General features: G+C 64.9%; 118 protein-coding genes and 2 tRNA genes (2 of these 120 running past the window's edge). 51 read left to right on the plus strand and 69 right to left on the minus strand.

Annotation, left to right across the window (positions count from 1 at the left end):
- The 4 genes from leuC to BFL28_RS05565 form a co-directional block, all read right to left on the minus strand.
- On the minus strand, positions 1-572 hold the beginning of the coding sequence (gene leuC / locus BFL28_RS05550) for a 3-isopropylmalate dehydratase large subunit (protein ID WP_069319817.1). 868 nt of this gene lie to the left of the window's left edge; the window shows 572 of its 1,440 coding nt (coding positions 1-572); it begins with the start codon at positions 570-572; the stop codon falls past the left edge of the window.
- Positions 573-671: 99 nt separating this feature from the next.
- Positions 672-1,322: a CoA transferase subunit B gene (locus BFL28_RS05555; RefSeq protein WP_069319614.1), complete on the minus strand. Its 651-nt coding sequence runs from the start codon at positions 1,320-1,322 to the stop codon at positions 672-674.
- A complete protein-coding gene (locus BFL28_RS05560) occupies positions 1,323-2,213 on the minus strand; it encodes an HAD family hydrolase (protein ID WP_069319615.1) in 891 nt (296 codons plus the stop codon).
- A complete protein-coding gene (locus BFL28_RS05565; RefSeq protein WP_069319616.1) occupies positions 2,210-2,917 on the minus strand; it encodes a CoA transferase subunit A in 708 nt (235 codons plus the stop codon). Before BFL28_RS05565 ends, BFL28_RS05560 begins: the two co-directional genes overlap by 4 nt.
- A gap of 236 nt (positions 2,918-3,153) precedes the next feature.
- On the opposite strand from BFL28_RS05565, the gene BFL28_RS05570 reads away from it, so the two are divergent.
- Positions 3,154-3,339, plus strand: coding sequence for a hypothetical protein (locus BFL28_RS05570; RefSeq protein WP_241527228.1), 186 nt, complete (start codon positions 3,154-3,156; stop codon positions 3,337-3,339).
- A 53-nt stretch (positions 3,340-3,392) separates the two neighbouring features.
- On the opposite strand, the gene BFL28_RS05575 is transcribed toward BFL28_RS05570, so the two are convergent.
- Complete coding sequence (locus tag BFL28_RS05575) at positions 3,393-3,665, minus strand: GlsB/YeaQ/YmgE family stress response membrane protein (protein ID WP_420911754.1); 273 nt, start codon at positions 3,663-3,665, stop codon at positions 3,393-3,395.
- Between the two features lie 116 nt (positions 3,666-3,781).
- Between BFL28_RS05575 and BFL28_RS05580 the strand changes: the two genes are divergently transcribed.
- Together BFL28_RS05580 and BFL28_RS05585 are read left to right on the plus strand one after the other, a co-directional pair.
- Complete coding sequence (locus BFL28_RS05580; RefSeq protein WP_069319618.1) at positions 3,782-4,306, plus strand: gamma carbonic anhydrase family protein; 525 nt, start codon at positions 3,782-3,784, stop codon at positions 4,304-4,306.
- A 62-nt stretch (positions 4,307-4,368) separates the two neighbouring features.
- Positions 4,369-5,349, plus strand: a complete 981-nt coding sequence (locus BFL28_RS05585; protein WP_069319619.1) for an NAD(P)H-dependent flavin oxidoreductase — start codon at positions 4,369-4,371, stop codon at positions 5,347-5,349.
- Between the two features lie 35 nt (positions 5,350-5,384).
- On the opposite strand, the gene BFL28_RS05590 is transcribed toward BFL28_RS05585, so the two are convergent.
- On the minus strand, positions 5,385-5,849 hold the full coding sequence (locus BFL28_RS05590; RefSeq protein ID WP_069319620.1) for a DUF1465 family protein: 465 nt from the start codon (positions 5,847-5,849) through the stop codon (positions 5,385-5,387).
- 89 nt (positions 5,850-5,938) lie between these two features.
- Positions 5,939-6,136 carry a YdcH family protein gene (locus BFL28_RS05595; RefSeq protein ID WP_069319621.1) on the minus strand — a complete coding sequence of 66 codons (198 nt, stop codon included), beginning with the start codon at positions 6,134-6,136 and terminating at the stop codon, positions 5,939-5,941.
- 140 nt (positions 6,137-6,276) lie between these two features.
- Here BFL28_RS05595 and BFL28_RS20050 point away from each other — a divergent pair, with 140 nt between their 5' ends.
- Entirely contained in the window at positions 6,277-6,432 is a 156-nt protein-coding gene (locus tag BFL28_RS20050) for a YdcH family protein (protein ID WP_079246956.1), read from the plus strand.
- Positions 6,433-6,522: 90 nt separating this feature from the next.
- Here the strand turns inward: BFL28_RS20050 and BFL28_RS05600 are convergent, their stop codons facing one another.
- The 5 genes from BFL28_RS05600 to BFL28_RS05615 all read right to left on the minus strand — a co-directional run bounded on the left by BFL28_RS05600 (position 6,523) and on the right by BFL28_RS05615 (position 9,308).
- The gene (locus BFL28_RS05600) at positions 6,523-6,894 is read right to left on the minus strand and encodes a PilZ domain-containing protein (RefSeq protein ID WP_069319622.1); all 372 of its coding nucleotides are present in this window, start codon (positions 6,892-6,894) and stop codon (positions 6,523-6,525) included.
- Positions 6,895-6,987: 93 nt separating this feature from the next.
- Positions 6,988-7,452: an RNA polymerase-binding protein DksA gene (gene dksA, locus BFL28_RS05605; protein WP_069319623.1), complete on the minus strand. Its 465-nt coding sequence runs from the start codon at positions 7,450-7,452 to the stop codon at positions 6,988-6,990.
- Between the two features lie 119 nt (positions 7,453-7,571).
- Positions 7,572-7,865, minus strand: coding sequence for a hypothetical protein (locus BFL28_RS21065; protein ID WP_173655682.1), 294 nt, complete (start codon positions 7,863-7,865; stop codon positions 7,572-7,574).
- 279 nt (positions 7,866-8,144) lie between these two features.
- Entirely contained in the window at positions 8,145-8,756 is a 612-nt protein-coding gene (locus BFL28_RS05610; protein WP_193790884.1) for a hypothetical protein, read from the minus strand.
- Positions 8,757-8,795: 39 nt separating this feature from the next.
- Positions 8,796-9,308, minus strand: coding sequence for a host attachment family protein (locus tag BFL28_RS05615; RefSeq protein ID WP_069319625.1), 513 nt, complete (start codon positions 9,306-9,308; stop codon positions 8,796-8,798).
- Positions 9,309-9,397: 89 nt separating this feature from the next.
- Between BFL28_RS05615 and serS the strand changes: the two genes are divergently transcribed.
- The 11 genes from serS (at position 9,398) to BFL28_RS05665 (ending at position 21,627) form a co-directional block, all read left to right on the plus strand.
- Positions 9,398-10,672, plus strand: coding sequence for a serine--tRNA ligase (gene serS, locus BFL28_RS05620; protein WP_069319626.1), 1,275 nt, complete (start codon positions 9,398-9,400; stop codon positions 10,670-10,672).
- Positions 10,672-11,436, plus strand: a complete 765-nt coding sequence (gene surE, locus BFL28_RS05625; RefSeq protein ID WP_069319627.1) for a 5'/3'-nucleotidase SurE — start codon at positions 10,672-10,674, stop codon at positions 11,434-11,436. The genes serS and surE overlap by 1 nt, the downstream gene beginning before the upstream one ends.
- 73 nt (positions 11,437-11,509) lie before the next feature.
- Positions 11,510-12,532, plus strand: coding sequence for a potassium channel family protein (locus BFL28_RS05630; RefSeq protein WP_069319628.1), 1,023 nt, complete (start codon positions 11,510-11,512; stop codon positions 12,530-12,532).
- A gap of 77 nt (positions 12,533-12,609) precedes the next feature.
- Complete coding sequence (gene rimO / locus BFL28_RS05635; RefSeq protein WP_069319629.1) at positions 12,610-13,953, plus strand: 30S ribosomal protein S12 methylthiotransferase RimO; 1,344 nt, start codon at positions 12,610-12,612, stop codon at positions 13,951-13,953.
- Positions 13,954-13,971: 18 nt separating this feature from the next.
- Positions 13,972-14,045, plus strand: a tRNA-Gly gene (locus BFL28_RS05640).
- Between the two features lie 212 nt (positions 14,046-14,257).
- Positions 14,258-15,490 (plus strand): tyrosine-type recombinase/integrase, encoded by a 1,233-nt coding sequence (locus BFL28_RS05645; RefSeq protein WP_069319630.1) that lies wholly within the window; start codon positions 14,258-14,260, stop codon positions 15,488-15,490.
- A gap of 51 nt (positions 15,491-15,541) precedes the next feature.
- Positions 15,542-16,474 carry a hypothetical protein gene (locus tag BFL28_RS20705; RefSeq protein ID WP_131818609.1) on the plus strand — a complete coding sequence of 311 codons (933 nt, stop codon included), beginning with the start codon at positions 15,542-15,544 and terminating at the stop codon, positions 16,472-16,474.
- A 126-nt stretch (positions 16,475-16,600) separates the two neighbouring features.
- Positions 16,601-16,768, plus strand: coding sequence for a helix-turn-helix domain-containing protein (locus tag BFL28_RS05650; protein WP_069319631.1), 168 nt, complete (start codon positions 16,601-16,603; stop codon positions 16,766-16,768).
- A gap of 5 nt (positions 16,769-16,773) precedes the next feature.
- Entirely contained in the window at positions 16,774-17,250 is a 477-nt protein-coding gene (locus tag BFL28_RS05655; protein WP_069319632.1) for a helix-turn-helix domain-containing protein, read from the plus strand.
- A 6-nt stretch (positions 17,251-17,256) separates the two neighbouring features.
- Positions 17,257-18,381, plus strand: coding sequence for a tyrosine-type recombinase/integrase (locus tag BFL28_RS05660; protein WP_069319633.1), 1,125 nt, complete (start codon positions 17,257-17,259; stop codon positions 18,379-18,381).
- Between the two features lie 57 nt (positions 18,382-18,438).
- Positions 18,439-21,627 carry an Eco57I restriction-modification methylase domain-containing protein gene (locus BFL28_RS05665; protein ID WP_079246957.1) on the plus strand — a complete coding sequence of 1,063 codons (3,189 nt, stop codon included), beginning with the start codon at positions 18,439-18,441 and terminating at the stop codon, positions 21,625-21,627.
- A gap of 452 nt (positions 21,628-22,079) precedes the next feature.
- Here the strand turns inward: BFL28_RS05665 and glmS are convergent, their stop codons facing one another.
- The 3 genes from glmS to glmU are packed head-to-tail and all read right to left on the minus strand — an operon-like array spanning position 22,080 to position 25,612.
- Positions 22,080-23,903: a glutamine--fructose-6-phosphate transaminase (isomerizing) gene (gene glmS / locus BFL28_RS05670; RefSeq protein ID WP_069319634.1), complete on the minus strand. Its 1,824-nt coding sequence runs from the start codon at positions 23,901-23,903 to the stop codon at positions 22,080-22,082.
- Between the two features lie 45 nt (positions 23,904-23,948).
- Complete coding sequence (locus tag BFL28_RS05675; RefSeq protein WP_069319635.1) at positions 23,949-24,260, minus strand: hypothetical protein; 312 nt, start codon at positions 24,258-24,260, stop codon at positions 23,949-23,951.
- Entirely contained in the window at positions 24,257-25,612 is a 1,356-nt protein-coding gene (gene glmU / locus BFL28_RS05680) for a bifunctional UDP-N-acetylglucosamine diphosphorylase/glucosamine-1-phosphate N-acetyltransferase GlmU (protein WP_069319636.1), read from the minus strand. The genes BFL28_RS05675 and glmU overlap by 4 nt, the downstream gene beginning before the upstream one ends.
- Before the next feature lie 76 nt (positions 25,613-25,688).
- On the opposite strand from glmU, the gene BFL28_RS05685 reads away from it, so the two are divergent.
- Entirely contained in the window at positions 25,689-26,381 is a 693-nt protein-coding gene (locus tag BFL28_RS05685; protein ID WP_069319637.1) for an HAD-IA family hydrolase, read from the plus strand.
- On the opposite strand, the gene BFL28_RS05690 is transcribed toward BFL28_RS05685, so the two are convergent.
- From BFL28_RS05690 to BFL28_RS05705, 4 genes are read right to left on the minus strand one after another with little or no spacing between them, the layout of a single operon-like run.
- Positions 26,374-27,378: a nucleotidyltransferase domain-containing protein gene (locus BFL28_RS05690; RefSeq protein ID WP_069319638.1), complete on the minus strand. Its 1,005-nt coding sequence runs from the start codon at positions 27,376-27,378 to the stop codon at positions 26,374-26,376. The two genes, BFL28_RS05685 and BFL28_RS05690, sit on opposite strands and share 8 nt — an antisense overlap.
- The gene (locus BFL28_RS05695; RefSeq protein ID WP_069319639.1) at positions 27,375-28,232 is read right to left on the minus strand and encodes an HprK-related kinase A; all 858 of its coding nucleotides are present in this window, start codon (positions 28,230-28,232) and stop codon (positions 27,375-27,377) included. The genes BFL28_RS05690 and BFL28_RS05695 overlap by 4 nt, the downstream gene beginning before the upstream one ends.
- Positions 28,232-28,501 carry an HPr-rel-A system PqqD family peptide chaperone gene (locus BFL28_RS05700; protein ID WP_069319640.1) on the minus strand — a complete coding sequence of 90 codons (270 nt, stop codon included), beginning with the start codon at positions 28,499-28,501 and terminating at the stop codon, positions 28,232-28,234. The genes BFL28_RS05695 and BFL28_RS05700 overlap by 1 nt, the downstream gene beginning before the upstream one ends.
- 6 nt (positions 28,502-28,507) lie before the next feature.
- Positions 28,508-28,915, minus strand: a complete 408-nt coding sequence (locus BFL28_RS05705) for a hypothetical protein (RefSeq protein ID WP_069319641.1) — start codon at positions 28,913-28,915, stop codon at positions 28,508-28,510.
- A gap of 137 nt (positions 28,916-29,052) precedes the next feature.
- Between BFL28_RS05705 and BFL28_RS05710 the strand changes: the two genes are divergently transcribed.
- The 9 genes from BFL28_RS05710 (at position 29,053) to BFL28_RS05750 (ending at position 37,619) form a co-directional block, all read left to right on the plus strand.
- The gene (locus BFL28_RS05710; RefSeq protein WP_241527229.1) at positions 29,053-30,210 is read left to right on the plus strand and encodes an ATP-binding protein; all 1,158 of its coding nucleotides are present in this window, start codon (positions 29,053-29,055) and stop codon (positions 30,208-30,210) included.
- A 114-nt stretch (positions 30,211-30,324) separates the two neighbouring features.
- The gene (locus BFL28_RS05715) at positions 30,325-31,353 is read left to right on the plus strand and encodes a substrate-binding domain-containing protein (protein WP_069319643.1); all 1,029 of its coding nucleotides are present in this window, start codon (positions 30,325-30,327) and stop codon (positions 31,351-31,353) included.
- An 8-nt stretch (positions 31,354-31,361) separates the two neighbouring features.
- Complete coding sequence (gene pstC, locus BFL28_RS05720) at positions 31,362-32,735, plus strand: phosphate ABC transporter permease subunit PstC (RefSeq protein WP_069319644.1); 1,374 nt, start codon at positions 31,362-31,364, stop codon at positions 32,733-32,735.
- 31 nt (positions 32,736-32,766) lie between these two features.
- Complete coding sequence (gene pstA / locus BFL28_RS05725; RefSeq protein WP_241527230.1) at positions 32,767-33,981, plus strand: phosphate ABC transporter permease PstA; 1,215 nt, start codon at positions 32,767-32,769, stop codon at positions 33,979-33,981.
- A complete protein-coding gene (gene pstB / locus BFL28_RS05730; protein ID WP_069319646.1) occupies positions 33,981-34,769 on the plus strand; it encodes a phosphate ABC transporter ATP-binding protein PstB in 789 nt (262 codons plus the stop codon). Before pstA ends, pstB begins: the two co-directional genes overlap by 1 nt.
- Positions 34,769-35,467 carry a phosphate signaling complex protein PhoU gene (phoU, locus tag BFL28_RS05735; RefSeq protein WP_069319647.1) on the plus strand — a complete coding sequence of 233 codons (699 nt, stop codon included), beginning with the start codon at positions 34,769-34,771 and terminating at the stop codon, positions 35,465-35,467. The genes pstB and phoU overlap by 1 nt, the downstream gene beginning before the upstream one ends.
- Position 35,468: 1 nt before the next feature.
- Positions 35,469-36,161, plus strand: a complete 693-nt coding sequence (gene phoB / locus BFL28_RS05740) for a phosphate regulon transcriptional regulator PhoB (protein ID WP_069319648.1) — start codon at positions 35,469-35,471, stop codon at positions 36,159-36,161.
- 84 nt (positions 36,162-36,245) lie between these two features.
- Entirely contained in the window at positions 36,246-36,605 is a 360-nt protein-coding gene (locus BFL28_RS21230) for a hypothetical protein (protein WP_069319649.1), read from the plus strand.
- Positions 36,606-36,722: 117 nt separating this feature from the next.
- The gene (locus BFL28_RS05750; protein WP_069319650.1) at positions 36,723-37,619 is read left to right on the plus strand and encodes an SDR family NAD(P)-dependent oxidoreductase; all 897 of its coding nucleotides are present in this window, start codon (positions 36,723-36,725) and stop codon (positions 37,617-37,619) included.
- A gap of 57 nt (positions 37,620-37,676) precedes the next feature.
- Here the strand turns inward: BFL28_RS05750 and BFL28_RS05755 are convergent.
- Positions 37,677-37,766 (minus strand) — tRNA-Ser (locus BFL28_RS05755).
- A gap of 132 nt (positions 37,767-37,898) precedes the next feature.
- Here BFL28_RS05755 and hspQ point away from each other — a divergent pair.
- The 4 genes from hspQ (at position 37,899) to BFL28_RS05775 (ending at position 39,862) form a co-directional block, all read left to right on the plus strand.
- Positions 37,899-38,279, plus strand: coding sequence for a heat shock protein HspQ (hspQ, locus tag BFL28_RS05760; protein ID WP_069319651.1), 381 nt, complete (start codon positions 37,899-37,901; stop codon positions 38,277-38,279).
- Positions 38,280-38,496: 217 nt separating this feature from the next.
- On the plus strand, positions 38,497-38,859 hold the full coding sequence (rplU, locus tag BFL28_RS05765; RefSeq protein ID WP_069319652.1) for a 50S ribosomal protein L21: 363 nt from the start codon (positions 38,497-38,499) through the stop codon (positions 38,857-38,859).
- A 13-nt stretch (positions 38,860-38,872) separates the two neighbouring features.
- The gene (gene rpmA, locus BFL28_RS05770; protein WP_069319653.1) at positions 38,873-39,142 is read left to right on the plus strand and encodes a 50S ribosomal protein L27; all 270 of its coding nucleotides are present in this window, start codon (positions 38,873-38,875) and stop codon (positions 39,140-39,142) included.
- 171 nt (positions 39,143-39,313) lie between these two features.
- A complete protein-coding gene (locus BFL28_RS05775; protein ID WP_069319654.1) occupies positions 39,314-39,862 on the plus strand; it encodes a GNAT family N-acetyltransferase in 549 nt (182 codons plus the stop codon).
- 53 nt (positions 39,863-39,915) lie between these two features.
- Here the strand turns inward: BFL28_RS05775 and BFL28_RS05780 are convergent, their stop codons facing one another.
- The 4 genes from BFL28_RS05780 to BFL28_RS05795 form a co-directional block, all read right to left on the minus strand.
- Positions 39,916-41,382 carry an efflux transporter outer membrane subunit gene (locus BFL28_RS05780; protein ID WP_069319655.1) on the minus strand — a complete coding sequence of 489 codons (1,467 nt, stop codon included), beginning with the start codon at positions 41,380-41,382 and terminating at the stop codon, positions 39,916-39,918.
- Positions 41,379-44,570, minus strand: a complete 3,192-nt coding sequence (locus tag BFL28_RS05785; RefSeq protein WP_069319656.1) for an efflux RND transporter permease subunit — start codon at positions 44,568-44,570, stop codon at positions 41,379-41,381. Before BFL28_RS05785 ends, BFL28_RS05780 begins: the two co-directional genes overlap by 4 nt.
- Positions 44,571-44,582: 12 nt before the next feature.
- Positions 44,583-45,767 (minus strand): efflux RND transporter periplasmic adaptor subunit, encoded by a 1,185-nt coding sequence (locus tag BFL28_RS05790; protein WP_079246958.1) that lies wholly within the window; start codon positions 45,765-45,767, stop codon positions 44,583-44,585.
- Between the two features lie 123 nt (positions 45,768-45,890).
- The gene (locus tag BFL28_RS05795) at positions 45,891-46,742 is read right to left on the minus strand and encodes a metal-dependent hydrolase (protein ID WP_069319657.1); all 852 of its coding nucleotides are present in this window, start codon (positions 46,740-46,742) and stop codon (positions 45,891-45,893) included.
- Between the two features lie 45 nt (positions 46,743-46,787).
- On the opposite strand from BFL28_RS05795, the gene BFL28_RS05800 reads away from it, so the two are divergent.
- From BFL28_RS05800 to lptG, 9 genes are all read left to right on the plus strand, one after another.
- Positions 46,788-47,411 (plus strand): TetR/AcrR family transcriptional regulator, encoded by a 624-nt coding sequence (locus tag BFL28_RS05800; RefSeq protein ID WP_069319658.1) that lies wholly within the window; start codon positions 46,788-46,790, stop codon positions 47,409-47,411.
- 52 nt (positions 47,412-47,463) lie between these two features.
- The gene (gene obgE, locus BFL28_RS05805; protein WP_069319659.1) at positions 47,464-48,513 is read left to right on the plus strand and encodes a GTPase ObgE; all 1,050 of its coding nucleotides are present in this window, start codon (positions 47,464-47,466) and stop codon (positions 48,511-48,513) included.
- Positions 48,514-48,565: 52 nt separating this feature from the next.
- Positions 48,566-49,351 carry a MipA/OmpV family protein gene (locus BFL28_RS05810; protein WP_069319660.1) on the plus strand — a complete coding sequence of 262 codons (786 nt, stop codon included), beginning with the start codon at positions 48,566-48,568 and terminating at the stop codon, positions 49,349-49,351.
- 46 nt (positions 49,352-49,397) lie between these two features.
- A complete protein-coding gene (gene proB, locus BFL28_RS05815; protein WP_069319661.1) occupies positions 49,398-50,501 on the plus strand; it encodes a glutamate 5-kinase in 1,104 nt (367 codons plus the stop codon).
- The gene (locus tag BFL28_RS05820; protein ID WP_069319662.1) at positions 50,498-51,400 is read left to right on the plus strand and encodes an NAD-dependent epimerase/dehydratase family protein; all 903 of its coding nucleotides are present in this window, start codon (positions 50,498-50,500) and stop codon (positions 51,398-51,400) included. Before proB ends, BFL28_RS05820 begins: the two co-directional genes overlap by 4 nt.
- 70 nt (positions 51,401-51,470) lie before the next feature.
- On the plus strand, positions 51,471-51,716 hold the full coding sequence (locus BFL28_RS05825) for an acyl carrier protein (RefSeq protein ID WP_069319663.1): 246 nt from the start codon (positions 51,471-51,473) through the stop codon (positions 51,714-51,716).
- A gap of 1 nt (position 51,717) precedes the next feature.
- Positions 51,718-52,971, plus strand: coding sequence for a serine palmitoyltransferase (spt, locus tag BFL28_RS05830; RefSeq protein WP_069319664.1), 1,254 nt, complete (start codon positions 51,718-51,720; stop codon positions 52,969-52,971).
- 96 nt (positions 52,972-53,067) lie between these two features.
- Positions 53,068-54,267: an LPS export ABC transporter permease LptF gene (gene lptF / locus BFL28_RS05835; RefSeq protein WP_173655685.1), complete on the plus strand. Its 1,200-nt coding sequence runs from the start codon at positions 53,068-53,070 to the stop codon at positions 54,265-54,267.
- Positions 54,264-55,379 (plus strand): LPS export ABC transporter permease LptG, encoded by a 1,116-nt coding sequence (gene lptG, locus BFL28_RS05840; protein WP_069319665.1) that lies wholly within the window; start codon positions 54,264-54,266, stop codon positions 55,377-55,379. The genes lptF and lptG overlap by 4 nt, the downstream gene beginning before the upstream one ends.
- A 7-nt stretch (positions 55,380-55,386) precedes the next feature.
- Here the strand turns inward: lptG and BFL28_RS05845 are convergent, their stop codons facing one another.
- Complete coding sequence (locus BFL28_RS05845; RefSeq protein WP_069319822.1) at positions 55,387-56,484, minus strand: fatty acid desaturase family protein; 1,098 nt, start codon at positions 56,482-56,484, stop codon at positions 55,387-55,389.
- Positions 56,485-56,602: 118 nt separating this feature from the next.
- Here BFL28_RS05845 and BFL28_RS05850 point away from each other — a divergent pair, with 118 nt between their 5' ends.
- The gene (locus BFL28_RS05850) at positions 56,603-57,760 is read left to right on the plus strand and encodes a GNAT family N-acetyltransferase (RefSeq protein ID WP_069319823.1); all 1,158 of its coding nucleotides are present in this window, start codon (positions 56,603-56,605) and stop codon (positions 57,758-57,760) included.
- Positions 57,761-57,811: 51 nt separating this feature from the next.
- On the opposite strand, the gene BFL28_RS05855 is transcribed toward BFL28_RS05850, so the two are convergent.
- The 7 genes from BFL28_RS05855 to BFL28_RS05885 all read right to left on the minus strand — a co-directional run bounded on the left by BFL28_RS05855 (position 57,812) and on the right by BFL28_RS05885 (position 64,644).
- Positions 57,812-58,057 carry a hypothetical protein gene (locus BFL28_RS05855; protein WP_069319666.1) on the minus strand — a complete coding sequence of 82 codons (246 nt, stop codon included), beginning with the start codon at positions 58,055-58,057 and terminating at the stop codon, positions 57,812-57,814.
- Positions 58,058-58,256: 199 nt separating this feature from the next.
- A complete protein-coding gene (xth, locus tag BFL28_RS05860) occupies positions 58,257-59,030 on the minus strand; it encodes an exodeoxyribonuclease III (RefSeq protein WP_069319667.1) in 774 nt (257 codons plus the stop codon).
- Positions 59,031-59,036: 6 nt separating this feature from the next.
- Positions 59,037-59,378 (minus strand): iron-sulfur cluster insertion protein ErpA, encoded by a 342-nt coding sequence (gene erpA, locus BFL28_RS05865; protein ID WP_069319668.1) that lies wholly within the window; start codon positions 59,376-59,378, stop codon positions 59,037-59,039.
- A gap of 351 nt (positions 59,379-59,729) precedes the next feature.
- Entirely contained in the window at positions 59,730-60,419 is a 690-nt protein-coding gene (locus BFL28_RS05870) for a M23 family metallopeptidase (protein WP_241527231.1), read from the minus strand.
- 160 nt (positions 60,420-60,579) lie between these two features.
- Entirely contained in the window at positions 60,580-61,371 is a 792-nt protein-coding gene (locus BFL28_RS05875) for a ferritin-like domain-containing protein (RefSeq protein WP_069319669.1), read from the minus strand.
- A 124-nt stretch (positions 61,372-61,495) separates the two neighbouring features.
- Positions 61,496-61,963 carry a peroxiredoxin gene (locus tag BFL28_RS05880; protein ID WP_069319824.1) on the minus strand — a complete coding sequence of 156 codons (468 nt, stop codon included), beginning with the start codon at positions 61,961-61,963 and terminating at the stop codon, positions 61,496-61,498.
- Positions 61,964-61,965: 2 nt separating this feature from the next.
- On the minus strand, positions 61,966-64,644 hold the full coding sequence (locus tag BFL28_RS05885) for a bifunctional [glutamine synthetase] adenylyltransferase/[glutamine synthetase]-adenylyl-L-tyrosine phosphorylase (protein WP_069319670.1): 2,679 nt from the start codon (positions 64,642-64,644) through the stop codon (positions 61,966-61,968).
- A 70-nt stretch (positions 64,645-64,714) separates the two neighbouring features.
- Here BFL28_RS05885 and BFL28_RS05890 point away from each other — a divergent pair, with 70 nt between their 5' ends.
- Positions 64,715-64,906 carry a hypothetical protein gene (locus BFL28_RS05890; protein WP_069319671.1) on the plus strand — a complete coding sequence of 64 codons (192 nt, stop codon included), beginning with the start codon at positions 64,715-64,717 and terminating at the stop codon, positions 64,904-64,906.
- A gap of 51 nt (positions 64,907-64,957) precedes the next feature.
- On the opposite strand, the gene BFL28_RS05895 is transcribed toward BFL28_RS05890, so the two are convergent.
- From BFL28_RS05895 to BFL28_RS05900, 3 genes are all read right to left on the minus strand, one after another.
- Entirely contained in the window at positions 64,958-65,590 is a 633-nt protein-coding gene (locus BFL28_RS05895; RefSeq protein WP_069319672.1) for a sigma-70 family RNA polymerase sigma factor, read from the minus strand.
- Between the two features lie 79 nt (positions 65,591-65,669).
- Entirely contained in the window at positions 65,670-65,804 is a 135-nt protein-coding gene (locus BFL28_RS21670) for a hypothetical protein (RefSeq protein ID WP_277620993.1), read from the minus strand.
- Between the two features lie 68 nt (positions 65,805-65,872).
- The gene (locus BFL28_RS05900; protein WP_069319673.1) at positions 65,873-66,673 is read right to left on the minus strand and encodes a response regulator; all 801 of its coding nucleotides are present in this window, start codon (positions 66,671-66,673) and stop codon (positions 65,873-65,875) included.
- A 235-nt stretch (positions 66,674-66,908) separates the two neighbouring features.
- On the opposite strand from BFL28_RS05900, the gene BFL28_RS20860 reads away from it, so the two are divergent.
- Positions 66,909-67,076 (plus strand): NepR family anti-sigma factor, encoded by a 168-nt coding sequence (locus BFL28_RS20860; protein ID WP_241527232.1) that lies wholly within the window; start codon positions 66,909-66,911, stop codon positions 67,074-67,076.
- 11 nt (positions 67,077-67,087) lie between these two features.
- On the plus strand, positions 67,088-68,671 hold the full coding sequence (locus tag BFL28_RS05905) for a sensor histidine kinase (protein WP_079246961.1): 1,584 nt from the start codon (positions 67,088-67,090) through the stop codon (positions 68,669-68,671).
- 356 nt (positions 68,672-69,027) lie between these two features.
- Here BFL28_RS05905 and BFL28_RS05910 read toward each other — a convergent pair whose 3' ends face one another.
- Together BFL28_RS05910 and ykgO are read right to left on the minus strand one after the other, a co-directional pair.
- Complete coding sequence (locus BFL28_RS05910) at positions 69,028-69,645, minus strand: HAD family hydrolase (protein WP_069319674.1); 618 nt, start codon at positions 69,643-69,645, stop codon at positions 69,028-69,030.
- Positions 69,646-69,659: 14 nt separating this feature from the next.
- Entirely contained in the window at positions 69,660-69,785 is a 126-nt protein-coding gene (gene ykgO, locus BFL28_RS05915) for a type B 50S ribosomal protein L36 (protein WP_066575973.1), read from the minus strand.
- Positions 69,786-69,967: 182 nt separating this feature from the next.
- Here ykgO and BFL28_RS05920 point away from each other — a divergent pair, with 182 nt between their 5' ends.
- Genes BFL28_RS05920 through BFL28_RS05940 form a run of 5 tightly spaced genes read left to right on the plus strand, consistent with a single transcriptional unit; the run spans position 69,968 to position 73,038 of the window.
- Positions 69,968-70,576, plus strand: coding sequence for a DUF4136 domain-containing protein (locus tag BFL28_RS05920; protein WP_241527233.1), 609 nt, complete (start codon positions 69,968-69,970; stop codon positions 70,574-70,576).
- Positions 70,573-71,691 (plus strand): M14 family metallopeptidase, encoded by a 1,119-nt coding sequence (locus tag BFL28_RS05925; protein WP_069319675.1) that lies wholly within the window; start codon positions 70,573-70,575, stop codon positions 71,689-71,691. The genes BFL28_RS05920 and BFL28_RS05925 overlap by 4 nt, the downstream gene beginning before the upstream one ends.
- Positions 71,688-72,146, plus strand: a complete 459-nt coding sequence (locus tag BFL28_RS05930; protein WP_206599086.1) for a GNAT family N-acetyltransferase — start codon at positions 71,688-71,690, stop codon at positions 72,144-72,146. The genes BFL28_RS05925 and BFL28_RS05930 overlap by 4 nt, the downstream gene beginning before the upstream one ends.
- Positions 72,147-72,199: 53 nt before the next feature.
- The gene (locus BFL28_RS05935) at positions 72,200-72,430 is read left to right on the plus strand and encodes a hypothetical protein (protein ID WP_069319676.1); all 231 of its coding nucleotides are present in this window, start codon (positions 72,200-72,202) and stop codon (positions 72,428-72,430) included.
- A gap of 47 nt (positions 72,431-72,477) precedes the next feature.
- Positions 72,478-73,038: a TIGR00645 family protein gene (locus BFL28_RS05940; protein WP_069319677.1), complete on the plus strand. Its 561-nt coding sequence runs from the start codon at positions 72,478-72,480 to the stop codon at positions 73,036-73,038.
- Between the two features lie 8 nt (positions 73,039-73,046).
- On the opposite strand, the gene BFL28_RS05945 is transcribed toward BFL28_RS05940, so the two are convergent.
- The 26 genes from BFL28_RS05945 to BFL28_RS06065 all read right to left on the minus strand — a co-directional run bounded on the left by BFL28_RS05945 (position 73,047) and on the right by BFL28_RS06065 (position 99,049).
- Complete coding sequence (locus BFL28_RS05945) at positions 73,047-73,307, minus strand: DUF1467 family protein (protein WP_069319678.1); 261 nt, start codon at positions 73,305-73,307, stop codon at positions 73,047-73,049.
- A gap of 10 nt (positions 73,308-73,317) precedes the next feature.
- Complete coding sequence (locus BFL28_RS05950; RefSeq protein WP_069319679.1) at positions 73,318-74,958, minus strand: ribonuclease J; 1,641 nt, start codon at positions 74,956-74,958, stop codon at positions 73,318-73,320.
- 210 nt (positions 74,959-75,168) lie between these two features.
- Positions 75,169-75,939 (minus strand): type III pantothenate kinase, encoded by a 771-nt coding sequence (locus BFL28_RS05955; RefSeq protein WP_069319680.1) that lies wholly within the window; start codon positions 75,937-75,939, stop codon positions 75,169-75,171.
- A gap of 10 nt (positions 75,940-75,949) precedes the next feature.
- Positions 75,950-76,648 carry a biotin--[acetyl-CoA-carboxylase] ligase gene (locus BFL28_RS05960; protein ID WP_079246977.1) on the minus strand — a complete coding sequence of 233 codons (699 nt, stop codon included), beginning with the start codon at positions 76,646-76,648 and terminating at the stop codon, positions 75,950-75,952.
- Positions 76,645-78,099 carry an NADH-quinone oxidoreductase subunit NuoN gene (gene nuoN / locus BFL28_RS05965; RefSeq protein ID WP_069319681.1) on the minus strand — a complete coding sequence of 485 codons (1,455 nt, stop codon included), beginning with the start codon at positions 78,097-78,099 and terminating at the stop codon, positions 76,645-76,647. Before nuoN ends, BFL28_RS05960 begins: the two co-directional genes overlap by 4 nt.
- Positions 78,099-79,634: an NADH-quinone oxidoreductase subunit M gene (locus tag BFL28_RS05970; RefSeq protein ID WP_069319682.1), complete on the minus strand. Its 1,536-nt coding sequence runs from the start codon at positions 79,632-79,634 to the stop codon at positions 78,099-78,101. The genes nuoN and BFL28_RS05970 overlap by 1 nt, the downstream gene beginning before the upstream one ends.
- On the minus strand, positions 79,631-81,724 hold the full coding sequence (nuoL, locus tag BFL28_RS05975) for an NADH-quinone oxidoreductase subunit L (protein WP_069319683.1): 2,094 nt from the start codon (positions 81,722-81,724) through the stop codon (positions 79,631-79,633). Before nuoL ends, BFL28_RS05970 begins: the two co-directional genes overlap by 4 nt.
- Entirely contained in the window at positions 81,724-82,029 is a 306-nt protein-coding gene (gene nuoK / locus BFL28_RS05980) for an NADH-quinone oxidoreductase subunit NuoK (protein ID WP_069319684.1), read from the minus strand. Before nuoK ends, nuoL begins: the two co-directional genes overlap by 1 nt.
- Positions 82,026-82,652, minus strand: coding sequence for an NADH-quinone oxidoreductase subunit J (locus BFL28_RS05985; RefSeq protein WP_069319685.1), 627 nt, complete (start codon positions 82,650-82,652; stop codon positions 82,026-82,028). Before BFL28_RS05985 ends, nuoK begins: the two co-directional genes overlap by 4 nt.
- Positions 82,653-82,682: 30 nt before the next feature.
- Positions 82,683-83,168: an NADH-quinone oxidoreductase subunit NuoI gene (gene nuoI / locus BFL28_RS05990; RefSeq protein ID WP_069319686.1), complete on the minus strand. Its 486-nt coding sequence runs from the start codon at positions 83,166-83,168 to the stop codon at positions 82,683-82,685.
- A complete protein-coding gene (gene nuoH / locus BFL28_RS05995) occupies positions 83,165-84,223 on the minus strand; it encodes an NADH-quinone oxidoreductase subunit NuoH (protein ID WP_069319687.1) in 1,059 nt (352 codons plus the stop codon). The genes nuoI and nuoH overlap by 4 nt, the downstream gene beginning before the upstream one ends.
- Positions 84,220-86,241: an NADH-quinone oxidoreductase subunit NuoG gene (gene nuoG, locus BFL28_RS06000; RefSeq protein ID WP_069319688.1), complete on the minus strand. Its 2,022-nt coding sequence runs from the start codon at positions 86,239-86,241 to the stop codon at positions 84,220-84,222. Before nuoG ends, nuoH begins: the two co-directional genes overlap by 4 nt.
- A 3-nt stretch (positions 86,242-86,244) precedes the next feature.
- On the minus strand, positions 86,245-86,901 hold the full coding sequence (locus BFL28_RS06005; RefSeq protein ID WP_069319689.1) for a hypothetical protein: 657 nt from the start codon (positions 86,899-86,901) through the stop codon (positions 86,245-86,247).
- Complete coding sequence (gene nuoF, locus BFL28_RS06010; RefSeq protein ID WP_069319690.1) at positions 86,898-88,202, minus strand: NADH-quinone oxidoreductase subunit NuoF; 1,305 nt, start codon at positions 88,200-88,202, stop codon at positions 86,898-86,900. The genes BFL28_RS06005 and nuoF overlap by 4 nt, the downstream gene beginning before the upstream one ends.
- 91 nt (positions 88,203-88,293) lie before the next feature.
- The gene (locus BFL28_RS20865; protein ID WP_158011625.1) at positions 88,294-88,464 is read right to left on the minus strand and encodes a hypothetical protein; all 171 of its coding nucleotides are present in this window, start codon (positions 88,462-88,464) and stop codon (positions 88,294-88,296) included.
- Positions 88,461-89,129 (minus strand): complex I 24 kDa subunit family protein, encoded by a 669-nt coding sequence (locus tag BFL28_RS06015; RefSeq protein ID WP_069319691.1) that lies wholly within the window; start codon positions 89,127-89,129, stop codon positions 88,461-88,463. The genes BFL28_RS20865 and BFL28_RS06015 overlap by 4 nt, the downstream gene beginning before the upstream one ends.
- Entirely contained in the window at positions 89,129-89,434 is a 306-nt protein-coding gene (locus BFL28_RS06020; protein ID WP_069319831.1) for a nuclear transport factor 2 family protein, read from the minus strand. The genes BFL28_RS06015 and BFL28_RS06020 overlap by 1 nt, the downstream gene beginning before the upstream one ends.
- 26 nt (positions 89,435-89,460) lie before the next feature.
- The gene (locus BFL28_RS06025; protein ID WP_420911755.1) at positions 89,461-90,672 is read right to left on the minus strand and encodes an NADH-quinone oxidoreductase subunit D; all 1,212 of its coding nucleotides are present in this window, start codon (positions 90,670-90,672) and stop codon (positions 89,461-89,463) included.
- 20 nt (positions 90,673-90,692) lie between these two features.
- Positions 90,693-91,604, minus strand: coding sequence for an NADH-quinone oxidoreductase subunit C (locus tag BFL28_RS06030; protein ID WP_069319693.1), 912 nt, complete (start codon positions 91,602-91,604; stop codon positions 90,693-90,695).
- On the minus strand, positions 91,601-92,122 hold the full coding sequence (locus BFL28_RS06035; RefSeq protein WP_069319830.1) for a NuoB/complex I 20 kDa subunit family protein: 522 nt from the start codon (positions 92,120-92,122) through the stop codon (positions 91,601-91,603). Before BFL28_RS06035 ends, BFL28_RS06030 begins: the two co-directional genes overlap by 4 nt.
- Before the next feature lie 47 nt (positions 92,123-92,169).
- Positions 92,170-92,544 carry an NADH-quinone oxidoreductase subunit A gene (gene ndhC, locus BFL28_RS06040; protein ID WP_069319829.1) on the minus strand — a complete coding sequence of 125 codons (375 nt, stop codon included), beginning with the start codon at positions 92,542-92,544 and terminating at the stop codon, positions 92,170-92,172.
- Between the two features lie 200 nt (positions 92,545-92,744).
- Entirely contained in the window at positions 92,745-93,566 is an 822-nt protein-coding gene (locus tag BFL28_RS06045) for an inositol monophosphatase family protein (RefSeq protein ID WP_069319694.1), read from the minus strand.
- 125 nt (positions 93,567-93,691) lie between these two features.
- Positions 93,692-94,255 (minus strand): elongation factor P, encoded by a 564-nt coding sequence (efp, locus tag BFL28_RS06050; protein WP_069319695.1) that lies wholly within the window; start codon positions 94,253-94,255, stop codon positions 93,692-93,694.
- Positions 94,256-94,328: 73 nt separating this feature from the next.
- Positions 94,329-94,919 carry a M23 family metallopeptidase gene (locus BFL28_RS06055; protein WP_069319696.1) on the minus strand — a complete coding sequence of 197 codons (591 nt, stop codon included), beginning with the start codon at positions 94,917-94,919 and terminating at the stop codon, positions 94,329-94,331.
- Complete coding sequence (locus BFL28_RS06060; RefSeq protein WP_338152240.1) at positions 94,916-95,962, minus strand: L,D-transpeptidase family protein; 1,047 nt, start codon at positions 95,960-95,962, stop codon at positions 94,916-94,918. Before BFL28_RS06060 ends, BFL28_RS06055 begins: the two co-directional genes overlap by 4 nt.
- A gap of 99 nt (positions 95,963-96,061) precedes the next feature.
- Positions 96,062-99,049 carry a TonB-dependent receptor plug domain-containing protein gene (locus BFL28_RS06065; protein WP_069319697.1) on the minus strand — a complete coding sequence of 996 codons (2,988 nt, stop codon included), beginning with the start codon at positions 99,047-99,049 and terminating at the stop codon, positions 96,062-96,064.
- A 299-nt stretch (positions 99,050-99,348) separates the two neighbouring features.
- On the opposite strand from BFL28_RS06065, the gene ctrA reads away from it, so the two are divergent.
- Entirely contained in the window at positions 99,349-100,056 is a 708-nt protein-coding gene (gene ctrA, locus BFL28_RS06070) for a response regulator transcription factor CtrA (protein WP_069319698.1), read from the plus strand.
- A gap of 64 nt (positions 100,057-100,120) precedes the next feature.
- Here ctrA and BFL28_RS06075 read toward each other — a convergent pair whose 3' ends face one another.
- Positions 100,121-101,794 (minus strand): amidohydrolase, encoded by a 1,674-nt coding sequence (locus BFL28_RS06075; protein WP_069319699.1) that lies wholly within the window; start codon positions 101,792-101,794, stop codon positions 100,121-100,123.
- Between the two features lie 97 nt (positions 101,795-101,891).
- Here BFL28_RS06075 and BFL28_RS06080 point away from each other — a divergent pair, with 97 nt between their 5' ends.
- On the plus strand, positions 101,892-103,136 hold the full coding sequence (locus tag BFL28_RS06080; protein WP_069319700.1) for a threonine ammonia-lyase: 1,245 nt from the start codon (positions 101,892-101,894) through the stop codon (positions 103,134-103,136).
- 297 nt (positions 103,137-103,433) lie between these two features.
- Complete coding sequence (locus BFL28_RS06085; RefSeq protein WP_069319701.1) at positions 103,434-104,207, plus strand: arginyltransferase; 774 nt, start codon at positions 103,434-103,436, stop codon at positions 104,205-104,207.
- Here BFL28_RS06085 and BFL28_RS06090 read toward each other — a convergent pair.
- From BFL28_RS06090 to BFL28_RS06110, 5 genes are all read right to left on the minus strand, one after another.
- Positions 104,204-105,013, minus strand: a complete 810-nt coding sequence (locus BFL28_RS06090) for a transglutaminase family protein (RefSeq protein ID WP_069319702.1) — start codon at positions 105,011-105,013, stop codon at positions 104,204-104,206. The genes BFL28_RS06085 and BFL28_RS06090 overlap by 4 nt on opposite strands.
- Before the next feature lie 10 nt (positions 105,014-105,023).
- Entirely contained in the window at positions 105,024-105,959 is a 936-nt protein-coding gene (locus tag BFL28_RS06095) for an alpha-E domain-containing protein (RefSeq protein ID WP_069319703.1), read from the minus strand.
- A gap of 2 nt (positions 105,960-105,961) precedes the next feature.
- Entirely contained in the window at positions 105,962-107,425 is a 1,464-nt protein-coding gene (locus tag BFL28_RS06100) for a circularly permuted type 2 ATP-grasp protein (protein ID WP_069319704.1), read from the minus strand.
- Between the two features lie 155 nt (positions 107,426-107,580).
- A complete protein-coding gene (locus tag BFL28_RS06105; protein ID WP_069319705.1) occupies positions 107,581-108,189 on the minus strand; it encodes a redoxin domain-containing protein in 609 nt (202 codons plus the stop codon).
- A gap of 17 nt (positions 108,190-108,206) precedes the next feature.
- The gene (locus BFL28_RS06110) at positions 108,207-110,255 is read right to left on the minus strand and encodes a protein-disulfide reductase DsbD family protein (protein WP_069319706.1); all 2,049 of its coding nucleotides are present in this window, start codon (positions 110,253-110,255) and stop codon (positions 108,207-108,209) included.
- A gap of 70 nt (positions 110,256-110,325) precedes the next feature.
- Here BFL28_RS06110 and BFL28_RS06115 point away from each other — a divergent pair, with 70 nt between their 5' ends.
- Positions 110,326-111,675, plus strand: partial view of an alkaline phosphatase family protein gene (locus tag BFL28_RS06115; RefSeq protein ID WP_069319833.1) — the 5' portion only. Its footprint extends 294 nt past the window's final position; 1,350 of the gene's 1,644 nt are visible here — the first part of the coding sequence; its start codon is at positions 110,326-110,328; its stop codon lies beyond the right edge, outside the window.

Below are 111,675 nucleotides of genomic sequence, written 5' to 3' on the forward strand. Positions count from 1 at the left end.
TCCTTGGCGCTGACGCCATAGCCCAGCGTACCGTCGACGCGGATCTCCATCGTCTTCGATTGCTTGAGCATCAGCGTCTGCGTCGCGAGCACATGCTCGACCTCGCTCGTGCCGATGCCGAATGCCAGCGCGCCAAGCGCACCGTGCGCCGAGGTATGGCTGTCGCCGCAGACCAGCGTGGATCCGGGAAGCGTGAAGCCCTGCTCGGGGCCGACGACATGGACGATGCCCTGTTCCGGCGATGTCGCGCCGAAATAGTCGATCCCGAACTCGGCGACGTTACGTTCGAGTGTGGCAAGCTGCTGCGCACTTTCCGGATCGGCGATCGGCAGGCGATTGCCCGCGCCATCGGTCCTCGCCGTGGTCGGCAGGTTGTGATCCGGCACCGCCAGCGTCAGGTCCGGCCGACGGACGCGGCGGCCGTTCGCCCGCAGACTTTCGAACGCCTGCGGGCTGGTCACCTCATGCACCAGGTGCCGATCGATATAGATGAGGCAGGTGCCGTCCTCACCGCGCTCCACGACGTGCGCATTCCAGATTTTCTCGTAGAGCGTGAGCGGCTGGCTGGTCATCATGGTGTGCCAATACGCCTTTGTTGCGCCGGAACAAGCGCAGGCAGCATTTCATTGCGCCAAGCTGAGGTTGTGGGCGGCAGCTGCCGCCCACACACTTCACGCGGCGATCAGCGCGACTTCATAGCTGGCGGTCGTCTTCGCCGCGACTTCCGCTTCCGATACGCCGGGTGCCAGTTCGATCAGACGGAACGGCGCGTCATGGTCGTCACGCTGGAACACGGCGAGGTCGGTGATGATCATGTCCACCACATTCTTGCCGGTCAGCGGCAGCGTGCAATCGGGGATGAACTTGGGGGTGCCATCCTTGGCATTATGCTCCATCACCACGATCACCTTCTTGACCCCGGCGACCAAGTCCATGGCGCCGCCCATGCCCTTGATCATCTTGCCCGGGATCATCCAGTTGGCGATGTCGCCATTCTGCGCCACTTCCATCGCGCCCAGCACGGTCAGGTCGATATGCCCGCCGCGGATCATCGCAAAGCTATCGGCGCTGCTGAAATAGACCGATTGCGGCAATTCGCTGATGGTCTGCTTGCCCGCGTTGATGAGGTCCGAATCCTCCTCCCCTTCATAGGGGAAGGGGCCGATGCCGAGCATCCCGTTTTCAGACTGAAGCGTCACCGTCACGCCCTCGGGGATATGATTGGCGACCAGCGTCGGGATGCCGATGCCCAGGTTGACGTAGAAGCCGTCCTGCAGTTCCTTGGCGGCACGGGCGGCCATTTCATCGCGAGTCCAGGGCATTCATTTTCCTCCCGTGGGATTGATCGAAGGGACAGCCGTGCTGCGCACGGGGCTTGGGAGCAGGAACCACCCTGCCCCCCATAATGGCGCGACCATCGTATCGGTCACCGCCATGGATTGCATCTGCGCCTGCCCGCTCGCGGGCAGTAGGCTGCGGAAGTCTTCAAACGCGTCGCCGACAATGGCGATGACACAATAATCGCCGGCAATGCCCCTGCGGACGGCGTCCGCCGAAGCCTGGCCTTGCAGATACAGCGTTTTCCCCAGTTCAAGCCGCCCAAAACCGAGCTGGTCCAGTGCGGCAATGACGCCGGTGGCGCTCTCGGGTGAACGAGCCGAGGTGAAGATGACGGCGATGCCTTCCCGGCGGGCTGCTTCGACGCCCTCTAACGCGCCTGGGGCGGCGACGATCGCATCACGCGCATCGCCGTTCCAGCGCCGCCATCGCGCATCGGGATCAGCGCTTTTCGCCGCGTCCTCGTCAATGTCGACAAGCATCGCCAGCGGCTTTTTGTCGCACGCGACATAGCGCGGCGCGGCCAACGCGGCGCCAGTGTCGAGGACAGCCGACCGCAGCGGCTCGCCGCGGGCTCGCTTTGCGGCCTGGGCGGCAAGATATGTCCACAGCCCCTGATATCCCTGCAACGCCTCGGCCGCGTGCTCGCCAGCTGCGCCGCCGGGCGGAGGAAGTGCGGTCAGCGTGGTCGTCACGACCAACGGCGCGGACGCCGGATCGTCTGCCTGAACCGCTACCGATCGAGCCTCCCTCGCCTTGGAGCGCTCCCCCCGTGCGATCGCCCCGCCGGCCGCCAGCGGGATCGCCGCAGCCACGCAGCCGTGAATCAGCAGCGATGCCGACGCCATGACCAGCGCGGCGCGCAGGCGGATCACGCCGTCTCGCGGACCCGGGTGGTGCGGAACTCGATCTTCTTGTCGTATGGCGCACCGACGATCATGCGCTTCACGTAGATCCCGGGCAAATGAATGGCATCGGGGTCGAGGCTGCCGACCGGCACCACTTCCTCGACCTCGGCGACGCAGATGTTCCCGGCGGTCGCCATCGGCTGGTTGAAATTGCGCGCGGTCTTGCGGAAGATCAAATTGCCGCTCTCGTCGGCCTTCCAGCCCTTGATGATCGACAGATCGGCACGAATACCGCGCTCCAGGATATATTCCTGGCCGTCGAACACCTTCACCTCCTTGCCTTCGGCCACCTTGGTGCCAACGCCCGTCTTGGTGTAAAACCCCGGGATACCGGCCCCGCCGGCACGGCAGCGTTCCGCCAGCGTTCCCTGCGGGCAGAATTCGACTTCGAGTTCGCCGGCGAGATATTGCCGCTCGAACTCCTTGTTCTCACCGACATAGCTGGAGATCATCTTGCGCACTTGCCGCGTGCGCAGCAGCTTGCCGAGGCCTTCGTTATCGATGCCGGCGTTGTTGCTGGCGATCGTCAACTCCTTGACCCCCGACTCCTTGATGGCATCGATCAACCGCTCGGGAATGCCGCACAATCCAAACCCACCCGCGCAGATCGTCATGCCGTCGTGCAGCAATCCGGCCAAAGCTGCACTGGCGTCGGGGTAGAGCTTGTTCATTGCGCGAGTCTCCCTCTCTCGTCTCGATCGGCCGATAGGGGAGCGTTGGCGGAAGGGTCAAGCGGCGCGAGTGGCGGCGACCAGCAAGACGAAATTACGCTGCGCTGCGGCGAAATGCGGCGGACGCTTATTGCGAAGCCTTAACCCTTCGCACATAGGATCGTGCGGGGCATATCTACCGGGCGGGTTGCGGACGAATGATCGAGTTTTCAGTTTTCATCTACGGCTTGTTGTCGATGTTCGTCCTATTGTCGGTCGAGCAGAACCGCCGGCTTGCGCGTCCCAACCCGCAGATGGTGACGGTAGTCGGCTGGGGCCTGTTTTCGATGTCCTCGACCCTTGCCGTCTTGTTCGGCGCAGTGGCGCTGGCGGCACTCCTGGGCGTCCACGTTCCCTTCCTGCCACAGGGCGCGCTGGGCTGAACAAAATAGGGGCGGCCGAAGCCGCCCCAGTTGCTTGGGAACGTTGTCCGGGCTTAGCGAACCGAGCCGCGGCGAACCAGGTTGACGATCGCCAGCAACACGACCGCACCCAGGAACGAAATAAGCAGCGAGGTTGCGCTGAACGAACCATCGGTAATCGAAGCACCGCCGATCATCGGCGTGATGAGCAGGCCCGCCAGCAGCGCGCCGACGATGCCCACGACGACATTCAGGAAGATGCCTTGCTGCGCGTCGGTCCGCATGACGATGCTGGCCAACCAGCCCAGCACACCGCCTACCACAAGCAATACGATAAGGTTGATCATCTGCCGTCTCCCGTAATCCGGCTCGGCAGTGCCGAGTCTGGCTTATATACGGTCGAACACGCCGGACGTTCCGCAAGCGATGCAAAATGCGGCAAGACGCAGGAAGGGATATCAACGTGGCAATCTATGCGTTCGAAGACCTGAGGCCGACGATCGACGACACGGCCTGGGTCGCCGAGAGCGCCGACGTGATCGGCGATGCACGGCTGTCCAGCGATGTCGGCATATGGTTCGGTGCCGTCATTCGCGCCGATAACACGCCGATCATCGTCGGCGAGCGCAGCAATGTGCAGGAGGGCGCGATGCTTCACTCCGACCCCGGCGCGCCACTGACGATCGGAGCGGATTGCACGATCGGGCACCATGCCATCCTGCACGGGTGCACGATCGGGAACCGCGTGCTGGTGGGAATGGGCGCGATCATCCTGAACCATGCGGTGATCGGCGATGACTGCCTGATCGGCGCGGGCGCCTTGGTGACCGAGGGTAAGGTGTTCGAGCCAGGCAGCCTGATCGTCGGCAGCCCGGCACGCGCGATCCGCGATCTGGACGATGCTACGCGGGCCGGCCTGCTCATCTCGGCACGCGCTTATGTCGATCGACAACGGCGATTTCGCGCCGGCCTGAGACGGCTCGACTGACTTTTCAAACATCGGGTACGGCGCGCTAGACAGGGCATTCAGTTCGATTATGAAATGGCGATATGGCTCTTCCACCGCTTTTTGATCGCCTGCGCCTGCCGGTCATCGGCTCGCCGCTTTTCATCGTGTCCGGTCCCGACCTGGTCATCGCCCAGTGCAAAGCCGGGATCGTGGGGTCCTTCCCCGCGCTCAATGCCCGGCCGCAAAGCCAGCTGGACGAATGGCTGCACCGCATCACCGAGGAACTTGCAGCACACAATCGCGACAACCCTACGCGGCCCGCTGCGCCGTTCGCGGTCAATCAGATCGTGCACAAGTCCAACGATCGACTGGAAGCGGATCTCGCGACCTGTGCCAAATGGCAGGTTCCGATCGTAATCACCTCGCTCGGCGCGCAAGAGGCGGTGAACCAGGCCGTGCACGGTTGGGGCGGCATCACACTGCACGACGTGATCAACGACCGGTTTGCGCACAAGGCGGTCGACAAGGGGGCCGACGGGCTGATCCTGGTCTGCACCGGCGCTGGCGGCCATGCCGGGGTGCTGAACCCTATGGCGTTCGTACAGGAGACTCGGGCCTGGTTCGATGGCCCGATCATCCTGTCCGGCGCGATTGCCAATGGCGGCGCAATCCTGGCGGCGCAGGCGATGGGCGCCGACCTCGCCTATATCGGCTCGCCGTTCATCGCGACGGCGGAGGCGAATGCAGAGGATCCGTACAAGGCGGGCATCGTTGCGAGCAGCGCGTCCGACATTGTCTACACCAACCTCTTCACCGGGGTTCACGGCAATTACCTGCGCGCCTCGATCGAAGGGGCCGGGCTCGATCCCGACAATCTACCGGTCAGTGACCCCAGCAAGATGAACTTCGGCTCCGGCGGTAATAGCAAGGCCAAGGCGTGGCGCGACATCTGGGGGTCAGGTCAGGGCATCGGCGCGGTCAAGTCGGTGCAGCCGGTCGCGGCGTTTGTCGATCGGCTGGATGGCGAATATCGCGCGGCCAAAGCACGGATCGCCGCGATAGGCGATGGCGGCTGGCGTTGAGGGCGCGTGCCTGCACCGAGATTTGACGCCTCTTGCTAGAAGGCGTGGGCAAGCCGATCGAGCATGGTTCGCGCCGGGCTGACCACAATCTGCGCGTCATGGCCCTGCGTCGTATCGAGGCGTTCGACCCGGCGGTACAGGTCGATACTGGCGTGGATCAGGCTTCGCGCAGCAGTCGGCATGGCATCGAACGCCGCCAGATCGCTTTCGGGCGCAGAGCCCAAGCGACGTGAGGGGTCGAGCGCATCGCGCGCAGCCAGTTCGCCGGCATCGACCGCACGCTGAGTCAGCAGCCAGGCGATCACGTGCATCAACCTGGTGGTGACCTTGAGCGATTCGCACGAGAATACGACGCGCGTCATCGCGTCGAGCGTATCGCGGTCGCTGCGCCCCATCTGGTCGAAATAGCCGCGTGCCTCGTCGGCCAGCAGCATCGCCTCCGTATAGAGCGCGTCGATCAGCCGTCGGTGGATGCGCGTGGTTGGTGCTGCCCCAGTCATACCGTTACGCTGTCAGAAACCTGCCCTGGACGGAATAGTTAAATGTGCCCGCGTCTGTGCCATGGCAGCGCGAACCGTCCCGATGTGAATCACGCGATGATATCCGGGATCAGCTGATCCTCGAGCAGCGCGATCTCGTCGCGCAGGCGCAGCTTTCGTTTCTTGAGCCTGGCAATCTGCAGTTGGTCGGGCGCGCCGGCCAGCCGCAGCGCGTCGATCGCGGCATCCAGATCGCGATGCTCGATGCGCAGAAGCTCGAGCCGGCGCTGAATTTCGCTATCGTCCATCGTGCCCCCTGCCCCGCCCAAGTCGCTCCGTCGCAGATCAGCGTTGCCCTGTCGATGGCACAATCCGCAAGGGGAGACTTGCTGCGCGAATCGTGATTTACTGCCCTTTCCCCCAACCAGTGAGCAGGAGGATTGCTTCCATGCAGAACGCGCATCTCTCGGCACTTGAGGCCAAGCACGCGACGCTCGATCGACGGATCGCAGATGAATCGCACCGGCCATTACCCGATCAGATGATCATCGCCGATCTGAAGCGCCAGAAACTCAAGGTAAAGGAACAGATCGAGCTGATTTAACGCGCGCGGTGTCACCCTGGACCAGCTGTGGCCAGGGTGGCGCCGATAACGGCCCCGGGCCGCCAATGGACTGCGGGATCGCCGCCTAGTTCAAAGTGCCCGACGAAGTGGCGTTGCGGTTGCGCTCGCCCGACCCGAAACCGGCTTTCGCGCTGCCAGAGGATCGATCTCCCGCTCGAACGCGATGCCGATCCTGCCCTCCGCCGTCCATGCGATGTGTCCCTTGACCCACCCGACGCCGCGAACATCGACTTTCACCGGCGCGCCTCGTGCAATCGGTGCGGCATATTCCGCCATCAGCCCGCCCGAAGACAGGTTTCGCACGCGCACGGTCAGATCGACGCCGTCATCGGCCTGCAACTGAGCCGACAGCAACAGGCTGTCACGCGCGCCGTTCCGCTGGCTCGCGGCATCGTCGGCCGCCGCTACGCCGGTCAGGGGATCGGTTGAAAGCTGGTCCATCTTCCACTCGCGTTGATCTGCTTCGGCGCGAGACTAGAGCAGCAATCACTATCCAAAGCGTTAACTTGTCCCGAAGAGCCGGCGCCGCAGCGCTTATTCCTCGCGCGACACCTTTTCGTTACGCTCGTGGCGCTCCTGCGCTTCAACCGTCATCGTCGCGATCGGTCGAGCTTCCAGGCGCCCAAGGCTGATCGGCTCGCCGGTGACTTCGCAATAGCCATATTCACCGTCCTCGATCCGACGCAGCGCGGCGTCGATCTTCGCGATCAACTTGCGCTGGCGATCGCGGGTACGCAGTTCGATCGACCAGTCGGTTTCGCTCGACGCGCGATCGGTCAGATCGGCTTCGCGGAGCGAATCGACTTGAAGCTGGCTCAGCGTGCCGGCCGCCTCGCGATGGATCGCATCCTTCCAGGCCAGCAGCTTTTCGCGAAAATAATCGAGCTGGCGCGAATTCATGAAGGGTTCGTCAGGGCTCGGCCGGTAACCATTAGCCGGGTCGTTGGCAGCCGGCGGCAGTTTTTCGGAGTCGTCGCGATGATCGTAAACGGTCGCCATTTGCACTCTCCACCCCGGATATCCGACAGCGAAGCGATCGGAAGTCCGCTTTTTGCCCGCCGGCGCTATACGGATGCGCGCTCTACTCCACAAGCGCTCGAATCCAGCAACGTCTTGCGTCAAGCAGCTCCCGCAATGCAGGAAATTGCAGGAAGTGGCCGCGCCGCCAATCTCCGCGAACGACGACCAAGATCACGCATCACTTCGAGAACTAGCCGAGAAATGTCTCTTTCCGACACATTAACCATATATCGCTCTTTCATGTTCTGAAAATAGGACACGCCAGCGCCCAAGCTTTGGTTAACGCTATTGAACTTAATACTTTCTTCTGCACTTTCTCGCAAATGAACCATCGCAGTCGCTGCTTGATTAGCGCTCCGGGGCGTGTTCAGGGACAGGAAAGTATTCGTCATGTCAGTTAAAATGGCCTTGGCTAAGCTTTGCGCATGTGCCTGCGGGGGCGCGGTGGTCGGCGGCGGGGCGGTGCATGTCGCCGATACGGCGCGCGCGGAACGAAGCTTCTCGAAGCAGCGCGAAAGCGTGAAGCAGCGCGTCGTCAAACGGCGCGTGGCTTCTCGAGCCGGCGTGCGTAAGCGAGTCGTTCGGCGGACGGTCACCACCACGGCGCAATGCACACCACAGGTTGTAACCGTCACCACCCAAGGCACGGCAATCCCGCTGCCCCCGCCCAGCTATGCCGAAATGCCGGCAGTCGGCGGCGGTGGCGGCGGCGGGGCAGCTGCGGTCGGCGGCGGCGGCGGCTTTGGCGGCGGGTTCGGTGGTGGCTTCTTCGCCGGGGGCTTCTTCGGCGGATCGGGCGGGTCTTCCGGCAGCAGCGGGATCGTCATCTCGACCTCAACCAGCACCAGCTCGGGCACGACGAGCAGCGGCACGTCGAGCGGCATCAACATCGACATCGACGTTTCGACCGGTGGCACCTCCACCTCGACCGGCGGTTCCTCGACTTCGACCTCTACCGGCGGCTCGTCCACATCCACTTCGGCGGGCGGATCGTCGGGTGACGTGTCCACCTCGACTTCGGCATCCTCGTCGGGCGACGTGTCAACATCCTCGTCGACCTCGTCGGCCTCGTCGACGTCGGCAAGCTCGTCAGGCGATGTTTCGACCTCAACTTCTAGCGGATGGAGCACGTCCAGCGGCTGGAGCACCTCGAGCTCGACCAGCACATCGACATCCCCGTCCAGCGGCACGTCGAGCGGCACGCCGCATGGCCCCGAACCGGTGCCTGCCCCGCCGATGGTTCTGCTGTTCGGCGCCGCCGCAGCGGCCCTGGTCGCGCGCAAACGCTTCCAGAACCGCAAGACGGCGGACGCGTCGGCAGCTTAATCGGCCGCGATCAACGCCTGCTCGATTTCCGGCAACGTGTGGCCGGTGAGGTCCTTCGCAATCTCACCCGCCAGCCGTTTCTCGACCTCCTTGTGATAATTCTTGCGCAATTCGCCCAGCGTCTTGGGCGGCGCGACGATGATCAGCGATTCAAAATCGTTGTTGAGCGCACGCTTGCGCAACAGTTCGGCAGTCTCGGCCGCGAACTTGTCCTCTTCCATCTGATGATAGTCGGTCTCACCCATCGTCCCGCGTGATGGCGCGAACTGCGCCCCGGCGCCGCTGGCGTGATTCGACCCGTTCTGCGCAACGGCTGGCGCGCCGGGCCCCGACTGGGTGGACGACGCCCGCCCCGCCTTGTCGGTCTTCTGGTCGAGGTCGCTAGGGTTGTCCTGAACGCGCTTCCGCTCGAGCTGAAGGTTGGGATAGGCCTCATCGCCCTCGTTGCGCAGGAACAGCATCTTGCGGCCATCGGCCACCACGACAAAGGCATTATGGGGAACCTGCATCGTTCTTCTCCTGTGATTGGTCATCACCGGAACGCATGCAATGCAGGCCGGGTTGCGCGCTTTATCGCGCGCCTCCATAGCCTGCACCCATGCACGACATCCGCCTGATCCGCGACAATCCGCAAGCTTTCGACACTGCGCTGGCCCGCAAGGGGCTTGAGCCGCATGCCGCGACGATCACCGCACTGGACGAGGCGCGCCGTGCGCTGACCACGCGCCAGCAGGAGGTACAGGCACGCCGCAACGACCTGTCGAAGCAGGTCGGCCAAGCCAAGGCCGCGAAGGACGAGGATCGCGCGCAGGCGTTGATGACCGAAGTCGCCAGCCTGAAGGCAGAACTCGAGACCCTCACGCTCTCACAGGGCGCAGCGGACGAAGCGCTGCGCGATGCGCTAGCCGCCCTCCCCAACCTGCCCGCCGACGACGTGCCGGAGGGGAAGGATGAGGACGACAACCAACTGGTTCACATGCGGGGCACCCTGCCCGACTTCACATTCGAACCGCAGGAGCACGACGCCTTCGCGCCGGCGCTCGGCCTCGACTTCGAAACGGGTGCATTGCTCGCCGGCGCGCGCTTCACGCTGGTGCGCGGCCATGCCGCCAGGCTCGCGCGCGCGCTGGGCCAGTTCATGCTCGATACGCTGACTAGCGAGCATGGCTATGAAGAAGTGAACCCGCCGCTGCTAGTGCGCGACGATGCGATGTTCGGCACTGGACAGCTGCCCAAATTCGCGGAGGACCTGTTCCGGACGACCGACGGTCGCTGGCTGATTCCGACTGCGGAGGTCAGCCTGACCAACATCGTGCGCGAGCAAATCCTGCCGGCAGAGGTACTGCCGCTACGCTTCACCGCGCTTACCCCCTGCTTCCGTTCCGAAGCCGGCGCGGCGGGACGCGACACCCGCGGCTATATCCGCCAGCACCAGTTCGACAAGGTCGAGATGGTTTCGATCACCGCGCCGGAGGCTTCCGAAGCCGAACACGAACGGATGACCGCGGCGGCCGAGGGCATCCTCCACGCGCTTGGCCTTCCCTTCCGCCGCATGAAGCTGTGCGCGGGCGACATGGGGTTCAGTGCCGCGCGCACCTATGATCTGGAGGTGTGGCTGCCCGGCCAGGGGCGCTACCGCGAGATTTCGTCCTGCTCGACCTGCACGGACTTCCAGGCGCGGCGCATGAACGCGCGCTATCGCAATGCCGACGGCAAGCCGGCGTTCGTCCACACGTTGAACGGATCGGGTCTGGCGGTCGGGCGGACCCTGGTCGCGGTTCTGGAAAATTACCAGCAGGAGGACGGATCGGTTGCCGTGCCGACGGCCTTGCAGCCCTATCTGCGCGGCTTGAACAAGCTTGAGCCTGCCTAATGAGGATCCTGCTCACCAATGACGATGGCGTCCATGCGCGCGGGCTTCAGGTGCTCGAACGCATTGCCCGCACGCTATCCGACGACATCACCATCGTCGCGCCGCTCGAGGAACAATCCGGCAAAGGACGTTCCTTAAGCCTGACCGAACCCGTGCGGCTGCGCACCTTCGGTGAACGGCGGTTCGCGGTTACCGGTACGCCGACCGATGCGGTAATGATGGCGCTCGCCGAGATCATGAAGGACGCCAAGCCCGACTTGATCCTGTCAGGCGTTAATCGCGGCGCCAATCTGGGTGAGGATGTCAGCTATTCGGGCACCGTATCGGCCGCGATGGAAGGCGCGCTGGCCGGCATCCGCTCGATCGCGCTCAGCCAGCGCTATGCGCTAAGCGCGCCGGGCGAGCAGGTCAGTTTCGAAGCGGCCGAGGCTTGGGGCGAGCGTGTGCTGCGACCATTGCTGGATGCCGATTGGGCACCGCGCACGCTGATGAATGTCAACTTCCCGCCAGTTCCGGCCGCCGAGGTCAAGGGTATCAAGCCGGTCGGCCAGGGCCTGCGCGACTATGGCCGGCTAAAGCTAGACAAGCGGACCGATCCGCGCGGTTTCGACTATTACTGGTTCGGCCTAGGCCGCGTGCCTCATACGCCGGTCGCCGATACGGACCTAGAGGCGATTGAGCAGGGCCTGATTACCGTTACGCCGCTGCATCTCGACATGACGCACGCGCCGTCGCTGGATATGCTTGCCCGCGCATTTGCATGAGGCGCCTGCCAACATGACCGCAGGTACGAACGGCAGCGGAACGATTGGACGGCAAGGGCATTCGGCACGCTGAATGGCGCTCCCATCGCACGCAACGCTCAAGCGCAAGTCCACCCTGCCGGTCTGGGTGTCGATCACCTGGCGCGTGCTGGCGGTGGTGTTCATGTTCGTGCTGGCGATCGGTGTTCACTGGTTCGATCGTTCCGGGCTGCGTGACAATTACGACGGGCATGTCAGCTTCGCCGACGTCGTCTACTTCACCATGATCTCGATCACCACGGTCGGCTATGGCGACATCGTGCCGGTGAGCCAGCAGGCACGGCTGTTCGACGCGCTGGTGGTAACGCCGATCCGCATCTTCGCGGTGCTGCTGTTCATCGGCACCGCCTATAACTTCGTTCTCAAACGCACATGGGACAAATTGCGCATGGCGGTCATCCAGAAGAACTTGCGCGGCCACATCATCGTCGCGGGCTATGGCACGACGGGGTCCGAGGCGGTCGATGAACTGATCGCTCGCGGCACCGATCCGGGCCATATCGTCGTGATCGATTGCGCCGCCGACGCGCTGGAGAGCGCCCGTTCGTGCGGCTGCATCATCCTGCAGGGCGACGCGACTCGTGACGCGACGCTGGAAGATGTGAAGATCCGCGATGCATCGGCGATGATCGTCAGCGCCGGCCGCGACGATACATCCGTGCTCATCACGCTGACCGCCCGCCATCTCGCGCCCGATCTGAAGATCAGCACGGTGGTAAACGCCGAGGATAACGAACTCCCTGCCCGCGCCGCCGGCGCCACGACGGTCATCAACCCTGTCAGCTTTGCCGGGCTGTTGCTCGCCAATTCCTGCAAGAGCCAGCACATCGCCGACTATATGATGGACCTGGCGAGCATCGACGGCCCAGTCGCGCTGACCGAGCGCCCGGTCATGCCCGACGAAGTGGGCCAGCCGCTATCAGCGCTGGCCACCGGCGTCGGCCTGCGCCTCTACCGCAACGGTCAGGCGTTCGGCTTTTTCGCACCCGAAGCACGAGCGCTTCAGGCTGGCGACCTGATCGTTGAGGTGATCCGGACCCGCGATCGTTCGGCTTGAAGGCCCGGGCGGGTAACGGGCTCCACCCGCCCGCCCCCTATCTTTTTCTGTAGAAACCCCTATGTCGCCCGCCGATCATGGCAACGCGACTCCCCGAAGCCCCCAAGGTGGGCATGGTGTCGCTCGGCTGTCCCAAAAATCTGGTCGACAGCGAGCGTATCCTGACCAAGCTCCGTTCCGACGGCTATGCCATGTCGGCCGATTATGCCGGCGCGGACGTGGTGCTCGTCAACACCTGCGGTTTTCTCGACAGCGCCAAGGAAGAATCGCTCGAAGCGATCGGCGAGGCGATTGCGGAGAATGGCCGCGTCATCGTCACCGGCTGCATGGGCAAGGAGGCGGAAGTCATCCGCGCCCGCTTCCCCAATGTCCTCGCCGTCACCGGCGCGCACCAATATGAGGAGGTCGTCGGCGCGGTCCATGAGGCGGCGCCGATGCCGCCGAACGCGTTCCTGAATCTGGTCCCCGATGCAGGGCTGAAGCTCACGCCGCGCCATTACAGCTATCTCAAGATCAGCGAGGGCTGCAATCACCGCTGCGCCTTCTGCATCATCCCGGCACTGCGCGGCGACTTGGTCAGCCGCCGCCCCGATGCGATCCTGCGCGAGGCGGAAAAGCTGGTTGCGGCCGGCACGAATGAGCTGCTGGTCATCAGCCAGGACACCTCGGCCTATGGCATAGACATCCGCAAGGAACCGCGGATGTGGAAGGGCGAGCCGATCGTCCCGCACATGACCGACCTCGCACGCGAACTCGGCAGGATCGCGCCGTGGGTCCGGCTTCACTATGTCTACCCCTACCCCCATGTCGACCAGGTCATCCCGTTGATGGCCGAGGGCTTGATCCTCCCCTATCTCGACATCCCCTTTCAGCATGCCGCGCCCAGCGTCCTGCGGACCATGCGTCGGCCGGCGAACGAGGCCAAGGTGCTGGAACGGCTGAGGCACTGGCGCAGCATCGCGCCTGACATCACCATCCGCTCGACCTTCGTGGTCGGCTTCCCGGGTGAGACCGAGGCGGACTTCCAGTATCTGCTCGACTGGCTCGACGAAGCGCAGCTCGATCGGGTTGGCGCCTTCCGGTTCGAACCGGTCGAAGGCGCGGCAGCGAACGATCTGCCCGGCGCCGTACCCGAGGCGGTGAAGGAAGAACGTTACGCCCGGATCATGGACAAGACCGCAGCGATCAGCGCCGCAAAGCTCGCAGGCAAGGTCGGTCGCACGCTCGACGTGATCGTCGATGAGGTCGACGGCGATGGCGCCAATGCGCGCTCTCAGGCCGACGCGCCCGAGATCGACGGCACCGTTTTCCTGCGCGACGCCGGGCACCTGAAGCAAGGCGACATCGTTCAAGTGAAGATCGAGGACGCCGACGAGCACGACCTGTACGGCGTGCCGCTTGACATGGCCGCACAAAACTAGGAGTTCAGCGCGACCCGAGCGGGTGTAGCTCAATGGTAGAGCAGAAGCTTCCCAAGCTTACGACGAGGGTTCGATTCCCTTCACCCGCTCCATTTCTCTGTTCGCAGACGTCCGTATCCGTCTAGACAGACCCCCAAAACCCTAGGTATTCTGCGGTTATCAGGCCGCAAGCGTTCACCCGTGTTCGCATTCAGCCGCCAGCCGCTGGGGGTATGATTGGGGGGTATATGCGATTCGGCCAAGTCCGTACCCCCACGCTTGGGGGTATATTGGGGGTGCGATCCCCGGAAAGGCCGAAAAGCCCATGGCGCTGACAGACGTGGCGATCCGCAATGCCAAACCCGCCGCGAAGGCAATCAAGCTGGCAGACGGGGGAGGTATGTTCCTTCTGGTGACGCCAGCCGGGGGCAAGCTCTGGCGGTTGAAGTACCGCGTGGATGGGCGGGAAAAGCTGCTGGCTATCGGGGCCTATCCCGAAATCGGCCTGGGTGAGGCGCGCCGTCGCCGGGAGGAAGCGCGGGAACTGATCGCCCTTGGCAAAGACCCGTCGCGGGAAAAGCAGCGCGAGAAGGTCCGCGCCCGGATACAGGCGGCGGACACGTTCAAGGCGATCTGCGACGAGTACTGCGAGAAACGGCGGCGCGACGGTACGAAAGGCTGGGCACCCGCCACCGCTACGCGCAGCGAGTACCTGCTTTCATTGGTTTGCGGGTCCATCGGCAAACTGGCCATTGGCGAGATTGAACCGGCGGACGTGCTGACAGCCATTCGCCGAATCGAAGGCAAGGGGAAGCTGGAGAGCGCCCGGCGCAGCCTGCAACTGGCGGGTGCTGTGTTCCGCTATGCCGTGGCGACGGCGCGGCTGGCATCGGACCCTACCCGTGATCTGCGCGGCGCGCTGACCGCGCCCACTGTCACGCACTACGGGGCGATTACCGATGCGAAGAAGGCGGGGGAACTGCTGCGCGCCATCGATGACTACGAGGGCAGCGGCATAACAAAGCTGGCCTTGCAGATTGCGCCCCATGTGTTCGTCCGCCCCGGCGAACTGCGCCATGCCGAATGGAGCGAAATCGATCTGGACGGCGCGATCTGGATCATCCCGGCGGGGAAGATGAAAATGCGCAAGGCACACCACGTCCCCTTGTCGCGGCAGGTGGTAGCGCTCTTCCGGGAAGTACGGGCGGTCACGGGACCGAACGGCTATGTCTTCCCGTCAACGCGGACCCGCACCCGCCCCATGAGCGAGAACACGATCAACGCCGGTTTGCGGCGGCTGGGCTATTCGACCGATGAAATGACGGCGCACGGCTTCCGGGCGATGGCTTCAACCCTGCTGAACGAAAGCGGAAAGTGGAACCCGGACGCAATCGAACGGGCACTTGCCCACGGCGATACCGACAAGGTGCGCGCGGCTTATCACCGGGGCGCGCACTGGAAAGAGCGTGTGACGATGGCGCAGTGGTGGTCGGACTATCTGGATCGGTTGCGGAAGGGGGCGGACGTCGTGCAGCTTGCGAACCGGGGTGGTTCATAGGATCGTCGCCAGTTCTTTTCTCAATTCGGTCGCTGGCGCATACTGGCGGGCATGGTTGAACAATGGATTGACGCGTCGAAGGCGCTCAAGATCGCTGGCGACAATTTCGCGCTCTGTTCGCGCCTTCATTCCGGCCTCGTGACTGGACGCGCGGCTAAACTGCAACTTGGCGAAGAAGTCCGCGTTAACGCAGTCATCCCGAAAGGCTTTTGGTGGGCGACTGGCCACGAGGCACTTGAGCAGAATTGGGAGAGTGGAGACTTCTCCACTTGGATCGAACGGACGTACCATTGGCAAGCTTTCGGAGTCCACTTCGGATTGTCGGGTCTGCTGGCAATGGTGCCGTTCGAACAAAGGGCTATAATAGCCCGCGAGTTTTCGGCGGCTGGGTCGCCTGATTGGGCGACTGCCAAGGAAGCACGTCGCATCGCTTACAATCACTACCGCCACAACCCGATGGCCGCTGGCGGAACGATCATTGAGCAGGCCAAGCTGGGATTTATCGGCGCTCGCGCAGTCCTTGCTCAAGCTTCGATGGGTGGACCGGATGACAGCAAATGGACTTGGGAAGAACGCGAATGGGATGTGCCGACTTGGTTCTGGACCGACTTCACCGCGACAAATCAAAGCTCGCAGGACTGGGAGTTGGGCCGCTTCGCGGGGAGAGGGTTAGCACCAGACAAGACGCGGTGGATCACTCTTTCAGGAGTCCACTTCTATCGACCTAGCCTGGCATCGCTAGGCCCTGTGGCGGCACCAACGGAAACGACTGAAACCACCCGGGGGCGCAAGCCGAAGTATGACTGGCCAGCCGCAATCAGCGCTTGCTGGGGACGAATCTACAGGGGTGAACCTCCTGTGGCCAATCAGGCCGACGTCGAAAAACTGCTGATCGAAATCTTGCGGGCCGGCGATGATGAACCCGGCGAAAGCACCGTGCGTCCCTATGCCAGTCAGATTTGGGCAGAATACAGCAAGCCCTGAGGCCGATAATTCCTGCCATGCGAATTTCTGGCCTAATCCCGGCCCTATCGTCCGACGGGATAGGCCATATCGTCGATGCTTGTCCATGCACGCTGGCACCCGCTGGCGACACGTGGAGCAAGTGCAATGGACAAGCTGGCCTATTCAATTACTGACACCGCTAAGGCGCTGAGCCTAGGCCGCACGTCGGTTTATGCGCTGATCGCCGAAGGGCGGTTGGAGACATTCAAGTTTGGCAGCCGCCGCCTGGTAAAGGCGGAATCGATCCGCCGTCTGGTTGACGGGCAGGCCTAAGCGCCATGACTGCGCACCGGGCCAATCCGCGACGGGTCAAGCTGCACCGCATCTACAGCGCGGCGGAGCTGGCGGCCTGTTGCGGCGTCCACAAGAACACCGTGCGGCACTGGCAGGCCAACGGGCTGGAGCCTGTCAGCGAAGGCCGTCCCACGCTGTTTGACGGGGCAACGGTTCGCGCCTTTCTCGCCAAGCGCAACGCCAGCCGCAAGCGCCCCTGTCCACCCGGCACCCTCTATTGCTTCAAGTGCCGCCAGCCGCGCGCGCCTGCCATGGGCATGGTCGAAGCCATTCGCCAGAATGCCACCACGGGCAACCTGAGCGCAATTTGCGAGGCCTGCGGCACCATGATGCACCGTCGCACCCGCCTGGCAGCAATCCCGGCAATCATGCCCAATCTGGACGTGCAAATCAGGGAGGCAGGCCCACGCCTATGTGAGCGCCCCGAACCTTCCCTGAATTGTGCCAATCGAAAGGACTGACAAGCCATGGCGAAACCCAATGCCGCGAACGCCCGGATCAAGCGCGAATACTTCACTTATCTGAAGGAAGCGCAGCGCCGGGACGAAGGATCGATCGATGCCGTCGCCAAGGCGCTGGCGCGCTTTGAAGAGGCGAACGGGCATAAGGACTTCAAGACCTTTCACCGGGCACAGGCCGTGGCCTTCAAGCACAAGCTGGATCAGCAAACGGCTGTCCGCACCGGCAAGCCTCTGAGCCGGGCGACGGTCAATTCCACCCTGTCCGCCCTGCGCGCGTTCTTTATCTGGCTGGCGGGGCAGCCCGGATACAAGTCCCGCCTGTCCTATGCCGATGCCGACTATTTCAACCTGGCCGAAAAGGACGTGCGCATTGCCAAGGCCGCGCGGCACAAGGCTTTCCCCACGCTGGAACAGGTCCACCACGTGATTGCCGCCATGCCGACCGGCAATGCGATTGAACTGCGCAACCGGGCGCTGTTGGCGTTCGCCTTGCTGACAGGCGCGCGCGACGGGGCGCTGGCGTCGTTCCGGCTGAAGCACGTCGATCTGGTGCAAGGCCGTGTCGATCAGGACGCGCGGGACGTGCGGACGAAGGCCAGCAAGACCTTCAGCACATGGTTTTTCCCGGTTGGCGGCGATACTCTGCCAATTGTGCAGGACTGGTGCGAGTATCTGCGCACCACCCTGCTTTGGGGCGATGACGACCCACTGTTCCCGCCCACGCAAATCGGGCTTGGCGAGAATGGCGGCTTCATGCCGATTGGACTGCGCCGGGGCGAATGCTGGCAGGGGGCCGGGCCAATCCGTGACATATTCCGCAACGCCTTCACGGCGGCTGGCCTGCCCTATTTCAATCCCCATTCTCTGCGCGATACGTTAGTGCAGCTTGGCGAGCAGGTCTGCACCACGCCGGAGCAATTCAAGGCATGGTCGCAGAATCTGGGACACGAGCGGGTGATGACGACGCTTACCAGTTACGGCACCGTTGCCCCGCACCGGCAGGCGGAATTGATCCGGGGTCTGAGCGGGGCGAAGGGCGCGGCGGGTAAGCTGGCCGCAACTGTCGATCCTGCCTTCCTTGCGCAGGTGGTGGCAGCCATGCAAAGTTTGCCGGGTGGCGGGCAAGGCTAGCCTCTTGGCGTCGAGCCGCACCCGCTGCTAAGCCTTGCCGGGTGGCGGGGGTGAAGCGTGCAACTGTTCAATTCCAAGACGATCCAGCGCCACATCGCTCGCGCTGCCGCCCCCGATCCGGCGAAGCTCGAAATTTTGCGCCAGTGGGGCGAAACTATCCGAGACCGATCGATTGAGACGCAAAAGGAAACAGCCCTTCACGGCAATTTCAAGCAGCGGATCATTTGCGACGTGCTGGGCTATCAGGACTTCAACGATAGCGGCCAGTGGACGGTTGACGTTGAAGCGCAGATTGGAGCGGGATCGGTTGACCTTGCCTTGGGGCAATTCACCAAGGGCGAACGGCGGATCATCGCCCCTTTCGAGCTGAAGGGCGCAAAGACCAAGAACCTTGATGCGATCATGCCGGGCCGCGCCAAGACCCCGGTTCAACAGGCATGGGAATACGCCAGCGACAACGTGGGCACCAAATGGGTGCTGGTTTCCAACTACCTTGAAATCCGCCTCTACAGCTACGCGGACGGGCGGCAATTCCATGACAGCTTCGATCTGGCGAAGCTCCATGATCCAGCCGAATACCAGCGGTTCATGCTGCTATTGTCGGCGGACAACCTGCTGTCCGGGCAGACGTTGGCGATACTGGAGGAAAGCCGGAAGGAAGACCGCGACATTACCGCGCGGCTCTATGCCGACTATCGCACTCTGCGCAGTGATCTGATTGGCGCGGTTCGCACCGCCCTGCCCGATGGCGACCCGCTGGAGGCCATCCGGCTGGGCCAGACCATTCTGGACCGGGTGCTGTTCATCGCCTTTGCCGAAGACAACGGCCTGCTGCCCGATGACAGCCTGCTGAGCGCCTTCCAGCACAGCGACCCCTACAACCCCAAGCCGGTTTGGCAGACGTTCCTGGGCCTGTTCAACGCGATTGACCGGGGCAACGACCAGCTCAAAATCCCGCGCTACAATGGTGGCCTGTTCCAGCCGAACGCCACCATCGATGCATTGGCCGTGCCGGATCATATCTGCGAGGGCTTCAAACGGCTGGCGGAATATGACTTTGCCAGCGAAATTTCCGTCACCGTGCTGGGCCACATATTCGAGCAGTCGATTGCCGACGTGGAACAGCTTCAGGCCGAAGCTCTGGGCCAAGCGCCGGTGGAGAAGAAGACCAGTGGCACCAGCGGGCGGCGCAAGCGTGACGGCGTGGTCTATACCCCCGATTACGTGGCGCGCTTCATTGTCGATCAAACGCTTGGCACGCATTGCCGGGAGATATTTGCCGAAATCCTTGGCCAATATGCCGCGAAGGGAGCGAAGGCCGATGACGAGGCAATTGCATGGAAATCGGCCAAGGCGGAACGGCAGGCCTGGGCCGAATACCGTGACCGGTTGACCGCCTTGCGCATTGTCGATCCGGCCTGCGGATCGGGCGTGTTCCTGATCATGGCCTTCGATTACCTGAAAGCGGAACTTGGGCAGGTAAACACCAAGCTGGCCGAACTGTCCGGCACTGGCATGGCGGGCGACCTTCTGGACCCTGACAGCGAAATCCTGACACACAACCTGTTCGGCGTGGACGTGAACAGCGAGAGCGTGGAAATCGCCAAGCTGAGCCTGTGGATCAAGACCGCGCGGCGCGGCAAGGTGCTGGACAGTCTGGACGCCAATCTGCGCGTTGGTGATAGCCTGATCGAAGACGCCAGTTTTGCCTATCGCAGCCACGGCTTCGAATGGAAAATCGCATTTCCTGAGATTTTCGCCAGCGGCGGTTTCGACGTGGTGCTGGGCAATCCGCCCTATGTGCGCATGGAACTGATCAAGCCCATGAAGCCGTGGCTTGAAAAGCGGTATGAAGTGGTTTCCGATCGGGCGGACCTTTACGCCTACTTCTTCGAACGCGGGATCAAGTTGCTCAAACCCGGCGGGCGGCTGGGCTTCATCAGCAGCGGCACTTTCTTCAAGACCGGATCGGGCGCGCCGCTGCGCGATTTCCTGCGCGCCAAGGCCACGCTGGAAGCCGTGGTGGATTTTGGCGACCACCAGATTTTCGAAGGCGTCACCACCTATCCCGCCATCCTGACAATGCGGGCAGGCAGTCCGCCGCCGGGCCATAATCTGCAATTCTGGAAGATTGGCGAAATGCCAGCCGGTAGCTTTGCCGATGCCTTTGCCGACGCGGCCAAGTCTTTCCCGCAAGAGGCACTGGGGCGCGGTTCATGGGAACTGGAGGGCGATGCCCTGCGCGCCTTGCGGGCGAAGATCACGGCGGGCAAGCCGACGCTGAAGGACGTCTATGGCTCACCGCTATACGGGATCAAAACCGGTCTGAATGAGGCCTTTGTCATCGACACGCCGACGAAGGAAAAGCTTTGTCGTGACGATCCGCGTTCGGCGGAACTGCTAAAGCCCTTTCTGGAAGGGAAGGATTTGAAGCGCTGGCGTGCGGAGTCGCGCGGCCTTTGGATCATCTATATTCCCATAGAATCTATACAGATTGATCAGTATCCGGCAGTCCGCGACTGGCTTGAAGTATTTAAGGGTAAACTAGAATTAAGGGCCACCAAACAACAATGGTTTGAGTTACAACAGGCGCAGCAAAATTATGTAAGGAGGATGGTTGAGCCAAAAATAATATACCCCCACTTCTCACAAGGCGCGAAATTTTCTAGTGACAATTTCGGATATCTATCGAACAATAAGACCTTTTGCTTAAATTCGAATGATCAATTTCTGCTGGCCCTGCTCAATTCCAACGTGGTCTGGCTACATCTAAAATCGATCTGTCCCGCCATGCGCGGTGGCGTTTGGCGTCTGGAGCTAAGCGCGCAATTCGTTGAGACAATACCGATCCCCGCCGCAACGGATGCCCAAAGGATCGAACTAGGCGCGTGCGCGAAGGCTGCGCAGACTGCGGCAGAAAAGCGCCAGGAACTGCAACAGGCGCTCACCCGCCGCATTCCCGACCTTGTTGCCAACCCGACCAATGCCAAGCTTTCGGCCAAGCTGAAGGAATGGTGGAACCTACCCGACTTCGCCGCCTTCCAAAAGGAAGTGGAAAAGGCGCTGAAGGCCAGAATCCCGCTTCAGGAACGCAATGATTGGGAAAGCTGGATCACCACCAGCCGCGCCGAAATCCACGCCCTGACAGCCGAAATCGCTTGGCTGGAAACCGAAATCAACGCCAAGGTCTATGCGCTGTTCGATCTGACCACCGATGAAATCGCTTTACTGGAGGCCAATGTCTGAATTGGCGCAGTGCCACCGCGACCATTGGCATGACTTGAAAGCAAGTCGGGCTACAGATTGAGGACAACCGGCGGAATTGGCGGAAATCCGGGCTGTTCCGGGCAACTTCCGTGAATCCGACTGGCGCACAGACCGCCAATTCACATTTGACGGTAAAGCTGCCACCGCTGGAATGGCGCAGATTTGCAGCCTTTCCGCCTGCGAATTGTCGCGTAGGGTGTGTAGGTCCAAACTTATTTATCGGAGCCGGTTACCTTGCCCGATTCAGACTGCCGAACCTGCAAGGCACTGGCCTACGGAGCTTAATGATCGGCTGCGATCTGCAAGCCACAATTCACCCCTAGCGAACGCGCGTGGGGGTATGATTGGGGGTATTTCGAAAAGAGATTGCCGTGAGAATGGCTTATTTGCGTCGTTTTCTGGCCAAGTCGCGGTTCCCTTCACCGCTCCAATCACTCCACCGTGACCGATTTCGCCAGATTGCGCGGCTGGTCCACATCCGTGCCCTTTGCGACCGCCACGTGGTAGGCGAGCAGTTGGACTGGCACGGCATAGACGATCGGTGCGATCAGCGGGTGGGCCGTGGGCATTTCGATCGTCGCCAGGCAGTTTTCGCCCGCAGCGGCGATGCCCTTGCGATCCGAGATCAGCACGACCTTGCCGCCACGCGCTTGCACTTCCTGCATGTTGCTGACGGTCTTCTCGAACAGGGGTCCCGACGGTGCGATGACGATCACCGGCACATTCTCGTCGATCAGCGCGATCGGGCCGTGCTTCATCTCGCCGGCCGCATAGCCCTCGGCGTGGATATAGCTGATTTCCTTTAGCTTCAGCGCCCCTTCCAGCGCCAGCGGGTAATCCGTGCCCCGGCCCAGGTACAATACGTCCCGCGCGCCGGCGACCGCACCGGCCATCGCTTCGATCGCCTCGTCGCGGCTCAGCGCGTCGTTTAGCGCGGCGGGCGCCTCGGCGAGATGAACCACGATCTCGCGTTCTTCCTCGCTCGTCAGCCGCCCCTTCGCCTTGGCGAGGTTCGCGGCCAGCGCGGCCAGCACGGCAAGCTGGCAGGTAAACGCCTTGGTCGAAGCAACGCCGATTTCGGGACCGGCATGGGTCGGCAGCAGCAGATCGGCCTCACGCGCCATCGTGCTGGTCGGCACGTTGACGACGGCGGCGATCGTCTGCCCCTCCGCCTTGGCGTGGCGCAGCGCGGCGAGCGTGTCGGCCGTCTCACCCGACTGGCTGATGACGATCATCAGTCCGCCCTCCTCCATCACCGGCGCGCGGTAGCGAAACTCGCTTGCCACATCGATATCCACCGCAACGCGCGCGAATTGCTCGAACCAGTATTTGGCGACCATCCCGGCATAGAAGCTGGTGCCGCACGCAACGATGGTGACTCGCTTGATCGTCGAAAGATCGAACTCCGGGATCGGCAGCGCGACCTTTTCTTCCAGCCGCTGGAGATAGCCGCGCAGCGTCTGCGCGACGACGATCGGCTGTTCGTAGATTTCCTTCGCCATGAAGTGGCGGTGATTGCCCTTGTCGATCAGCTGGCCCGACGCGCCGGAGTTCACGATCGGGCGCTCGACCGGATCGTTCGCCTGGTCATAGACCTGCGTTCCCTCGCGAGTCAGCACGACCCAGTCGCCTTCTTCGAGATACGAGATGCGCTGCGTGAGCGGCGCCAGCGCCAGCGCGTCGGAGCCGAGATAGGTTTCGCCCTCGCCATAACCGACCACCAGCGGCGAACCCAGCCGTGCGCCGATCAGCATGTCGGGATGATCGCGGAACAGGATGGCCAGCGCGAACGCGCCGTGCAGGCGCGGCAGCACGGCTTTCACAGCCTCCACCGGCTGCAGCCCCGCCTCGATCTGCTCGCTCACCAGATGGCAGACGATTTCCGTGTCGGTTTCGCTCTCGAGATTGCGGCCGCGCGCGAGCAATTCCTCGCGCAGCGGCTTGAAGTTCTCGATGATCCCGTTGTGAACCAGCGCGACGTGGTCGGTCGCATGCGGGTGCGCATTGTTGGTCGTCGGACCGCCATGCGTCGCCCAGCGTGTGTGGGCGATCCCGGTCCATCCCGCCAGCGGGTTGGCCGCGAGCTCCTTGCCGAGATTGACGAGCTTGCCCGACGCTCGCCGGCGATCGATCGCACCGTCAACGATGGTGGCGATGCCGGCCGAATCATAGCCGCGATATTCCAGCCGCTTGAGCCCATCGAGCAGCCGATCGGCAACATCGTCCTGACCCAGGATTCCGACGATTCCACACATGAACGATTGCTTCCAGGTTAGAGAGTGTAGGGCACGCGCACCAACTTAATGCGGGAAGTTGGTGTCGACGAAATGGCGGGTGAACTCGACCGGGTCCGGGTCGCGACCCTGCGCGGCTCGGAACTTCGCGCCGCCTTTCTCCCAAACCTCGCGGATTGCGCCGGCCATGCCGGCGGGAAACTGCATGCGCTGCTCGACGATGGTTCGCCAGGCGCCCGTCGCACCGAACATCTTGTGGAACTCGGGCTCACGCGCCCTTAGGGCCGCATCGCTCTCTGCATCCAGCGCCCCGATCGCATCGAGCACATAGCTGTCGAGCAACTTGAGGAACGGCTTACCGGCATAAATGTCGCTCATTTGCCCTCCTTGCGCGCCGTCATCATGGCGCGGAACCGCTTTGCCCAGCCGGGCTTGGCCTGATGGGATGCGCGGACGATCGCCAGCGCATCCGCCTCGACATCCCGAGTCACCACCGAACCGGCGGCGACGATCGCGCCCGCTCCGATGGCGACCGGCGCGACCAGCGCGCTATTGGATCCGATGAACGCCCCGGCGCCGATCGTCGTCCCGTATTTGAAGAAGCCATCGTAATTGCAGGTGATCGTGCCCGCGCCGATGTTCGCGCCGGGTCCTATTTCGACGTCGCCGAGGTAAGTCAGGTGGTTCGCCTTCGCCCCCTTGCCCAGCACCGCCTTCTTCATCTCGACGAAATTGCCGACATGCGCGCCCTCACCCACCACCGCGCCGGGGCGCAGACGAGCATAGGGACCGACCGTCGCCCCGGTGGCGATGCTGGCGCCCTCGACATGGCTGAACGCTCGGATCGTCGCGCCATCCGCAACGCTCACGCCCGGGCCGAACACCACATTGGGTTCAATCGTCACGTCGCGCCCGATCTGCGTGTCATGCGCGAACCAGACCGTCTCAGGCGCGGTCAGCGTCGCGCCGTCCGCCATGGCCTGAGCCCGACGGGCCAGTTGCCACTGCAGCTCCAGCGCGGCGAGTTCGGCGCGGCTGTTGACGCCGGTGACTTCGACGGCATCGGTCTCGATCACCGCCGATTTGCGGCCGTCCTGCGCGGCAAGCATGACGATGTCGGGCAGATAATATTCCCCCGCCGCATTGTCGTTGCCAACGCGCGACAGCAGCGCGAACAGGTCACCCGATCGCACGGCCATCAACCCGGAATTGCACAGCGTCTCGGCCCGCTCCGCCTCGGTCGCATCCTTATATTCGACCATCTTGGCGATCTGCCCGTCGCTTGTCGCGATGATGCGGCCATAGGCACCGGGGTCCGCAGGCCGGAAGCCTAGCACGACGGCGGCCGGTGCGTCCGCACGATGCAGCCGCTCGATCATTCGCTCCATCGTCGCACTGCTGACCAGTGGAACGTCGCCATACAGGATCAGCACGTCGCCCGTGAAGCCGTCCAGCGCCGCCTCTGCCTGCGCGACGGCGTGACCGGTGCCAAGCTGCTCGGCCTGATCCGCCGTCGCGACGCCATGTGGCGCGACCGCCGCCTCGACCTGCTCGCGCCGCGCTCCCACCACCACCACGGTCCGCTCCGGCGAAAGTTGCGCGACCGAGGCGGTCAGGTGCAACAGCATCGGCCGACCCGCGATCGGATGCAGCACCTTGTGCGTGTCGGACTTCATGCGCGTGCCGCTGCCGGCGGCCAGGATGATCGCGGCGACTGGACGGGTGGACATCGAAAACTCCCCTCGGGGGCACGCCCCTGCCACGAAGCGGTTGCCAATTCCATAGCGCTGCGGGCATCTGCATGCGATGGACCGCTTTCCTTTCGATATCGTCGGCTTCGACCTCGACGGCACCTTGCTGGACACGAGCGGCGATCTGCTTGCGGCGACGAACCACGCGCTGGGGCTGGCGGGACGGCCCTTGCTTGGGCCGGAGCGGATCAAGACGATGATCGGCGGCGGCGCCAAGAACATGCTGAAGCAGGGGCTGACCGAATCGGGCGGCTATGACGAGGCAGTGATGGCGCGCGTCTATCCCGAGTTGCTCGCCTTCTATGGCGAGAACCTGGCCAATCACAGCCGGCCGTTCGAAGGCGCGCTCGAAACGTTGGACGAGCTCGATCGACGCGGCACTAGGGTCGCGGTCGTCACCAACAAGTTCGAGCGCTTCGCCGTGCGGCTGCTGCGCGAACTGGGCCTCGACCACCGTTTCGCAGCAATCATCGGTGGCGATACGATGGGCAGGGGCAATTCAAAGCCTTCTCCTGCCCCGATCCACGAGATGATCGCGCGTTGTCGCGCCTTGGGCAGCGGCGGGCGTGCGGCGTTTGTCGGCGACTCGATCTACGACATCCTGTCCGCCCGGAATGCCGGCATCCCCAGCGTCGCAGTGAGCTTCGGCTTCCTGATGCAGCCGGTCGAGGAATTGGGCGCCGACGCGGTAATCGACAGCTATGCCCAATTGATCCCGACACTCAGCCGACTGGGCGGCGCTATCTAGCTTCCTTGTCTTTCCGCCACTTCGTCCACAGGTGCCGCGCCAGCATGAGCGGCGGCATCCTCAGCCAGTGACCGCGCAGGTAGAAGGCAAGTTCGATCAGCTTGCGCGTCGGCTGGCCCCAGCCATCCCGCGCCAGCAAGCGGCGGACATACAGCCGGTCGGCAACGGTCAGCCTCCCACCGTCGCCGAACAGATGCGCCGATAGCCGCAGCGCGCGTTGAACCTCGCGCGTCAGCCCATGCTGCGCGGCGCAGGCGGCGAGGCGATCCAGGAATGTGGCGTCCTCGCCAAATTCGTCCAGCAGGCAGCGGATGTCCCACAGGTTGCGCAAGCCGCCCTGCAGATCGCCGTCTGCCAACAGATGCGCGGCGGCATGGACGATCATCCCCTCCGGCGGCAGCACGAACAGCCCGTTGCTCAGCGCAACGCGGCTGTCGATCAGCGCCGCCGCGTCGGGGGTGATCCGCGCGGTCAGCGGTAGGATCGTGTGGTGCACGTCGATCATTCGGTCGCGCTCGTGATGGATGAGCGGCGGCAGCTCGTGCATCCAGCGGCGGTAATAGATGTCATCATAGGGATCGGGCTTCACCCACTCCCACCCCGCCGTCAGCAGCGCCGACTCAGCCTCGTCAATGCGATCGCGCGGCACGAGGATGTCGAGGTCGCCGATTTGACGCCCCTGCCCTGCCGACAGGCCGGTCGCGACGAATGCCGTCCCCTTGAGCAACACGACCGGGATGCCAGCGGGTCCCAGCGCGCGGCGCGCCATCTCTGCCTCCCATAGCGCGGCGGTACGCCCGTGCTCGGCGGCAGCCCGGGCATCGGCCAGAATCCCGCATGCCGCCGCAGGCTTCGCCAGCCCATCCAGCCGCCAGGCGAGTGAGCCGATCAGCTGCTCGGCCCGCGCCACGCCAAGCAACGCGGTCCACCCGGCAGCATCGAGCCGCTCGGCCCTCGCCGGGTCGCGCAGCACGGCGGCAAGCAGCGCACCGCTCATGCAAGCGCATCCCACAGCCGTTCCACGCTCGCCAGCGCGCTCGTCGTATCGGGATAGTCGATCGCGCGTGCCGGGATGCTCCGCACCAGCGTCGCCAGCGCATCGAACCCCGGCTCGGCCAAGGCGACATAATTGGTCGAGGCCTGCGTCAATCGCACGAAGCACTCGCTCGCCGGCACTGTTCGCTCAGCAGCATCGAACCCGAAATTCGGGAACAGCAGCAGCGCAGGCCTGGCCGGCCGATCCATCGCCGCGATGGCACGTGCGTCGGGCACCAGATGTCGGATCGTGCCCTTTGGCGTGTCCGTCAGCATCGGTCCCCAGCGTCCCTCCGGCGCAGCGCGCGCCATCACCGCGATCGCTTCATTCTTCAGGCTGATCAGGCGGGGAAAGCCATGCGCCATGCCCGTCGCGGGATCGATCAGCACGAACTCGTCGCCCAGCAGGCGCCACCCCCGCGTCATCAGCAATGCCGCCAGCGTCGATTTGCCCGCCCCCGACTCGCCGGTCATGAGCAACGCCTTGCCATCCCTCTCCACGCCCGATGCGTGGAGCAACAAGTACCGGCGCTGTCCCAGCGCCATTTGCAGGTTCATGCCCATTTCGGCGGCGAGTAGTCCCTGCGCCAGCGGCAGCGGGGCGGATTCCGGCAGGACGAAGTCGCCCGCGATATGCACCGAGGGCCGCACCCAGCGCCGCCATGGCCGCGCAGCGAACAAGCGAACGTTGAAGTCGGGAATGTCGGGCTGCGGATAATCGCGATAGAGTTCGTTCAACGTCGCCACGGGCGCGCGCCAGTCGCTACCCACTCGAAAACCGACCGGCCCGATCCGCAGCATCGTCGAATGGCGCATCAGACCTGCTCGACCAGCCCGGCTTGGGTCAACTCGCCCAGACGAGCTGCCAGCGCTGCCCTATCGGGATCGATCAGATCGTGCGCCGCAGCCAGCGCGGCAAGCGCCTCGTCCAGCGTGAGCGTTTGATTGTCCAGCGCCGCGATCAGCTCGGGAACCGGTGAATCCACGACGTGGGTGATGCCGGACGTGCGGTGATAGATCAGGGTCAGGCTATCGAGCGGCTCGATCCGAAGCGTCGCGGCCGGCGCGGCGCGATAGCGATGCACGCGTAATTACCCGCGCGGCATTTGAAGCGATGCGAAGCAGGTGAACCCGCTCGTGCCGCGCTGCAACCGGCGGATATAGTTGGTATAGGCGCGGCTCTGCTCATAGGTGGTGCCTGGCAGGCTCGAGCCGTTGAGCGCCCGCTTCACCTCTTCACCGGTGAACGCGCGTCCGGCGGCGGGAAACGCACCCTGCGTACCCGGGGGCACCAACGTACCGTCCGCGGCGATGTAATTGCCTGCCCGGCCAGCATCCGGAACCGGAATCTCGCAATTGAGTACCGAACCCGCCGTTTGCGCCAGCGCGGGCTTGATCGACACGATCGCCGACGCGCTCGCCGCGCCGAGCATCAGCGCGCGACGACTGGGTCCCTTGCCCTTCGGGGCATCATCCGGTGGAGGCGTGGTATCGGTCATCGTTCCATCCCTGCCAGACTTGCCTTTCATAAAGGTGAATCTTGCGCAACCCGCTATCGCGCCGGCAAGATCATCGGTTAGACGGGGCTGCGATGCCACGCTTCGCTGCACCCAGAACGGTTTTCGGTATCTTACTGATGCTGATCACGGCCGGCTCTGTCGGATTGGCGGGCGGGATCGAAGCTGCCGGCATCGCCGCCATCGGCCTTGTCGTCATGTTGCTGATCGCCGCGCCCCCGACGGAGCCGGAACGTATCGCTGCTGCTATACCCGATAGCGACGACGTCGCCGTTGCCGATGTGATTGATGCGATTTTCGAGCCGGTGCTGCTGATCGCCGACAATCGCGTTGCCGCCGCCAACCGCGCCGGACGCGCCTTGCTGGGCGAACATATACTGGGGGAGGATGTTCGCGTCGCGATCCGACACCCTGCCGCGGCCGAACGATTGCTGGAAGGCGAAAACGTGGAATCCCCGGCACCGCTTCATCTCGCCGGGCTGGGCAGCCGCGACCAGCATTGGGAGATGCGCATCCACGCCCTTCCGCGCGGCCAGCGGATCGTTCACTTGTCCGACCGCACGGGCAGCCATGCCGCCGACCGTATTCGAGTGGATTTCGTCGCCAATGCCAGCCACGAGCTGCGCACCCCGCTCGCTTCGATCCTTGGGTTCATCGAAACGTTGGAGGACGCGGCCGACGATCCTGAGACCAGCGCGCGATTCCTGAAGGTCATGGATGCCGAGGCGCGGCGCATGCAGCGCCTGATCGACGACCTGATGTCGCTCTCGCGGATCGAGGCGGAGAAATATCGTGCGCCTGATGATTCGGTCGATCTCGGCACGCTCGCGCAGGAAGTCCGGACCGAGCTTGCCGCCACATCGCCCCGGCGTGCGGCGGATATCGCGATCGAACTGGGCGATGCGCCGCCGGTGCGGGGCGATCGGGTGCAGCTGTCGCAGCTTCTTCACAATATTATCGGCAATGCCATGAAGTACGGCCGCGACGGCTCCCCTGTCCGGGTCACGCTGCGCCGCTCGAGTGAGACGATGTTGTGCCTCTGCGTCAGCGACGAGAGCGAGGGGATCGGCCCTGAACACCTGCCGCGCCTGACCGAACGCTTCTACCGCGTCGATTCGAGCCGCAGTCGCGCGGCTGGGGGCACCGGCCTTGGCCTGGCGATCGTCAAGCATATCGTGGAACGGCATCGCGGCCGGTTGGACATAGCCAGCACCGTCGGCCAGGGAACGACCGTCACGATCCTGCTACCGCTCGCGACACCTTCTGAACCGGTGTAACATTAACGACCCGCCGCTGTCATAATTGGGTAACGCAATTGCAACAGAGGCCCGGCGACGGGGCCGGCTCCCCGCTCTTTGCGACCCGCAAGGACAAGGCCGTGGGAGTTTCGGATGCGTCGCTTTCCGCTGATCGCGCTTTGTGCGCTGACGCTTGCAGGCTGCGGCCAGCAGACCAGCCGCGACCAGATCACGGTGGTCGGCTCGTCGACGGTCTATCCGTTCACCACCGCGGTCGCCGAAGCGTTCGTGAACAACAGCACGCAAGCCAAGGCGCCGGTGATCGAACAGGGTGGCACAGGTGCCGGCATGAAGCTGTTCTGCGGCGGCATCGGCGTATCTCATCCCGACATCGTCAACGCATCGCGCCGCATCAAGAAGTCAGAGGCCGAACTTTGCGCGAAGAACGGCGTGACGGACATCATGGAGATACAGATCGGCAGTGACGGGATCGCGCTCGCTGAAGCGGTTAAAGGCCCCAACCTTTCGCTCACGCGCAAGGACCTCTACCTCGCGCTAGCCGCCAACCCGGGCGGCAAGCCGAACACGGCCAGGACGTGGCGGGACGTCAACCCGTCGCTTCCGGCGATCCCAATCAAGGTGCTGGGCCCGCCATCGACCAGCGGCACGCGCGATGCGTTCGCCGAACTGATCCTGGAAAAGGGCTGTGAGGAAGTCTCGCCCGAGGCCAAGGCGCTCAAGGACAGCGACAAGAACAAGTTCGACAATCTCTGCCTGCTGATCCGCAGCGACGCCGCGTACATCGATTCGGGTGAGAACGACAATCTGATCGTCCAGAAGCTATCGACCGATCCCAATGCGATCGGCATCTTCGGCTATTCCTATCTTGAGGAAAACGCCCAGCGGCTGAAGGGCATTCCGATTGATGGCGTAGCGCCGAGCTATACGTCGATTGCCGAGGGTACCTACCCGGGCGCACGCGCGCTCTACATCTACGTAAAGAAGCAGCACCTGAAAGCCGTGCCGGGACTTAAGGCATTCCTCGCGCAATATGCCATGATGTGGTCGGCCGACGGGCCGCTGGCCAAACGCGGACTGATCGCCAGCCCTGCCGACCGGCAGGCCGTGGCCGCGACAGCGATCGAGGCGGAAACGCCGCTCGATCCGGCCTCGCTGAAATAAGCGCCGGCATGAACCTCTACGCGCTCCTCTTCCTGGTCGCCGGCCTTGGCATCATCGCCTGGCTGACCGGGCGCGCGCGGGCGGCGCGCTTTGGTTCGACGAGCGAACACCGGCTGCATTCGCTGCCGGGTCAGCATGGCCTGTATGTCGCGCTGTGGACGACAGTCCCTGCGCTGCTCTTCGTCATCGTCTGGTGGGCTGTCACGCCGATGCTGGCGACGGACGCAGTGATCAAATCGCCACAGGCGCTTCAGTTGCCGGCGTTCGGCTACGAGCGCGACGCGATCCTCAACGAAGTGCGCGCTCGGGCAGACGGCAGCGAATATGGCTTCTATCCGCTCGCCGAACAGCTTGCGCCGCTCTACGCCCACGCCAGCAGCTTCTATGCCTGGCTGGGCAGCGGCCTGGCGCTGCTGCTCGCCTTCGCCTGCGGCGCTTTCGCCTATACCCGCGTAAAGGCCGATTTCCGGGCTCGCACCCGCGTCGAACGGACGGTCATGCTGGTATTGCTCGTCGCTTCGCTGATCGCGATCCTCACGACGCTCGGCATCTTCCTCTCGCTGCTGTTCGAGTCGATCCGCTTTTTCAGCATGGTTCCGGTGACCGACTTCCTGTTCGGCACGACCTGGAGCCCGCAGGTCATCGATCCGGCCGATCCGGGCAAGACGCTGGGCGCGGTTCCGCTGTTCTGGGGCACCTTCTTCATCGGCGCGGTGATCGCGATGCTGGTCGCGATCCCGTTCGGGCTGATGAGCGCGATCTACCTCACCCAATACGCCCGGCCCGTCGTCCGCAAGTGGATGAAGCCGATGCTCGAGATTCTCGCCGGCGTGCCGACGGTCGTATACGGCTATTTCGCTGCCTTGACCGTAGGCCCCGCGATCCGCGATCTCGCCGTATCGCTCGGCTTTACCTATGCCAGCTCTGAAAGCGCGCTCGCCGCCGGCCTGGTCATGGGCGTGATGATCATCCCATTCGTCTCGTCGATGGCCGACGACAGCATTGCCGCGGTGCCGAGCGCGATGCGCGATGGCAGCCTGGCGATGGGCGCGACGTCGAGCGAGACGATCTGCAAGGTGCTGCTCCCCGCTGCCCTGCCCGGCGTGGTCGCCGGCGTGCTGCTCGCCGTCAGCCGCGCGATCGGCGAGACGATGATCGTGGTCATGGCTGCGAGTGGCGCTGCCAATATCACGGCGAATCCGTTCGAGAGCGCGACCACGGTGACCAAGCAGATCGTCGACCTGCTGACGGGCGAGGCCGAGTTCGACAGTCCCAAGACGCTGGCCGCCTTCGCGCTTGGCCTGACATTGTTCCTGATCACCTTCCTCCTCAACATCGTCGCCTTGCGCGTCGTGAAGAAGTACCGTGAGGCTTATGAATAGGCGCGCGCCCACCGACTGGAAGGCGGACGCAATGCAGCGCCGCATCCGCAGCCGCTATCGCGCCGAGCGCCGCTTTCGCGCGATCGGGCTTGGCGCAGTCGTGCTGTCCGCGGCCTTCCTGGTCTTCCTGCTGACGGTGATGGTCGGCAACGGCGCGGCCGGGTTCATGCGGACCGAAGTAGCGCTGCCCATCGACTTCAAGGCGGCGCCGCTTGAGGTCGATCGCGCGCAACTGTCGACCCGCGGTGCCGACCTCGCGCTCGCGGGGGCGGGCTTGCAGGACCGCGTCGCCACCGCCGTCACGGCCGCGTTCGGCGACAAGGGCGAGAAACTGATTGCCGAGAACGCCTGGACCGCCGTGCGCGACGCGATCAAGGCCGATCCCAATCTGCTGAACCAGCGCACGCATATCTGGGTGCCCGCCTCCAGCGAACTGGACGCCGCCATCGACGGCAGCGGAAAAACCGAGATGCAAGCCGAAGCGCGCAAGCTGCACGAACGGGGCGCGTTGCAGAGTGGTTTCAACGCGAGCTTCCTGGCCCGCGCCGACTCGACGGACCCGACGGCGGTCGGCATCTGGGGCGCGCTCAAGGGTTCGCTGCTCACCATGTTCGTGACGTTGCTGATTGCCTTTCCCATCGGCGTGCTTTCGGCCGTCTACCTTGAGGAATATGCGCCGAAGAACCGCTGGACCGACCTGATCGAGGTATCGATCAACAATCTCGCGGCTGTTCCTTCGATCATCTTCGGCCTGCTCGGCCTTGCGGTGTTCCTCGGCACGCTCGGCCTGCCGCGCTCGGCCCCGCTGGTTGGCGGACTGACGCTGGCGCTGATGATCATGCCGGTGATCGTCATCGCTGGGCGCAACGCGATCAAGGCGGTGCCGCCGTCGATCCGCGACGCCGCGCTCGGCATCGGCGCCAGTCGCGTTCAGGTCGTTTTCCACCACGTGTTGCCACTCGCACTGCCCGGCATCCTCACAGGAACGATCATCGGCATGGCGCGCGCGCTGGGCGAAACCGCACCGCTGCTGCTGATCGGCATGCGCGCCTTCATCGTCACCCCCCCCGGCGGCGTGTTCGATCCGGCCACCGTGCTGCCAGTCCAGATTTTTCTGTGGTCCGACGAAGTGAGCCGCGGCTTCATCGAAAAGACCTCGGCAGCGATCATCGTGCTGCTCGCTTTCCTGCTCGCGATGAACGCAGCTGCCATCTATCTTCGTAACAAGTTCGAGACCCGTTGGTGATGACTGAACTCAACTCGCCTCAGACCACCGCTCCGCCAAAGATGGCGGCGCAAGGCGTCAACGTCTTTTACGGCGAGAAACAGGCGATCCGCGACGTATCGCTCGACGTCGACATGGACAATGTCACGGCCTTCATCGGCCCGTCGGGCTGCGGAAAATCGACATTCCTGCGGACATTGAACCGCATGAACGACACCGTCGCCTCCGCCAGGGTCGAAGGACTGATCACGCTCGACGGCGAAAACATCTACGACAGGTCGATGGACGTAGTGCAACTGCGCGCGCGCGTCGGCATGGTGTTCCAGAAGCCGAACCCCTTTCCAAAGTCGATTTACGAGAACGTTGCCTACGGTCCGCGCATCCACGGCCTCGCCAGCGGCAAGGCGGACATGGACCAGATCGTCGAACGCAGCTTGAAGCGCGCCGGGCTGTGGGAGGAGGTCAAGGACCGGCTGCAGGACAGCGGCACGGCGTTGTCGGGTGGTCAGCAGCAGCGGCTGTGCATCGCGCGTGCCATCGCGGTCGACCCCGAAGTCATCCTGATGGACGAGCCGTGCAGCGCGCTCGACCCGATCGCGACCGCGAAGATCGAGGAATTGATCCACGAGTTGCGGGGCCGCTACGCGATCGTGATCGTCACCCACAACATGCAACAGGCCGCGCGCGTTTCGCAGCGCACCGCCTTCTTCCACCTGGGGACGCTCGTCGAATATGGCGAGACCGATCAGATTTTCACCGCCCCGCGCCAGGAGCGGACCAAGGACTATATCACCGGAAGGTATGGCTGATGGCGAAGGGTCACGAGCATACGATCAAGGCGTTCGACGCAGAGATCAAGCAGTTGCGCGCGCTGATCTCTCAGATGGGCGGGCTTGCCGAACAGGCGATCGCCGACGCGATGACGGCGCTGCAGCGCAACGACACCGAGCTCGCCAAACAGGTCCGCGCCAAGGATAAGGCAATCGACGCGATCGAAGCGGAGGTCGAGAAGCTCGCCGTCCGCGTCATCGCCCTTCGCGCGCCGATGGCCGACGACCTGCGCGACGTCGTCGCAGCGCTCAAGATCGCCGGCGTCGTGGAACGCATCGGCGATTACGCCAAGAACATCGCCAAGCGCGTTCCGCTGATCCATGCTTCGGGCAAGGACCGCATCGACGCCGTTTCGGTCATCCCTGCCATGGCGCAGATGGCGAGCGAAATGGTGCACGACGTGCTCGATGCCTTTGCCTCTCGCGATGCCGAGGCGGCGATCCGCGTCTGCGAGCGCGACAGCCGACTCGACGATTTCTATGACAGCATCTTCCGTACGCTCGTCACTTACATGGTCGAGAATCCGCGCACGGTAAGCGAAGTCGCGCACCTGCTTTTCGTCGCCAAGAATATTGAGCGGATCGGCGACCATGCGACCAACGTCGCCGAGATGGTCTATTTTGCCGCGACCGGCAGCTATCTCGCCGACCGCGACACCGACAGTACAGGGGTCTGACATGAGCCGCGCCCGCATGCTGCTGGTCGAGGACGACGCCGCGCTCGCCGAACTCCTCACATATCACTTCAAGCGCGAGGATTTCGACGTTCGCCACACGCCCGATGGCGAAGAGGCGCTGTTGATGGCGAAGGAGATCGCCCCCGACATCGTGCTGCTCGACTGGATGGTCGAAAGCCTGTCGGGGATTGAGGTGTGCCGCCGCCTGCGCCGCATGAGCGAGACGGCCAACGTGCCGATCATCATGCTGACCGCGCGGGGCGAGGAGGAGGACCGGGTGCGCGGCCTCGAAACCGGCGCGGACGATTACGTGACCAAGCCCTTCTCGCCACGTGAACTCGTCGCGCGCGTCGGCGCCGTACTGCGCCGCGTACGGCCTGCGCTGGCCGGCGAAGCGCTGTCCTATGCTGACATCGAGATGGACACGGTCGGCCACAAGGTGCGGCGCGGTGGCGATATTGTTCCGCTGGGTCCGACCGAGTTCCGCCTGCTCAAGCATTTCCTGGAGCATCCGGGCTGGGTCTTCTCGCGCGAGCGGCTGCTTGACGCCGTGTGGGGGCACGACAGCGATATCGAGAGCCGCACGGTCGATGTGCACATCCGGCGTCTTCGCAAGGCGATCAATATCGGTGACAGGCCCGACATCATCCGGACCGTACGCTCGGCCGGCTATTCGCTGGACGTTGGCCACTGATATCGTTTCGGGATAGATTCAGCGCCTGATGCGTTAGCGGGGCGAGCGAATGCTCTCACCGTATCAACGTCAGGAGATAACCCGATGAAGCTGATCGCGCTTGCCGCGGCGCTCGCCATGACGGGCACCGCCGCCATCGCCCAGGATGCGACAACGCCTGCACCGGCGCCTGCACCCGCACCTGAGACGGCACCGACGCCAGAGCCCGCGCCCCCTGCCCCCGCCCCGGCAACCGCGCCTGCGACGGCTACCACGGGCGAGGATCCAGCTGGCGGCTATCAGCCTTCCGCCCCAGCGCTGTCCGCGCAGCCGGCACCAGGCCAACAGGTGATCTTCCAGCCCTCCAAGTCGCCGAGCGAAGCCTATCCGCCGCCCGCGCCGATGCAGACTTACCCGATCTGCAAGAAGGGTCAGTTCGACAACTGCCGCCAGCGCGGCGGCTGAGCTTGCGGGGCGCGGCCAGCATGTGGCCGCGCCCCGATTTGCGACTGCCCCTGCAAGTTGCTTTCCGCCTCCGGCCCGCTAGCTCATGACGACAGTCCAGACTGAGCGGGAGGATGCATGAACATTCGATTCGACGGGAAGGTGGCCATCGTGACCGGCGCCGGCGGCGGGCTGGGCCGCGCCTATGCGCTCGAGCTTACCCGGCGCGGTGCGCGTGTGGTGGTAAATGACTTGGGCGGATCGCGCGATGGTACGGGCCAGTCCGATGCAGCGCTGAAGGTTGTCGAGGAGATCGCGGCAGCGGGTGGCGAGGCCATCGCCAACGGCGCCAGCGTCACCGAATACGAACAGATGGAGGCAATGGTCGCCGCGGCAAAGGAACGCTGGGGCGGCGTCCATATCCTCATCAACAATGCCGGCGTGTTGCGTGACAGGAGCTTCGCCAACATGACGCCCGACGACTTCCGCTTCGTTGTGGACGTTCATCTCCTCGGATCGGCCAATGCGACCAAGGCGGTGTGGGCCACGATGCGCGAGCAGGCGTACGGCCGCATCCTGATGACCGCTTCTTCCAGCGGGCTGTACGGCAATTTCGGGCAGGCAAATTACGGGGCCGCGAAGCTGGGGCTGGCCGGCCTTGCCAAGACGCTCCATTTGGAAGGCGCCAAATACAATATCCGCGTCAACACACTCGCCCCGACCGCTGGCACGCGGATGACCGAAGACATCTTCCCTGAAGCGGCGTTCCAGGCCTTCACGCCGGAAAGCGTCGCGCCGGCAGCACTGTTCCTGGTCAGTGAGGACGCACCCAACAATGCGATCGTCGGCGCGGGTGCGGGCGTGTTCCAGGCGGCGCATGTCACGCTCACTCAGGGCGTGCGCCTGACAGGCGACGCGCTCTCGCCCGAAGGCGTCGCCGCCCAATGGCAGGCGATCACCGACCGCACGGGCGAAGTCGTGCCGCAATCGGGCGGCGAACAGGCCATGATGATCATGCGCAAGCTGCAGCAATGATGTTGCGGCTTAGTCAGCGCTGCCGGCGCAGCACTATTCGCAACGGGCGTGGGTGAATGGCGGAGAGGGTGGGATTCGAACCCACGTTACGGTTCCCCGTAAACCGCATTTCGAGTGCGGCGCGATCGACCACTCTGCCACCTCTCCGCGAGGGGTCCGCTGGATGCCCATGGGCGTCAACGACCGGTCGAGCGGGCGCCTCTAGACGAAGCTGGCAAGCCACGCAAGCACTCACGCGGCACTTCTTGTGCGGCGCGCAATGCGCACTAGATTGAGCATATGAATCGCGCCCATCAGACTCTCGATCTCGCTGCCGCCGGGGTCCCCTTCCCCGCCATCTCGCATGCCCGCTTCAATGTGGGCGATGTGGTACGCCACCGCGTGTTCGACTTTCGTGGCGTGATCTTCGACGTCGATCCGGTGTTCGCCAATAGCGAGGAATGGTATCAATCCATTCCGGAGGACGTGCGCCCGCCCCGGGACCAGCCCTTTTACCACCTGCTGGCCGAAAACGCCGAGTCGAGCTATGTCGCCTATGTCAGCCAGCAGAACCTGCTGCCCGATGACAGCGACGAGCCGGTGGATCATCCGGCAATCAGCGGCCTGTTCGATGAGCTCGTGGATGGCCGCTATCAGCTGAAGCGCGAGCACCGGCACTGAGGCTCAAGCTGGTTGGCCGATCCGTTGGCGCGACGTGGCAGCGCCGCTCATCGATATCGCTGCCCTGTGGCCCCCTGCACGACCGGTTTCATCCTCCGTGGATAGCTGAAAGAGCCGGCATAGAGGTTGACTTGCACCCCCGAATCCCATAACCGCGCCCTTCCTCCCGCCGGGTACTTCCCGCGCGGGCACATGCATTTGAATTGAGAAGAGGCCCATGTTCGCTATCGTGCGCACGGGCGGCAAGCAGTATCGCGTTGCCGCAGGAGACAAGATCGTCGTCGAGAAGCTCGACGGTGAAGCCGGTTCGTCGATCACGCTCGGCGACGTGCTGCTCGCTGGCGAGGGCTCGGACCTGAAGCCCACCGACGGCCTGACCGTTTCGGCCGAGATCGTCGCGCAGGCGAAGGGCGAGAAGGTCATCGTCTTCAAGAAGCGTCGCCGGCACAACTACCGCCGCAAGAACGGCCATCGTCAGAATCACACGATCCTAAAGATCACCGCGATCGGCGCGCAGGAAGCCAAGAAGAAGTCCGCGAAGAAGGCTGAGGGCGACGCCCCGGCTGCCGCGGAAGCGTAAGGAGTAACGCGAAATGGCACATAAGAAGGCAGGCGGCTCTTCGCGTAACGGCCGCGATTCGCAATCGAAGCGCCTCGGCGTGAAGAAGTTCGGCGGTCAGGCGGCCGTTGCAGGCAACATCCTCGTGCGTCAGCGCGGGACGAAATTCTATCCGGGCGTCAATGTCGGCATTGGCAAGGATCACACGCTGTTCGCGCTGACCGACGGCCGCGTGCGATTCCATGACGGCAAGCTCGGCCGTAAATTCTGCTCGATCGACATGATTGCGGAAGCAGCCGAATAACATTGGGCAACCAGCCGGGTTGCCCGCCAGGGTGACCCGGGTCCTCTTCTTCGAGGACGCAACACAAGGGAGACGGGTCGCCCCGGTCTCCCTTTTTCTTTGCTCCCTCCGTCGCAAACCGTCGCGGTCCCGTCATCGAACGGGGTCATGGCGCAAACGAGGAGAGTGCAGATGTTCGCGAGAACACAAAGACTGACGCTACGTCCCGGCTGGATCGAGGATGCGCCGGAACTCGCGCGCGCGATGAACTACCACGAAGTGGTACGCAATCTCAGCCGAGCGCCCTGGCCCTATACAATCGGCGATGCGGAAGCCTTTCTGTCGAGCGGCGGCCAGCATGGCGCCAGCTTCCTGATCTGCGGTCACGAGGATGGCTTCAGCCGCATTCTGGGCGGCATCCGTTTCGGCTTGCTCGACGGCGAGTCGCATGAACTCGGCTATTGGCTCACACCGAACGCGTGGGGCCGGGGCTATGCGACCGAGGCCGGGCGCGCTGCGATCGACATCGCCCGCATGTTGCGCGTGCCCAGGCTCACGGCCGACCATTTCGTCGACAATCCCGCTTCCGGCCGCGTGCTGCGCAAGCTGGGCTTTCGTCCGACCGGACGCATCGTCCCGCGCTTCTCGCGCGGACGCGGTGGCGAGGCACTATGCGCCGAGTTCGAACAGTCGCTGTCCGGGTCGGACTGCACCGACCCATGCGATCGAATGGCGGCGTAAGAGACTGATGGGCGAAGCCGATACGCAACGCGGCTTCGCCCATCCTCCGGGTATCAGCTACCCGAAACCGGTCCTTCGCGCCGCAATGGGGGCGGCGCGGTTTCCCAGCCGCCGCCCAGTGCCTTGAACAGCGACACCTGCGCCTCTGCCAGCGCCGCATTGGACTGGGCCAGCGCAGCACGTGCCCCTGCCCGCTCTCGCTCCGCATCGATGCGCTGAAGCAAGCTGTCACGCCCCGCCTCGAACCGCAGGATCGCGATCCGCGCCGCATTCGTGGCGGATGCATCGGCGCGACGCAGCGCGACGTTGCGCTCGATCTCGCCGGAATAGCGTGCCAGCGCCTGTTCGACTTCGCGAAGGGCGGTCAGCACCGTGCCGTCGAACGCGGCCAGCGATCCTTCCGCTCCGGCCTCGGCCGCGCGCACCTGCGCCCGCGCAGCGGTCAGGTTCGGAATATTCCAGCTGATCAGCGGCCCCAACGAGAAACCGAAGCCTGAAGACTTGCCCAGATCCTCGATCCGCTGTCCGCTCAGCGACAGACCGCCTAGCAAGCGGATCGAGGGGTAGAGCGCTGCCGTCGCGACGCCCACCCGCGCGGTGTCGGCCGCGAGCCGGCGCTCGGCCTGGCGCACATCGGGACGCCGAGCGAGCAGGGCTTGCCCGTCGCGGACCGGGATCAATGCCGATACCCCTGGGGGAGCCTTGCACTGGTTCGCCGCCGCATCCACTTCAGCTGGTGGCCTGCCCGTCAAAGTGGCGAGCGCATAGAGCGCGGCACGCCGCTCGGCCTCGAACTGCGGGACCTGCGATCGGGCATTCTCTGTCAGCACACGCGCCTGATCGACGTCGCGGATCGTACCGCGACCAGCATCGACCAGCCGCTGGGTCAGCTCCAGCGTTCGCGTTTGCAACCGCACCGTCTCGCGCGCGACTTCGGCCTGCGCGGCAAAGCCGCACGCCTGAGCATAGGTGCGCGCGACTTCGGCCGCGATCGCCACGCGAGATGCGTCGAGCGCCGCCTGTGCAGCATCGACATCCCCCCGCGATGCCTCGATCGCGCGGGTTACCCTGCCGAAGATGTCGACTTCGTACGAAGCATCGAAGCCGACCCGAAAGCTGTCGAATTCAAACGCGTCGGGGAGGCTGATGCCGCCTGGCAGCGTGGCGGCCTGCCCAGCCGTGCCGACCCGCTGCCGACTATATTGCCCGGTCGCCTCCGTCGTCGGCAAGCGCTGCCCGCGTGCTTCGGACAGCTGTGCGCGCGCACGCTTCAGGTTCGCCGAGGCCTGTCGAATGTCGGTGTTGTAGGTCAGCGCCTCCACCACCAGGCGATCCAGTGCGGGATCGCGGAACAGCCGCCACCACTCGCCATCCACCGCGCCGGCCGTGACCTTGGTGGTGCCGGGATCGACGAACGGTCCAGCCGCGGCGGCCGGGGTTTCCGGCCGCTTGTAGTCCGGGCCGACGGCGCAGCCAGCCAGCAGGCTACCCGCCATCAGCGAGAAGGTCAGGCGCTTCATTCTGCGGGCTCCAGAGCAGGATCTTGTGGCTTGGGCTTACGCCGCAGCCTGGCCATCTGCGCGCTGGTCCAGTCACCGAACTTGCGGCTGATGACATAAAAGGCGGGCGTGAAGATGAGGCCGAAGATGGTCACGCCGATCATCCCGAAGAACACTGCGACGCCCAGCGCCTGACGCAGCTCTGCCGCCGCGCCGCTCGCGATCACCAGCGGCAACACGCCCAGGATGAAGGCGATCGAGGTCATGATGATGGGACGCATGCGCTGATGCGCGGCGTGTTCTGCCGCTTCACGCGGAGCCATCCCCTGATCCTCGTTCTGGCGCGCGAACTCGACGATCAGGATCGCGTTCTTTGCCGCCAGGCCGATCAGCACGACGAGGCCGATCTGGGTCAGGATATTATTGTCCTGACCCATGATGTTCACCCCGACGATCGCCGCGAGCAGGCACATCGGCACGATCAGGATCACCGCAAGCGGCAGGACCAGACTCTCGTACATCGCGGCAAGGAGCAGGAAGACGAACACCACGGCCAAGGCAAAGGCAATGGCGCCGGTATTGCCGGCCTGCTTCTGCTCATAGGCAAGCTCGGTCCATTCGAAGCCCATGCCCTCTGGCAGAGTCTGAGCGGCCAATGCTTCCATGTTCGCCAGCGTCTGCCCCGTCGAATAGCCGGGCTTGGTGTCGCCTTGCAGTTCGGCCGCGGGATAGAGGTTGAAGCGGACGACGCGATATGGCCCGGAATCGTTCTTGAGCGTCATGACCGAACTCATCGGCACCATCTCGCCAGAGGCTGAGCGGGTCTTCAACGACTGGATGTCCGACGGATCATCGCGGTAAGGCGCATCGGCTTGGGCGGTCACGCGGAAGGTGCGCCCCAGATAGTTGAAGTCGTTGACATAAGACGAGCCGAGATATGCGCCCAACGTGGAGAAGACATTGGCGACCGGGACTCCCATCCGCTCGGCACGCTCCCGATCGACATCGGCCGTCAGGCGCGGCGTGCCGGTATTGAACGTGGTGAACGCGCCGGCGACGCTTTCCTGCTGGTTGGCGCCCATCATCATGGCAAAGGTTGCCTGTGCAAGCGCCTGGTAGCCCTGCCCACTACGGTCCTGAACCATCATCTTGAAGCCGCCACCGGTGCCGATGCCCTGCACGGGCGGCGGCGCGATGATCATGATGTCGCCGCCCTTGATCCCTGCAAAAGCCGGATAGAGCGCGCCGAGCACCTCCTCGGCGCTTTGTTCGCGATCCTTGTGCGGCTTCAGGCTGAAGAACATGACGCCGGCGTTGGGCGCGGTCGAGAAGCTGGCGCCATCAAGGCCCGCAAAGCCCATCACGTCCTGCATCGCCGGCAGCTTGCGCGCCTCTGCCACGGCCTGACGGACGACGGCATCGGTGCGGTTGAGCGACGATCCCGGCGGCAGTTGGACGACGCCAATTAGATAGCCCTGATCCTGCTGCGGGATAAAGCCGCTGGGCGTCGCCGCGAAGCGCCAGCCGGCGACCAAGATCAGCCCGGCATACACCACGCCGACCAGCACCAACGCGCGGACCGCCTTGGCCGTGAAGCGACCATAGTTCGCCGAAAGTCGCCCAAAGCCGTCGTTGAACTTGTTGGCAGCGCGCGTTGCCCATCCACGCCAACCTGGGGCGGGCGTCTTGTCGTGATGCGGCGGCTTGAGGATCAGCGCGCATAGCGCTGGGGAGAGCGTCAGCGACACGAAGGCAGAGATGATCGTCGCCGACGCGATGGTGATCGCGAACTGCTGATAGAAGGCGCCGGAGATGCCCGGGATGAACATGGTCGGTACGAACACGCCAACCAGCACAAGGCTGATCGCGATGATCGCGCCCGACACTTCGTCCATCGTCTTGTGCGCGGCGGCGCGGGGGTCGAGCCCCTCCTCTTCCATCAGGCGCTCGACATTCTCGACCACGACGATCGCGTCGTCGACCACAATGCCGATCGCCAACACCAGGCCGAACAACGAGAGCGTGTTGATCGAGTACCCAAAGGCGAACAGTACCGCCATCGCGCCGACCAGCGCCACGGGAATTGCGATCACGGGAATGACGGCGGTGCGCCAGCTTTGCAGGAAGACGAGCACCACCAGCACCACCAGCCCCAGCGCCTCGATCAGCGTCGAGTAAACCGCATCGACCGATTCCTGGATATAGGTCGTCGGGTCATATGCGACCTCGTAGGTCACGCCTGCCGGGGCACTCTTGGCAAGTTCCGCCAGTTCGGCCTTCACCGCCGCAGACGCCTCGAGCGCATTGGTGCCAGGCGCGGCGAAGACGCCGATACCAACCGCCGCATCCTGGTTGAGGTAGCCGTTCAGGCCATAGTCCTGCGCGCCAAGCTCAACCCGTGCCACATCGCGCAGGAAGGTCAGACGGCCGTTGGCATCGCGCTTGACGACGATCTTCTCGAACTCGTCGGGACTGGTCAGGCGCCCCTTGGCCTGCACGCCCAACTCGAACGCGGGGCTGGCATTGCCATAAGGCGGCTGGCCGACCGAGCCGGCGGCGACCTGCACGTTCTGCGTGCGGATCGCGTTCACCACCTCGTCCACCGTCATGTCGCGCGCGGCAGCGAGACCGGGGTCGATCCAGACGCGCATGTTGTAGTCGCGCCCACCGAAAGCCTGAGCCTGTCCAACGCCGGGCACGCGCGCGATCCGATCCAGGATCTGCAAATTGACGTAATTGCCGAGGTACTGGAGATCCAGGCTCTTGTCCGGCGAGGTGAAGAACACGACCATCAGGAAGTCGGGCGAATTCTTGTTCACCGTCACGCCGATACGCCGCACATCCTCCGGCAGACGCGGCTCGGCCGTCGAGACGCGGTTCTGCACCAGCACCTGCGCCTGATCGACGTTCGTGCCCTGCTTGAAGCTGATCGTGATCTGCGCGACTCCGTTGCCCGTCGAGGACGACGTCATGTAGATCATGTTCTCGACGCCGTTGATCGCCTGTTCGATCGGCGCGGCGACCGTCTCGGCCAACGTTTCTGCGCTTGCGCCCGGATAAGTCGCCGTGACGACCACCGTCGGCGGGGCGATGTTCGGATATTGCTGAACCGGCAGAATCGGATAGGCCAGCGCGCCGGCGATCACGATCAGGATCGAGAGCACCGCCGCAAAGATCGGCCGTTCGATGAAGAAGTGCGGAAATTTCATATGCCGCGCTCCTTAGCGGACGGTGGCCTGGCCCGAAGCCGGTTCCTCGATCGGCCGGGTCGGTGCAGCCTGCTTGCTCGTATCGGGCTTGATCACGCCCTTTTTAGGGTTGACCGGTGCCCCGGGCTGAAGCCGCCCGAGGCCGGTGATGATCACTCGGTCCGTCGGCGCTAGCCCGTCACGGATGATGCGCAGCCCCTCGGCCTTCGCGCCAACTTCGACAACGCGCGGGGTCGCCTTGTTGTCCTTGCTGACGACATAAACCAGGCGGCGGGTCTGATCGGTGACGATCGCCTCGTCCGGCACCAGCATCGCGCGATAGGTGCCCGAACCCAACAGCCGCGCGCGCCCGAACATGCCCGGCGTCAGGAACCGCGTCGGGTTCGACACCACTGCATGGGCACGGATGGTGCCGCTGTTCGGATCGACGGCATTGTCCAGGAACTCCATCCGCCCGTTCCAGCGATACTCGGTTTCGTCCGCCAGCTGGATCTGCACGGGGTTGGCGGTGGTCCGTGAAGAGCCACGTTCACCCCGCTCATCCTGGCGCAAATTCTTGAGATAGAAGCTCTCGGCTCCTTCGAACTCGAAGCGGATCGGATTTAGCGACACAACGCGCGTCAGCACCGTCGTGCCCTGTGCCACTGCATCGCCCAAACTGACCCGACGATCGGAGACACGGCCGCTGAACGGCGCGCGCACCGTCGTGAAACCAAGGTTGAGTTGCGCGGCCGATGCCGCTGCGCGTCCTGCGGCAAGGTCGGCCGTCGCGGCGCGTTCGGCCGCCACGTTGTTCTCGAGCTCCTCGGCACTGACCGCCTGCGCGCTGGCCAACTGACGGCTGCGCTCGGTGACCTGCCGCGCATTGGTCAACGCGGCCTGCGCGCGCGCGATCTGAGCCTCAGCCTGCGCCAGCGCCGCGCGATAGGGTCGCGGATCGATGGTGAACAGCGGCTGCCCCTGACGCACGTCCTGGCCGTCGCGGAAGTGAATTTGCGTGATCACGCCATTTACGCGCGCGGTAATCTCGGCATCCTGCGCGGCGACGAAACGTCCGGTATAGTCGTCCCAATCGGTCACTTCCCGCTGCAGCGGCGTGGCAAAGGTTACCTCGGCCGGCGGCGGCGCAGCCGGGGGTTGCGCTCCGCCGCATGAAGCCAGAAGCGTAAACGACAAGATTGCCACGACCGCACGCATGCATGATCCCCTTTGCTGCGACGCGGCAAATGGACCTTCGCGGAACCGGTTTCAAGCCCGGAACGAATGATTTGTGAAATTACCCGTTCAGTAATTGCCGGCGCTTGATCAGGTGGATGCCCGTCACGCGACCTGCGGCATCACTGCCGCCGCATAATCGCTTTCGGCTCGCTGGATCAGCGCACGATCGTCGTGGTTCCAGGGATGGAAGCGCGGCAGGAAATAGCTGAACCAGGCCGGGATCATCCGCGTGACCAGTCCTGGCGAGACCAACAGATATTTCGCAAGGCCCGCCTTGGCGCGCCAGCCAGTGATGCCATCCTGCCGCAACAGGTCGAGCGTCCCCTCGATTCGATGCGCCCAGAAGGTGCCAGTGATAATCAACATCGTCAGCGACTTGATCTTCCACCGCTTCCACCGGCTCATGCCTCGCGTCGCGTGCAGATAGGTGTCATAGGCAACGCCCTTGTGCTCGATCTCTTCGAGCGCATGCCAACGCCACATATCCGCGCTCTCGCTATCAGCACCGGCAAGGTGCCGCGGGTTGCGCAACAGCTCCGCTGCAAGAATCGCGGTATAGTGTTCCAGCGCCATGGTCGCGGCCAGCTGCACGATCGGCGGCCGCGCCTTGGCAATCGCCAGCACCTCATCGACGCGCGCATCGAGGCGGGACACGTCATAGCCATGATCGAGCACGCGCTTGTTGAACGCGACATGCTCGCGGCTGTGCACCACTTCCTGGATGGTGAACGCCTTGATCTCGCGCGCGAGCTTCTCGTCCACACCATTGCGGAACGCTTTCACGCTCTCGATGAAATAAGCCTCCCCCTTCGGGAAGGTCACGGAAAGCGCATTGTAGAAGGCAGTCGCAATCGGGTCGCCATTCAGCCACCAGCGGTCCTGACGCAGGCCGCGCCCGAAACGGCGGTCGCGCGGCGTAATGGTCAAGTCTGCGGGAGTTTTTGCGTTGAACACGATTTTCCTCCAAAGCTTGTTTGAAATTAGGCCTTACTTACACGAATGTCAATAATGCCTCTCTCCGAACGCCGGCGTCTAAGCCCCGAAGAATCCCGTGATGCAGCACTCGAGGCAGCGCGCGCGATCCTGATCGAAGCCGGGCCACAGGCGGTAACGCTGAAGGCCGTGGCTGCCCGGATCGGCCGAACCCATGCCAATCTGCTCCACCATTTCGGCTCCGCCGCCGGCTTGCAGCGTGCGCTTGCCCGCAGCTTGGCGGAAAGCGTCTGCGCCCGCATCGTCACGTTGATTCAGCAGGCTCGCGCTGACGAGAGCCAGCGAACCGAGGACAAGCCGCGTCAGGTTGTCGACCTCGCCTTCGATGCGTTCGACCGGTCCGGGGCCGGTGCGCTCGCCAGCTGGATGATCCTGTCCGGCAACGAGGACGCGCTCGACCCAATTCTCGAGACGATCCATCAGCTGGTCGATCAGATTGTGGCGGTAGAAGGCGAGGATACCGGCGTCGCGCTGCGCGAGGATACGCTCAGCCTGGTGCTGATGGCGATGGGCGACGCGCTGCTCGGCGAACCGCTCGCCCGCTCGCTGGGCCTGCCGCGCAGCGCCGCCCGCGACATTGCGCTGCGCCAACTCGTCACCTCGCCCCGCTTTGAAAAGATGTGGGGCTGATCGGCACGATCCGGGGGTGGCGCTCACCGCCCTGCCCCTCTAAATCACCGCCATGCATTTCCTCGATCAAGCGAAAATCTATGTCCGTTCCGGCTGGGGCGGCGGCGGCGCCGTCGGCTTCCGGCGCGAGAAATATATCGAATATGGCGGACCCGATGGCGGCGATGGCGGCAAGGGCGGCGATATCATCTTCGAGGCGGTGCCCGGCCTCAACACGCTGATCGATTTCCGCTATACCCAGCATTTCCGGGCACAGCGAGGCCATGGCGGCTCGGGCAGCAACAAAACCGGTGCTGGTGGCGACGATCTGGTGATCAAGGTTCCGGTCGGCACGCAGATCCTGGCTGACGATGATGAACGCACCGTCCTTGCCGACCTTACCAAGGTCGGGCAGCGTCTCGTTTTCCTCAAGGGAGGCGATGGCGGGCGCGGCAACGCGAGCTACAAGACCAGCACCAACCGCACCCCTCGTCAGCACGGCACTGGCTGGCCGGGTGAAGAGGCGTGGGTATGGCTGCGATTGAAGTTGCTGGCCGATGCCGGGCTGGTCGGGCTGCCGAACGCCGGCAAATCGACCTTCATCAATGCCGTCACGAATGCGCAGGCCAAGGTAGGCGCCTATGCCTTCACCACGACGCGGCCGCAGCTGGGCGTGGTGCGACACAAGAATAACGAGTTCGTCGTTGCCGACATCCCGGGGTTGATCGAGGGCGCGGCGGAAGGGGCCGGGATCGGCGATAGGTTCCTGGGTCACATCGAACGGTGCAAGGTGCTGCTCCACCTCGTCGACGCCAATGACGAGGACGTCGCGACCAGCTATCGCATCGTTCGCGACGAGCTCGACGCCTATGGCGCGGGCCTGACCGACAAGCAGGTGATCGTCGCGCTCAACAAGATCGACACGCTCGACGACGAACTGATCGCGGCGCTGTCCGCTGAGCTTGAGGAAGCGAGCGGCGCGCCGGTAATCCCGATCAGCGGCGCGAGCGGCGTCGGCGTCGATTGGGTGCTCGACAAGCTGCTCGAGGCGATCGGCGAGGAACATGAGCGGGTCGCCGACGATGATGAGGGCGAGGAAACGGTGGAGTGGTCGCCAATTTGACGGAACGTTCGGCTCCGCATGTCCGTTTGGCGCACGTAACGATGGAGTAGCCATGCGGACCGCCGTCCTGACCCTTGCCGCACTGACCGCTGCTGCACCCGCTTTTGCGCAGAGCAATGCCGACTCGCGAGAGCCGCTTCGCACGCGCGTTTATCTCGGCCCGCAGCTGTCGTCCGCGACCCCGGGGTCGAAAGACTTGTCGTTCGGTCCGTTCATCGACGTTTCGCGCGCGCGGGGCGACGCGCCGTTCGACTTCGAAGCGCCTGACGAAAGCTTCGGCTTTCCGCTACTGCGCGGGGCCGGTTTCGAGACCGGGCTGGCGCTCGGTTTCGAGGGCAAGCGCAAGCGCGACGACCTCGATCTGCCGCTGCATGAGGTCGGCTTCAGCTTCGAGGTGGGCGGCTTTGTCCAGACTCAGCTCACCGACCAGCTTCGCGTCCGGGCCGAAGCGCGAAAGGCCGTGAGCGGACACCGCGGCTGGATCGGCGAAGTCAGCATGGATTATGTTTGGCGGCGGGGCGACGATTGGCTCTTTTCGGTCGGACCGCGCGTCGTGCTCGCCGATCGCAGTTATCACCGCGCCTACTATGGCGTCACCGCGGCGGACCGGCTCGCAACCGGCCTCGCCACCTATGATCCCAAGGGCGGCGTCGAAAGCGTCGGCGTCACCGCCGGCTATCTTCGCCAACTCACGCGCCGCTGGGGCGTTGCCGCCTTCGCGCGTTACGACCGGCTGGTCGGCAGTGCGGCCGATTCACCCTATGTGCGGGCAATCGGCTCGCGCGGTCAGCCGTCCGTGGGTCTGGCGCTCAGCTATACCTTTGGTGGTGGCAGATAAGACCAAGATTGGCGGGATGCGCGCCGCACGCTAAGCGGCATGCGCCATGCACCTGTTTCCGCCCGCCTCATGCCCGCGCATCGTCGTCAAGATCGGCTCGGCCCTGCTCGTCGATCCGGACGGCGCAATCCGGCGGGCCTGGCTGGAGGGCATCGCCGCCGACATTGCTGATCGCCTGACGGCGGGGCAGCAGGTTGCGGTCGTCTCGTCCGGCGCGATCGCGCTCGGTGCGCGGCGCTTGAACCTTGCCAAGGGCGGCCGCGCCAGCCTTGAGGACGCGCAGGCCGCCGCCGCGACGGGCCAGATCGCGCTGAGCCAGGCGTGGGCCGAGGTGCTGAGCATGAACGGGATTACGGCTGCGCAAATGCTGGTGACGCTGGATGATCTTGAAGACCGGCGCCGCTATCTCAACGCGGCTGCGACGCTGGGCCGCCTGCTAAGCCTTGGCGTGGTACCGATCATCAACGAGAATGACTCGGTTGCTACCGCCGAAATCCGCTTTGGCGACAATGATCGCCTGGCGGCGCGCGTCGCGCAGGCGGCCGACGCGTATGGGGTCGTGCTGCTCTCGGATGTCGACGGGCTGTACGATCGCAATCCCGCGCTGCCCGACGCAGTCCACATTCCGGTTGTAGAGCGGATCGATCGCCGCATCGCGGGAATGGCCGACCGCGGCTCCGCCTCCGGTATGGGTTCAGGCGGCATGGTCTCAAAGATCGAAGCGGCGCGCATCGCGGCGAGCGCGGGCGTGAGTCTCGCCATCGCGAGTGGCCGCATCGACCGGCCGCTTTCGGCTGATGCCAGGCACACCGTGTTCCTGCCGGAGAAGCGCACCCGCGCTCGCAAGGCGTGGCTTGCAGGTCGATTGACCGCCAAGGGCAGCATCACCGTCGATCAGGGCGCCGCCGATGCGCTGGCCGATGGCCGCAGTCTGCTCGCGATCGGCGCGACGGGCGTGCGGGGCATGTTCTTCCGTGGCGACCTAGTGACGATCGAAGGGCCGAACGGTCCGATCGCGCGGGGTCTGGCCGAATATGATGCCGCCGATGCGGGCGCGATCCTTGGCTTGCGCAGCGAGGATCAGGCCGACATCCTCGGCTATGCGCCGCGCTCGGCATTGGTGCATCGCAATCATATGGCACTGCTGTGAGCACCGTCGCACTGACCGGCGCGACCGGATTCGTTGGAAAGGCGACCGTCGACCGCGCGCTGGCGCGCGGTTTGCACGTCCGCGCGCTCACCCGACGCGATCAGCCGGCGCGAGAAGGCGTGACCTGGATCAAGGGCAGCCTTAACGACACCGACAGCCTCGCTCGTCTTGCAAGCGGCGCGGATGCGGTGATCCACATTGCGGGCGTGGTGAACGGATCGGAGCTCGACTTCATCCATGGCAATGTCGACGGCACCCGCAACATGGCGGCCGCCGCGACGTCGATGGGCGTCAGGCGCTTCGTTCACGTTTCCTCGCTCGCCGCGCGCGAGCCGGATCTATCCATGTACGGTCGGTCGAAGGAACGCGCCGAGCATGAAGTTCGCCAGTCCGCACTCGACTGGACGATGGTGCGTCCGCCCGGCGTCTATGGTCCGGGCGACCTTGAAATGCGTGACCTGTTCCGCATGGCGAAGCTCGGCATGATCGTGCTGCCTCCGCGCGGCCGCATCTCGCTGATCCACGTCGCCGATCTTGCGCGGTTGCTCGTCACGCTAGCGCTGAGCGATCCCGGACGCCAGACGTATGAGTGCGACGATGGCCATGACGGGGGGTATACGCATCGCGAATTTGCCCGACTGATCGGCGCAGCGGTCGGAAAACGGCCGCTTACACTGCCCATGCCGCGCGCCCTGCTCGCCCTGGCCGGTCGGGTCGATCCGCTGCTGCGCGGCAGCCGTGCCAAGCTGACCGCCGACCGCGCCGCGTATCTCAGCCATCCCGACTGGACCGCCGCGCCGGAAAGGCGGCCTCCCATCAGCCTGTGGGCACCCCAGATCGCCACGGCCGATGGCCTGCGCCAGGCCGCCGACTGGTATCGCGCGAACAAGCTGCTCTGACCGCCCCAACCGTACCGCGTTTCCGCCGCAATCGCTTGGCAGTGCGGTTCCAGCAATCTAAGGACCGCGCATGAGCGACCGCAACGACATCTTCGCCACCGTCTCGGCCCAGATCGAGCCCTTCAACAAGAAGGGCATCGAGTTGAGCGACGCCACCACCTTCGCCGGCGATCTCGAATGGGACAGCCTGACCGTGATGGATTTCGTCGCGGCAATCGAGGACGAATTCGACATCATCATCACGATGAACATGCAGGCCGAGATCGAGACCGTTGGCCAGCTGGTCGACGCCGTACAGAAGCTGAAGGCCGACTGAGATGACCGAAGCGATCGCCACGTCCGACGTGCCGACCATTCTGGATGGCGCGAAGCCCGACCTGATGAGCAAGTTCGACGCGATCATCGGCGAGCGCAAGGCGCTGCTCGATGCCGGCTTTACCGATCCATACAATGTCGTGATGGAACAGGTGAAGTCGCCGACGCAAGCGGTGATCAAGGGCAAGGACACGATCCTGCTCGGCACCTACAACTATATGGGCATGACGTTCGACCCGGACGTGATCGCCGCAGGCAAAGCCGCGCTGGACCAGTTCGGTTCAGGCACGAACGGCAGCCGCATGCTCAACGGCACCTTCCGCGACCATATGGAGGTCGAACAGGCGCTGCGTGATTTCTATGGCACGACCGGCGCGATCGTCTTCTCGACCGGCTACATGGCCAATCTGGGCATGATTTCGACCCTCGCCGGCAAGGGCGATTACGTCATTCTCGACGCCGACAGCCACGCCAGCATCTATGACGGGTGCAAGCAGGGTGTCGCCGAAATCGTCCGCTTCCGCCACAACAGCGTCGAGGATCTCGACAAGCGCCTCGGCCGCCTGCCCGCCGATGCCGGCAAGCTGGTGGTGCTCGAAGGCGTCTATTCGATGCTGGGCGACATTGCCCCGCTCAAGGAAATGGTCGCGGTCGCCAAGAAGCACGGCGCGATGGTGCTGTCCGACGAGGCGCATTCGATGGGCTTCTATGGCCCCAATGGTCGCGGCGTGTACGAGGCGCTGGGCTGCGAAGGCGATGTCGATTTCATCGTCGGGACCTTCTCGAAGTCGGTCGGTACGGTCGGCGGCTTCTGCGTGTCGAACCACCCGAAGTTCGAGGCGATCCGCCTCGCCTGCCGTCCCTACATCTTCACGGCCAGCCTGCCGCCCAGTGTCGTCGCCACCGCTGCGACTTCGATCCGCAAGCTGATGACTGCGACGGCAAAGCGCGAGCAGTTGTGGGATAATGCCCGCACGCTGCATGCCGGCCTCAAGGAAATGGGCTTCAAGCTCGGTACCGAACAAGCCGATAGCGCGATCATCGCCGTCATCCTGACCGATCAGGTGCAGGGCGCTGCGATGTGGCAGACGCTGCTGGAAAACGGCCTGTACGTGAACCTCGCGCGTCCGCCCGCGACACCCGCGGGCACGTTCCTGCTACGCTGCTCGCTATGTGCCGAGCACACGCCCGAGCAGATCCAGACAGTTCTCGGCATGTTCAAGGCCGCCGGCAAGAAGGTGGGCGTCATCGCCTGACGGCGTAAGCGCTTGCATGGATCAAGTGGCGCGATATAGCTGCCAGCTCAGCCTAACCCGGCGCAACCGATCAGTCCAAGGCGCATTCTTCCTCCGATGAACGCACTCGACCGGTACATGGCGCGGCTGATCGCGGTTCCGCTGATCTCGACGCTGCTGATCTCGGCCATGCTGCTGGTGCTCGACCGCATGCTGCGGTTGTTCGACTTCGTGGCGAGCGAGGGCGGTCCGGTCAGCGTGGTGTGGCGGATGCTTGCCAATCTGCTGCCCGAATATCTGGGACTGGGCATTCCGATCGGGCTGCTGCTCGGCTGTCTGCTTGCCTTCCGCCGTCTTGCGACCTCGTCGGAACTCGACGTTCTGCGGGCCGTGGGCATGAGCTATGGCCGTATGCTGCGCGTGCCCTTCATGTTCTGCATCGCGCTGGCGGCTCTCAATCTCGCGATCGTCGGATTCATCCAGCCGCTAGCGCGCTATAATTACGAAGGGCTACGGTTCGAGTTGCGCACCGGCGCGCTCGGTGCGTCGATCAAGGTCGGCGAATTCACCAATATGGGCGAGCGCCTGACGCTGCGGATCGAACGCAGCGAGGATGAAGGCCGCAAGCTTTCCGGTATCTTCGTCCACGCCCGCGCACCCGGCGGCGACGAGGTGTCAGCCACCGCCGAACGCGGCCAGTTCCTGCGCACCGACGATCCCGACGTCATCATCTTCCGCCTGACCAAAGGCACGCTGATCCACCAATCGCCCAAGTTCGCGACGCCGCGCGTACTCACCTTCGACCAGCACGATCTGCCCATCGACCTGCCTAAATTCGAGCAGTTTCGACAGCGCGGCGAGAACAAGCTGGAGCTGACGCTCCCGCAATTGGCGGCGATCGGCAAGAATCCGCAAGCATCGGAACAGGAGCGCGACGTGAGCCGCGCCGCATTCCACTTCCGAGTGGTCGAGGTGGTGACGATGTTCCTGCTGCCACTGCTCGCGCTGGCGCTCGGCGTTCCGCCAAAACGATCGACCTCGGCGCTCGGCGTCTTCGTGTCGATCGTGATGGTCGTGAGCTATCACAAGGTGAACGAATATGCGCAGGGCGTGGGCGCTCGCGGCGACCTCGATCCGCTGATCGCACTCTGGGTGCCGTTTTTCATCTTCGCCGGGTTGGTGCTCTGGATGTTCTACACGATCGCCTTCGTCCCTGGCGGGCAGCCAATCGGCGCGCTCGAGAAATTCTTTGCCAAGACGTGGAAGGCCATTCGCCGCATCCTGCCCGGCCGCCGTCGCAAGGTGACCGCGGCATGAGCGGGTTCAGCCTGGGCGGACTGGCCGACTTCTTCCCGTCGCGAACCGTGTCACTCTATATGGCGCGGTCGTTCCTCATCAACACCTTTGCCTTTCTGTTCGGGCTGGTGCTGATCCTGCAGACGTTGGACCTGCTGAGCGAATCCAGCCGCATCCTCGCCTACCCCGGCAATGGCGACGCTCAGGTGTGGCAATATGTCAGCCTGCGCGTGCCGCAGATCATCGCCACATTCCTCCCCTTCTCGGTCCTGCTCGGGACGATCATCACGCTGTCGACGCTGAACCAGAATAGCGAAGTCATTGCGATGAAGGCTTCGGGCCTGTCGGCGCACCAGGTGCTTGCGCCGCTGATGATCGCCGGGCTTGGCGTGGCGGCGATCTCCTTCACGTTCAACGACCGCATCGTCTCTCGCGCCAGTTCCACGCTCGCCGCGTGGAAGAAGGTCGAATACGGCCCGCTGCCGATCGATCGCGGCGACCGCAGCAATGTGTGGGTGCGCGACGGCTCACACCTCATCCACGTCGATCAGATCCGCGGGCGCGGCGATGCGGCGCTGCTCGGGGGCGTAACCGTCTACGAGCGCGACGGCGCGGTGCTGAAGTCGCTGGTCAGCGGCAAGCAGGCAAAGCGCGACGGCTCTGGCTGGCGGCTCGATTCGGCGCAGCGGTTCGACGTTGCAGCCGGCAAGGTGACCCCGCTTGGCTCGGTGAAGATCGGCAACGGCGTCCGTCCGGACCAGTTCACCCTGTCGAATGTCGACGCGGAGTCGATGTCATTCCGTGCGCTGCGCGAGGCGATCGACGACTTGAAGGCAGCCGGTCGCCCGACCAAGGCGCTCGAAGGATCGCTGTGGCACAAGCTCTCCGGCCCGCTTTCGGCGGTGTTGATGCCGTTGCTCGGCGCCGTTGCGGCGTTCGGCATCGCGCGCTCAGGCAAATTGTTCGTCCGTGCGGTGATGGGAATGGGCCTCGGCTTTCTCTACTTCGTCGCGGACAATTTTGCGCTGGCTATGGGCAATCTTGGGGCGTACCCGCCCTTTCTTGCCGCCTGGGCGCCATTCCTCCTTTTTGCCATGATCGGCGAAGCAGTACTGCTCAAGACCGAGGAATAGCCGCGCGTTACTGCGCGCGTTGCTTCATCGTGCTCGCGGCGAGCCGGCCGACCAGCCCGCGCAAGCTGGGATAATGCGCGCCCGAATAGGTCGATCCCTGCCCCAGCGCAGCCTCCAGCCGCCGATGCGCCTCGCCCAGCGAATGATAAGGCAGGCTGGGCAACAGATGGTGGAGCGCATGATAGCGCAGCCCAACCGGCGCCCACACATATGGCAGGAATCCGCCAGGCACGTTGACGCTGTCGAGATACTGCGCGGTGACGGTCAGCGGCTCGCCTTCATTCTCCCAAAGATGCGCAACCAGCGTGCGCACCTGGTTGAGCACGGCGACGCCCGAGATCACGGCCATGAAGATCAGCAGCGCACGCAGCGGCAGCACGCCGGCAAACGTCGTTCCGATGAGCGAGACGGCGACGATGCTCGCGCCGATCTCCTGCCAGCGCCACTGGCGGGCGAATTCGCCTTCGGGTGCCTTGCGCTCGAACTTGGGGTTGATCTGGAGCCCGGAATATTTGCCCACGACGATACGGCGCAGCTTGGGCGAGAGCAGGGAGAGCGGGCCAAGCACGCCGAACCGCAACAGCAGACCAACCGGCATCAGCACCGAGACCAGCAGGAACAGCGGCAGCGACCACGGCTTCATCAAAGCGAGCGGCAGATATTCGGGATCCTCGACCGTGCCATAGCGCGTCCGGGTGTGATGGATCGTGTGGATGCCCTCGTACATGAACGACGGCAGCATCAGCGGCATGCCGAGCAGCAGGTTCCAGCCGACGCGGAAGCCGGGAAGCTCGCTGTGCTTCATATGCGTGATCTCGTGAATGAACAGGCTGGCGCGATACAGCGCCAGCACCGCAAGCACCGCCGACGCGATCGCCCAGCCCACCGGCAACAGGATCGCACCGGCCAGCGCCGCATAGCCAATTGCTGCCGACGCGAGGAAGTCGCCCCAATAGATCAGCGGCCTGGGCGTTTGCAGGTCGCGCGTCAGATCGGCCGCGGCGCGCAGCATCGCGCGATCGTCGGCCATGCCGGACAGCCGGATCTTGGCCGCGCGGACCTGCGGCGCGCCGTCGGCAATATCGAGCGTAAGGGTATTCATCATGCGTCCCATAAGCAGAAGATAGTGGCCATTGCGTGGCATTTAAGGTGTGCGCGAGCCGGTTGACTTCGCCAGCACAATGCAGGAGCGCTGGGCGGCACATCAGCGAAAGGCGCGCAGCTTGGCCTCCTCATCCCGCACCATCCGGCCGGTCAGGACGAAGTCGGACACGCGTGACTTCGTCGAGTTGGCCTTTCGCCTCAACCGCGGCGACCCGCACTGGGTGCCCCCGCTGCGCAACGAGGTCGCCGGGGCGATCAATCCGAAGAAAAACGGCTGGTTCAGCCATGCTGAGGCGCAGCTGTTCCTGGCGGAGCGCGAGGGCCGGATCGTCGGCCGCATCTCGGCGCATATCGATCGACTGGCGCTCGAGATGCCGCCCGAGCAGGGCTTTGGCCCGGGCACCGGATTTTGGGGGTTGTTCGAAGCGGAGGATTCGCAAGCCGCGCAGCGCCTGATCGACACGGCCGAGGACTGGCTGCGCAAGAACGGCATGACGCGCGCGATCGGGCCCGTCTCACTGTCGATCTGGGAAGAGCCGGGCCTGCTGATCAAGGGGCACGACCATGCGCCGACCGTGATGATGGGGCATCACAAGGCGGAATATCAGGGCTGGATCGAAGGGGCCGGCTATGGCCCGGCCAAGCAGTTGCTGACGTATGAGCTCGACGTCACCAAGCCGTTTCCGCCCCTGGTCCAGCGGATCATCGCGATGGGTGAAAAGAACGACCGCATCCGCATCCGCAAGGTCGACAAGTCACGCTTTGCCGAGGAAGCGGCGACGATCCTGGCGATCCTGAACGATGCCTGGGCAGACAATTGGGGCTTCGTCCCGCTCACCCCGCCGGAAATCGACGATGTCGGCAAGAAGCTGAAGCCGATCGTCTTCGAAGATCTGATCCGCATTGCCGAACTGGATGGCGAGCCTGTGGCATTCATGATCACGCTGCCCGACCTCAACGAGGCGATACGGCCGTTGAATGGCAATCTGCTGCCCTTCGGCTGGGCCAAGCTGCTTTGGTGGCTGCATCGCGGCAAGGCGGAGACGATGCGCGTGCCGCTGATGGGTGTGTTGAAGCGGCTGCAAGGGTCGCGGATGGCGAGCCAACTGGCCTTCATGATGATCGAATATATCCGGCGCGCGGCGGTCGAACGGTTCGACGCCAGGCGTGGCGAGATCGGCTGGGTCCTGGACGACAATCAGGGGATGAATGCCATCGCCGAGACGATCGAAAGCAAGGTCAACCGGGTCTACCAAATCTATCAAAAAGCCCTGTAACGCGAAGGGGTTGCAGCCCGCGGCATAGGGGTACCGCGGGCTGCGCCCTCGTCACTTTTGCGGCGCGAGGGGATCGAAGCCCTGGTCGTTGATCCATTCCGACCGGGTCTTGCACGCGGTCTTGGACAGCCGCGAGCCGGTGACGTCGAACTTCAAGCAATAGCGCTTGTCCTTGACCACGCCTTCGTCCTGCGACGGGGCGGCGGCGGGGGCCGGGGTGCCCGGCTTCGTCTCGGCGAACGCCGGGGTGGCGATCAGGACGACGGCGGCGGCAAATCCGTTGATGATGGCACGCATGATGACAGCTCCTCTTCTGCACCTTGGGCAGGAAGGCCGGCTCATCTTGTCCCGGTTCCGCCCGTGACCATGCTAGTGCATTAGTCGTGCCAAACAGCTGAGATAAGCGATTTCAATAACTTAGCGAGTTGCAATTGTTACGATGGGAGAATGTCACACCGAGGCTTGGTGAATTTCACCAACTGTTCGGCACCGACATTCAGCCGCGCAGGCGCACCCAGGTTGGTGCATGATCGCTGGCCTTTTCACGCCCGCGATACTCCTTGTCGACACCAGCCGAGATGAGCCGGTCGGCCGCTTGCGGGCTGAGCAGCAAATGGTCGATGCGGAATCCGGCATCGCGCTGCCACGCGCCTGCCTGATAGTCCCAGAAGGTCCAGACGCCGCCCGTCGGGAAGCGCGTACGCAGCGCGTCGGTCCAGCCCTGCGCCAGCAAGGCGCGGTATCCCTGTCGCGATTCAGGCTGCATCAACGCGTCGCTAGCCATCGCGCGAACCGAGAAGGTGTCGTCGTCGTTCGGAATGACGTTATAGTCTCCGGCCAGCACCACCGGCCGCTCCTCGGCCAGCAGCGTCAGCGCCTGACGCGACAGGCGATCGATCCAGCGCAGCTTGTAGTCGAACTTCGGCCCGGGAACCGGATTGCCGTTGGGCAGGTAGATCGACGCGATGGTGACGCCGTTCACCTCCGCCTCGATATAGCGGCTATGCTCGTCCTCCGGCTCGCCATCGAGGCCGCGCTTGCGCTCGACCGGATCGGCTCCCTTGGCGAGGATCGCGACGCCGTTGAACCCCTTTTGCCCGTGCCACACCGCGCCATAGCCGGCGGCACGGATATCCGCCTCTGGGAAGCCTTCATCCGCGGACTTTAGCTCCTGCAGGCACACCACATCGGGCTGCTGCTCGGTCAGATATTCGATCAGGCGCGGCAGGCGCGCCTTGATGCCGTTGACGTTGTAGCTGACGATCTTCAAGGCGCGTCAGACCGAGAAGCTGGTGCCGCAGCCGCAGCCCGATGCCGCCTGCGGATTGGTCACGCGGAACGCCGCGCCGCCAAGCGATTCGACGAAATCAACCGAGGCCCCACGCACGAGGCCGAGGCTGACCGGATCCACGACCAGTCGCACACCGTCAGTCTCTGCGATGCTATCGTCCCCCTCCGGCCCGTCGGCCAGTTCGAACTTGTACTGAAAGCCCGAACAGCCGCCGCCCTCCACCGACAGGCGGAGCAATGCGGGCTTACCCTGCTTGGCCGCGATCGCCGCGACACGAGCAGCGGCGGATGCGGTCAGGGCGATATCCTGGGAGAGCGTGGAGGCCATTCCACCGAAATAGGCGGGCGATGATGGTGGTGCAACCGCGGGTTGAGTGATGGTGTGTGGGGCGGTGGTCGACATGGGCGCATTTTAGCGGCCCGGGAGAGAGTAGGAAAATCGGTCAACTTTTCGCGTGATATCAAGCGGTTATTGAAAACCGATGCCGCTGAGCACGGCCTGTTTCGAGGTTTTTCGGGCGGTCGCGAGTCCAACGAAGTGCGACCATGACGACCAACTTCTTGTGATAACCATTCGACCGGGTGTCGTTATTGCCCAGCGCGAATGCCCACGAGCGACACGCAAAGAAACGGGCCGCCCGTACGTGCGGACGGCCCTTTCCTCTCCCGAAGCGGGATTTCAGTTGGCGGCGGTGGTGCCCGAGGTCGCGGCGGTCAGCTGAACGGTGGCGCGCGGCTGAACCTGATCGAGCACGTTTGCATTCTGCATGAACGGGGTCGGGTTCACCGCCGCGCCATCGACGCGGACTTCATAATGGAGGTGGCTGCCGGTCGAGCGGCCGGTCGAACCCATCAGGCCGATCAGCTGGCCGCGACGCACGCGGGTGTTGGAAGCGACGAGGATCTTCGAGAGATGGCCGTAGCGCGTCTCGATCCCCTTGCCATGATTGACGGTGACGAGGTTGCCATAGCCGCCGGCAACGCCCGAGCGGCCAACGACGCCATCGGCCGTCGCATAGACCGGCGTGCCAACCGGGCCGGGAATGTCGATGCCGGCATGCATGGCGGCGCCGCCATGGAACGGATCGGACCGGACGCCGAAGCTGCTGGTCAGCTTCATATTGTCGACCGGCTGCATCGACGGAATGGCGATCGAGGTCTGTTCGACCACGTCGAGCTTCTTCCACGTCTGGAACAGCGACTTGAACTGAGCCTCCGAAGCGCCCTCACCCGCCGTAGCGACGGTGGAAGCGGCGGCGACACCCTCGACCGGGCCACCGACCGCAAGGTCGTTCGCCTGGGCAGCGCCGCAAGCCGAGAAAGCGACCACGCACGCGGCGATGCCGGTGCGAACTTTCTTGATTTGCAATGCGTTAAGGAACCGACGTTCGAAGTTCGCGTTGGTTGCAGCAGAAGGTACCATGTGTCCCCGGCGACCACAGACACGCGCCAATCGGCCCGCGCCTTCGTTAAACATTTCTGATGCAGCCCCACCGCATCCGACGATTGTGTTTAGAACCGGGACACTCTCATCCGGCAAGAGGCGCGTAGTAATCCCGCGTCAAACCGGCTGATCGGCGCGCCGAGTCGTTGAACGGCGGCTTAATGGCGCCCCCGAAGTGCTGCGAAAGCAGGCTTCGCCAATGGCTTTGCGGCTCGACACCACGCTGGGCGCAGCAGGATTCGAACCAGCGCGTGCCGAAGCCGACATGCACGATTTCGTCGTTGAAGATGCGCGTGAGGATGCGCGCTGTCGCGATATCGCCGGCTGATTCAAAGCGCGCGATGGTGGCCGGCGTTACATCCAGCCCGCGCGCTTCGAGCACCATCGGCACGACCGCGAGGCGCGCGGCGACGTCGTGCGCGGTCGCCTGCGCCGCTTCCCACAAGCCGCCATGCGCCGGCAGCGCGCCATAATGGCTGCCCAGCGAACGCAGGCGCCGGTCGAGCAAGGCGAAGTGCATCGCCTCGTCCGCGCCGACCTTCAGCCAGTCGTCAAGGAAGCTGCGGTCGAACGCGGCGCCGAACCGCCCGGCCATGTCGAAGGCGAGGTCGATCGCGACGAATTCGATATGCGCGAGCGCGTGGATCAGCGCGATGCGGCCGCGCTCCGACCCGCCCTTGCCCCGCTTTGGCATCCGGCTGGGCGGGAGCAGTTCGGGGTGCTGCGGCCAAGCAGGCTGGTCCGGCATGGCCACGTCGAAGGTGTGCGACAGCCGGCCAAGCCGCCAATCACGCGCGGCGCGGCGGGCGGCGGCGACCTTGGCCGCCGGGTCAGGGGTGAGCAGGACGGCGCGGATCGCCTGGGCGATGGTGGTCATGGGTGACGTCTCGGTTCGCTGCGGCCTAGGTCGTCATCCCGGTGAAAGCCGGGATCTCAGGCAATGAGGAGTAAAGAGCCGCACGAGATCCCGGCTTTCGCCGGGATGACGCATGGTGGGCGGGTCAGCCGAGTTCCTTCACCGCAGCCAGTACCTGATCGACATGGCCGGGCACCTTTACCTTGCGCCAGACACGGACGAGCTGGCCACCCGCGTCGAACAGGAAGGTTGAGCGATCGATGCCCATATACTTCTTGCCGTACAGCGTCTTTTCGACCCAGGCGCCGAATGCTTCGATCACCGCGCCGTCGGGATCGGTGGCGAGCGGCACGGTGAGGTCGTATTTGGCGGTGAATTTCCGGTGCCGCGCCGGGCTGTCTTTCGACACGCCGAGCAGCTGTGCGCCGGCGGCGTCGAAGGCAGGCCTGGCGGCGCTGAATTCCTGTGCCTCACGCGTGCAGCCGGCGGTATCGTCCTTGGGGTAGAAATAGAGGACAAGCGGCGCGCCGAGAAAGCGATCGAGGCGGAACGCCGTGCCATCGCCGTCCAGCAGCTCGACCGCCGGGATCGTATCCCCTTCCGCAATGGCCATGCTCATGTCTCCTTGCCCGATGCCGCGGCCCATGCCTCGCTCACCTGTTGCCGATGGCGGTCGAGCGATGCAACCACATCGTCCCACGCCGCCGCGCCGACCGCATGGGCGACGACCGGGCGGCTGGCGCTGGCCGGGGGCTGCGCATCGGGCGCGACGAGCCGTAGCGTGACGAGCAGGCGGGTGAGAAAGTCATGCGCCTGCGCCACCCTGGCGGGCAGCAGCCCCTGCCCCGTCAGCGCGGCGATCGCGCCATCGAGATGCGGATCGAAACCGATCCGGTGGATCAACTGGCGCGTGTGGATCGCGAATTCGAGATCGACCAGTCCGCCCGGCAGCAGCTTTGCATCGAGCGGCCCCTTGGGCGGTTTGTGCGCGGCCATGTCGTCGCGCATTTTCCGCGCGTCGGCGGCAATGTCGCGAGGGCGGCGATCGCCGTTCAGCACGGCGTCGATCACCGATTGGACGGCGGCGCGCGCGGTGGGCGAACCGAACACCGGCCGGGCGCGGGTGAGCGCCATATGCTCCCACGTCCAGGCATCCTCGCGCTGATAGCGGGCGAAGCCGTCGAGCGAGACCGCGAGCGGCCCCTGCGCGCCCGAGGGCCGCAGCCGGGTATCGACTTCGTAGAGCGCCCCCGCCGCCGTCGCGACCGACAGCGCGGCCACGATCCGCTGCGCGAGCCGGTTGTAATAGGTGACCGCGCCCAGCGGCTTCGCTCCATCGGATTCGGCAAGATAATCGCCGGTGAACAGGAAGATGAGGTCGAGGTCCGAGGCATGGGTGAGCGCGCCGCCGCCGAACCTGCCGAGCGCCAGGATCACCAGCTCGCTATCCGGGACCGTGCCGTGCGCCTGCGCGAATTCGGTGACAGTCGCCCTGGCGAGCACGTTGACCGCCGCTTCGGCAAGGCGGGCATAGCCGGCCGAGACGTCGAGCGGATCGCTGACGCCGGCAACGATCTGCGCGCCCAGGGCAAAGCGATATTCGCCGACCAGCTTTCGCACATGGTCGAGCTGGCGCTGATAATCGTCGCCGGCCTCGCGCTGCGCCATCTGTGCGGCGAGTGCCTCGACCGACCCGACCGGCGCCAGTGCGGTGGCGTCGATCAACCCGTCGAGCAGGGTCACGCGCCGCGCGAGCGCTTCGGCCAGCGTCGGCGCATGGCTGAGGATCGTGCTGAGCAGCCGAGTGAGCGCCGGTCGCGCCTCGAGCAGGTGGAACAGGTTGATAGCGCTGGGCAGGCGCGAGAGGATCGTATCGAGCCGGGCGAGCGCCTGCCCCGGATCGGCGGCGGCGCCGATCTCGGTGAGGAGGCTGGGCAGGACGGCTTCGAGCGCGGCGCGTGCGGGGCCGCTGCGCAGCGCGGGGTAGCGGGCGCTGCGCCACCCGGCGATCAGGCGAGCCGCACCGGCGGTATCGGTGAACCCGGAGTCGGCCAGCGTCTGTTCGATACTGGCGGGAGCCGTCGCGACCTGGCTCTGCGCCTCGCCATCGAGCGCATCATAGATGCGGCCGACTCGCTCGACATGCGGAGCCAGCAGGTCGAGCAGCGCGGCGGCGTCGGCCAGGCCATGCAGACGGGCGACGCGGTCGAGCGCCTCGCCCTGTGGCAGCTGATGCGTCTGGCGATCGTCGATCATCTGCACGCGATGCTCGATCGTGCGGAGCAGCGTGTAGGCGTCGGCCAGCGCCGTCGCCTCGGCCGGATCGATGCGACCGGCCCGGGCCAGCGCGTCGAGCGCATCGAGCGTGGCAGGCGTGCGCAGCGCGGGATCGCGGCCGCCATGGATCAACTGATGGATCTGCGCGAAGAATTCGACTTCGCGGATGCCGCCGCGACCGCGCTTCAAATCATAGCCGGGGCCGAAGGCCTGGCCCTGGGCATGGTGATCGCGGATGCGGCGCGAGATGCCGCGAATCTCGCCGATGGTGCCGTAGTCCAGCGCACGCCGCCACACGAACGGGCGGATCGTGTCGAGAAACTGCTGGCCGAGCGGGATGTCCCCCGACGCCGCGCGGGCGCGGATGAAGGCGGCGCGCTCCCACGCCACCGCCTGCGATTCATAATAGCCGATGGCGGCTTCGACCGGGAGGACGATCGGCGTGACTTCGGGCGAAGGGCGCAAGCGCAGGTCGATGCGCAGGACATAGCCGTCGGCATCGCGTGCCTGGAGCAATTCGACCACGCGCCGGCCGTAGCGCACGGCAGCCTCCTCGACCGGCTCGCGCTCGCGGTGCGGGAGCGTCGCGGGATCGAACAGCAGGATCGGGTCGATGTCGGAGGAATAGTTGAGCTCGCGGCTGCCCTGTTTGCCGAGCGCGATCGCGGCGAAACCAGCGGCATCCGCGCCGGGCACGCGTTCGAGGATCGCCGCGCGGATCGCGCTGTCGAGCGCATGGTCGGCGAAATCGGACAAGGCCTGCGTGGCGGTGCGGAAGTCGAGCAGGCCAGCCAGATCGAGGATCGCGGCGGTGAGCGCCAGGCGGCGGCGCTCGATCCGCAAGCGCCGTCCGACCGGCATCGCGGGATCGTCGATCCGGCACGCTGCGAGCGGATCGGCGATGGTTTGGCCAAGCGCCGGCAGCAGGTCGCGCTCACGCTCGATCAGGGTGGCGAGAAAGGGGGCGTTCGCCTGCGCGCGTTCGATCGCGCTCGAAATGGCCTGGTCCTGGGTCATCGCCAGCGGTCAACGCGCCGTGGCCGAGCGGTGTCAAGCAACAATTCGGTCCGCCCGGCGTTTGTGGGGGATGGCTCGTCTCGCCCCCTGCTCCGATCGGACCGCGCCCGATACCGGCTATCGGGTCGAGCTGCCGCGCCAGGGCGATGCCATCGGCACGGTGCTGCGCGATGCGTTCGACAGCGACCACGGGTTGCCGGACGACATGATGATGCTGTTGCGCAAGATGAGCGCGCGGCCGGCAACCAGCCGCGATCATTGAGCGAAGACAGCCGGCGATCAGCGATGGCGCCGGATCACCGACCGCGCCGAATCACCGGTCGCGGCTGAGTTCGTCCACTTCGTCCATGATGGTATCGAGCGCGCTGCGGCTGCTCGCCTCGCTGTCGCGGCGCGAGGGCAGCTGGCCTTCGGTCATCAGCCCTTCAAGCGCGACGCGACCGCGCGCGACGCGGCTCTTGATCGTGCCGACGGCGACACCGCAGATTTCGGCCGCCTCTTCATAGGCGAAGCCGCCTGCACCAACCAGGATCAGCGCCTCACGCTGCGGCTGCGGCAAATGAAGCAATGCGCGCTGCATGTCGGCAAGATCGACATGCTTGTCCTGCGAGGCAGGCGCGGCGAGCAAGCGGTCGGCGACGAGATCGTCCCATTCGCCCTTGAACCGGGCGCGGCGCATCTGGCTGAGATACAGGTTGCGCAGGATGATGAAGGTCCAGGCGCGCATGTTGGTGCCGGCCTGGAACCGCTTGCGCGCGGCCCATGCCTTCAGCAGCGTTTCCTGCACGAGATCGTCGGCGACGTCGCGGCTGCCCGACAGGGACCGGCCGAACGCGCGCAGGTGCGGGATGACGGTCGCGAGCTGCTGTTTGAACTCCGGATCGGAGAGCGAGACATGCTCGGCCGGCGGCGCATCCTGTTCGCCATCCTGGTCGATATCGGTCATTGGAATCCGTTCGTCTGCAGCCGCGGGCTGCGGCTCCGCTGAAGATAGGTGCGCCGGTCGCATTCGCCAATCGCCCGGATCAAAGCGCCAGGAAGATGGCGAAGACGATGATCACGAGCAAGAGCCCGAAGCCCAGGACATAGCGCGTCATGTGCGGCGTCGCGCCGGAGCGCGCTTCGGTGGTCGAAATGTGCGTTTCGTTCTGGTCAGCCATGTCACATCAACCCGCGAGGAATGTTTTGGGTCCGTAAGAAACGGAACCCAAAACACAAATGTTCCCGCTCAGACGGCGGGAATGGTCGATTCGTCGAAGAACAGCGCCTGGCTGATCGCCGCCTTTACGGTCGAGCGCTGGAACGGCTTGGTGATAAGGAAGGTCGGCTCCGGCCGCTCGCCGGTAAGCAGCCGCTCCGGGAAGGCGGTGATGAAGATCACGGGCACGTTGAACTGCGCCAGGATGTCCTTCACCGCATCGATCCCCGAGCTGTCGTCGGCGAGCTGGATGTCGGCCAGGACGAGACCGGGACGATCCTCCATCGCCAGCGCCACCGCTTCGTCGCGGGTGACCGCGACGCCGGTGACGTCATGGCCCTGATCGCGCACGATCGTTTCGAGGTCCATGGCGATCAGCGGCTCATCCTCGATGATGAGCACGCGGGCCCTGGTCTGCTTGTCGATTTCCGACAGGGCTTCGGCGACGAGGCCGTCGACCGAGTCCGGCGTCTCTTCGAGCAGATAGGCGGTATCCTCGCTCGTGAAGCCTTCCATAGCGGTCAGCAGCAGCGCCTGGCGCGAGCGCGGGGCGAGCCGGGCGAGCCGGGCGCGGGCGATCGCCTCGCCCCCGTTCAGCGGATCGATCTCTTCGGCGCGATCGTCGAGATGAGTCGAGCCCCAGATCGCCTGAAACGTGCGATACAGGCCGAGCCGCGGATCGACGTCACGCGGAAACTCTTCTGGCGCGGCCACGATCGCCTCCAGCGTGGCGCGAACGTAGCGATCACCCTCGGCCTGGCTGCCGGTCAGCGCGCGCCCATAGCGGCGCAGAAAGGGAAGATGGGGCGCGAGCTGCTGTCCAAGCGACATATTATTCGTTACTCCTCCGGTACGACGTCATGTGTGCGGACGCCGCCGCTGCATTTCAAGTGCTGCGGTCCCGAAGAATAGCCCCTCCCCGGAATTCGCATCGCCTGTGGAACAAACAAAGCGGGAATTGGTTTCATGGCTCGAACACGAGGAGCGTATCCTCGCGATCCCGGGCTCTTGCAGCTCCCGGATTTTTTGTGCATCCGCCCTTTCCCGGGGCTGACAGGGGGACGACGTGCGTTCGGCCGAAGAGAAGAAAAAAGAACCGCTTGAGCGGAATAGCGGCGGCATGAATGCGCGTAAGGATCGCAACATCGGCGATGCACTGCGAAGCGTGTACAGCGACGCGGTGGACGAGAAGATCCCCGACGATCTGCTGGACCTGCTCGGCAAGCTAGACTGACCGATGGCCTGATGGCCGACGCCGCTGGCACGGGTGACGATGACGAAGCGGGCCGCAACGGTCCGCTGAGCGCGCTTGCGCGGATGCCCACGGGCGTCAAGGTTCTGGTCATCCTGAGCGCCGCGCTATTGCCGCTGGCGCTGATCGCATTTTTCGCATCGTTGCAGACCACCCGGCTGGCTGACCAGGAAGTGCGCGCCCGGCTGCGCATCGCGATCGAGGAGTCGGCGCGATCGGTTCGCAGCGAACTGGGCTATGAGCTGCGTGAATTGCGCACCGCCCTGCCCGCGACGCGCGACCTGCCCCCCAATTGCGGCCGACTGGCCGGCGTGTTCGAGCCGCAGGCGGCGGCCGGCATCCGCTATGCGATGATCGATCCCGCCGGACGGCTGCTGTGCGGCACGCCGATCGCGCCTGCCCGAAACGGCCCCGCCGTGCCGGGCGAATCCGACATTCGCCTGCTGGCGGGGCGTGGCGTCCAGATCGAAGTGGCGGGCGTGAGCGGCCATGTTGCGCGCGCCTTCTTCCCCACCGCCTTCATCACCGCGGCCGCCGAACCGAGCGCGATGCCCGACGATTATGGCGTGACCCTGATCAGCACCGGGCAGGAGTTGACCCTGCGCGAACCGCCGAACCAGGGCATGTTCAGCCGGAACGAGACCCAGCAAGTGCCGGTCGGCGTCCAGAACCTGGCGCTGCGCATGTCGGTTGCCAGCGCGCCGATCAATTCATCCACCATTCTGGCCGCGATATTGCCATTCGTCATGTGGATCCTGGCGGCCGGCATCGCCTGGTTCGTGGTCGACCGGCTGCTGATCCGTCCGCTGCGCCGGCTGCGCACGACAGTGGGAGCGTATCAACCCGGCGAGCTGATCGATCCGGTCGCCGGCAGCGATATTCCCGCGCAGGAAATCCGCGCGCTGGGCGACACATTCCGCGAATTGAGCCGGACGGTGCAAGCGCATGAAAGCGATCTTGCCGAGGGGCTGTCGCGCCAGACCAAGCTGACGCGCGAGGTTCACCATCGCGTGAAGAACAACCTGCAAGTGATCGCCAGCCTGATCAATTTCCACGCGCGCGGCGCGCAGGGGCCGGAAGCGCTGGCTGCCTATGCCTCGATCCAGCGCCGCGTCGATTCGCTGGCCGTGGTGCATCGGCATCATTATGCCGGGTTCGAAGAAACGCGCGGGATCGAGTTGCGGCCGGTGATCGGCGAACTGGCGTCGAACATTCGCGCGACTGCACCCGAAGCCAGCCCGGTCGGCATCGTCCTGGACCTGGAGCCGCTGCTGGTATCGCAGGACAGCGCCGTCGCCATCGCCTTTCTCATCACGGAGATGGTCGAACTGGCGATGAGTTGCAGCCCGGCGGCGCAGGTGCGCATCACGTTAAAGGACCAGCCGGCCGAGCCGGGGCGCGCCACGTTGCGGATCAGTTCGCCCTCGCTGGTCGAAAGCCCCGAGTTCACGCGCCTGAACGACAGCCGCTATGGGCGGATCATCGGCGGGCTGGTGCGGCAGTTGCGATCGCGGCTGCACCACGACCTGCTGGTCGGCGCGTTCGAGCTGGATGTCGCGATTACCGGTCGCCTGTAAGCGGCGCGACCCCGATCGCCCGGGCGGCGTGAGGTCGGAAAAAAAATTCAAAAAAAGTCGCACGTGCAGGAACCCGGTTCCGCCTTGCGTGTTTTGTACTTCGGATAGTGACCTTTTGCCCCCCCGCTCTCGCTATCCAAGACATGGGCCCGGAAGCGTCAACCCCTCCCCCCCCCCGGTGACGCTTCCGGGCCTACATCTTTTCCAGCGGGCTTTTCACCAGCGACATCCGTGAACCATCGTCATCCCGGCGCAGGCGGGGATCGATTGTGGCTGTCCGTGAAATTGGTCGCAGCGACAGCGCCGATGGATGTCCGCTGCGCTGGGATGACGTGCTGTGGAAACGCGGCCTGGCTCTAGCGGCCCACAAGCCCGAGTTCAGCCAATTCAGCCCGCGTGGTCGCCGCGTCCTTGAACAGGATCGAGTGGATGCCGAGCGCCTGGGCGCCCGCGACATTGGCCGCATTGTCGTCGATGAACACCGCATCTTGTGCACGCAGGCCGAAGCGATCGAGCGCGAGGCGATAAATCGCGGCATCGGGCTTCACCAGCTTCTCGTCACCCGACACCACGATGTCGCGGAAACGCCCGAACAGGTCAGGCCATTGCGCACGGAACGGCGGGAAGAACTCGTGGCTGAAATTAGTGATCGCGAACAGCGGGACACCCGCCGAATCGAGATCGGCGACAAGGTCGTGCATGCCGGCGATCGGATCGCCGATACTGTCGTTGAAGCGCGGACCCCAGGCGGCGATCAGATCGGCATGTTCGGGGAATCGAGCGCTCAATTCCGCCGAGGTGTCGGCGAAGTCGCGCCCGGCGTCATGCTGGAAGTGCCAGTCGAGCGTCACGACATCGCGCAGAAACGCTTCGAGCGCCTGATCGTCGCCGATCAGACGCTCGTAGAGAAAGCGCGGATGCCAGTGGAACAGGACGTTGCCGATATCGAAGATAACGGCATGCGGCTGACCCATATGGCGTCAGGCGTTCAGCCCTGGCGGGCCTTGAAGCGACGCTGCGTCTTGTTGATGACATAAACGCGGCCGCGACGGCGGATCACGCGGTTGTCGCGGTGACGCCCCTTGAGCGACTTCAGGCTGTTGACGATCTTCATGACCCGTCTCGTATCTCGTTTGTTTGGCTGTGCCGGAAAAGAGGGTGCCGCCTAGAAGGGTGCCCGGCGGAAGTCAAGGAAGCGGGGCGGGATTCAGCCGATTCATTCGCGCGGAACCGGCAAGGGCGTAATGAAGTTGATCCGTCAGGCCGTTCGTTCCGGGCGGCAGGAGGATGTGTTCGATGATGACGCGCGCGCGGATTGCCCCGCTTGCTTTGTGTGGGGCAGCCCTTGCCCTGCTGGCCGGCGGTTGCACGACCACTGGCAGGATCGCGCCGGTCGATGTGGTGCGCTATCACCTGTCGCAGCCGATTCCGGCCGGCAGCGTGGCGGTGCAGCCGCAATCGCCGGGGCAGGCAGGCCCCGAATATGCGCTGTATGCCGGCGCGGTCAGCGCCGAGCTGGCGCGGATGGGCTTTACCCCGGCCACCGATGCGACGCGCGCCGACTATGTCGCGACGGTTTCGTTCGACCGCATGGACCGCGGCCAGATTCGCACGCGACCGCCGGTCACGATCGGGCTGGGCGGCGGTGGCTTTGGCGGCAATGTCGGCGTGGGCGGCGGCGCGAGCTTTGGCGTCGGCAGCAAGACGCGAACCGTCTATGGCACCGAATTGGCCGTGCAGTTGCGGCGGCGCGGTGACAGCACGATGATCTGGGAAGGCCGCGCGGTGACCGAATCGCTGTCGGGCCAGCCGGGCACGCAGCCGGTCGACGGCGCAGCGCGCATGGCGGCGGCGCTGTTCAAGGGCTTTCCGGGTCAGTCCGGCATCACTATTCAGGTGAAATGACACTCAGCATCAACGCCGCGTTCGACAGCGGCAACATTCGCCTGATCGCCATCGACGGCGACCGGGTCGATCTCGAAATCGTGCCGGACCATCAGTCCGACTTTTTCCAGTGGTTCCATTTCCGCGTCGCCGGCGCGCGCGGGCGCACCCTCACCTTCCGGATCATGAATGCCGGACAGGCCGCCTATGCATTCGGCTGGCCGGGCTATCGAGCGCGCGTGAGCACCGACCGTGCGGCATGGCGACTGACCGACGGCCACTATGCCGATGGCGTGTTCAGCTTCACCCATGCGTTCGAGGGCGACGTCGCCTGGTTCGCCTATTTCGCGCCCTATAGCATGGAGCGTCATCACGACCTGATCGCGCGCATGGCCGGCAAGCCGGGCGTGGCGCATCGCGAACTGGGGCAGACGCTGGACGGGCGCGCCATCGACCTGCTGACGCTGGGCGAGGGGGGCAAGCAGGTGTGGCTCTATGCCCGGCAGCATCCGGGCGAATCGATGGCCGAATGGTGGATGGAAGGCGCGCTGGAGAAGCTGACCGACCCCGCTGACGCCACAGCGCAGGCATTGCGGTCGAAGGCGACGCTGCATCTGGTGCCGAACATGAACCCGGACGGCAGCTTTCGCGGGCATTTGCGCACCAATGCGGCGGGCGTGAACCTCAACCGCGAATGGCATGCGCCCACGCTGGAGCGATCGCCCGAAGTCTTCCACGTCCGAGCGGCGATGGACGCGACCGGCGTCGATTTCGCGATGGACGTGCATGGCGACGAGGCGATCCCGGCAAACTTCCTGGCCGGGTTCGAGGGCATTCCGCGCTGGACCGACGAACAGGGCGAGAAATTCTACAACTATGGCCGTCGGCTGGCGGCCGCCACGCCCCTGTTCCAGTTGGAACAGGGCTATCCCAAGTCCGCGCCCGGTCAGGCGAACCCGTCGATGTCGACCAACCAGCTGGCCGAGCGGTTCGGCGCGGTCGCGATGACGCTGGAGATGCCGTTCAAGGACCATGATCCCAGCCCCGACGCGGCGTTCGGCTGGTCGCCCGAGCGCTGCAAGGCGCTGGCCCATGCGTGCCTCGACACGCTGGCCGGGATGATCGACGAATTGTGATCGAGATCCGGGAGGGCGGGCTGGACGATCCGCAGGTCGTCGAGCTGCTGGCCATCCATGCCGGGGGCATGCTGGCGAACTCGCCGGTCGATGCCTGCCACTTCCTGGACCTGAGCGCCCTGCGCGCGCCGGAGATCGTCTTTCTCTCGGCGTGGGAAGGCGGCACGCTGCTGGGCATCGGCGCGATGAAGGCGCTGGGCGACGGGACCAGCGAGATCAAGTCGATGCGCACGGCGCAAGCGGCGCTCGGCCGCGGGGTGGGCACCGCGATCCTGCGCGAGATCATGGCGCGGGCCAGGGCACGAGGCGACCGGGCGCTTGTGCTGGAGACGGGCACGGGACCAGCCTTCGACGCGGCGCATGCGCTGTACCGCCGGCATGGCTTTGCCGAATGCGGCCCGTTCGGCGATTATGTCGCGAAGGATTTCAACCGCTTCTATGCCCTGACGCTCTGAGCGGAACGCGCGGGCAGCGCGGGCCGTTATGCCGGTCAAAAGGAGCTTGGCCCATGACCGACGATCGCATCACGCAGACTCAGCCCCGCCCCAATTTGTCGACCGAGAACGAGACCGACAGCCGCGACGAAGGCACGACGACGCAGCCCGCGCCCAACATCTCGACCGAGCATCAGGAAGCCGGCGACGCGCGGCGGCCGAGCGATCATCTGGACGGCGCGCAAGCCGAGCCGACGGACGATGGCGGCCGCCGATCGTCGCTGACCGATCCCGACGCCAGTTGAGCCAAGCGGCTTGATCGAAACGCCTGCGCTCGCCTAACAGGCGGCGCATGGCCGAACCGCTGATCCCCCCGCCCGCCGACGAGGCTCATGTCCGCTTGCGCCCGCTGCCCGCGCTGATCTTCAGCTCACGCTGGCTTCAGCTGCCGCTGTATGTCGGGCTGATCGTCGCGCAGGTGGTCTATGTCTACCTGTTCCTCAAGGAACTGGCGCATCTGATCCTGCACGCCTGGGAGTTCAGCGAGCAGCAGATCATGCTGGTCGTGCTGGGCCTGATCGACGTGGTGATGATCAGCAACCTGCTGGTGATGGTGATCGTCGGGGGATACGAGACGTTCGTGTCGCGGCTGCGGCTGGAGCGGCATCCGGACAACCCGGAATGGCTCAGTCACGTCAATTCGGGCATCCTGAAGGTGAAGCTGGCGATGGCGATCATCGGCATTTCATCGATCCACCTGCTGCGCACCTTCATCGAAGCGGGCGCGATGGGCACGGCGACGGGGCGCGTAACCGAGACCGGCGTCATGTGGCAGACGATCATCCACATGGCGTTCATCGCATCGGCGATCGGCATCGCCTGGGTCGACCGGATGACCCAGACCAAGCACTAGCGTCGCGCTCAGTTCCAGTAATCGAGCATGTCGGCGGTGACCCAGCCGTTGACGTAATTGAGGTAGAACAGCACGAACAGCGCGGTCGCGAGCGCAGTGGTGCGCAGGACGATGCGCAACGCGGGGAAGTGATGCGGCGCGCTTTCGGCCTGTCCCGGGATCAGCGCCTCCCCCGCCTCGACACTGGTGCGCGCCGAGAAGGGCAGCACCAGGAACAGCGCGAAGAACCAGAACAGGAAATAAATCGCGAGCGCGCTGCCCCACCACATGGCTTGAACCTCAGACCTCGATCAGCATGACATCGACGACCGGCTTCTTGCCGGTCCATTTGACCGCGACGCGGCGGGTGGCGAGGCGCACTGCCTCGCGCAGCTTTTCGCGGTCGCCGGTCGCGGCCTTCCTGACCGCCATCGCCGCCGCCTCGCACGTCTCTTCCAGGAACGGTTCGCGGTCTTCCTCGACCGGCACGCCCTGGATACGCACCTGCGGCTCGCCGCCGAGCTTGCCATTCGCCTTGAGCGCGACGGCGACCGACATCTGGCCGTAGAGGCCGAGCTTGCGCCGTTCGTTGATCGTCGAGCCGTCGGCGGGGAGGATCACGTCGCCATCGAGGACGAGGCGGCCGACCGGTGCGAAGCCGATCTTTTCGGGACCGTTGGGGGCCAGGCGGACGATTTCGCCATTCACCTGATGGATCGGGCGCGGGATGCCGCGCTCGGCGCCGAACCGCGCCTGTTCGGCCATGTGGCGCACTTCGCCATGGACGGGCACGAGGATCTCTGGACGAATCCAGTCGTACATCGCGGCCAGTTCCGGCCGGCCGGGATGGCCCGAGACATGGACGAATGCCTGACGGTCGGTCACCATCTCGACCCCCTTGGTCGCGAGGCTGTTCATGATCCGGCCGATCGCCATTTCGTTGCCGGGAATCTGCTTGGACGAGAAGACGACGAGATCGCCCGCCGTCACCTTGAGCGGATGGTTGCCCTCGGCGATGCGCGAGAGCGCCGCGCGCGGCTCGCCCTGCCCGCCCGTCGCGACGATCATCACCTTGTCGCGCGGCAGGGTCATCGCGGTGTCGAAATCCACCGTCTCGGGAAAGTCGCGCAGATAGCCGGTCGCCTTGGCAACGCGCAGGATGCGGTCGAGCGAGCGGCCCGCCACGCACATCGCGCGGCCGGTGTCCTTCGCCGCCTGTCCCAGCGTCTGCAGCCGCGCGGCATTGGAGGCGAAGGTGGTGACGAGCACGCGGCCCTTGGCCCCGGCGATGACGCGATCGAGCCCTTCGCGAACTTCCTGTTCCGACCCCGAGGCTTCGGGATTGAAGACGTTGGTCGAATCGCAGACGAGCGCGAGCACGCCGTCGTCGCCGATCTGCGTCAGCTCCTGCGCGGTGGAGGGCGATCCCATCACCGGCGTTTCGTCGATCTTCCAGTCGCCGGTGTGGAACACGCGGCCATAGGGCGTGTCGATCAGGACGGCGTTGCCCTCCGGAATCGAGTGAGCGAGCGGCACGTAGCGGATGCCGAACGGGCCGAGATTAAACGGCGCCTCCTCACGTACCACGTTCAGCTCGACGCGGTCGGCAATGCCCTCTTCGTCCAGCTTGCCGTGGATGAGCCCGGCGGTGAACGGCGTCGCGTAGAGCGGCACGCCAAGTTCAAGCGCCAGATAGGGCAGCGCGCCGATATGATCCTCGTGCCCATGAGTCAGCACGATGCCGATGAGGTCGTCCAGCCGTTCCTCGATGAACTGAAGATCGGGAAGCATCAGGTCGATGCCGGGATAGTCGGGGTTGCCGAAGATCACGCCGCAATCGACCATGATCCACTTGCCCTGACAGCCGTAGAGATTGACGTTCATGCCGATCTCGCCCGAGCCGCCGAGCGCGAGGAAGAGGAGTTCGTTGCCGGGGGTCATTGGTTCTCCGTTTGCGAGCACGATCATAACGCGCCGGAACAGCCTGATCTCCCGCCGTCACCCCGGCCTTGTGCCGGGGTCCACCGGGAGGCAAGCATCGGACAAGAGGATATGAGCGCATCGCGTAAGGCACGGTGGACCCCGGCACAAGGCCGGGGTGACGGATGTTCTGGAGAACGGGCGTGCCGGCCGCCTGCTGGGGACGTCGCCCTAGCTGTGTGCCCGCTCCCACATCAGGGCAAGGCCCTGGATCGTCAGGTCGGGTTCGATCACGTCGAAGACTTGGGTATGCTGCTCGAACAGCACCGCGAGGCCGCCGGTGGCGATCACCTTCACCGGGCGGCCGATCTGCGACTTCACCCGTGCGACCAGCCCCTCGATCATCGCGATATAGCCCCAATAGATGCCGATATGCATCTGATCGGCGGTGTTGAGGCCGATGACGCTGGTAGTTGCCGGCGCCTCGATCGCAACGCGCGGCAGCTTTGCCGCGGCGCTGACCAGTGCGTCGAGTGAAAGGTTGATGCCGGGTGCGATGATCCCGCCCTTGTACGCCCCGTCATAGTCGGCCACCTCAAACGTCGTGGCGGTGCCGAAATCGATGACGATCAGGTCGCCGGGATGCTTGTCGTGCGCGGCGATGATGTTGAGCGCGCGATCGGCGCCCATGCTTTGCGGCTCTTCGACATCCAGCCGGATCGGCCACCCGCCAGCGCCGGCGATCACCGCTTCGGTCTTGAAATACTTGCTCGCCAGCACCTGAAGATTGTGGAGCGCGCGCGGCACCACCGTGCCGACAATGACGCCGGTCACGTCGCCGCGGTCGAACCCTTCAAGGCTGAGCAGCTGGCTGAGCCACACCGCATATTCGTCGGCGGTGCGGCGCGGATCGGTCGCGATCCGCCAGCGCGCGCGGATCTCCCGCCCTTCCAGCAGCGCGAAGACGACATTGGTGTTGCCGGCGTCGATGGCGAGCAGCATGTCAGGTCCTTCAGATCAGGAACACGTCGCCGGCGTGAATGACACGCCGCTCGCCCGAGGCCAAGCGCAGGATCAGCGCGCCGTCATGGCTGAGACCGTCGAACAGGCCGTCGATTGTCTCGCCGTCGGGCAGGTTCGCGGTGAGCGCCGTGCCCGTCGGATGCGCGGCAGCGAGCCAGCGGTGGCGAATGGGGTCGAGCCCTTCGCCTCGCCAGCGGTTCAGCCAGCGGCTGAAGGCTTCGGCGAGAACATCGGCGAAAGTGGCAGGGCCGGCGGGCGCGCCCTGCGCGGCAAGGCTAATCGCTGGACGATCGGGCAGGTCGGGCGCGTGCGCGAGGTTGACGCCGATGCCGATGACCACCGCGTCGCCAACTCGTTCGAGCAGGATGCCGGAGAGCTTCGCACCATCGATCAGCAGGTCGTTCGGCCATTTGAGCTGGGCGCGGCCGGGCAGGAACACGCCGACGGCTTCTTCAAGCGCGACCGCCGCGACCAGCGCCAGCGTGGCGGGCGGCGGATCGGTCGGGCGCAGGCGAACGAGCGTGCTGGCGTAGAAATTGCCGGCGGGCGATTCCCACACCCTGCCCTGTCGCCCCTTCCCCCCGGTCTGGCGCTCGGCGCGAAGCCAGCTGCCCTCGCTCGCGCCGGCCTGAGCAAGCGCGAGCATATCGGCGTTGGTGGAACCTGTCTCGGCGACCGTCCGGATCAGAAGAGCGTCCGTGCCGCCGCCAGCGACCATGCGCCAAGCACCGGGATCAGGAGATAGCCAAGCGGCGAGACGAAGAGCGCCGCAGCGGCGATCAGCCCGCCTTCGAGCGCGCTGTCCGACTTGCCATAAGCCGGCGCGGGCGCGTCGAAATACATCGTCTTGACGATCTTGAGGTAATAGTAGGCGCCGATGGTCGAGGCCGCGATGCCGATGGCGGCGAGCGCGACCAGATCCGCCTTCACCGCCGCCTCGAACACGGCGAACTTGGCCCAGAAGCCGAAGAGCGGCGGGATGCCGGCAAGGCTGAACATGAAGATCGCGAGCGCAGCCGCGAGCGCCGGCCGCCTGCGCGACAGGCCCGAGAGGCTGGCGATCGTCTCGACCGGCTGGCCATGCTCGTCGCGCATCTGAAGGACGACGAGGAAGCTGCCGAGCGTCATGACGATATAGATTGTCATGTAGGTCAGCACGCCGGCCACACCCTCCGCCGTGCCGGCAGCCAGGCCGATCAGCGCGAAACCGACATTGTTGATCGACGAATAGGCGAGCAGGCGCTTGATGTTCTGCTGGTTGATCGCGGCGACCGCACCCAGCACGATCGAGGCGAGCGCGGCGAAGATCACGATCTGGCGCCAGTCGCCGGTTGCCGGGCCCATCGCCTCGATCGCGACGCGGACCGAGAGCGCGAGTGCGGCGACCTTGGGCGCGCTGGCGAAGAAGGCGGTGACCGGGGTCGGTGCGCCCTCGTACACGTCGGGCGTCCACATGTGGAACGGCACGGCCGACATCTTGAAGGCAAGGCCGGCGAAGACGAAGACGAGGCCGAACAGCAGGCCGATCTTGGTCGATCCTTCAGCGCCGGCATATGCGGTTGCGATGTCGCCGAAAATCGTCGTGCCGCTGAAGCCGTAAACCAGGCTGATGCCATAGAGCAGGATGCCCGAGGCAAGCGAGCCGAGAATGAAGTATTTGAGGCCGGCTTCGGCCGAGCGCACGTCGCGGCGCATGAAGCTGGCCAGCACATAGGCCGAGAGCGACTGCAACTCGAGCCCGACATAGAGCGTCAGCAGGTCGTTGGCCGATACCATCATGCCCATCCCCGCGGTCGAGAACAGGACGAGGACGGGATATTCCGGGCGCAGATCCTCACCGCTGGTCCGCGCGAAGAAGCGCGGGGCGATGACGATCGACACGGCAGCCGCGAAGAAGATCAGCACCTTGGCAAAGGCGGCGAACAGGTCGGCATTATAGAGGCCGTCGAACGCAATGCCGCCGGCCGAGGCCGGACCGATTAGCGCGATGCCGGCGCCCATCAGGACGGCGACGGAGACCCAGCTGACGCCGCGCGAGACGGACCGTCCGCCCCAGGCAGAGACCATCAGCAGGACGAGGCCGCCCAGCGACAGGACGATCTCGGGCAGCACCATGGCAAGATTGGCGGCGTAATCCATCAGTGTGCCGCTCCATGATCGGCCGTTTGCGCGTGGGCGGCAGGTGCCACCGGATTGCCCGGCGTCAGCAGGCTGTCGCCCGCCGGCTTGGCGCGTTCGAGGCGGGCGAGCAGCGTCGCGACATCGTTGCGCATCGGGGCAAGGAAGCTTTCGGGATAGACGCCCATCCAGAGCGTGACCGCCGCAAGCGGGGCGAGCAGCGCCATTTCACGCTTCGAAAGGTCGGGCATCGCCTTGACGTCGTCCTTCACCAGGTCGCCGAATACGACGCGGCGATAGAGATACAGCATGTAAGCAGCGCCGAGGATGATGCCGGTCGTCGCGATCAGCGTCGCCCAGGTCGATACCTGGTACGCACCCATCAGCGCCAGGAATTCGCCGACGAAGTTGCTGGTGCCCGGCAGGCCAACCGAGGCCATGGTGAACAGCAGGAACAGCACGGCGTATTTCGGCATGTTGACGGCCAGACCGCCATAACGGCTGATCTCACGCGTATGCAGGCGATCGTAGATGACACCGACGCACAGGAACAGCGCGCCCGACACCAGGCCGTGGCCCAGCATCACCATCATCGCGCCCTCGATCCCCTGCCGATTAAAGGTGAACAGGCCGATCGTGACGATCGCCATGTGCGCCACCGAAGAATAGGCAATGAGCTTCTTCATGTCGCTCTGCACCAGCGCGATCAGGCTGGTGACCACCACCGCGATGCACGACAGGCCGAAGACGAGCCAGATCAGCTGCGCCGACGCCTCAGGGAACATCGGCAGCGAGAAGCGCAGGAAGCCGTAGCCGCCCAGCTTTAGCAGCACGCCGGCCAGGATCACCGACCCTGCGGTCGGCGCCTGAACGTGCGCGTCGGGCAGCCAGGTGTGGACCGGCCACATCGGCATCTTGACCGCGAACGAAGCGAAGAAGGCGAGCCACAGCCAGGTCTGCACCTGCGGAGGAAAGTCGTACGCCATCAGCTCCGGGATCGAAGTCGTGCCGGCGGTGATGCTCATATACATCATCGCGATCAGCATCAGCAGCGAGCCGAGCAGCGTGTACAGGAAGAACTTGTACGACGCGTAGATGCGGTTCGCCCCGCCCCAGATGCCGATGATGAGGAACATCGGGATCAGGCCGGCTTCGAAGAACATGTAGAACAGGAAGATGTCCTGCGCCGCGAAGGTGCCGATCATCAGCACTTCGGTGATCAGGAACGCCGCCATATATTCCGGCACGCGCTCGGTGATCGCTTCCCAGCTGGCGCCGATGCAGATCGGCATCAGGAAGACGCTCAAGAGGATCAGCAGCAGCGCGAAGCCGTCGATACCGAGCGCCCAGGCGAAACGGCCGAACACCGGCGTGTATTCGACGAACTGCCATTGCGGTCCGCCGATCTCGAAATTCGCCCACAGCACGCCGCCGAGCGCCAGGTCGATCAGCGTCGCACCGAGCGCGATCCAGCGCGCCTGATTGGCGTTGACGAACAGGCAGGCGAGCGCCGCGGCGAGCGGCACGATGAGCATGATGGAAAGAATGCCGCTCATCGCGCGATCACCCAGGTAACGGCTGCGGTCAGGCCGATCAGCATGACGAATGCATAGCTATAGACATATCCGGACTGGAGCTTCGCCGAGGCGACGCTGCCGAGCTTCACCAGAGCGGCGGAACCGTTCGGGCCGAAGCGGTCGATCGTCCCCTCGTCGCCCTTCTTCCAGAAGAAGCGGCCGAACCAGAAGGCAGGCTTCACGAACAGCGCGTTGTACAGCTCGTCAAAGTACCACTTGTTCAGCAGGAACTTGTAGAGAAGGTCGAAGGTCGCGGTGAAGCGCGCGGGAATACCGGGTTTCCAGACATAGGCGACCCATGCACCGGCGAGGCCGAGCAGCATGACGATGCTCGCCGAGAGTTTCACCCACAACGGCACTTCATGCATCGCGTGCGCCAGATGCTCGTTGAAGGCGACCGCGCCCTTCCAGAAGATCTCGCCGCTTTCGGGCTGGATGAAGAACTTGTTGAAGACGAAGCCGGCGAAGACCGCGCCGAGGCTGAGGATCAGCAGCGGGATCATCATCGGCAGCGGGCTTTCATGCGGGTGGTAGCCGCCAGTCCCGTCCGCCGTCTCATGCGCGCCACGGGCATGCGCGTGCGGCGTGTGCCCGGCATCTTCCTGCGCCGGCGGATTGTCCGCATGCGCGACCGCATGGCCGTGCGCCTCGTCGTGATGCGAGTCATGCAGCGCGTGCTGGATATGCTCCGACTGAGTCCAGCGCGGCTTGCCCCAGAAGGTGAGGAACATCAGGCGCCAGCTGTAGAAGCTGGTCAGCAGCGCGGCGAACACGCCGACCCAGAATGCGCCCTGTCCCGCCCCGCCGGCAGCATAGGCTGCCTCGAGGATCGCGTCCTTCGAATGGAAGCCGGCAAAGCCCGCATGGAGCCAGTAGATGCCGACGCCGGTGATCGCGAGCGTGCCCGCCATCATCGTCCAGAAGGTGACCGGGATGTGCTTACGCAGGCCGCCATAGTAACGCATGTCCTGCTCGTGGTGCATCGCATGGATGACCGAGCCGGCACCCAGGAACAGCAGCGCCTTGAAGAAGGCGTGGGTGAACAGATGGAACATCGCCGCGCCGTACATGCCGACGCCGGCGGCGAAGAACATGTAGCCGAGCTGCGAACAGGTCGAATAGGCGATCACGCGCTTGATGTCGGTCTGCGTCGTGCCGACCGTAGCGGCGAACAGGCAGGTCGCAGCACCGATGAAGGTGACGAAGCCCAGTGCGACCGGAGCCTGTTCGAACAGCGGCGACAGGCGGCAGACCATGAACACGCCGGCGGTGACCATCGTCGCGGCGTGGATCAGCGCCGACACCGGGGTCGGGCCTTCCATCGCGTCCGGCAACCAGGTGTGCAGGCCAAGCTGCGCCGACTTGCCCATCGCGCCGACGAACAGCAGCAGGCAGAGGACCGTCAGCGTGTCGAGACGATAGCCCAGGAACCCGATCGTGCTGCCGGCATAGCCGGGCGCGGCTTCGAGAATTTCAGGGATCGAGATCGTTCCGAACACCAGGAACACGCCGAAGATGCCGAGCATGAAGCCCAAGTCACCCACGCGGTTGACCACGAACGCCTTGATCGCGGCGGCGCTCGCGCTTGGCTTCTTGAACCAGAAGCCGATCAGCAGATAGGATGCGAGGCCGACGCCTTCCCAGCCGAAGAACATCTGAAGCAGATTGTCGGCGGTCACCAGCATCAGCATGGCGAAGGTGAAGAGCGAGAGGTACGCGAAGAAGCGCGGCTGGTCCGGGTCCTCTTCCATATACGACCAGCTGTAGAGGTGGACGAGGCTCGACACGCTCGTCACTACCACCAGCATGACCGCGGTCAGGCTGTCGACCCGCAGGCCCCAGCTGACGTCGAGGTCGCCCGAGCGCATCCAGGTGAACACCTGCGCCACGTGCGGCTCCGCGCTGCCGTTCATGAAGCCGATGAAGATCGGCCAGCTCAGTGCAGCGGCGACGAACAGCGCGCCGGTCGTCACGACCTTGGGCAACATCGTGCCGAACGCGCGATTGCTGAAACCGGCCACTGCTGCCGCGAGCAGCGGCAGGAAGACGATGAAATGGATCGCTGACATCAGCCCTTCATCCGATTGACGTCATCGACCGAGATCGTGCCGCGGCCGCGGAAGTAGATGACAAGAATGGCAAGCCCGATCGCCGCCTCGCCCGCCGCGACGGTCAGCACGAACATCGCGAAGATCTGGCCGACCAGATCGTTGAGCGCGGCGCTGAACGCCACCAGGTTGAGGTTCACCGACAGCAGGATCAGTTCGATCGCCATCAGGATGATGATGAGGTTCTTCCGATTGAGGAAGATGCCGAGCACGCCCATCGTGAACAGGATCGCGCTGACGACCAGATAATGGGTCATGCCGATCACAGCTCTACCCCCTGCCCGACGGGCTGGTTGACCTTACGGATGGCATCCTCCGAACGGCGATTGATCTGACGCGCGACGTTCTGCTTGATCACGCCGGTGCGCTGGCGATGGGTCAGCACGATGGCGCCCACCATCGCAACCAGCAGGATGAAGCCGGCCGCTTCGAAGATGTAGAGATAGCGCGTGTAGAGCAGCGTCCCCATCGCCTTGATGTTGGGCAGGCTGCCGAGTGCCGCCCCGGCATCGGTCGGCGCGACGCGGCTGGACAGTTCGACCCCGCCTGCGCTCCACGCGCCGATGCCGATCACGACTTCAGCGAGCAGGACGAGCGCGACGGCAAGGCCGAACATCGCATAGCGCACGAAACCGGCGCGCAGCTCGGCAAAGTCGATGTCGAGCATCATGACGACGAACAGGAACAGCACCGCGACGGCGCCCACGTAAACGATGACGAGCAGCATCGCGATGAACTCCGCCCCCGCCAGCACCATCAGGCCGGCGGCGTTGAAGAAAGCCAGGATCAGCCAGAGCACGGAATGCACCGGGTTGCGCGCGGTAATCGTCATCGCGGCGGACAGGGTGACCACCGTCGCGAAGAGATAAAAGGCGATTGCTTGGATCACGGAATCATGGGCCCCTGGTTGCCGCGGCGCTTAACGGTACGGTGCATCGGCGGCAAGGTTCGCGGCGATTGCGCGCTCCCAGCGGTCACCGTTCGCGAGCAGCTTGTCCTTGTGATAGATCAGCTCTTCGCGGGTTTCGGTCGAGAATTCGAAGTTCGGCCCCTCGACGATCGCATCGACCGGGCACGCTTCCTGGCACAGGCCACAATAGATGCACTTGGTCATGTCGATGTCGTAGCGCGTCGTGCGGCGGCTGCCGTCGTCGCGCGGTTCGGCCTCGATCGTGATCGCCAGCGCGGGGCAGATCGCCTCGCACAGCTTGCACGCGATGCAGCGCTCTTCGCCATTGGGATAACGGCGCAAGGCATGTTCGCCACGGAAGCGCGGCGAGATCGGGTTCTTCTCGTAAGGGTAGTTGATCGTCGCCTTGGGCTTGAAGAAATACTTCAGCGTAAGGGCGTGCGCCTTCACGAACTCCCAAAGGGTGAACGAACGAACGAGTTGAGCGACGCTCATGCGGCAACTCCGACACGGGTCAACATGAGATACCCGGAAATAAGGAATACGAAGGTCAGCGACAGCGGCAGGAAGATCTTCCAGCCCAGCCGCATCAGCTGGTCATAGCGATAGCGCGGTACCGTCGCCTTCACCCAGCTGAACACGAAGAAGAAGAACAGGATCTTCGCGAACAGCCAGACGATGCCCGGAATGTCGAACCATGGGATCAGGTCGATGTTGAGCGGCGGCAGATAACCGCCCCAGAACAGCGTCGCGTTGAGCGTGCACATCAGGATGACGTTGGCATATTCGCCAAGCCAGTAGAGCGCGAAGCTCATCGACGAATATTCGGTCTGGTAACCGGCGACGAGTTCGCTTTCCGCCTCGGTCAGATCGAACGGTGCGCGCGCGGTTTCGGCGAGCGACGAGATCAGGAACACCACCGCCATCGGGAACAGCAGCGGGTTGAAGCCATAGCCGTTGACCAGCCCCAAAATGTGCCCGCGCTGCCCCTCGACAATGCCGCTGAGGTTGAACGTGCCGGCCCACAGCACGACGGCGATGATGACGAAGCCGATCGAGACTTCATAGCTCACCATCTGTGCCGCGGCGCGGATCGCGGAGTAGAAGGGATATTTGGAGTTCGACGCCCAGCCGGCGAGGATGATGCCGTAGACACCGAGCGAGGACGCGGCGAGGATGTAGAGCAGCCCGACATTGATGTCCGACAGCACCACGCCGACATCGAACGGCACCACCGCCCACACGATCAGCGCGACGGTGAAGGTGATGATCGGCGCGATCAGGAACAGGCCCTTGTTCGCGCTCGACGGGATGATCGTTTCCTGAAGGAAGACCTTGAGCCCGTCGGCGAACGACTGGAGCAGGCCGAGTGGGCCGACCACGTTCGGCCCGCGGCGCAGCGCCATCGCCGCCCAGATCTTGCGATCGGCATAGATGATCATCGCCACTGCCAGCATCAGCGGCAGTGCGATCACGAGGATGCCGACGATGGTGGCGGTGAACCACGCCCATTCGTAGGCCATGCCCCAGGACTGGAAAAAGGCGGTCACTCTGCGGCCTCCGCGAAATCCTGGCCATGGATCAGTTCGGCCGAGCAGCGCTGCATGGTGGGCGATGCACGGCAGATGGCGTTGGTGAGATAGAAATCGGCGATCGGATAGGCCACTTCGCCCTCACCCTTTGCGTCCAGCGCCGGCGGGTTCCATTCGAAGCTTGCCAGACCTTCCTCGGCCAGCGCGGGCGTGTCGGCGAACATCGCCGCGCGCAATTGCTCGAACGTGTCGAACGGCAGCGTCTTGCCCAGCCGTTCGGACAGTGCGCGCAGGATCGTCCAGTCCTCACGCGCGTCGCCCGGCGGGAACGACGCCTTGTCGCCGCGCTGCACGCGGCCTTCCAGGTTGACGTAGGTGCCGGCCTTTTCGGCATAGCTCGCGCCCGACAGGATCACGTCCGCCGCATGCGCGCCCTTGTCGCCGTGATGGCCGATATAGACGTTGAAGCTGTTGGCGAACTTCGAGAAATCCACCTCGTCCGCGCCCAGGAAGAAGGTCAGCTTCGACCCGGCCGCGACGATGTCGGCAATGCCGCCCTTCGAGACGAAGCCCAGCATCAGCCCGCCCATCCGGCTGGCCGCCATGTGCAGCACGTTGAAGCCGTTCCACACCGCACCGGTATCGAGCGTCCGCACCAGGTTCAGCTTCTTGGCCAGCGCGAGGGCCGCGCCATGCCCGTTCTGGAGCGCCGCGCCGCCGACGATCACCATCGGACGCTTGGCATTCTTGAACGCATCGGCCGCCGCCTTGGGCAGCTTGCCGAGCAGGCCCAGATCGTTGCCGAGCCACGTTGCCTTGTAGGTGAGGTCGACTTCCGGACCAATCGCGAAGACCTTTGCGCCGCGCTTGATCGCCTTGCGCACGCGGGTGTTCACCAACGGTGCTTCCCAACGCAGGTTGGTGCCGACCAGCAGCACGACGTCCGCCTCCTCGACACCCGCGATGGTGGTGTTGAAATTCACCGCGCCTAGGCTGGTCGCATCATAGGCCATGCCGGTCTGACGGCCTTCGAGCAGGTTCGAGCCGAACGACTGGACCAGCGTCTTCGCGGCGAAGATCGTCTCGCAATCGAGCAGGTCGCCATGGATCGCGGCGACCCTGTCCCCGGCCCCGTTCGCGGCGGTCGCGATGGCGGCGAACGCCTCGTCCCACGTCGCTTCAACAAGCTTTCCGTCGCGACGGACATAGGGTTTGTCGAGCCGGCGGCGCGACAGGCCGTCGACATGGTGGCGCGTCTTGTCGTGCGCCCATTCCTCGTTCACGTCCTCGTTGATGCGAGGCAGTACGCGCAGCACCGCGCGACCGCGCCGGTCGATGCGGATGTTGGTGCCAACCGCGTCCATCACGTCGATCGCCAGCGTCTTGGTGAGTTCCCACGGCCGCGCCTCGAACGCATAGGGCTTGCTGGTCAGCGCGCCGACCGGGCAGAGGTCGACGACATTGCCCGACAGCTCGCTCGTCACCGCCTGTTCGAGGTAGGACGTGATCTGCATGTTCTCGCCGCGATAGAGCGCGCCGATTTCCTCGACGCCGGCCACTTCCTCGGCAAAGCGCACGCAGCGGGTGCGCTGGATGCAGCGGGTCATCACCGTCTTGACGATGGGACCCATATATTTCTCGGTCACCGCGCGCTTGTTCTCGGTGTAGCGCGAGTGGCCCCGCCCGTACGCGATGGACTGGTCCTGCAGGTCGCACTCGCCGCCCTGGTCGCAGATCGGGCAATCGAGCGGGTGGTTGATCAGCAGGAATTCCATCACGCCTTCGCGCGCGGCCTTCACCATCGCGCTGTCGGTGCGGATTTCCTGATTGTCGGCGGCCGGCAGCGCGCACGACGCCTGCGGCTTGGGCGGCCCGGGCTTCACCTCGACCAGGCACATGCGGCAATTGCCGGCGATCGACAGCCGCTCGTGATAGCAGAAGCGCGGGATTTCCTTGCCCGCGGCCTCGCACGCCTGGAGCACGGTGGCGCCCTGCGGAACTTCGACTTCGATCCCGTCTACGGTAACCTTCGGCATCTTCTACTTACTCGCTGGGGCCGCGGCCGGGCTGAGACTGCGCCATGCGGCAAGCGCGACCAGCGCGCGCAGTCGGTTGCCGGTGAATTTCACGTTCGGATCGTTCTTGGCGCAGCGGTCGAACACCATCTGCACCGGCTGCGAACGGGCGATTGCGTCCGGGCTCATCGGCTCGGTCGCCAGCCACGCCGCGACATCGTCGGGTATCGAGCGTACGGTGCAGGTCGCGGCCGCATCGCCGAGCGACTGACCCACGACCGCCGGTCCCGTCGCCGCACGCGCCAGACGGGCATTGAGCGGCGCCGCGTCGCGCATCAGCAGCCGTTCGGCCAGCGCGCCGGTCAACACCAGCGACGGGCGGGGCAAACGACCCCGCGTGCCGAAGCAGCCGCCATTATTCTGGAAGATGGTGGCGAACGACCGCTGATAATCGGGCGAGCGGAAGTCCTTTGCGAGTGCCGTCGCCACCTTGTCGCCGCTGTTCTTCACCACGCAGGTCGCCGATCGGTACGCCCAGGTAGGGGCGCGGCCTTCACCCTCCGGCTCGTCCGGCGTGCCGGGCATCTCGCGCCACGGCGCAGGCGGCAGGCCGGACTGAAGCGGCGGCTGGGGCGTCGTCTGCTGCGCTGCCAGCATCAAGGATAGCGCGGCAAGGATCATTCCGCCGCCTCCTGCATCGGGGCGAGGCCCCCGCCCTGCTTCTCGACGATCCGCCGCTCGATCTCGGGACGGAAATGCTTGATGAGGCCCTGGATCGGCCAAGCCGCCGCGTCGCCGAGCGCGCAGATGGTGTGCCCCTCGACCTGCTTGGTCACGTTGTAGAGCGTGTCAATCTCGCTGATGTCCGCGTCGCCGGTGCGCAGCCGCTCCATCACGCGCCACATCCAGCCGGTACCCTCGCGGCATGGGGTGCACTGGCCGCAGCTCTCATGCTTGTAGAAGTAGGAGATGCGGCTGATCGCCTGGACGATGTCGGTCGACTTATCCATCACGATGACCGCCGCGGTGCCGAGGCCCGATCCGACGGCCCGAAGCCCGTCGAAATCCATCGGGCAGTCCATGATCTGCTCGGCCGGGACCAGCGGCACCGACGAGCCGCCCGGGATCACCGCGACCAGATTGTCCCAGCCGCCGCGAATGCCGCCGCAATGCTTCTCGATCAGCTCGCGGAACGGGATCGACATGCTCTCCTCGACCACGCACGGCTTTTCGACATGGCCGCTGATCTGGAAGAGCTTGGTGCCCTTGTTGTTCTCGTTGCCGAAGCTGGCGAACCATTCGGGCGAGCGGCGCAGGATCGTCGGCGCGACCGCGATGCTCTCGACATTGTTGACCGTGGTCGGGCAGCCATAGAGGCCCGCGCCTGCCGGGAAGGGCGGCTTGAGGCGCGGCTGACCCTTCTTGCCCTCAAGGCTTTCGATCATCGCGGTTTCTTCGCCGCAGATATAGGCGCCGGCGCCGCGATGACAGAACACGTCGAAGTCATAGCCCGAGCCACAGGCATTCTTGCCCAGCAGACCCTTGGCGTATGCTTCCTCGATCGCCGCGAACAGCGTCTGCGCCTCGCGGATATATTCGCCGCGAATATAGATATACGCCGCGCGTGCGCGCATGGCGAAGCCGGCGACCAGCGCGCCTTCCAGCAACAAATGCGGATCGTGGCGGATGATCTCGCGGTCCTTGCACGAGCCCGGTTCGGATTCGTCCGCGTTGATGACCAGGAAGCTCGGCCGCTCGGACGTCGGGTTCTTGGGCATGAACGACCATTTCATGCCGGTTGGGAAGCCCGCCCCGCCGCGACCGCGCAGGCCCGATGCCTTGATCCGATCGATGATCGTATCCGGGCCGAGCGCCAGCAGCGCCTTGGTATTGTCCCACGCGCCGCGCAGAATCGCAGCGTCGAGGTTCCACGGCTGATAACCGTAGAGATTGGTGAAGATGCGATCCTTGTCGGCCAGCATTATTTGCTGCCCTTCTTCGCGCGCGTGCCGGCCCAGATCGCGATCATCGCACCCGTCATCGCGCAGAATATGCCGAGCCAGGCTGCCGTGTTCACTTCGGACCTCCGATACGCTTGTTGTCCTTGACCGCGAGGTAGATCGCGACGCCGATGCCGACCAGCAGCAGCGGGAAGAACAGCTTGGCCGCGAGCTTCAGCACCCAGCCGAGCACGACGATGCCGCCGATGATCGCAAGGATCGTTACGATGGTGTTCTTGCTCACCATTCGCTCCTGTAATCGTGATTGGCCGAGACCATTTCCTTGAGCGTCGTGGGCCCGCCCAGCGGCTCGACCGTGTGCCGGCCCGGCTCCTGCGTTCCCGCCCTGGGCGTCTGCCCATTGGCCAGCGCATCGAGGATCGCGACGGTGCGGTCGTAATCCAGGTCTTCGTAATTGTCGTCGTTGATCTGGACCATCGGCGCCGACGCGCAATTGCCCATGCATTCGACTTCGGTCAGCGTGAACAGGCCGTCGGGCGTGGTCTTGCCCTTGGTCATGCCGCGGTTCTTGCACGCCGCGAACACGTCGTCCGACCCGCGCAGCCAACACGGCGTCGTGCCGCACACCTGGACGTGGTACTTGCCGACCGGATGCAGGTTGAACATCGTGTAGAAGGTCGCGACCTCCAGCACGCGGATCACCGCCATGTCGAGCTCACGCGCGACGAACTCGATCACCGGGATCGGCAGCCAGCCCTGCGTATTGGTTTCGGCCCCCACCTGACGCTGCGCCAGATCGAGATAGGGGATGGTGCAGCTCATCTGCCTGCCGGCAGGATAGCGCGCACGGATCGTCGCAGCCTTGGCGGCATTTTCCGCCGACCAGGCGAAATTACCCCAGCGCGCCCGGATTTCCGGCGTGTCTTCGATTGCGTTTGCGTCGGCCATTAGCGGATGAACTCCACGCGGCTCACCTTGTCGCCGCTGAAGGAATAGATGGACATAACGTCGAACTGCTCGCCATCGGGCGCGCGGCTGACCTTTTCGAGAAGCACCACCGTCTCGCCCAGTTCATAGCTGGTGAGGATGTCGGCGTGGTTCTGTGGGAATTGCGCGAACATGGCCTGAAGACCCGAACGCACCCCTTCCCTGCCCTCGCGCAGCACGGCGCCGCGATAGCCCGCTTCGCAGGCATCGTGGGTCATCAGCTCGACATAGCCGTCAGCGTCCTGCGCGTTGTAGCGGGCGATCATTTCATGCGCGGTGGCAAGACGCTGGCTCACCGGTCGCACTCCCCGAACACGATATCCATGGCGCCCAGGATCGCGGTGATGTCCGCCAGCATGTGCCCCTTGGCCATGAAGTCGAACGCCTGCAAATGGCTGAATGCGGTCGGGCGGATCTTGCAGCGATAGGGTTTGTTCGACCCGTCGCTGATCAGATAGACGCCGAGTTCGCCCTTGGGGCTTTCGGTCGCGACGTAGACTTCGCCGGCCGGAACGTGGAAGCCTTCGGTATACAGCTTGAAGTGATGGATGAGCGCTTCCATCGACTGCTTCATCTCGGCGCGCTTGGGCGGGCCGACCTTGCGATCGAGCGTCATCACCGGGCCGTCCGGCATTTCGGCCAGGCACTGTTTCATGATGCGCGCGGATTGATAGACTTCCTCGACGCGGACCATGAAGCGATCGTAGCAGTCGCCGCGCGTGCCGACCGGCACGTCGAACTCCATGCGGTCATAGACGTCATAGGGCTGGGACTTGCGGATGTCCCAGGGAATGCCGGCGGCGCGGATCATCGGGCCGGAAAAGCCCCATTTGATCGCATCGTCGCGGCCCACGACGGCGATGTCGACGTTGCGCTGCTTGAAGATGCGGTTTTCCGCGACCAGGCTGATCGCATCGCCGAACAGCCGCGGCAGACGCGTGTCGAGCCAGTCGGCGATGTCGGCCAGGAGCTTGAGCGGCACGTCTTCATGCACCCCGCCGACGCGGAAGTAATTGGCGTGCATGCGCGCGCCCGACGCGCGCTCATAGAAGTTCATGCAGTCTTCGCGCAGCTCGAACATCCACAGGTTCGGCGTCATCGCGCCGACGTCCATGACGTGCGAACCCAGGTTGAGCATGTGATTCTTGATGCGCGTCAGCTCGGCGAAGAACACGCGGAGATACTGCGCGCGAAGCGGCACTTCGAGGTCGAGCAGTTTCTCGATCGCGAGCACGAAGCTGTGCTCCATCGCCATCGGCGAGCAGTAATCGAGCCGGTCGAAATAGGGGATCGCCTGATTGTACGTCTTGTACTCGATCAGCTTTTCGGTCCCGCGGTGCAGCAGACCGACATGCGGATCGATCCGCTCGATGATCTCGCCGTCCAGTTCGGTGACGAGGCGCAGCACGCCGTGCGCCGCCGGGTGCTGCGGCCCGAAGTTGATCGTGTAGTTCGCGATCTCGACATTGTCCGCGACCGAGCCGTCGGGAACATGGCCGTGCATCAGCTGATCGACGGTATCGTTCACTGGTTTTGCCCCTTGCCCTTGGTGGGCACGACATCAGGGTTTTTGGGCTTGCTCTTGCGCTTGTTGCCCGGCGTCGGCTCGCCCGCGCCGGTCTGGGCGGTCGAATCCGTCGTCTTGGCAGTCTTCGCGCGCGGCTTGGCGGTTTTCTTGGCCTTGTCGCCCGCCTTCTGCACCTCGTCGGCGCTCACCGGCGAAGGCGCGCCCTTGGCCTGCGGCACGGCGGGCGCTGCAGCAGGGGCCGGCGGCGGAGACGGCGGCGCCTTGCCCTGCGGCGTGTCGCCGGGGCCGGGGCCTGCCACCTTCTCGTCGCCCGGCAGCACATATTGCGCGCCTTCCCACGGGCTCATGAAGTCGAAGTTGCGGAAATCCTGAGCGAGGCTCACTGGTTCATAGACCACGCGCTTGGCTTCTTCCGAATAGCGCAGTTCGACGAACCCGGAGAGCGGGAAGTCCTTGCGCTGCGGATGCCCGCGGAACCCATAGTCGGTCAGGATACGGCGCAGGTCCGAATTGCCTTCGAACAGCACGCCGTACATGTCGTACACCTCGCGCTCGAGCCAGCCGGCGACCGGCCAGATACCGGTTACCGACGGCACCGGCTGGACCTCGTTCGTCGTCACGCGCACGCGGATGCGGTGATTGCGGGTATAGCTGAGTAGCATGTAGCAGACGTCGAACCGCTCGGCCCGCGCCGGGTAATCGACGCCGGCGATTTCCATCAGCGCCTGATATTCCAGACCGGCGCCGTCGCGCAGCGCGACCATCGCGTCGAGAAGCCGATCGCGCTGGACCGTCAGATTGACCTCACCGACCAGGTCGGTCGCCTCGATCAGCATGTCGCCCAGCGCCGCCTGCGCGGCCGCGATCACGCCGTCATTCGCGGCGTAGCGGGGAGCCGGCGCCCTCACCGCGTCACCGTGCCGATGCGGCGGATCTTCCGCTGAAGCTGCATCACGCCATAGAGCAGCGCCTCGGCCGTCGGGGGGCAGCCGGGGACATAAATGTCGACCGGCACGATCCGGTCACATCCGCGCACGACGCTGTAGCTATAGTGGTAATAGCCGCCGCCATTGGCGCAGCTGCCCATCGAGATGACGTATTTGGGCTCGCTCATCTGATCGTAGACGCGGCGGAGCGCCGGAGCCATCTTGTTGCACAGCGTGCCAGCGACAATCATCACGTCGCTTTGACGCGGAGAGGCGCGCGGGGCGGCGCCGAACCGCTCCATGTCGTAGCGCGGCATGTTGACGTGGATCATCTCGACCGCGCAGCAGGCGAGGCCGAAGGTCATCCACCACAAGGAGCCGGTGCGCGCCCACTGGAACAACTCCTCGGTCGAGGTGACCAGGAAGCCCTTGTCGTTCAGCTCGCCATTGAGGTCGTTGAAAAAGCCCTGCTCGGGCTGCACCACCGGCTGGCCCGCCATGGGCTGGCCTTGCGCGTTGAGGATCGGGGAGGTCTGGTTCACTTGGCTCATTCCCACTCCAGCGCCCCGACCTTCCAGGCATAAGCCAGGCCGAGCGCGAGTTCGCCGATGAAGATCATCATGCTGATCCACGCCGCCCAACCCAGGTCGAACACCGTGACCGCCCAGGGATAAAGGAACGCCGCTTCGAGATCGAAGATGATGAAGAGGATCGCAACGAGATAGAAGCGCACGTCGAACTGGCTGCGGCTGTCCTGGAACGCGGGGAAACCGCACTCATATTCAGTCAGCTTTTCCGGCGTCGGCTGGTGCGCGCCGGTGAAGCGGGCCGCGACCATGGGCAGGAAAACAAAGGCACTCGAAAGCACCAGCGCCACCCCCAGGAACAGGAGGATCGGCAGATATTGCGACAGGTCGACCAACATGGCTCTCGCAGTTGCGGAAACTTGGCGCCGCTTTAGGCCGATGGGGGGTGCGGGACAAGGGCGGAAACCCTTGAGAATCATTCGCAACTACCCTCCCGCAATCGGAAGGAGGGCGCCTGCGCAGCGGGCGGCGGGCAAGCCGCCGCGCAGGATGTTGCCCGCCGCTCGGTGCCACCGTCCCGTGCCGGGCGGATCGATCAGGCGTTGCGCAGCGATCCCGCTAGGAGCTTGTGCAGCTTGGAGTGCAGGCCGTCGTTCGCGGCCAGCACCTGGCCCTTGGCGATGTTGACCTCGGTGCCGCGATAGTCGGTCGCGAAGCCGCCGGCTTCCTTGACGATCAGCAGCCCCGCGGCGATGTCCCAGGGCTTCAGATCGCTTTCCCAGAAGCCGTCATAGCGGCCGGCCGCGACCCAGGCGAGATCGAGCGCGGCCGAGCCGAAGCGGCGGATGCCCGCGACTTCGGGCGCGATCGCACCAAAGATGCGGCTCCATTCGGCGAAATTGCCATGGCCGAGAAACGGGATGCCCGTCGCGATCAGCGCGTCGGCCAGGTCCCTGCGCGCCGAGACGCGCAGCCGCTGATCCTGCAGCCAGGCGCCCCGGCCCTTTTCGGCCCAGAAGCTCTCGTCCGTCACTGGCTGATAGATATAGCCGTGCGTGATCTCGGGCTTGCCCTGGCTACCGAACGGATCCTCGACCGCGATCGACATGCAGAAATGCGGGATGCCGTGGAGGAAGTTGCTGGTGCCATCGAGCGGATCGATGATCCAGCGCGGCTTGTTGGGATCACCTTTGATCTCGCCACGCTCCTCGACCAGGAAGCCCCAGTCTGGCCGCGCCTTCTGCAGCTCCTCGATCAACGTGTCCTCGGCGCGCTTGTCGGCGATCGACACGAAGTCGGCCGGCCCCTTGCGGCTGACCTGAAGGTGCTGAACTTCGTTGAAGTCACGCCGTAGCCGCGGCCCCGCCTTGCGCGCGGCGCGTTCCATGACGGTGATGAGGCCGGAATGGGAAACCATGTTAGCTCCAATACCCCTCTCCTATCGGGAGAGGGAGGGGCCCATCGCGCCAGCGATGGGAGGGTGAGGGCGAGGATGGTTTCAAGCCCCCCTCACCCCACCCTCTCCCAGAGGGAGAGGGCTAATTAATCCGCGCGGCGGACGTAGGTCTGCTCGTAAACATCGACGACGATGCGCGTGCCGCTGGCGATGTGCGGCGGCACCATGATGCGCACGCCATTGTCGAGAATTGCGGGCTTGTAGCTCGACGAGGCGGTCTGCCCCTTCACCACCGCATCGGCCTCGACGATCGTCGCTTCGATCGTGTCGGGCAGCTGGACGCTGATCGCTTCGTCCTCGTACAGCTCCATCACCACGTCCATGCCGTCCTGCAGGAATGCGGCAGCGTCGCCCAGCAGGTCGCGCGGCAGCGTGGTCTGTTCGTAGCTTTCCTTGTCCATGAAGACGAGCGCGTCGCCTTCCGGGTACAGAAACTGGAAATCCTTGGTATCGAGCCGCACGCGCTCTACCGTCTCGGCCGAGCGGAAGCGGACGTTGTTCTTGCGGCCATCGCGCAGGTTCTTGAGCTCGACCTGCATGTAGGCGCCGCCCTTGCCCGGCTGGGTGTGCTGGATCTTTACCGCGCGCCAGATGCCGTTTTCATATTCGATGATGTTGCCGGGACGGATGTCCACGCCGCTGATCTTCATGGGGATCGCCTACAGTGCTGAGAAAGAACCTAGACCGTCGGGGTGATCCCCAAAGGTCCAACAACGCCGGCTACTAGCGGCCTGGGCGCGCGCCCGCAAGCAGCGGATAGGGATCGACCGGCGTCCCCTGCCACCAGCGCTCGCCCCGCCCCATCCGCGCGACGGCGAAGTGCAGGTGATAATTGCCTGCGCCGGCATTGCCGCTGTCGCCGACATAGCCGAGCAGTTCGCCAGCCCGCACGCGCTTGCCCTCGACCATATTGGCCGCATAGGCGCGAAGATGCGCATAGTAGAGCATGAGGTCGCCGCTGGCGGCGCGTTGATAGAGGGTGATGCCGCCGCCCCCCTTTGAAAAATAGAGTTTCTCGACCACCCCGTCCTGCGCCGCGACGACCGGCGCGCCGGCCGGCGCCATGATGTCGAGCGCCTGGTGCGAGCGGGTGCCGCCGCCGCGCGCCTCGCCCCAGTTGCTGCGCAGCGAGCGCACGTCGATCCCCTCGACCGGCACGATCAGGCCGCCGGAAGTCCGTTGGGCGGGCGGCACGGCGGCGGCCGGCGGCGCGGTCGGCTGCGGCTCGATCACGCGCACGGTGGCGACGAGGAATGCGATCGCTGCTGCCGCCAGCGCAAGCGCGCTCCAGCCGACGATGCGCAGGATGCTCATTCCTGAAAGACCACCGCCGTGCTGGTATCTACCATCAGCGCCAGCCGTGCGGCGTCCCAGTTGGCGAGCCGGATGCAACCATGGCTTTCACTGCGGCCGATCTGGTGCGGCTCGGGCGTGCCGTGGATGCCGTAATGCTCCTTGCTCAGGTCGATCCACACGACGCCGACCGGACTGTTCGGGCCGGGCGGCAGCAGCGCATCAGGTTTCTTGTCAGAAACGTCCCAGAACAGCTTGGGATTATAGTGGAATTCCGGATTGGGCGCGACGCCGCGAATCTTCCAGCTGCCGATCGGAAGCGGGTCCTTAGCACTGCCGGTCGTCACGTTGAACTGGGCGGCGAGCTTGCCGTCCTTGCCGAACACGCGCAGCACCTTGTCCGACTTGTCGACCACGATCCGGGCCGCCTTGGGCTGCGTGGCGCCGACATTCAGGTCGGTCAGCGTCTTGCGCCAATCCGGCTTGACGCTCGCCTCAAACGCGCCGCCCGTCGGCGTGACGCCGGGCACCTGGATCGGCACGCCGGCAGCCAGGCGCGTGTCGGGGCTGTTCAATTCGATCAGCACCTGTGGCGTCGTATGGAACATCTCGGCCAGCTTCTCGATCGCCGAGCGATAGCCCATCGTCGGGAGCTTGGCCTGCGCCTGCGGGTCCTTAGGCCAAGGCCGGATGAATGGTCCGGCGAGCATTTCAGGCGTCAGCCGCACGATCCTGGTCGGTCGCACCGCGCGATGCTCGTGCAGCGCCTCAAGGGTGCGCTGGTCAATCTTGCCAGTTATCGGCAACTGCCGCGCGATCTGATAGCCTTTCAGCGCCGCAGTCAGCGACTGCCCCTCGCGCCCGTCGAGGATGCCCGGCGGGAAGCCGAGATGATCGAGGATCACCTGAACGTGCAGCACGTCGCGATCGAGTGCCGGTTTGGCCGTCGCCCCCGCCTGTTTCTGACCCGCAGGCTGCCCGGCAGCGACGTTCCCCTGGCCCTGAGCCGCCGTCAAACCGGCCAGCGCCGCAATCCCCAAAGCCGAAGCAACAAATACCCGCACGCGGCCCTTCTCCTCTCAATTTCAGGAAGAACGGCCGACGTGCGGGCTTTGTTTCACATGCGTCGGCGCGCGGAAGCTGCTGCTGCCGCGCGCCCCGCCTCAGTTCATGTTGAACCGGACGCCGATGCGGAATTGCCGGCCCAGCATGTCCGAATAGGTGCTGTTCGCGGCAAGCCCGGTTTCCGGAACAAGCAGCGGCCAGCGATTGAACAGGTTCGTCACGTTGACGAAGAACTGCGCCTCGGACTCACCGACCCTGATCTTCTGCGTCAGGTTCAAGTCGGCATAGAACAGGCCGGACACGCGGTTGTTGTCGTACGTCGGGAACTGCGTGGTCGAGACAGGGCACGTGCCGGTGCATTCGATGCCGCTGGCAGCGTATTTGCCCGAGCTCACCCCACGGCCGACGAGCGTGGCCGAGAAGTCCGGCGAATCATAGGACAGGCTGCCACGGAAGATCCATGTGGGGGTGCTCGCCTGCCCGCCATTCGCGCCGACCGTATCGACCGGCACCTGGCCCGTGATGCCGGTATCGATGATATTGTCGATATAGCGCGTTGCTACGCCACGCAGCGAAACGGCCCGGTCCTCACCGACGGGTACGCGATACGAAGCCTCGAAATCGATGCCACGCACGAGCTGGGTCGTGAAGTTGTAGGGCCGCGTCGTGAACAGCAGACGGGTCGCGTTGTTGGGATCCTGCTGGATCTGCGCGCAGAAGTCAGCCAGCCCCTCAAAGCAGCGGTTGATGATCTGCTGCGCGCTGTAGGTGCCGATGGCGTCGTCCAGCTCGATCCGGAAATAGTCGACCGAGACCGACAGGCCGGGCACGAAGCGGGGCGAAATCACCGCGCCGATGTTCCAGGAGTCCGCGCGTTCCGGCACCAGGTTCAGGTTGCCGAGCGTCGTGCCGGTATAGCCTACGCCGGTGGCGGTATAGCTGCCGCCGTTCGGGCCGGAACCCGCGCCGAACGGATTGGTCACGGAGTCGGTGTTCTGCGCCAGCTGATACAGGTCGGCGAGGTTCGGCGCCCGGATGTCGCGCGAGCGGGTGACCCGCACGCGGATGTCCTCGATCGGCGCCCAGATGGCGCCGGCCTTCCAGGTGGTGACATAGCCCGACGCCGAATAGTCGGTCGCGCGAACCGCGCCATTGAACTCGAGCCCGAAGCCCAGCGGGATGACCGTTTCGAGATACGCTTCCTTGACGTCATACTCGCCATTGGTCGGCACATAATTGCCCACCGACCACCGGTTCGTCACGACGTTGTTGGCGACGATCGGCTGGAATTCGGCGGGCACGAACCCGCGGATCCGCTCCTTGCGATATTCGGCGCCAACCGCGATGCTGACGTCGCCAGCCCAGGTCGCGAACGGCGTGACCGACAGGTTCACACCGGCCAGGAACTGTTCGAGCGTCTCGTCGCGATACGGGTTGCCGAACGCATAGGCGACTGCGGCCGGATCGGTGACGCCCAGGCCGAGCCGGTTCACGGGACGGCAGTTGGGATCGTCGTCGGTCGTGCTTGCGTTGACGTTGATGGAACACTGGATCGAACCGGCCGCGTACCCGCCCGGATTGCCGACCGGCGCGAAGACGGCATTGGTCGCCGCGGCCAGTCGGGTGGTGTTCTGGATGTTCTGCAACTCCTCGTGCAGCTCGGCGCGGCCATATTGGCCGTAGACGTCCCAGCGTGCCGCCTTGCCGAACACCTCGAACGTGCCCTCGGCACCGATCAGGTACCGCTGCACCCTGCGCTCATTATCGACGGCGCGGAACGGCAGGTCCGCGCCGCTCGTCGCGACCGTCACGGATGTCACGCCGGTGAGCGCAGCCGGGCCCAGCGTGTTGTAGAGATAGGCGTTGCAGGTCAGCGGCGCCGCAGCCGCCGTCGCCGCCGCGCCGCAGCCCGTGGCATTGAGCGAGATGCCGGTCTGCAGGTTGGGACCGGCGTTGAAGTAGATGCGCTGGCGATTGTACGACGCCTCGCCGAACAGCTCGACGCCTTCTGCTACCTCGAAGCTCACCCGGCCGAAAAAGCCGTAGCGATCGTCCCTGGGCATCAACCCGATACGGCGGCCGGTATCGTTGACCTGCCACGATCCGCCCTCGATCAGCGTGGGCGCGGCGACCGTGCTCACGCGATTGAAGCCGGCAGGCGCCAGCGCGCCATAGTCGAACACGTTCACCGCGCCATTCTGTCCGAAATACAGGCCGCGCAGCGCATTGGTGGTCGTGCCGGCCGACGCCGTGACCAGCCCGCCCGGCGCCGAGTTGCCCTGGCCGATCGGGCGGCGCGTGGTCAGATATTGCGGCTGCGTCGTGCTGCCCGCGGTCCATGCCGGGTTGGTGACCCGGACATAGCCCGTATGGTTCCATCTGCGATCGTTGGTGTCGACGTTGAAGATGCCATCCTGATGCGCGAGTTCGGCGCTGAGCAGGATATGGCCGCGACCGCCGGCGAACGACTTGCCCGCGGCGACGCTGCCCGAATAGTTGAAGCCGTCGCCATAGCCGGTGACACCGGAATCGGCCGTGACGCGCAGCCCTTCATATTTGTTGTCGAGGATGAAGTTGACGACGCCCGCGACGGCGTCCGAACCATAAGCGGACGAGGCGCCGCCGGTCGAAACCTCGACCCGGTCGATCAGCGCCTGCGGAATGGTGTTGATATCGACGACCCCGTTGACCGCCGAGCCGACCGAGCGGCGGCCGTTCACCAGAATGAGCGTGCGGGTTTCACCCAGGTTGCGCAGGTTCAACGCATTGATGCCGGCCTGCCCGCTCGACAGGTTGAGGCGCGAATTGGCCGGCTTGGTCGATCCGGCCAGCTGTGGCAGCTGGTTGACGAAATCGGCAACGTTGTTGGTGGGCGAGCTGTTCTCGATCTCCGCGCGGCTCAGCACGGTCAGCGGCGTGGGTGCCTCGTAGCCGTCGCGGACGATGCGCGAACCCGTAACGAGGATGCTCTGCCCCGGCTCCTCCTGCGCCGCTTCGGGCGGCGTGGCAGGTGCCGACGCGTCCTGCGCAAAGACGGGATGCGCGATCGCGCACGCGGAAAGAAAAAGCGCTGCCTTGAATTTCATGATGCCCCCTGTGCCTCGCTTGCGCGAACGGCTTGCCCCCGCCGCGCCAGATCGAACCGGCAGGAAGTAACCACGCCAGCGCGCCGTTAGCAAATGCGAAAAATCGGCGTCATGCGCGCGTCGCGAAACTGTGTCGCGCAAGCAACGCCGTAGCGAAATGACTGCTGCTAGAGCGGGCGACTCGTGGATCCGGGCCGGTTAGTGCAAAATTAACCTTTTGCCTTCAGATGTGCTTAGGTTAATGAATCAGTCGTGTTGCGGGTCATAGGGGGCCCAAGCGACAACAGGGGAACCTGCCGATGCGCGTGCTGTTGATCGAAGACGAGCCGACGACCGCCAAGGCGATCGAGCTCATGCTCACGACCGAGGGCTTCAACGTCTACACCACCGATCTGGGCGAGGAAGGCCTCGATCTGGCCAAGCTGTATGATTACGACATCATCCTGCTCGACCTGAACCTGCCCGACATGCACGGCTATGACGTGCTGAAGAAGGTGCGCGTCGCCCGGGTGCAGACCCCGGTCCTGATCCTGTCCGGCATCAACGAGATGGACAGTAAGGTGCGCTCGTTCGGATTTGGCGCGGACGATTATGTGACCAAGCCCTTCCATCGTGAGGAACTGGTCGCCCGCATCCACGCCGTGGTGCGCCGTTCGAAGGGCCATTCGCAGTCGGTCATCCGCACCGGCAAGCTCGCCGTGAACCTGGACGCCAAGACCGTCGAGGTCGATGGCGCGCGCGTCCACCTGACGGGCAAGGAATATGCGATGCTCGAGCTGCTGTCGCTGCGCAAGGGCACGACGCTGACGAAGGAAATGTTCCTCAACCACCTGTATGGCGGGATGGACGAGCCCGAACTCAAGATCATCGACGTCTTCATCTGCAAGCTGCGCAAGAAATTGAGCATGGCGTGCGATGGCGAGAATTATATCGAGACGGTGTGGGGCCGCGGCTATGTGCTGCGCGACGCCGAGGAAGTTACGGCGCCGGTGGCGGAAGTCGCGTAAAGAGACACGCGGGGGCGTGAAGGCCGCGGATCCGATGGGTCCGCGGCCTTTTCTTTTGCGCGCATTACCGCGCGCCGGCCGCAGCCCCCTGCCCGCGCCGATACACGCGCTCGCCGCCGACCCAGGTTTCGAACACCACAGTCTGACGCAGCTGCTCTGGCGAGGCGAGCAGCGGGTCGCGATCGATCACCACGAAATCGGCGCGCATGCCGGGCGCGAGGTGGCCGAACTTCTTCTCGCCAAAGCCAGCATAGGCCGCATCCACCGTAAAGGCGCGCCACGCCTGCTCGCGGCTGACCGCCTCTTCCGGGCGCCAGCCGCCGAACGGCTGCCCCTGTGCATCCTGTCGAGTGAAACCGGCCGCCCAGCCCACGAACGGATTGGGGCTTTCGACCGGAAAGTCCGAGCCGAACACCAGTTTCGCGCGGCTTCCCAGCATGGACTTCCAGGCGTAGGCGCCCGCCAGGCGCTGCGGGCCCAGCCGCGTTTCTGCCATCATGCGGTCGCTGGTCTGGTGAACCGGCTGCATCGAGGCGATCACGCCGAGCTTGCCCAGGCGCAGCAAGTCGGCGGGATCGACGATCTGGGCATGCTCGATCCGCCAGCGCCGGTCACCCTTGTAGGTGTCGGATACTTCCTCGATCGCATCGAGCGCCTGTTTGTTGGCGCGGTCGCCGATCGCGTGCAGCGCCAGCTGGAAATCGTCCATCGCGCCGCGTGCGATCGAGTTGAGCAGTTGCGCGTCGGTCAGGAACGGCAGGCCCGTGTTGGCGGTCGCATCGGCATAGGGTGCCTTCAGCCACGCGCCGCGCGAGCCGAGCGCGCCGTCTAGATAGAGCTTGATCCCGCCCATTCGCAGCTTGTCGTTGTAGAGCCAGGGCGTCGGGCCGCTGCCGCCCACCTGAAGCGCGACATCGACGCCGGCCGAATAGCTCATGATGCGCATGCGCAGGATGCCGAGGTCGCCCATGCGGCGATAGGTCATCCAGTCGTCGAGACTGGTGCCCATATCGGCGCTGGCCGTGACACCGTTGCTTAGCAGGATGTCCTGCGCCTTGATGAAGGCGGCGTTGCGGTCGCGCGGGGTCGGCCTGGGCAGCACCTTCTCGATCAGCGCCATTGCGGCATCGACGAACACGCCGCCGGGCTTGCCCGCCACCATCTCGATCCGCCCACCGGCCGGGGACTTGGTTGCCGCGGTGATGCCGGCGATGCGCATCGCCGCGCTGTTCGCCCAGCCGGCATGGCCGTCGGCGCGCGTGAACCAGGCCGGCTTGTCCCCCGTCGCGGCATCCAGTTCAGCGGCTGTCGGGAAGCGGCCGAGCTGCCACATCTCCTGGTTCCAGCCGCCGCCGACCAGCCACGAGCGCTGCGTATTGTCGAGCGCATAGCGGCGGATCGCCTCCTGCGCCTGTGCCAGCGACGTGGTGGCGGAGAGGTCGAGTGCCATGGCCCGAAAGCCGAGCTCCATGACATGCCCATGCGCGTCGACCATGCCGGGGATGACGGTGCGGCCCTTCATGTCCTCGCGCCAGTCGAGCCGCTCGGGCCGTTTGTCGCCGCGCTTGAGCAGCTTCACCACCTTGCCGTCCGGCGAGACGACGATGCCGTTGAAACGAACGATCTCGCCGCGCTCGTCCAGCGTCATCCCGTCGACATTCTCGACCAGGGCATCGGCAAGCGCGGGATTCGCCAGGAGAAGCGACACGACAAGGGCGAGCGGCAGAGCTGGACGCAAGGATGGTTCCTCCGGGAAAATGCGCGAAAGCTGCGCTTCGAACCGCTTTCGAATAGGCGGTGTTCCCCCGCTGCGCCAGATGGTCTAGGCGATCGCGATGGCAACGCAGGCAGTCCCCGCTCCGCACGACCTTCCGGTCGCCCTGTCCGACGTTCAGGCGGCGGCACAGCGGATCATGGGTGCCGTGGTGCATACGCCGACGCTGCACAGCAAGACGCTGTCCGACCTATCGGGCGCCAATGTGTGGCTGAAGTTCGAGAACCTGCAATTTACCGCCGCGTACAAGGAACGCGGAGCGCTCAACACGCTGCTTCAGCTGGACGAGGCCGCGCGGGCGAAGGGCGTAATTGCGGCATCGGCCGGCAATCATGCTCAGGGCCTTGCCTATCATGGCGGGCGCCTCGGCATTCCCGTCACGATCGTGATGCCCAAGCCGACGCCCACGGTGAAGGTCATGCAGACCGAAGGGCACAAGGCCACGGTCATCCTGGAAGGCGAGACCTTTGACGAAGCCTATGCCCATGCGCGGCAGCTGGAAGCGTCGAATGGCTATACCTTTGTCCACCCGTTCGACGATCCGCGCATCATCGCGGGTCAGGGCACCGTCGCGCTGGAGATGCTGGCCGACGCACCGGCGATCGACACACTGATCGTGCCGATCGGCGGCGGCGGGCTGATTTCGGGCATGAGCACGGTGGCAAAGGCAGCGGCGACGCCGATCGAGGTGGTCGGCGTTCAGGCCGAGCTGTTCCCATCGATGTACAATCTGGTGAAGGGGCATCACGAGCCGATCGGCGGCGACACGCTGGCGGAAGGCATCGCGGTGCGCGATCCGGGCGCGATCACCTCACGCATCGTCGACGCGCTGGTGGACGACATCGTGCTGGTGAGCGAGCGCGCGCTCGAGGAGGCGCTGAGCCTGATCCTGCAGATCGAGAAGACGGTGGTCGAGGGCGCGGGCGCCGCTGGCCTCGCCGCGCTGCTTGCCAATCGCGAGCGGTTTGCGGGCAAGAATGTCGGCATCGTCCTGTGCGGCGGCAATATCGACACGCGGCTGCTGGCGAACGTGCTGCTGCGCGATCTTGCCCGATCGGGGCGGCTGGCGCGGCTGCGCATCCGGCTTCAGGACCGGCCGGGCGCGCTGTATCAGGTTGCGCGCATCTTTCAGGAGCAGGCGGTCAACATCCTCGAACTGGCGCATCAACGCATCTTCACCAACCTGCCCGCCAAGGGCCTCAGTCTCGACGTCGAGTGCGAGACGCGCGACCGCGCGCACCTTGAACGATTGAACACCGCGTTGATGGCCGAGGGCTATGACGTGAAGCTGATCGAGCTCGCCTAGCGCCTGGCTTGATCCGGCGCGGAGCGGTTGGCGTGACCGGGTAGTTGTCCACGTTTTCCACAGCTTGTGGACGAAACGAATCGCTGGTGCGGCGAAACGAGTCGCAGGGCGCTTTCCCGTGCTTTCGGCGGCCCGCTATAGTGACCCTGCGTACTCGTCCTTGGGGGGTGGACGCGACCGGGGGGACATCGGACGGGCTTTGCCATTTTGATGGTAAACCGCCTTTTCATAAAGTTGCCCAGGCTGCATAACGCCCCTTCAAACGTGGTCGCGCGATTTTGAAAGGGGCTTGGGCGGGTGACGGCAATCACGCGATTTCCACGATTTTTCGTGACGAGTCCCTCTCCATGCCCGTACCTGCCGGGCCGGCAGGAGCGGAAGATCTTTACCGAATTGTCGGGGCCGCATGCCGGCGAGCTGAACGATGCGCTGGGCCGCATCGGCTTTCGCCGCAGCCAGTCGGTCGCTTATCGGCCCAGCTGCGTGGGGTGCAATGCCTGCCTCTCGGTCCGTGTATGCACCGAGGAGTTCCGGCCGAACGCAACCCAGCGCAAGCTGATCCGCCGCCATGCCGACCTTGAAGTGACTGCATGTCGCCCGTGGGCGACCGACGAACAATATCAGCTGTTGCGCAACTATCTGTCGACGCGTCACCCGGGCGGCGGGATGACGCAGATGGACGAAACCGACTATGCCGACATGGTCGAGCAGTCGCCGGTCGGCACCTATGTCGTCGAATATCGCGAGCCGGCAGAACGCGGCGGCGCGTTAGTCGGCGCGTGCATCACCGATCAGCAGGCCGACGGCCTGTCGATGATCTACAGCTTCTTCGACGCGGAGAATGCCGAGCGCCAGGGGCTGGGCAACCTCATCATCATGGACCACATCATCCGCGCGCGCGCCGCGGGGCTGCCCTATGTCTATCTTGGCTATTGGGTGAAGGGCAGCGAGCGGATGGCGTACAAGACGCGCTATCGCCCGATGGAGGTGCTGGGGCCGAATGGCTGGTCGCGGCTGGCGGACGACGAGCAGCCGATGGTCGCGGCGATGCCGGTGCGCGAACTGGCCTAAGCGTCGCCGCCGAGCCGGTCGACATGGAGATCGACCGCCATCTCCTCCCGCCCCTGCCCCAGCCGCGAGCCGGCGATCGACGCCGCACCTGGCGCGTCGAGCCCGATCGCGACGCGCACATAGCTTTCGTCCGGACTGATGCCGGCCGAGGGATCAAAACCGACCCAGCCGAGCCGATCGACCCACGCCTCGGCCCAGCCGTGCGGCGCGCTTTCGCCACCGTTATGCTGGCGGTAGCCTGACACGTAGCGGGCGGGCAGCGCCAGCGCGCGGGCGCCGGCGATGTAGATATGGGCCAAGTCGCGTGAGCTGGGCGTGGGCGCGGCGAACGCCTGGGCCGCGGAGAGGCCCGCATCGGGGAGATCGGGCGCGCCGGGGAAACGCGCCGCCAGCGCGGCGTTCCAGCGATGCAGGCGGTCAAGCGTGTCGCGGCCGCTGCCAAAGGTATCGCGGGCGAAGGCGGTCAGTGCCTCGTCGCTCGCCGTGCGCGGCGTCTCGCGCAGGAAGAGCCCTTCGGGAAGCGGCTCGTGGCTGCCGCGCACGACGCCGTTGGATTCGGTGGTCAGCACCTGTCCCGCCACGACGATCGCAATGTCGGCGATCGGCCCTTCGGCATAGAGCATCGTCACCTTGTTGCCGAAGCCGTCGACCGTGTCGCGCAGGCGAACGTCGCAGTCGATGTCGATCCGCCAGCTGAGCACGGTCTGGTCGATCGTGTCGCTGGGCGTCAGACGGAGCATCTGGACCAGGCGCGACTGCGGCTCGCTGAAACGATATTGGGTCAGATGTTCGACGGCGATACGCATGACAGGGCGTCTAGATAAACCGGAACTGCCGGGCAATCGCCGCGTCGAGCATCGCATTTTCACGGATAAAGGCCTGCAGATATTCGTGCAGGCCGCTGACGATCACCTCATGCGCGCGAGTCTTCTGCATGCGCGCGATCCGCGCGCGGGCCATGCGATCGGCCTCCCCCTGCAGCCCGGTCCGCTTGGCCAGCGCGTTCAACTGCTCGACCACCTCCTCGACACAGGCCGCCAGGCTGCGCGGCAGTTCGGCGCGGGCGATCAGCAGGTCGATCACGTTCGCGGGCTCCAGCCCCTCGCTGTAGAGCCAGCGATAGGCGGTGACGGCCGAGACGGTCTGAAGGATCGTGGTCCATTGGTCACGATCGACCACCCCGCCGACCGCTTCGCCGGCCGGGAGCAGCAGATGGTATTTGACGTCGAGCAGCCGCGCGGTGTTGTCGGCCCGCTCGATCGCGGCGCCGAGCTGGATCAGCAGCGTCGCCTCGTTGCGCATCATGCGGTGGATCGCGCCTTCGAAACCGCGCGCCTCGGCCATCACGCCTTCCACCAGGTTCAGTGTGGACGCCGCGCCACCCGGGCTGTGGCGGTGGGCGAACAACAGCCACAGCCGGTTGATCGCGGTCCACGCCTCACGCGTCAGGGCCGTACGGACGGCGCGGGCGTTGTTGCGCGCCTGTTCGAGGCAGCGGACGATCGAACCCGGGTTGGCCATGTCGAGCGTCAGGAAATGTGCGACCGGCTGCTGGCTGATCGACTGACCGGTCGCAGCGAAGGCTTCGTCGTTATAGGTGACGCTGAGCGCGCTGGCCCAGGCCGCCTCGCCCGCCGGTCGCGCGGACAGCGCATCAAGGCGCACCGTCGCCTCGACCAGCCGGGCGGTGAAGTCGGCGCGTTCGACATAGCGCCCCAACCAGTAGAGCGCGGCGGCAGTGCGCGAGAGCATCCTCACGACTGCACCTGCGACTGTGCCGGCGCGCCTTCAGGCAGCAGCACGAAACTGTCCTTGGTCCCGCCGCCCTGGCTGGAATTGACGACCAGCGACCCTTCCTTGAGCGCGACGCGCGTGAGGCCGCCCGGAACGACCTGAACGCCGTCCGAGCCGGTGAGAACGAAGGGGCGGAAATCGACATGGCGCGGGGCGAGGCCGGTGTCGGTCACGGTCGGCACTGTGGACAGCGCCAGCGTCGGCTGCGCGATGTAGCGATGCGGCTCGGCGATCAGCGCGCCACGAAACGCCTCGATCTCGGCCTTGCTGGCGGTCGGACCGACCAGCATGCCGTACCCACCCGACCCGTCGACCAGCTTGACCACCAACTGGTCGAGATGATCGAGGACATACTTCAGCGCTTGCGGCTCACGGCAACGCCATGTCTCGACATTGGGCAGCTTCGCCTCGCCGCCCGAATAGAATTTCACGATCTCCGGCATGTAGCTGTAGATCGCCTTGTCGTCGGCAATCCCGTTGCCCGGCGCATTGATGAGCGCGACATTGCCGGCGCGATAGGCCGCAATCAGGCCCGGCACGCCGAGCAGCGAGTCCGGGCGGAAGACCAGCGGGTCGAGGAAATCGTCATCGATCCGGCGATAGATCACATCGACCCGCACGCGGCCGGCGATCGTCTGCATGTACACGACGTCGTCGTCCACGATCAGGTCAGCCGGCTCGACCAACTCGATCCCCATCGTGTCGGCCAGGAAGCTGTGCTCGTAATAGGCCGAGTTGAAATGGCCCGGCGTCAGCACCACGCAGACCGGCTGGCCGCCCCGTGCACCCGGCGCGACCGATCGCATCGTTTCACGCAGCATGTCGCTATAGCTGTCAACCGCCGCCACCCGAAAGCTGCGGAACAGTTCGGGGCAGAGGCGGATCATCGCCTCGCGGTTTTCGAGCATGTACGAGACGCCCGAGGGCGTGCGCGCATTGTCCTCGAGCACCCAGAATTCGTCGGGCCCGGTGCGGACGAGATCGATGCCGCAGATATGCGCCCAGATGCCGTGCGGCGGGCGGATGCCGGCGACTTCGGGGCGGAATTGCGGGTTGTTGAGGATCAGTTCGGGCGGAACGATGCCTTCCTTCAGGATGCGGCGCTCGCCATACACATCCTCGAGAAACGCGTTGATCGCCTCGACCCGCTGGACCAGCCCTTCGGACAGGCGCATCCATTCCTCGTGCAGGAACACGCGCGGCACGATGTCGAATGGGATGATCCGCTCGCTCGCGTCGCTGTCGCCATAGACGGCAAAGGTGATGCCGAGCTGGCGGAAGGTCGCTTCGGCCGACTGCTGCCGCTTGTGGAGTTCGGCCTGCGGCGTGTCCGCGACCCATTGCGAGAGTGCGGCAAATTCCGGGCGCGGGCTTTCCGGCCCGCCGTGCCCCCAGATTTCATCGAACGCGTGGCCTGTCCCCATTCAGTCCCCATAAGTGCCGAAGAAGCCGGCGGTTCCATGCTGCAACGCTTTGTTGCATCGCACAAGGGCCGATCGTCCCGCGATGAACCATGCAAAAAGGCCGGGGTCGCCCCCGGCCTCCGCCCATCGCTGCCCCCTATAACAGCGAGGGAAACTCAATCGGCGTATTTGACCGAGCAGCCATAGGGCTGGGTCTGGGCAACCGACACCGGCTTGCCCGCCTTGATCTCGTTCAACGCGGCGAGCGCGTGGTTGCGGGCCGCGCCCATTGCCTCGGGCCGGGCGGCTGGCTTGTCGTCGATCGCACCCTGATATCGCACCACGCCGGCGGCATCGATGATGTAGATGTGCGGCGTCGTCTTGGCGGCATAGCCCTTGCCGACCACCCCCTTCGGATCGAGAAGATAATGAGTTGGCGCCGCCTTTTTGTCGGTGACGAACTTGCGCGCGCCGGCCGCGTCGAGATGCCCCTGCTTGCCCGGTGCGCCGGAATTGATGGTGAGCCAGACCGCGCCGCCGGCCTTTGCCGTAGCCTGCGTCTTTTGCATGTTGCCGCTGTCATAGTGGCGCTGCACGAAGGGACAGCCGGGGTTGTTCCATTCGAGCACCACGGGCTTGCCGCGATAATCGCTCAGTTGCACGGTCTTGCCGCTGGCGTCGGTCAGCTTGAAGTCGGTCGCCGCCTTGCCGTTCGCCTGCTCGGCGGCGCTCGGCGCGGCGAGCGCGAAGGCGAGGATGGCGGCCACTGGGATCAACCTGGTCATCGAAACCTCTCCTGATCTCATCCCCCCGGAAGCGCCACCAACATGCCTTGACTCAGCACCTGCGGCAAGACCTGCGGCTCGCGCGATCCCTTGGGATACCAAAGATATAGCGGCACCCCTGCGCGGTTATGGCGTTCGATGAAACGGCCAAGCTGCGGATTGCCGTCGGTCCAGTCGCCGACCAGCACCGTCACCCCCGCTTTCTGGAAGGCCTGTCGGACGGCGTCGGTCTCGATCGCAGCCTTTTCATTGACCTTGCAGGTGACGCACCAATCGGCGGTGAAATACGCGAAGACCGGCTTTCCCTCTGCCTGCAGCGCGGCGAGCCTGGCCTCAGTAAACGGTTCCGCTCCGCCCTTTTCGACCTGGCCTGCCGAGGCCGGCTTCTCGATCGTCGAGATGGCCCAGATGCCCGCGACGGTCACCGCAGCGGCGGCGATCCATGCCGCGCCATTGCCAACCCCGCGCATCTGACGGCGGCCGACCAGCCACAGCACCACCGCAAACCCAAGCGCGACGATCAGGCCGAGCGCCATGCCGTTGACGCCCTTGAGCCCGCCCAAGACCCAGGCCAGCGCGATGGCAGTGAGGAACATCGGCACCGACAGGATCTTGCGGAACGTGTCCATCCAGGCGCCGGGCCTGGGCAGCGCGCGTCGCAATGCGGGGACGAAGCCGAGCAGCAGGAACGGCAGCGCAAGGCCGAGGCCGAGGCCGAGGAAGATCAGCAGCCCGAGATACCAGGGCAGCACCAGCGTCGCGCCGAGCGCCACGCCCATGAATGGGCCAGTGCACGGGGTCGCAATGAATGCGGCAAGTGCCCCGGTCATGAACGCGCCGCCGGAACCTTCACCCGCCAGCTTACCGGCAAAGCGCGGCGTCATCAGCTCGAACAGGCCGGCTAGGTTGAGCGCGATGGCAAGGACCAGCAGCAGCAGGAACAGGATGACGCGCGCATCGGTCAGCTGGAACGCCCAGCCCACGCTCGCGCCCGCCGCACGCAGGCCAAGCATCGCGCCGCCCAGCGCGAGCACGACGAGAACGACGCCAGCGGTATAGGCAAGTGCTTCTGCCCGGGCGTGACGCTCGCTCGTCCCGCTCTTGGCAAGGCTGAGCGCCTTCAGGCTCAGGATCGGAAACACGCAGGGCATGATGTTGAGGATGAGTCCGCCGAGCAGCGCGCCGCCAAGCGCGACCAGCGCCGCCGACCAGTCGATCGCATCGGGCGCAGCCGACGCCGCGACGGTGCCGGGCATGGCGGTGACGCCGAACCCCTGCCCATTGCCCGGCGCGAATACGCCATCGAGCCGAAGCACGCTTCCCGTCGCCTTTGTCTCGATCACCGCCATGTCGCCGTCGCGGGTCACCTTTTGCGGCGCGTTGTACGTCAACGCGAGCGGCGTCAGCGGGTAGAAATAGGCCTCGTCGGTGAGCGGCGCGCCGGCCGGCCAGGGGATCGCGATGCGCGCGATGCCATCGGCGATGGCGAACTTGCCCTCGCTGCCCAGCGGCTTGGGCAACGCGCGGCGCCACTGGTCGAACCGCGCGCGTCGTTCCGCCGTGATCGTGCCGTCGCCGACGGTCAGGGTGAGCGAGAGGTTTTCGGTCTCCGGCACGCAAACCTCGTCAGTGCAGACGAGGTAGTCGGCGCGCACGCGGATCGGCAACGGTGTGCCAGGCGCCAGCCCTGCGGGGATCTTGAGCGTCGCGAACTGCGTGAACGGCCCCTTGTAGACATAGTTCATGATACCCGCGATCAGCAGCCGCGTCGGCACGGGATAGGCCAGGTCGCTGGCGGTCACGCCCCGGGGCAGTTGCCAGTCGAGCCGCGTTTCAAGCCCGGCATCGCCCGGGTTCTTCCAATAACCGTGCCAGCCCGGATCGGGCGTGGCGGCAAAGGCGAGCGTCACGTCGCTGCCCGGCGCCGGCATGTCGGTCTCAGCGACCAGTTCGACGGCCAGGTTGTTCGCGCCGGCGGGCTGCGCGGCGGCCGGTGCGGCACTGGCGAGCAGACATGCCAGGCCGACCACCAGCCATGTCACGAACGCGAAAGCATACCTGTGCATCACCAACCCTTGCCGTGCCGAAGCAGTACGAACATAGCGGACGCGGCCATCTTTGCCATCCAGAGGAATGATGTTTCGCCCCTTCGCCGCAGCCCTCGCGTTACTCGCCACCCCGGCCCTCGCCCGGGAAGCAGATCGCCCGCCCGCGCCGCGCGTCCCGCCCAAGCTGATCGTCGCGATCGCGGTCGATCAATTGTCAGCCGATGTGTTCGCCGAATATCGCCAGCACTTCACCGGCGGCCTCAAGCGGCTGCAGAATGGCGTGGTGTTCCCGTCCGGCTATCAAAGCCATGCCGCGACCGAGACATGCCCCGGGCATTCGACGATCCTGACCGGCAGCCGCCCCGCGCGGACGGGTATCATCGCCAATGACTGGGTGGACCTGACGACCGCACGGGCGGACAAGACGATCTATTGCAGCGAGGACGAGACCGTCCCTGGCAGCAGTTCATCGAACTACACCGTGTCGCCGCTGCATCTGAAGGTGCCGACGCTGGGCGAGCGGATGAAGGCGGCGGTGCCGGCGACGCGCGTGGTGGCGGTTGCGGGCAAGGACCGCGCGGCGGTGATGATGTCGGGCCGCGGCGCGGATCAGGCATGGTGGTGGGGCGGCAAGGGGTTCGTGAGCTATCTCGGCCGCGAAATGCCGGCCGCGGTGACCCGCGCCAATGCCGCCGTCGCCGCGCAAATCGCGCGGCCACAGCCCGCCATGGCGCTGCCCGACTTCTGCCACTCGCGCAATGTCGCGGTTCCGGTCGGGACCGCGGGCAAGACGGTCGGCACCGGACGGTTCGAACGAGCGGCGGGCGAAGCGGTCAAGTTCCGCGCCTCGCCCGAGTTCGATGCCGCAATCGTGACGCTTGCCACGCAGATGCGAGCGGACATGAAGCTGGGCGAAGGCGCGACGACCGACCTGCTGATCGTCGGCGCATCGGCCAGCGACTATGTCGGTCACACCTATGGCACCGAAGGCACCGAGATGTGCCTGCAGCTCTTCGCGCTCGATCGCACGCTGGGCAAGATGTTCGACGATCTGGACCGCACCGGAATCGACTATTCCGTCGTGCTGACCGCCGACCATGGCGGCCACGACTTGCCCGAGCGTCATCGCATGCACGGCATCACCGAGGCCGCGCGCGTGGACGCCGAGTTCAGGGCAGCCCGGATCGGCGAGCCGATCGCACGCAAGCTAGGCATTGCCGGCCAGCTGCTATGGGGCGGCAGTTTCGGCGACATGTGGGTCGATCCCAAGGTGACGGGCGCCAAGCGCAAACGCGCATTGGCCGAGATCGAGCGAGCGCTGACGGCACATCCGCAGGTGCAGGCGGTGCTGACCCGCGCGGCGATTCTGGCGACGCCCAGCCCGAGCGGGCCGCCGGAGACGTGGACCCTGCTGCAGCGGGCACGCGCCTCCTATTTC

This window comes from Sphingomonas turrisvirgatae, assembly GCF_001721295.1.
GTDB lineage: Bacteria > Pseudomonadota > Alphaproteobacteria > Sphingomonadales > Sphingomonadaceae > Sphingomonas > Sphingomonas turrisvirgatae.

Excerpts from the sequence above, each read along its gene's own strand:
- BFL28_RS06005 (WP_069319689.1), bottom strand. The coding sequence starts at position 86,901 with ATGATCCTTGCCGCGCTATCCTTGATGCTGGCAGCGCAGCAGACGACG.
- BFL28_RS05690 (WP_069319638.1), bottom strand. The coding sequence starts at position 27,378 with ATGAGCGGTGCGCTGCTTGCCGCCGTGCTGCGCGACCCGGCGAGGGCC.
- BFL28_RS05710 (WP_241527229.1), top strand. The coding sequence starts at position 29,053 with ATGCTGATCACGGCCGGCTCTGTCGGATTGGCGGGCGGGATCGAAGCT.
- BFL28_RS05890 (WP_069319671.1), top strand. The coding sequence starts at position 64,715 with ATGGCTCGTCTCGCCCCCTGCTCCGATCGGACCGCGCCCGATACCGGC.
- BFL28_RS05905 (WP_079246961.1), top strand. The coding sequence starts at position 67,088 with ATGGCCGACGCCGCTGGCACGGGTGACGATGACGAAGCGGGCCGCAAC.
- serS (WP_069319626.1), top strand. The coding sequence starts at position 9,398 with ATGCACGACATCCGCCTGATCCGCGACAATCCGCAAGCTTTCGACACT.
- BFL28_RS20050 (WP_079246956.1), top strand. The coding sequence starts at position 6,277 with ATGCAGAACGCGCATCTCTCGGCACTTGAGGCCAAGCACGCGACGCTC.
- BFL28_RS06065 (WP_069319697.1), bottom strand. The coding sequence starts at position 99,049 with ATGAAATTCAAGGCAGCGCTTTTTCTTTCCGCGTGCGCGATCGCGCAT.
- BFL28_RS05940 (WP_069319677.1), top strand. The coding sequence starts at position 72,478 with ATGGCCGAACCGCTGATCCCCCCGCCCGCCGACGAGGCTCATGTCCGC.
- BFL28_RS05885 (WP_069319670.1), bottom strand. The coding sequence starts at position 64,644 with ATGACCCAGGACCAGGCCATTTCGAGCGCGATCGAACGCGCGCAGGCG.
- BFL28_RS21065 (WP_173655682.1), bottom strand. The coding sequence starts at position 7,865 with ATGACGAATACTTTCCTGTCCCTGAACACGCCCCGGAGCGCTAATCAA.
- BFL28_RS21670 (WP_277620993.1), bottom strand. The coding sequence starts at position 65,804 with ATGGCTGACCAGAACGAAACGCACATTTCGACCACCGAAGCGCGCTCC.
- BFL28_RS05590 (WP_069319620.1), bottom strand. The coding sequence starts at position 5,849 with ATGACTGGGGCAGCACCAACCACGCGCATCCACCGACGGCTGATCGAC.
- BFL28_RS06110 (WP_069319706.1), bottom strand. The coding sequence starts at position 110,255 with ATGCACAGGTATGCTTTCGCGTTCGTGACATGGCTGGTGGTCGGCCTG.
- BFL28_RS05895 (WP_069319672.1), bottom strand. The coding sequence starts at position 65,590 with ATGACCGATATCGACCAGGATGGCGAACAGGATGCGCCGCCGGCCGAG.
- BFL28_RS05945 (WP_069319678.1), bottom strand. The coding sequence starts at position 73,307 with ATGTGGTGGGGCAGCGCGCTCGCGATTTATTTCCTGTTCTGGTTCTTC.
- pstC (WP_069319644.1), top strand. The coding sequence starts at position 31,362 with ATGAACCTCTACGCGCTCCTCTTCCTGGTCGCCGGCCTTGGCATCATC.
- nuoL (WP_069319683.1), bottom strand. The coding sequence starts at position 81,724 with ATGTCAGCGATCCATTTCATCGTCTTCCTGCCGCTGCTCGCGGCAGCA.
- BFL28_RS06025 (WP_420911755.1), bottom strand. The coding sequence starts at position 90,672 with ATGCACGGCCATGTTCCCGACGGCTCGGTCGCGGACAATGTCGAGATC.
- BFL28_RS05910 (WP_069319674.1), bottom strand. The coding sequence starts at position 69,645 with ATGGGTCAGCCGCATGCCGTTATCTTCGATATCGGCAACGTCCTGTTC.
- rplU (WP_069319652.1), top strand. The coding sequence starts at position 38,497 with ATGTTCGCTATCGTGCGCACGGGCGGCAAGCAGTATCGCGTTGCCGCA.
- BFL28_RS05775 (WP_069319654.1), top strand. The coding sequence starts at position 39,314 with ATGTTCGCGAGAACACAAAGACTGACGCTACGTCCCGGCTGGATCGAG.
- BFL28_RS05555 (WP_069319614.1), bottom strand. The coding sequence starts at position 1,322 with ATGCCCTGGACTCGCGATGAAATGGCCGCCCGTGCCGCCAAGGAACTG.
- BFL28_RS05650 (WP_069319631.1), top strand. The coding sequence starts at position 16,601 with ATGGACAAGCTGGCCTATTCAATTACTGACACCGCTAAGGCGCTGAGC.
- BFL28_RS05585 (WP_069319619.1), top strand. The coding sequence starts at position 4,369 with ATGGCTCTTCCACCGCTTTTTGATCGCCTGCGCCTGCCGGTCATCGGC.
- BFL28_RS05675 (WP_069319635.1), bottom strand. The coding sequence starts at position 24,260 with ATGAGCGACATTTATGCCGGTAAGCCGTTCCTCAAGTTGCTCGACAGC.
- BFL28_RS06045 (WP_069319694.1), bottom strand. The coding sequence starts at position 93,566 with ATGGTTTCCCATTCCGGCCTCATCACCGTCATGGAACGCGCCGCGCGC.
- BFL28_RS06035 (WP_069319830.1), bottom strand. The coding sequence starts at position 92,122 with ATGGCGGGCCAGCCGGTGGTGCAGCCCGAGCAGGGCTTTTTCAACGAC.
- BFL28_RS05900 (WP_069319673.1), bottom strand. The coding sequence starts at position 66,673 with ATGTCGCTTGGACAGCAGCTCGCGCCCCATCTTCCCTTTCTGCGCCGC.
- BFL28_RS06020 (WP_069319831.1), bottom strand. The coding sequence starts at position 89,434 with ATGATCGCCCGCTACAACGCGCAGGACGCTGACGGCTATGTCGAGCTG.
- BFL28_RS05660 (WP_069319633.1), top strand. The coding sequence starts at position 17,257 with ATGGCGAAACCCAATGCCGCGAACGCCCGGATCAAGCGCGAATACTTC.
- BFL28_RS05565 (WP_069319616.1), bottom strand. The coding sequence starts at position 2,917 with ATGAACAAGCTCTACCCCGACGCCAGTGCAGCTTTGGCCGGATTGCTG.
- nuoG (WP_069319688.1), bottom strand. The coding sequence starts at position 86,241 with ATGCCGAAGGTTACCGTAGACGGGATCGAAGTCGAAGTTCCGCAGGGC.
- proB (WP_069319661.1), top strand. The coding sequence starts at position 49,398 with ATGCACCTGTTTCCGCCCGCCTCATGCCCGCGCATCGTCGTCAAGATC.
- BFL28_RS20705 (WP_131818609.1), top strand. The coding sequence starts at position 15,542 with ATGGTTGAACAATGGATTGACGCGTCGAAGGCGCTCAAGATCGCTGGC.
- BFL28_RS06100 (WP_069319704.1), bottom strand. The coding sequence starts at position 107,425 with ATGGGGACAGGCCACGCGTTCGATGAAATCTGGGGGCACGGCGGGCCG.
- BFL28_RS05920 (WP_241527233.1), top strand. The coding sequence starts at position 69,968 with ATGATGACGCGCGCGCGGATTGCCCCGCTTGCTTTGTGTGGGGCAGCC.
- glmS (WP_069319634.1), bottom strand. The coding sequence starts at position 23,903 with ATGTGTGGAATCGTCGGAATCCTGGGTCAGGACGATGTTGCCGATCGG.
- BFL28_RS05600 (WP_069319622.1), bottom strand. The coding sequence starts at position 6,894 with ATGGACCAGCTTTCAACCGATCCCCTGACCGGCGTAGCGGCGGCCGAC.
- obgE (WP_069319659.1), top strand. The coding sequence starts at position 47,464 with ATGCATTTCCTCGATCAAGCGAAAATCTATGTCCGTTCCGGCTGGGGC.
- erpA (WP_069319668.1), bottom strand. The coding sequence starts at position 59,378 with ATGGCCTCCACGCTCTCCCAGGATATCGCCCTGACCGCATCCGCCGCT.
- BFL28_RS21230 (WP_069319649.1), top strand. The coding sequence starts at position 36,246 with ATGAAGCTGATCGCGCTTGCCGCGGCGCTCGCCATGACGGGCACCGCC.
- BFL28_RS05785 (WP_069319656.1), bottom strand. The coding sequence starts at position 44,570 with ATGAAATTTCCGCACTTCTTCATCGAACGGCCGATCTTTGCGGCGGTG.
- BFL28_RS05955 (WP_069319680.1), bottom strand. The coding sequence starts at position 75,939 with ATGCTGCTCGCCATCGACGCCGGCAACACCAATGTCGTCTTCGCGCTG.
- rpmA (WP_069319653.1), top strand. The coding sequence starts at position 38,873 with ATGGCACATAAGAAGGCAGGCGGCTCTTCGCGTAACGGCCGCGATTCG.
- BFL28_RS06105 (WP_069319705.1), bottom strand. The coding sequence starts at position 108,189 with ATGACCAGGTTGATCCCAGTGGCCGCCATCCTCGCCTTCGCGCTCGCC.
- spt (WP_069319664.1), top strand. The coding sequence starts at position 51,718 with ATGACCGAAGCGATCGCCACGTCCGACGTGCCGACCATTCTGGATGGC.
- BFL28_RS05570 (WP_241527228.1), top strand. The coding sequence starts at position 3,154 with ATGTTCGTCCTATTGTCGGTCGAGCAGAACCGCCGGCTTGCGCGTCCC.
- BFL28_RS05810 (WP_069319660.1), top strand. The coding sequence starts at position 48,566 with ATGCGGACCGCCGTCCTGACCCTTGCCGCACTGACCGCTGCTGCACCC.
- lptF (WP_173655685.1), top strand. The coding sequence starts at position 53,068 with ATGAACGCACTCGACCGGTACATGGCGCGGCTGATCGCGGTTCCGCTG.
- rimO (WP_069319629.1), top strand. The coding sequence starts at position 12,610 with ATGGCAACGCGACTCCCCGAAGCCCCCAAGGTGGGCATGGTGTCGCTC.
- BFL28_RS05630 (WP_069319628.1), top strand. The coding sequence starts at position 11,510 with ATGGCGCTCCCATCGCACGCAACGCTCAAGCGCAAGTCCACCCTGCCG.
- BFL28_RS05925 (WP_069319675.1), top strand. The coding sequence starts at position 70,573 with ATGACACTCAGCATCAACGCCGCGTTCGACAGCGGCAACATTCGCCTG.
- efp (WP_069319695.1), bottom strand. The coding sequence starts at position 94,255 with ATGAAGATCAGCGGCGTGGACATCCGTCCCGGCAACATCATCGAATAT.
- BFL28_RS06015 (WP_069319691.1), bottom strand. The coding sequence starts at position 89,129 with ATGGCCGACGCAAACGCAATCGAAGACACGCCGGAAATCCGGGCGCGC.
- BFL28_RS05950 (WP_069319679.1), bottom strand. The coding sequence starts at position 74,958 with ATGACCCCCGGCAACGAACTCCTCTTCCTCGCGCTCGGCGGCTCGGGC.
- nuoN (WP_069319681.1), bottom strand. The coding sequence starts at position 78,099 with ATGGATTACGCCGCCAATCTTGCCATGGTGCTGCCCGAGATCGTCCTG.
- BFL28_RS05880 (WP_069319824.1), bottom strand. The coding sequence starts at position 61,963 with ATGGCCATTGCGGAAGGGGATACGATCCCGGCGGTCGAGCTGCTGGAC.
- BFL28_RS05845 (WP_069319822.1), bottom strand. The coding sequence starts at position 56,484 with ATGATGAATACCCTTACGCTCGATATTGCCGACGGCGCGCCGCAGGTC.
- phoB (WP_069319648.1), top strand. The coding sequence starts at position 35,469 with ATGAGCCGCGCCCGCATGCTGCTGGTCGAGGACGACGCCGCGCTCGCC.
- BFL28_RS05595 (WP_069319621.1), bottom strand. The coding sequence starts at position 6,136 with ATGGACGATAGCGAAATTCAGCGCCGGCTCGAGCTTCTGCGCATCGAG.
- BFL28_RS05645 (WP_069319630.1), top strand. The coding sequence starts at position 14,258 with ATGGCGCTGACAGACGTGGCGATCCGCAATGCCAAACCCGCCGCGAAG.
- BFL28_RS05790 (WP_079246958.1), bottom strand. The coding sequence starts at position 45,767 with ATGCGTGCGGTCGTGGCAATCTTGTCGTTTACGCTTCTGGCTTCATGC.
- BFL28_RS05685 (WP_069319637.1), top strand. The coding sequence starts at position 25,689 with ATGGACCGCTTTCCTTTCGATATCGTCGGCTTCGACCTCGACGGCACC.
- BFL28_RS06080 (WP_069319700.1), top strand. The coding sequence starts at position 101,892 with ATGGCAACGCAGGCAGTCCCCGCTCCGCACGACCTTCCGGTCGCCCTG.
- lptG (WP_069319665.1), top strand. The coding sequence starts at position 54,264 with ATGAGCGGGTTCAGCCTGGGCGGACTGGCCGACTTCTTCCCGTCGCGA.
- pstB (WP_069319646.1), top strand. The coding sequence starts at position 33,981 with ATGACTGAACTCAACTCGCCTCAGACCACCGCTCCGCCAAAGATGGCG.
- BFL28_RS06055 (WP_069319696.1), bottom strand. The coding sequence starts at position 94,919 with ATGAGCATCCTGCGCATCGTCGGCTGGAGCGCGCTTGCGCTGGCGGCA.
- BFL28_RS05575 (WP_420911754.1), bottom strand. The coding sequence starts at position 3,665 with ATGATCAACCTTATCGTATTGCTTGTGGTAGGCGGTGTGCTGGGCTGG.
- ctrA (WP_069319698.1), top strand. The coding sequence starts at position 99,349 with ATGCGCGTGCTGTTGATCGAAGACGAGCCGACGACCGCCAAGGCGATC.
- BFL28_RS06095 (WP_069319703.1), bottom strand. The coding sequence starts at position 105,959 with ATGCTCTCGCGCACTGCCGCCGCGCTCTACTGGTTGGGGCGCTATGTC.
- pstA (WP_241527230.1), top strand. The coding sequence starts at position 32,767 with ATGCAGCGCCGCATCCGCAGCCGCTATCGCGCCGAGCGCCGCTTTCGC.
- nuoF (WP_069319690.1), bottom strand. The coding sequence starts at position 88,202 with ATGCTGGCCGACAAGGATCGCATCTTCACCAATCTCTACGGTTATCAG.
- BFL28_RS05935 (WP_069319676.1), top strand. The coding sequence starts at position 72,200 with ATGACCGACGATCGCATCACGCAGACTCAGCCCCGCCCCAATTTGTCG.
- BFL28_RS05780 (WP_069319655.1), bottom strand. The coding sequence starts at position 41,382 with ATGAAGCGCCTGACCTTCTCGCTGATGGCGGGTAGCCTGCTGGCTGGC.
- phoU (WP_069319647.1), top strand. The coding sequence starts at position 34,769 with ATGGCGAAGGGTCACGAGCATACGATCAAGGCGTTCGACGCAGAGATC.
- BFL28_RS05855 (WP_069319666.1), bottom strand. The coding sequence starts at position 58,057 with ATGCGTGCCATCATCAACGGATTTGCCGCCGCCGTCGTCCTGATCGCC.
- glmU (WP_069319636.1), bottom strand. The coding sequence starts at position 25,612 with ATGTCCACCCGTCCAGTCGCCGCGATCATCCTGGCCGCCGGCAGCGGC.
- BFL28_RS05715 (WP_069319643.1), top strand. The coding sequence starts at position 30,325 with ATGCGTCGCTTTCCGCTGATCGCGCTTTGTGCGCTGACGCTTGCAGGC.
- ykgO (WP_066575973.1), bottom strand. The coding sequence starts at position 69,785 with ATGAAGATCGTCAACAGCCTGAAGTCGCTCAAGGGGCGTCACCGCGAC.
- hspQ (WP_069319651.1), top strand. The coding sequence starts at position 37,899 with ATGAATCGCGCCCATCAGACTCTCGATCTCGCTGCCGCCGGGGTCCCC.
- surE (WP_069319627.1), top strand. The coding sequence starts at position 10,672 with ATGAGGATCCTGCTCACCAATGACGATGGCGTCCATGCGCGCGGGCTT.
- BFL28_RS05750 (WP_069319650.1), top strand. The coding sequence starts at position 36,723 with ATGAACATTCGATTCGACGGGAAGGTGGCCATCGTGACCGGCGCCGGC.
- BFL28_RS05825 (WP_069319663.1), top strand. The coding sequence starts at position 51,471 with ATGAGCGACCGCAACGACATCTTCGCCACCGTCTCGGCCCAGATCGAG.
- BFL28_RS05695 (WP_069319639.1), bottom strand. The coding sequence starts at position 28,232 with ATGCGCCATTCGACGATGCTGCGGATCGGGCCGGTCGGTTTTCGAGTG.
- nuoI (WP_069319686.1), bottom strand. The coding sequence starts at position 83,168 with ATGAGCGTCGCTCAACTCGTTCGTTCGTTCACCCTTTGGGAGTTCGTG.
- BFL28_RS05615 (WP_069319625.1), bottom strand. The coding sequence starts at position 9,308 with ATGCAGGTTCCCCATAATGCCTTTGTCGTGGTGGCCGATGGCCGCAAG.
- BFL28_RS06090 (WP_069319702.1), bottom strand. The coding sequence starts at position 105,013 with ATGCGTATCGCCGTCGAACATCTGACCCAATATCGTTTCAGCGAGCCG.
- BFL28_RS05705 (WP_069319641.1), bottom strand. The coding sequence starts at position 28,915 with ATGACCGATACCACGCCTCCACCGGATGATGCCCCGAAGGGCAAGGGA.
- BFL28_RS05875 (WP_069319669.1), bottom strand. The coding sequence starts at position 61,371 with ATGACCACCATCGCCCAGGCGATCCGCGCCGTCCTGCTCACCCCTGAC.
- dksA (WP_069319623.1), bottom strand. The coding sequence starts at position 7,452 with ATGGCGACCGTTTACGATCATCGCGACGACTCCGAAAAACTGCCGCCG.
- BFL28_RS05800 (WP_069319658.1), top strand. The coding sequence starts at position 46,788 with ATGTCAATAATGCCTCTCTCCGAACGCCGGCGTCTAAGCCCCGAAGAA.
- BFL28_RS05655 (WP_069319632.1), top strand. The coding sequence starts at position 16,774 with ATGACTGCGCACCGGGCCAATCCGCGACGGGTCAAGCTGCACCGCATC.
- BFL28_RS05970 (WP_069319682.1), bottom strand. The coding sequence starts at position 79,634 with ATGAGCGGCATTCTTTCCATCATGCTCATCGTGCCGCTCGCCGCGGCG.